This is a genomic window from Comamonas kerstersii, assembly GCF_002056725.1.
Lineage (GTDB): Bacteria > Pseudomonadota > Gammaproteobacteria > Burkholderiales > Burkholderiaceae_C > Comamonas > Comamonas kerstersii.
The window spans coordinates 3,095,342-3,206,590 of record NZ_CP020121.1 but is presented as its reverse complement, the minus strand read 5'-3'; the positions used below and the strand labels follow the sequence as shown (position 1 = coordinate 3,206,590).

Genomic DNA, 111,249 nt, shown 5'->3' with positions numbered 1-111,249 from the left:
ATAGCTTCCAGCGCTTGCTGCATAAGCGCTGGAAGCATTTTTAATGCTTATTCTGTGTGCGTTCATTGCGCGGGTTGCGCGGCCAGTTCCTGCTCCAGCTGGCGCTGTTCGTTGAGCAGGCGGTCGACCTCTGCATTGAGTACCGCGGTTTCTGCATGGCACTGGGTGGCAATGGCCTGCATTTCGGTGCTCAGTGACTGTTCCCAGGTGGCACCGGCCAGGTTGTTGCTGGCGCTGGATTTTTTGCGGCCTACGGCATCCATGCGCTCCTTGCAGCGGCTGGCAGTGCTGCGTGCGCGAGCTTGTGCGTTGGGAATGTCGTGGGCGTTCAGATCACGCAGGCGGCGTTCCTTGGCATGGCGTTCTGACTGCGCGCGCAGTTGCTGTGCGGTGCCTGCTGTAGTGGCAGTGGCAGTGGCAGAGCCTGTGGCTCCCAGTGTGCTGGGCCGTACTTCAATCTGCTTGCCGCGCATGCCGGTAGCTTCGCAGGGACGTTCCTGAAACGTGGTGCGGCCTGTTGCCGGGTCCTGGCATTGGTAGATGGCCCAGGCGGGTGTGGGTGCGTGCAGCCGTGCTACCGCTGGCTGCTTGCGTGCCGCTATATTGCGCACACTACCAGCATCAGACAGGGGGCAGACTTGTATTTCACCGTGGGCGAAGTTGCCCAACGCACGCAGCTGACGGTGCGCACCTTGCACCATTACGACACGATTGGGCTGGTAAGACCCAGCGGGCGCAGCCCTGCTGGCTATCGGCTCTACCACGTACAGGACATTGAGCGCCTGCATGCGGTGCAGTCCCTCAAGCAGCTGGGGCTGAGTCTGGAAGCCATTGCCGAAGTGCTGCAAGGGCAGGGCGTACAGCCACTGGTACTGATTGAACAGCAGATGGCACAGGTCCAGCAGGCCCTGGAGCAGGCACAGCTGCTCAAGGACAAGCTGCTGCTGGTGCGTGACCAGCTGCGCAGCAGTCAGGCTGCAGCAGACAGCGCACAGGCCTTGCTGCAAGGCATGCAGCTGCTGTCCAGCTACCAGCAGTTTTTGCCCGTGGGCCAGGTCCGCCGCTTGCTGAGCAGCTGGCGCAGAGCCAGGGGGCAATGGCAGCCGCTGGCTTTGGCCTTGCAGCAGTGCCAGCAACAAGGCCTGCCTGCCGATGCTCCCGAGGTGCAACAACTGGCGCAGCAGTGGATGCATGTGGCCATGGCCGTGTTTGGTGGGCAGCTCAGCACCATTCGCCAATGGGCGGATATGCACAAACACGCCCCGCAGACGGCGGCGCACATGGGGCTGGATACGGCCTTGCTGGCTTATCTGGAGCAGGCTATTGGCATGCGTATGGCGGCATTGCTGCGGCATATGAGTGCGCAGGAGCTGGAAAAGCTCGATGGCAGCCTGGGGCCCCAATGGGTGCAGCTGGCTGCTGATGCGCAAGCGCTGGTAGCTGCAGGCGTGGCTGCTGATACGCCGCAGGCCCAGGCACTGGCGAGCCGCTATGCCGAATTGCTCCACCGCACGGTGCGCCATGATGCAGCGCTGGCCGAGAAGATGCGGCGTGCCTACCACCAAGAGCCGATCCTGAGCCACGGGCATTACCTGTCACCTGCATTGCGCAACTTTTTAGAAAAAGCGCTTGACCCTGACGTTACGTGAGCCCTGACAGTCGTGCTTTCTAAGACTCGCTCACACCACCCTTGATACGTCGTTGCGAAGCCTTGTCGTACGCCTTGTACTGCCTGCGGCTTCGCGCCTCGTCTCAAACGCAAACCTGCGGTTTGCCGGGCGGTGTGCGCGACTCTCCATGGAAAACCACCAAGAAAGCACATTCATGACGACCCACTTCAATCCCGCTTCCTGCCCAAGCCCTTCTGCATTGCGTGTGGCCGCTTCGCGGGCGCTGCACCAGCTGCTGGACACACAGCGTGTATTCGATGACCCCTTTGCCATAGGCATTCTGGGTGCTGCCACTGCCGCCCAGCTCATGCTGGACCCCGATGCCCATAACGATGTGACGGCGCGTTCCATGCGCGCAGGCATGGTGGCGCGCTCGCGCTTTGCGGAAGATCGTGTGCTGCGCGCCATTGCCGCAGGCGTGCAGCAGTATGTGATCGTGGGCGCAGGGCTGGACACCTGGGCGCTGCGCCATGCCCAGACGCTGCCGAGCGTGCAGGTGTTTGAGCTGGACCAGCCTGCCATGCAGCAGTGGAAGCAGCAGATGCTCCTGGCCAATGGCTGGCGCCTGCACCCGCGCCTGCACTGGGTACCTGTGGATTTGCGGGAGCAGGCCGCACTGCAAGACCCGCAGCGGCTGGGCTGGAGCCGCAGTAGCCCGAGCGTGATCAGCATGCTGGGCGTGCTGGTGTATCTGCACCAGCACGAGGTAGCGCACAGCTTGCAGCGCCTGCGTGCATTGCCCGCAGGTTCTGTGCTGGTGCTGGACTACCGGCTCGAAGACCAGTGCCTGCCACCTCTGGAGCGCAGCATGATGCAGTTCACCGGCCAGATGATGGCGGCAGGCGGCGAGCCCTGGCTGTCTGCGCACACCCCGGATGGCATGCGCCAGTTGCTGGCAGAGGCGGGTTTTACCGTGGAAGAAGATCTTGGGCCGCAAGAGCTGAATACGTGCTACTTCGCACGCCGCCGTGACGGGCTGCAGATTGCAGGTGGGGGTTTTCGTTATCTGAGTGCCATCAAGCACTGATGACTGCCCCCGTATGCGCTGTGGTGGCATGCGGGGGCTTTGCTGGCTTATGCCTATGCCTTGGGCTGAACCGCAGGGCGGGTGCGGTAGAACTGCATGGGGAACTCTTTCATTTCCTTGGCATGCTGGTTCAAGACCGACTGCTTCATCTTGCCGACCACGTGCATCTCGCAGGGCTTGCAGTCAAAGCGCAGGGTCAGCTTTTCTTTGCCGTTGATCAGCTGCAGTGGTTCGGCCTTGATGGTGCCCTTCACACCAATCACGCCCTTGGCCTGCTTGGGACAGAGGCTCATGGAAAAGCGCACGCAGTGCTTGGTAATCATCAGGCTGACTTCGCCCAGCTCTTCCTTGCTCTCATACGCTGCGTCGATGACCTTCACGCCGTGCTTCATGTAGAAGTCATGGGCCTTGTGGTTGTAGACGTTGGCCAGATACGTCAGCGTCTCTTCCGGGAAGGGTACGGGCGGCTCTACCGGCTTGGCACGTGGCAGGCGCACAAAGCCGTCTGCACGGGCCTGCTCCAGCGCAGCCACGGCATCGCGGCGCAGCTGGTTCAGGGCGGAGGCGGGCACAAACCAGGGCTGGCTGATGGACAGGCTGATGTCGTTGACTGCAAAAATCGTTGCGCCAAAGCGGCCCAGCTGTTCGCGCAGCGTGGCTTCGGCTTTGGAAGTATCCGTTGCAGCCTGGTGTTCCTGCGCAATGGCTGCACTGCCTACAAAACCGTCTTCATCGGTCAGCGTTAGCGCAAAGCCGTCGGCGGTTTCCTTGAACTCGGCCCACAGGCCAATGCGGCGGTCGCTCGACTTCTTGTCGAGCATGCGCACCCAGTTCATGTCACGGTTGCGGTTGATTTCCAGGCCTTTGCGTAAGTCCTTGAACTCGGCAATCTCGTTCTTGGGGAAGACACGCCAGATGCCTTTCTTGGCATTCACGCACTCGGCGCGGTTGATGTGCACACCTACCAGTTCCTTTTGCAGGTCGTAGTAGCACAGACCGTCGCCGTTGTTGAAGATGGCGGTCTTGTCGTTGCTTTCAAATTCAAACCACTTGTCACCCACCTGTGTGACCCAGCCCACGGCGCGGCCTGGGGTTTTGGGCGTGTCAAACGCACCAATGTCCTGTTTGCGGCCGTTGACAAAGTAGTCTGTGAATTCGCGGTTGAAGTTCTGGTCAGGGTCGGGATTGAAGGTGAAGGTGGTCGTGCCCGAGGACGAGCGTGCCAGCGGGTAGTCCGAAACTTCGCGTTCTTCAATGATTTCGTCGAGCAGCTTGCGGTAGTGGGCCGTGATGTTCTTCACGTAGGCCATGTCCTTGTAGCGGCCTTCAATCTTGAAGCTGCGCACACCGGCGTCGATCAGCGCACGCAGGTTGTCGGACTGGTTGTTGTCCTTCATCGACAGCACATGTTTTTCGTGCGCAATGATGCGGCCGTTGGCGTCCAGCACCTCGTAGGGCAGGCGGCAGGCCTGGTTGCAGTCACCACGGTTGGCACTGCGGCCCGTGTGGGCGTGGCTGATAAAGCACTGGCCCGAATACGCCACGCACAGCGCGCCGTGGATGAAGTATTCAATGGTGGTGTTTGGATTGAGCACATCGTGCACGGCCTTGATCTGCTTCAAGTCCAGCTCGCGTGCCAGCACGATCTGGCTCAGGCCCACGTCCTGCAGGAACTTGGCTTTCTCGGGCGTGCGAATGTCGTTCTGGGTGGATGCGTGCAGCTGGATGGGGGGCAAATCCAGCTCCAGCAGGCCCATGTCCTGGATGATCAGCGCGTCCGCGCCGATGTTGTACATGTCCCAGGCCATCTTGCGCGCGCCTTCGAGTTCATCGTCGCGCAAGATGGTGTTGAGCGTGATGAAGATGCGGCTGCCAAAGCGGTGGGCGTGCTTGACCAGACGCTCCAGATCACGCGTCTCATTGCCTGCCGTGGCGCGTGCGCCAAAGCCGGGGCCGCCGATGTACACAGCGTCCGCACCGTGGTTGACCGCTTCAATACCAATGTCGGCGTTACGTGCGGGGGAGAGAAGTTCGAGTTGATGAGGCAATAGAGACATAGGGGGCGAATTATCCGTGCGCCACACGCCTGTGTGGGGAATGGGGGGTATTGTGAAACGATGCTGTGAGCAGTAGCGGTCAGCAGCCAAACAGCAGCTGGCGATCTTGTCCTATAGCCGTTGCACAGCTTTATGGGCAGGGTTGAGTTTCCCGCTTTAAGGTGCTTTCCTATTTCTTCCATGGCTCTTGAATTCAGTTCTTACTACACCCTGATCTGTGCGGCAGTGGTGCTCATCATTGGCAGCTTTCTGGTGCGCAAAGTGCCGCTGCTCAACAACTTCAATATTCCGGAGCCTGTGGCGGGTGGTCTGGTGGCTGCCCTGGTCTGTTTAGGGGTGTATCAGTTCACGGGCTATCGCGTCAGTTTTGATGCGGAGTTGCAAAACGCCTTCATGCTGGTGTTCTTCTCTTCCATCGGACTCAGCGCCAATTTCTCCAAGCTCAAGGCGGGCGGGCGGGCCTTGCTGGTGTTTCTGCTGGTGATTGTGGTGTTCATCGGTGTGCAGAACACGGTAGGCATCACCATGGCCAAGCTGCTGGGGCTGGATCCACTGATCGGTCTGGTGGCTGGCTCCATCACCTTGCTGGGTGGGCATGGTACGGCGGGTGCGTGGGGCGCGGTGCTGGAGCATGAGCATGGCGTCAAAGGTGCGATCACCCTGGGTATTGCCTGCGCCACTTTTGGTCTGGTGATTGGTGGCCTGGTCGGCGGCCCACTGGCCAAGTGGCTGATCCGTCGCAATGGCCTGCGTGGTCCGGTGGCAGATGGCAATAGCGACAGTGAGGAATCGGCCATGCCCAATTTCTCGTCGCCCCACAAGAACCGCCTGATTACGGCAGAAGCTGCGGTGGAAACCCTGGCCCTGTTTGCGGGCTGCCTGGCTTTTGCGCAGTTCATGACCGAGCTGACGGCAGGCTCCAGCTTCAAGCTGCCCACCTTTGTCTGGGCGCTGGGCGGCGGGGTGCTGATTCGCAATGCGCTGGACTATGTGTTTCGCTTTGAGGTGTTCGACCGTGCCATTGACGTGTTTGGCAATGCCTCGCTGTCGATCTATCTGGCCATTGCGCTGCTGTCGCTCAAGCTGTGGGAGCTGGCTGATCTGGCTGGGCCGCTGGTGATCATTCTGGCGGTGCAGACCCTGGTGCTGTTGCTGTACGTGGGTTTTGTGACCTTCCGAGTGATGGGCAAAGACTATGACGCGGCCGTGCTCTGCGCCGGCAACTGCGGCTTTGGCATGGGTGCTACGCCCACGGCGGTGGCCAACATGCAGGCCATTACCAACCAGTACGGCTCTTCATACAAGGCCTTTCTGATTGTGCCCATGGTGGGGGCTTTCTTTATCGACATTCTGAATGCGGTGTTCATTCAGCTCTTTCTCAAGTTCTTGAGCTGATGGAAACAAGAGGGCCATGACGGGCAGAGATAATTCCGGCCCATGACGATTGCCTTTTCTGACCACGAACACTGGATGCGCCACGCGCTGCAACTGGCGCAGCAAGCTGCGGCTGCGGGCGAAGTGCCCGTGGGGGCCGTGGTGGTCAAAGATGGGCAGATGGTAGGCGAGGGGCGCAATGCCCCTCTCTCGTGCAATGACCCGACGGCCCATGCCGAAGTGCAGGCACTGCGCGCTGCGGCGCAAAAGCTGGGCAACTACCGGCTCGATGGCTGCACCCTGTATGTGACGCTGGAGCCTTGCACCATGTGCAGCGGCGCCATGCTGCATGCGCGCGTCGATACCGTGGTCTATGGTGCGGCCGAGCCTAAGACGGGCGCTGCAGGCTCGGTGCTCAATGTGTTTGGCTACCCCGCCCTCAACCACCAGACCCAGGTGGTGCGTGGTGTGCTGGCCGAAGAATGTGCGGCAGTGATGGCGGCATTCTTCCAGCAGCGCCGCGCCCAGCAGCGTGCGGTGGCGCTGGCCAATCACCCGCTCAAGGACACAGCGCTGCGCCACCCGGACAGCGCCTTTGCCGACCTGCCTGACTGGCCTTATGCGCCGCAGTGGCGCAGTGACCTGCCTGCACTGGGCGGTTTGCGCATGGCCGTGGTGGACGAAGGCCCCAGGAATGCCAGCATGACCTGGCTGTGCCTGCATGGCGCGGCCAGCTGGGGGTATGGCTTCCGGCATCTGGTGGTGCAGTGGCTGGTGGCAGGCCATCGTGTGGTCGTGCCCGATCTGCCCGGCTTTGGCCGCAGCGACCAGCCCAAGCGTGACAAGGCGCATACGGCAGACGGGCATGTGCAGCTGCTGCAAGAACTCGTGCAGGCCATGGACTTGCATCAAGTGGTGCTAGTAGGCGAGGGCGATGGCGCACGGCTGGGACTGGCGGTGGCGCAGGCCATGCCCGAGCGTTTTACTGGCGGCTGGCTGATCGATAGCTGGCCCGATGCGGATGTGCCCAAGCCGTTGGCGCAGTGGCTGCAAGCCGCCGCCAACAAGCCGCAGTGGGATGTAGTGCAGAGTATGGTTCAAGCAGGTTTTTGGCCTCTAGGGCAGATGCAGCAAGCGCCACTAGCTATACCTTTTGCACAGGCCGGGCACCGCGCAGCGCTCAAGGCCTGGCCGCGGGTGCAGGCGCAGCTGCCTGCGGTGCCGCATGAGTTGCTGAGAGGCTGGATGGAGCAGGGCAAGTGCTGGATCACCCGCAGCGCCACCAACACCCTGATGCCACAGGCCGCGTGGGAAGCCGCCTGGCGTGACACTGTGTCTGCATTGCGGCAATACCCACAGGCGCTGCAACAGACCCCCTTGTTCCCTATGGTTCCCGCGCAGGCAGCCATCAGCGCGGCGCAGGCTATGGAATACTTTGGGGCAACAGCCAGGGCGGTTGCGTCCTAGCCAGCCAACATTGATAGATCTATATGGAGCATGCAGCCCAGCCGCTGCATGACACGCTGTGGCGACTTCCAAGAAAAAAACCTCTCCCGCACCTGAGCATGCACACGCGCATGACGAACACGGCTGCGGCGCACACGACTGCTGCCAGCATGATCACGAGCATGGACATACGCATGCCCACGGCGAGCACTGCGACCACCACCACGATCATGCGCACGATGGTGGCTGCTGCGGCCATGACCACAGCCACGGCCCCAGGCACATCTATGTGTATTCCCCTTCGGGGGCCGTGCGTGACAAGGCCGCGTTCAAGCGCGCCATCAAGCGCCTGCAAGCCATGGGGCATGAAGTGGAAGTCGATACCGACGCCTTGAGCAGCTACCAGCGCTTTGCCGGTGACGATGCCACACGTCTTGCTGCCATTGAACGTGCTGCCGCCAGCGGTGCTGATGTGGCCCTGATTTCGCGCGGCGGCTATGGCCTCACGCGCATCCTGCCCGGCATCAACTACCAGGCCGTGGCCAAGGCCGTGGAGCAGGGCACGCACTTTGTGGGACTGAGCGATTTCACGGCCTTTCAGAACGCCTTGCTCGCGCAGACTGGTGCGGTGAGCTGGGCGGGCCCGGCGCTGATTGCCGATTTTGGACAGAAGGACGAAGTGGACGACATCATGCTCGACTGCTTTGAAGACCTGCTCTACGGCCACGGCGAAGGTGCGGGTTGGCGCATGCCCAAGCAGCCCGAAGGTGCGGTGCCTGATGATTTCTACGTGGAAGGTGGCGCCACGCTGTGGGGCAGCAATCTGGCCGTGCTGGTGTCGCTGCTGGGCACGCCGTACTTCCCGCAGGTGGAGGGCGGCATTCTGTTCCTCGAAGACGTGGGCGAGCACCCCTACAAAATCGAGCGCATGCTCACCCAGCTGCTGCATGCCGGTGTGCTGTCCAAGCAAAAAGCCATCGTGTTCGGCCAGTTTACCGAGTTCAAACTCACCAGCCACGACAAGGGCTACAAGCTGCAAAGCGTGATTGACTGGCTGCGCACGCAGGTGAAGATTCCCGTGCTGCAGGGCCTGCCTTATGGCCATGTGGCCACCAAGGTGCTGTTGCCTGTGGGTGCGCCCGTGTCGCTGTCGGTGGAAGGGCGCGACGCGCTGATCTACTGGGGTCATACCCATTAATTAAAAACAAGAGCTGCTAGCGCTTGCTGGACGGGCGCTGGTGGCCAATTTGGCTTGTAACTTTTCAAGAGACATTCCATGGGCAAAGCCGCCTTGCAATGGACGGATGACATGCTGGCCCAGCTGGGCAAGGAAAAAGACGCCGTGCTGGCCGAGCGCTGGGGCACCACGGCCAAGACCGTGAACCTCAAGCGCAATGCGCTGGGTATTCCCGCGTTTGGTCATGTGCAGTGGACGGGTGAGATGCTCGCGCTACTTGGCACGGACAGCGATGCCGCACTGTCCAAACGCTGGGGCATGAGCAAGGCCAGCGTGCTCGCCAAGCGCAAGGAGCTGGACATTGCCAGCGCTACCGAGCAGCAGGGCGGGGCATTTGACTGGACCCCTGAAGCCGTGGCACTGCTGGGCACGGCGTCCGATGCCAAGGTGGCTGAGCAGCTGGGCCTGAGCCGCCTGACGGTCTATAACGCGCGCATGGCGCGAGGCATTCCTGCCGCCGGGCGCAGCAAGGCTGCCGCGCCCGACAGCGGGCAGCTTACTTCCCGAACTGATACGTAAGGGCCAGGCCGTATCGCAGCTTGTGCGCAGGGTTTTGCGGGCTGCGCTCCCCCTGTGGCTTGGAGACGGAGAGGTCCAGGCTGTAGTAGCGCTGATCGCCAAAGCGCACGCCCAGGCTGGTGGATCGCAAAGTCTGGTCGCGATAGGCCGACTCATGGAACCAGGTGCGCGCCTCCTCAAACAGCAGGTAGGGCTCCAGCGTCTTGATCCAGCGGTTGCTGGGGTAGCTGAACATGCGGTTCATTTCCCGCTCCAATTTATGATCTACAGACATCCACTGAAGTCTGTAAGTCGTTGAAAACAGGGTCGAAAGGCCCTTTTTTCATTCCAGCAACGTCCACTGAAATCCACCTGTATCCGCGACTTTTTAGTCCATAATTTAGTCCATAAATACGGGTGAGCGTGGTTCCGCATTGTTGCTGGGTGCGAGCGGTGATCGAGTCCAGGATGGGCCCTAACTCTGCAAGTTAGGAGCTACACCATGGCACTTTCCGACATGGCCGTTCGCAAGGCCAAATCAACTGGCAAAGCCTACACACTAGGCGATATCGACGGTCTTTCTCTCGCTGTCACTGCCCAAGGCGGTCGCACTTGGCACTTCCGCTATTGCTGGGCGGGCAAACAAAAACGCATGTCTCTGGGCACCTCCACGATCTGGCCGATACCCTTGGACATGCTGATAGCCACCCGATCACCCGGCTGGACACCTTGCGCTGCCAGTGCGCCCGCGCAACAACGGGCCTGGTGAGCCAACTCGGCATAGCTCAGGCGGCGCTCGCCATGAATCAGCGCCACAGCATCCGGTTGACTTTGCTCCTGTCGCCAGAAACCTGAGTGCAGCAACCCTTCGGGGGCTGGCACGTCACCATAGGCATTGATTTGCGCACGCACATCTCGCTGTGCCTGTGGCATCGGATCGGGCAAGGCCTCGTGCCAAGCCTGCGGATGCGCCAGCAGGTGCCGCACCAGGCCCACGTAGGCCTGGAACATCGCTTCGAGCAGGCCGCTCGGGAACAGGGCCTCGTTGCTGTCCCATTGCAGGAACACCGAGCCGGCATGCTCGTAGGCCAGATGGTCGATCCAGACCTGTGGTGTTTGCGAAATCCCCCAGCCGGGAACGCCCAAGGTACGCTCCACGTCCTGGCCGAACAGCGTGCGGCCCAGGTTGCTGGTGAACACCACCGGGGCGCCGTGGGGATAGGCACCCGGCGTTTTGCGCAACTCACGCAGTAGCTCCACGCCAGACCAATGCCGGTGTTCGTAGGCATCGGTGAAAGTCTGCTGGTTGGTTTGTGCCAACGCATCGAAGTTCGCGCCTTCTCCCGCAATATCGAGCAACAGGATATTGGTGAAGTCGGCAATCATGCCGCCCACGGCGGGATGCAGCGGCTGGCGGTCGAACAGCGTCAGGTTCAGCAGCAGCCGTGGCTGGCTGCACCAACGTGCCAGCACCGCGCCGAAGCCGGTCGCCAGCGCCATCGTCGGTGTGACGCCGCATTCGCCCGCCAGGCCCTGGAACCGCGCCCAGTCCTCGGCGGTGATTTCTACTCGCTGGCGCGAGATGCGAACCTGCTTGATCTGCTCCGGCTCGCAGGCCAGCGGCAACTGCGGTGCGTGCGGCAAATTGCCCGCGCGCTCCAGCCAGAACGCCTTGGCCTGCTGGCGGGCCGCCTCGTTCTCCTGCGCCGCCTGGGCCAGATAGCTGCGAAAATCGTAGTCGCTCGGGATCGTCGGCAGGCGTTCGCCGCGAACCAGCGCCGCCAGTTCATCGAACACCAGGCTGAAACTCGCGGCATCCAACACCAGCAGGTCGATGTCCGCGTGCAGACGGTGATGCCCGTCGGGCAGCAAACTGAGCTGGAAATCGAAGTTCTCGCCTTGCCCGACGTCTAGAATCCGGTGGCCATGACGGGCGCGCATGGCCAGCAAGTGGGCCTCGCACTGGGCGGGCGATGCGCTGCGCTGCGCAGGTCGTGCAGCGTCAGGCCGCGCCATCGGGTGCCGGGGCGGCGCTGCTGGCGGCCATCGTCCAGAAACGTCACCGTCAGCATGGGATGCCTTTCGACCAGCACGCCAATGGCTTGCTCCAGGGCATCGGCATCCAGACCCTGGCCGTCGAACTCCTGGTACAGATGGCAGCCGACACCGCCCAGCGTCTGGTGTGGCGCACGACCCACCAGGTAGGCGTGCTGCACGGGCGTCAGTTCAAAGGGGTGCCCATCGGCCATGGTCGGCCAGGCGACAGCGGCGGGGGAGGCGGCGCCGCTCGGCTGCGGGGATGCCGCCTGGGCAGCCGGCGCCGTGGCCGGGCAGTCCTGCAGCAGTTGGCTCCACCCGCGCACCGTGGGCTGCTGGTAGAGATCGCGCAATTTGACCTTGTGGCCGCGCTTGCGCAGGCGATGCATCCAGGCCATCAGGCGCATCGAATCCATGCCCAGCTTCAGGAGGCTGGCATCGGCATCCAGTTGCCCGGTGGGCATCCCGAGGTCGGCGGCGATCTCCTCACGAAGCGTCGCTTCGATATGCCCCCTCGATGGTGTGTCGTTTCGTCTCGCGTCCGTCATGAGAAACCCTCTTCATCTCCGTTTACCCTTGGGATTCCCCGGTACCGCGCCTGGGCGCATCACCCAGGCCCCTTATCGAACCTCCGTCAGCAAATGCCGGTTGAGCACCAGCACGTCTTCTTCCGAGAACCTGCCGGCGTAGAACTGCAACTTGGCGTAGGCCTGGAACCATTCCACGTAGGTGCGCAGCAAGGCCTGCCGGGCCTGGTAGGACTGGCGTTCGGCCTGCAAGGCGTCGGTGTTGGTGCGTTCCCCGCCGGCCACGCTCTTGCGCATGGCGTCCACCAGCGCCGTGGCGTCGCTCACGTTCTGGCGCAAGGTGCGTATGCGCTCGGCGCTGGTGCTGAACACGCGGTAGTACTGCTCCAGCGTGGTGATGGTGGTGCTGGCGGTGTGTTCGAGTTCGTAGCGCGCCTGTTCCAGCCGGTTGTAGGCCTGGCGCGTGCTGTAGTAGCTGGAGCCGCCGCTGAACAGCGGGATGGTGACCTGCAGACCGATGGTGTTGGTCTTGTAGTCCCGGCCGCGGTTGTTGACGGTGTCCGAAACGATGCGCTCATGCGCCGCGTACAGCGACACGCGCGGCATGAACTGGCCCTTCTCGCGCTCCACCGTGAGGTCGTTGTAGCGCACCGCCAGGCGCGCGGCCTGAACCTCCGGGTTCTGCTCGCGGGAATCGGCCAGCAGCCGCTCCAGCTCGCCGTCCGGCAGCGGCGCAAGCATGGCCTGCTGATCGATGGCCAGCAGTTCGCCGGCGTGAACCGGCTGCCCCAGCAGCGCGGACAATTCGCGCAGCCGATCCGCCAGGTCGTTCTCGTAGCCCACCAGCTCCGACTGCGTGGCGCTCACCTGGCTGCGGGTTTCCAGGATGTCGATGCGCGTGCCTTCGCCTTGGGCCATCATGCGTTCGTTGCCGCGCAGCATGTCCTGGTACGCCCGCAACTGGTGCCGGGCCAGATCCAGCGAATCGCGCGCCAGCAGTGCGTTCAGATAGGCATCGATCAGCGCCACGGCCTGTTGCTGCAGTTGCAGCCGGTACTGCACCTCGGCGTACTCGGCCTGGGTCTTGCCCATGCGATAGGTGCTGATGGCGGAATAGTCGAACAACGTCTGTTCGATGGTCAGGCCCGCACGGCGGCCGAAGTAGCGGTAGTCGACGCTCTGCTGTCCGGCCGTCGTGCTGTCGTAATACTCGGTCTGGCTGGTGCGGTTGCGCAGGTAGTTGATCGAGGCCTGCGGCAGCAGTGCGGCGCGGGCGATGTTGCCGGCGTCACGCCCGGCGGCGAGCGCGGCGCTGGCCGCACGCACCTGCGGGTCGTTGAGCAGCATGCGCTCGTAGGCCTGCGTCAGGTCGAGCGTGCCCGACTGGCTGGGGCGCGTCGCTTGGGCTGGCGCCGCCGTGGTGGTAGCGGCAGAGGCGGCCGGCTGCGTCAACATCGGCGGGAACGCCAATTCTGTCTGCGCATGGGCGGTCGGCACGGCATCGGGCGCGAGCGCCGCCACAACCGTGGCGATGGAGATCAGGTATCGGCCCTTGCCGGTTAGGAATCCGCGCCGCGGGAAGCGGACGCACAGGTCGCCATACAGCGAGGCGATGCGTGTCAGTGGAGAAGTGCGCCAGCCCATTCACTCCTCCGTCAGTGCCAGGCGGGCACGGTCGCGCAGCGGCTTGAGCAGGTAGCTCATCAAGGTGCGTTCGCCGGTCTTGACGAAAGCCGTCACCGGCATGCCCGGCTGCAACTGCAAGCCCGGCTGCACCTCGCGGCCCTTCAGGTCATCCACCGCGATCTCGACGTGGTAGTAGGGCATGCCCTGTTCGTCTTCCAGGCGGTCGGCGGAAACGGTCTTGACCGTGCCCGGCAGCTTGGGCGTGGAGGCGCGGTTGAAGGCGGAGAACTCCAGCTCCACCGGCTGGCCGGCCTGCACCTTGTCCACTTCCTGCACCGGCAGGCGGCCTTCCACCAGCAAGGGCTGGTCCAGCGGCACGATGTCCATCAGCTTGTCGCCTGCGCTGACCACGCCGCCCTGGGTGAACACCGCCAGGCCCGCCACGATGCCCTCGGTGGGGGCGACGATCTGCATGTTGTTCACTTCGTACTGCGCGCTGTCCAGGCGCGAGCGCAGGTCCGCCGTGCGCGTGCGGGTCTCGGCCAGGGCCGTGCGCAGTTCCTTCTGGTAATCCTCACGCTGCTGGATCAGGCGCAGCTCGTATTCCTGCACCTGGCCCTGCAACTGCGCCAGGCGGCCCTGGTCATCGGCCACGGAACCGGCCAGTTGCAGGTATTGGCGTTCGGACTCCAGCAGGCGGTTGCGTGCCAGCAGGCCGTCATCGGCCAAGGAACGCTGCCCGGCCAGTTGATGCTCAAAGGTCTCGCGCTGGCTGCGGCGCGATTGCAGGATGCGTTGCAGGCTGTCGCTTTGCTCGCGCAGGCCGCGCAACGTGGCTTCCAGGCCGCCCAGGGTAGCCTGCTGGGCACTGCGGCGGCTGTCGAACAACTGCCGCTGCGCCTGGATGATCTCCGCGGCCTGCAAGTTGCCCTCGCGCTCGGCTTGCAGCAGGCGTTCGTCGAAGCGGATGTCGTTCAGGCCGTCCCGCTCCGCCATCAGGCGGTTTTCCGTCGCCAGGCTGCTGAGAAACTGGAACTGCAAGGAATCCAGTTGGTTGCTTGCCACGTTCGGCTCCAGCACTACCAGCACCTGGCCTTCCTGCACCCGCTGGCCCTCAGTGACCAGAATCCGTTGCACCTTGCCGCCGCTGATGGGCTGCACCGCCTTGCGGTTGCCGCTGACCACCACCTTGGCATCGACTGGCACACCGGCATCAAGTGGTGCCAGCATGGCCCAGCCCAGAAAACCCACTACACCGACCAGAACGATCAGCCAGCCCAGCCGCACATAGTGGCGGTCATCCACCGACAGCAGATCATCCTTGGGGTCGATCAGGTCGGCATCCAGTGAAGAGGCGTCCATATTCATCGTCGTGCTCATGCTCCCTCCTTGCGTTGCGCAAAGTTCATCGCGGCCCCATAGGTGGGAATGGGCATGACCCGTTGCTGTGGTTGGGGTTGCCCGGACGTTGGCCTTGGCTGGGCACCGCGTTGCATGCGCTGCATCACCTCGGTCATCGGGCCGAAGTCGGCCTGGGCACCGGCGTGCAAAATCAGCAGCTTGTCGGCCTGCTTGAGGATGTTGGGCTTGTGGGTGATCAGCACCAGGGTGATGCCAGCGGCCTTCATCCGGCCAATGGCCTCGGCCAGCATGGCGTCACCGGCTTCGTCGAGGTTGGCGTTGGGTTCATCCAGCACCACCAGGCACGGCTCGCCGTACAGCGCGCGGGCCAGGCCCACGCGCTGGCGTTGCCCGCCAGACAGGCCCATGCCGTTTTCGCCCAGACGGGTCTGGTAGCCCTGGGGCAATTGCAGAATCAGTTCATGCACCCCGGCCATCTGCGCGGCGGCAATCACCTTGGCTTCATCCACCTCACCAAAGCGGGCAATGTTCTCGGCCACGGTGCCGGCGAACAACTGCACGTCCTGCGGCAGGTAGCCTACCAGCGCACCCAGCGCTTCTGGCCGCCATTGGTCGAGCGGGGCGCTGTCCAGCCGCACCTTGCCGCGCAGCGGCGGCCAGGCGTTGACCAGGCAGCGCGCCAGCGTGGTCTTGCCCGCGCCCGAGGGGCCAATCACCACCAGGGTCTCGCCAGCGGCCAGCTTGAAGTTGATGCCGTGCAGCACCGGCTGTGTCTGGCTGGGCGGGGCGGCCAGCAACTGCTCCACCGCCAGGTGGCCGGCGGGCCGGGGAAAGTCCATGCCCTTGGCCAGCGGCGGGAACTCCTCCAGCAACTGGCTCAGGCGCCGCTCGGCTTCCTTCACCTGCGTCCATTGACGGGATGCGGCAATGATCTGGTCGATGGGCGCCAGGGCGCGGCCCAGCAGGATGGAGCCGGCAATCATCATGCCCGCCGTCATCTGGTGTTCCAGCACCAGCCAGGCCCCCAGGCCCAGGGCCAGCGACTGCACCGCCATGCGCAGCGCCTTGCTCCAGCCCTGAATTTTTGCCATGCGGGCACTGGCCAGGTTCTGCTCACGCACATAACCCAGGTGCTGCTCGGCCCAGCGGCGGCGCAGGTTGGCCAGCATGCCCATACCGGCAATCACCTCGGCATTGCGCAGGTTGGCCCCGGCATCGCGGCGGGAATTGATCGCCAGTTCCCCTGCTTTTTTCAGGTGCGGGCGGCTGACCCGTTCGTTGATCCAGCCCACCAGCATCAAGAGCGCCGTGCCGCCCAGGGCGAACCAGCCCAGCGCCGGGTGGAAATAGAACATCACCAGCACATACACCGGGAACCACGGCGCATCGAACAGCGCGAATAGTGACTGGCCGGTGGCAAATTGGCGCAATTGCTGGAGATCGTCCAGTGGCTGGGCGGCATTGAGCTTGCCGGTCTTGAGGTTGGCGCTGAAGGCGGCATCGTAGATGCGCGGCGACAGCTTGCGGTCAAAGCCCGTGCCCAGGCGCAGCACGACCAGTGAGCGCACCCATTCCAGCCCGCCCATGAAGGTATATATGCCCAGTAGCATGACCGTGAGCATCAGCAGCGTCATTTCGTTGCCGGAGGCCAGTACCCGGTCATACACTTGCAGCATGTACAGCGCCGGGGCCAGCATCAGGATATTGATGACGCCCGAGAACACGCCAATGTGTACGAAACTGCGCTTGTAGGTCAGCAGAGCACTGGCCAATTCGCCGCGCGCACCCCCTGCCGGCCGGGATTTGCCTGCCGTCATCACATCACCAGCCCTTTTTACGGAAAAAAGAATCCCCTCCCCACAAAGGCGGGGAAGCCGAAAAATTGCCTGCAAGTTGCTTTTGCAGGTTTTCCCGCAAACCGCTAGAATTGACGGCTTCCGGAAAACGGAGCCTGGCCAAAACGCACCAGGCCCCGGTACTGCCCCGGTCGGGCGGTGGCTCTTCCCGTCAGAAAATCACCACCGTCTTTCCGGTAGACCTCCATGCATTTCTGGAATGGCTGCTTACGCGGCCAGCAGGAGGTCGCTTTCGACTTCTGCGAACGCAGTCGACGCCTCGACCGAGGAGAGGCTGCTCGGTGCGGTAGCGTAGTAGTCGAACGACACGCTGCTGCCGTTGGCGCTCAAGTAGCTGTTGATGACGCTGATGTCGCTTGCGCTGGTGATTGCGCCACCGGAGAAACCACTCAGGTAGGCATCCAGTACATACTCGAAAGTCGAGGTGGCAGCCGCCGCTTCATCGAACGTCAAGTCGTAGATGATGGCGGAGTTCAGCGTGACCTTGTCGTAGTACTGCGGGTAGCTGAAGAGGTTTTGATTGCCAGCATTCACCGTGATCTGCGCATTACCGTCTGCGACGCCGAAGGTGTTGAGCGCCACGTAGTCAACAACCACGTTGAAGTTGTTTACCACCAACAGCGGTTCAGCGGTGTCGAATGCGGTCAGCGTAGCCTGTGCCGGAGAGTAACCGCCATCGGCGGCGTAACCCAGCTTCAGGGTATTCAGGCTACCGCTGGTCTCGAAACTGTACTTTCCGCCCCCTGCATTCACCGTATCCCACGAAAAGCCATTCGTGGATTCCAGCACGAACTTGGAACCGAAGGCACCAGCACCGACGGAATCCAGCCCTTGCCCCGCATACACCTTGAAATCGTAGATTTCATACGGGAGGCTGCTATTGGGAACGTAGATGCTGTTGGGCTCTCCCGCTCCGCCGGTGTGGTAGTCATTCGCCACCGTCAGAATGGAACCAATGCTTGCTGTAGCATTGGGGCCGGTCTGGTTACTGTTGTCATAGTCACCCAACCACGCAGTGACATTGCTTTTCAAAGACATAATGTCTTCTCCTTTTCACAAGCCGGTCGCCACACCGGCGAAATATGCTCTGGTCACCATGACCAAAGCGGCAAACCGTCAGAAACGGTATTCCAGATTGGCCGTCAAAGTGCGACCAGGGTAGAAGTTGTACCCCCATGCTGTGGGTGTGGCTTCCATTTTGTTGGTCACATTGGCCAGATAAATTCCGGCTCTTAACTGGTCGTTGAATTGGTAATTGACAAACAAGTCGAACTTGATGACTTTGGGCCAGAGATAGGTCTCAATAAACTGGCTTTGGCTTGGTATGGGCTGGGTTTGTCCTGCCTGCGTCCCAAGGTGATAATTATTCTGGACATCTCTGTCATACCAGTAGGCAGCGCGTTGCCTACCGCGATAATGCATCGTGCCTCCTAGCTCCAGCCTTCCCTGCATTGGGGTCAGTGCAGCAGTCAGGCTACCCCGAATGGGTTCAATCGTGCCTGCTTCCATCCAGTTCCAGCTCGAATAGCAAAGGCGTTCTCCTTTGCCAATATCGGTGTAGGAGTTTCCTCCATCACTTGTGGTCCCTGTTTGGTAGGCTCTACCACTAGGCACTTGCCAAGAGCAAAGCTTGTTGTCGTGTCGAATAGGCAGAGTCAGATTAGTCCGCACATAAAACAAAGGCTGCCGATACGCCAGATTCAGCTCAACGCCTTGACGAACAAAGGGATTGAGATTATTGACGCTGGCCTGATCATTGCCTATGCCTGGCCAAGGGTAGCCTTCAGCAACCATGGGCCCCCATGTGATGTAGTTGCGGATGCGATTGCGGTAGAAGTTCACCCCTACATCCAGGCGATCACTTGTGGCAATCCAGCCTTCCTTCTTGTAGTTCATCCCCAGTTGCAGTGAGAGATTTTTTTCTGGCTCAAGATAGGGGTTTGCATAGAAATCTGCCCGGTTGAGTTCTCCATGCATATACATTTCATTGCTGGTAGGCGCACGTTCGCTATATCCCGCTTGTGTATAGAAAGTCAGGCCAGTTCCAGGGGGACTATATGAAACGCCCACATTGGCAGACTTGAGATTCCACTGATGATCTCGCCGTCCTCTAACGGTCCGGAGATTACCGTACTGTGGGTCAGTCTTAATTTTGGCTCCGCTTTCTGCTGTGGCTGCTGCCGCAAGTTCTTTTAACTCATTTCCGGAGTAACCCAAGCCGCGGTAGTATTTTCGCCAATACGATGTGCCATAAACAACACCCTCTTGACCAATGTTCCCTTCCGTAAACACCGGGTTCAACACATCAAGCCAAACCCGTTGAAAGCCGATCCCTGCACTCGCTTGCCACGGGCCAGGGCCTTCCGTGCTCAATGAAAGGGCCAATCCCAGAGTGTCTGTACGTGAGTCAGGGTCAAATCGCATTATGTCGACATCACGCCCCTTCGTCTCTAACAGATATCTTTCGTAATACTCTGACTCTGTTTCGCTATCGACCTTTTTTCTGGCTTGCCTAAACTCCAATCCAGCATCCAAACGAAAAGGGCCGATAACTTCTGATTCCAAGCGACTTGTATTACTTAGTTTTATCCCTGTTGAGCCGACATCGGTGAAATAGTGAAGCGGTTGGTTTGCGGAAAAACCATCACTAGCTCCAGTCCAGTTTTGTTTGCGATCCTGTCTTTCATGGAAGATTTGCACTTCAGGATTGAATATCTCTGAAAAGCTACCTTTCCATTTTAAGCTGGCCACTTGATTTCTCAGCTGCGTTCGGACAGACCAAGGATAGTCATGCCAAGAAGCCTCACCATCAACCCACCAGTTATCCTTGGTAGAGTTTTCATTGACGGGAACCCGGATGGACGGCTGTTGGTCTGTTTCGTATTTGGCTTTGCTTGAGAATACAAATAACTCCAGACTCTGGTCATGGTCATCATTGAAATAATGCCGCAGCCTTAACATCTGCGAGTCGGTTTCTTTTTGCGTTCCCTTTAATGGATTTTTGGCGGCTTGTTTAAGCCACTTTGCTTGATCTGTAGTTAGGCCACAATTGCTCATCCCTACATATCCATTCGCATGGTAACGGCAAGGACCGTGCTGATTAATATCGTGAATTGAAGAATCTGCACCGTGGTAAAACCACAGATTTCTACCGTGAATGCCATGCATTAGCTCGTCGTTGCTAATGTTGTCGCCAATTTTATAAAAGTCGTTTTTGCTGTGCGACGCACCGACCATTGCTTCCCAGCGCTCATTGCGCCCACCAAGGAAAAATGATCCTGACGGTTTCTGGCCATTGCCGTATTTACTAAATCCTGTTGAGCCGCGCACCATCCCGCCAAAATCTTTGCCAGGAAGCAAAATATCTTCCAGATCGAGATACTGGAAATTGACCGAAGCACCCAAACTGCCCAAGGCACCCGTGCCTGTACTACCCGCTCGGGTCACGTCAACGCTTTTGAGAAACTGCGGATCAATAAAAATGGACCCGGTCTGGCCTATATCACGAGTGAAGGCGTGGAAGTTCTGGTTGATGCCTTCCAGCGATTGCGAAACCCGCCCATGCCCGGCAATACCTTGCACGCCCACCGAAATCTCTGGTCGGGCATAAAGGCTGTTGACCGAAGTACCCGAGATCTGGTCGATCAGATCACTCATGTGGCTGGCACCGCGCCGCTCTACATCTTCCTTGCTGGCCCCGGTGGTATTGCCGATCTTCTTTTCCTGTTCTTCAGCGGTGCCGGTGACGGTAACCGTATCCAGGGTGATGGCTGCACTACCTGGGTTTTCGTGAGAGCTGTTCTCTTCGCTGGTACTTGTGGTTGTCGCCAGGCCTGATGACGAGGGTAGAGCGGTCTGCGCAAGTGCGGCTTGGCTCCCCAATGCCAGGGCCATCGCCAAGCACAAGCGCTTGGGCCGGAAACGCATGGCGTCTCCGTTAGACACGCGCTCCGACCGAACCTTCTGAGGCTGATTGCGCCTCCCCATCCCCAACCGCAAAGCCATTGACTTTTCTCCAGTCTTTTAATGCTAATAAAAGTGCGAATGAGAAGTAATTACTTTGATAAAAAAAGAAACCTGCGAACCGGCCAAGACCGGCCCCCCAAGTCACGCGCTCCTTCAGGAGTGGTGATGGGTCAAAACATGCAAGTTAAGATTGCGTTTCGCGCAGGAGCTTACAGTCCGCTGTAATCCCACTTCTCTGGCTAAATCATCCCCAGACTCCGCAAACCTTGCTAACGGTTTCCGGAAAAAATTTGACATATCGAGGATTTTTGTTGCAGTGCGATCTTCGTGGCGAGAAGACGCTTCACAGCACGTCGTGCTGGCCATCGTCATTGCCCGCCATGAGGGTGCCTGCGCAACGCACGGCGCCCTGCGGTATGGCTCGACGGATCAGAGCAAAAACGGGGGAGCGTCTTGCTGAACAATGCGCGGGCTGATGCCCAGGGCGCATTGCTTGGGTGTGATGCCAGTGTGGCCGCGGAACATGCGGCTGAAATGGCTGAGGTTGGCGAAACCGCAGCAAGCGGCGGTCTCGGTGACGCTGGTGCCGCGTTTGAGCATGGCGACCGCAGCGTTGAGCCGGATGCGCGTCAGGCAGGCATGTACCGAGCAGCCGTAGAGCGCCTGAAAGCCTTGTTGCAGGCGTTTTTCGTTCAGTCCCACTGCGCGCGCCAGTGACTGAAGGCTCCACTCCTGGCCATAGTTCTGCTCCAGCAGTGCGCGCGCTTCGATCAGTCGTTGCCGGTCACCTGGCACAGGTAACGGCATCTCGGCCTGTTCCAGATTTTCCTGTATGAAGCAGGCAATCGCCTCCATCGCTTTGGCACGTAGATAAAGATCGCGGGACAGGCAAGGCCCGGCGCAGCTTGGTGGAAACCAAGATGAACTGCATCAAACGATTGGGTGAGCGGCTGATGTCTCGTACCTTTGAGCGACAAGTGGGCGAGCTGCACATTCGAGCAGCCATCTTGCATCGATTTACAGAACTGGGCCGTCCTCAGACGGCAGCCGTGGCATAGCCACGGCTGGGGTTGGGGGGAGCTTGGCCTGAAATCGATTTATGCAACAACGCCTAAATTAGGTTCGTATAATTTGAAACGAAAGGTAATTTTTATGCATTTCGCACAACGTTTGGACAATGTGGAAACCTCCGCCATCCGTGAGCTGTTCAAGCTGCTGGGCAAGCCCGGCATCATCAGCTTTGCGGGCGGTTTTCCGGACAGCGCCATGTTTGATGTGGATGGCATTACGCAATCCTCACAGAAAGCACTGCAGGAAAATGCCGGCCTGGCACTGCAGTACGGCGCGACCGAAGGTTTTGGTCCACTGCGTGAGCAGCTGGCGGCTTTCATGGCCACCAAAGGTGCCAAGGATGTCGCGCCCGAGCAGCTCATCGTCACCACAGGTAGCCAGCAGGCGCTGGATCTGCTGGGCAAGTGCATGGTCAGCCCTGGCGACAAGGTGATTGTGGAAGGGCCTACCTTCCTGGCCACCATCCAGTGCTTCCGTCTGTATGGTGCAGAAGTCATCAGCGCCCCGGTAGATGGCAACGGCGTGATCGTCGAAGAGTTGGAGAAGCTGATCGCTGAGCACCAGCCCAAGCTGGTCTACCTGATTCCCACCTTCGGCAATCCCAGCGGCGCCACACTGAGCCTGGAGCGTCGCAAGCGCGTGCTGGAGCTGGCCGTGAAGTACCAGACACTGGTGGTCGAGGATGACCCCTACGGTGATCTGTACTTTGATGCGCCGCCTCCTGCCAGCCTGCTGGCGCTGTCGCCGGAGGTGCCCGGCAGCCGCGAATGGCTGGCGCACTGCGGTTCGCTCTCCAAGGTGCTCAGCCCCGGTCTGCGCATTGGCTGGCTGATTGCCAACCCTGAGCTGCTGGCCAAGGCCGTGATGTGCAAGCAGTTCAGCGATGCCCACACCAGCACCTTTGCCCAGGCTACGGCAGCGCAATACCTGCAGGCAGGCCATATGCCAGCGACCTTGGCCAAGGTGCGCAAGGTCTACGCATCGCGCGCCAAGGCCATGATGGATGCGCTGCGCAGCGAGCTGGGCGATGCCGTGGAATTCACCGAACCCCAGGGTGGTCTGTTCCTGTGGGTGCGCCTGACAGGTAAGGGCGGCAAGCTGGCCGATGCCAACGAGCTGGCCAAGCGCGCTATCGAGCAGGGCGTGGCTTTCGTGCCCGGTGCTCCGTTTTTCAGCCAGAACCCTGATGTGTCCACGCTGCGCCTGTCGTTTGCGACGGCCGATGAGGACAAGATCCGCGAAGGTGTAGCCCGTCTGGCAAAGGCTTTGAACGCATGAGTGACACTGCCTTGGAAGCGCTGGAGGCGCGCGTGATGGAGCTGGAGGTCAAAGCCAGCTATACCGACGATCTGCTTGAGCAGCTGAACATGACGATTTATCGCCAGCAAAAGCAGATCGATGTGCTGGTCGATGAGTTGCGTGAACTGCGCAAGCGCACGCCAGAGGCTGCGCCCGGCGCTGGCGTCAGTATGCGCGACGAAATTCCGCCGCATTATTGACGGCTGCTTCCATAGAAAGAGCGCCTTGCGCTGATATATAAAGGGTTTCAGATAGAAAACTATTTGAAACCCTTGCATATCAAGCGCTGGGCGCTCTTTTTTTTATGCAGACTTATTCCTGCAGCATCTGAATCAGCTGCTTTTCAATCTGCAGCTGTTTGGCGCTGTTGCTCAGGTGCTCGCCCTGCACCAGAAAGCTGTCTTCCACCCGCTCACCCAGTGTGGAGACCTTGGCCAGCTGCACATCCAGCCCATGCTCGGCCAGGATGCGTGCCACGGAATACAGCAGCCCTGCGCGGTCGCTGGCAGAAATGCTGAGCACCCAGTTCTGCGCTTTTTCATCGGGCGTGAGCGAGACGAGCGGCACCATGGGGAAGCTGCGCACACGGCGCGACAGGCGGCGCTTGATGGGCGCTGGCAGTGGCTCCTGGCTCTGGATGGCCTGTGGCAGGCCGTTTTCAATCAGCGTGGTCAGCTCCCGGTAGTGGGTCTGCAGCTGTTCATGGGCAATCTGGAAGGTATCCAGCGCATAGCCATTGCGGGCCGTGTGGATGCGCGCGTCCAGAATCGTCATGCCAGCGCGGTCAAAGTAGCCGCAGATGCGGGCGAACAGATCGGGCTGGTCCGGGGTGTAGACCACGACCTGCACCCCTTCGCCCAGCAGCGACTGGCGTGCACGCACAATCGGCTCCTTGGTGCCCACATGGCGCGAGAGCTGGCGTGTGTGCCAGGCGATGTCATCGGGCTCATGCCGCATGAAGTAGCTCACATTCAGCGTGTCCCACAGCGCCTGGTGCGAGGCATAGGGCTGCGCCGTCAGCGCCAGCAGTCGCAGCGCATCGCGCTTGCGGGCTTCTACGGTGGACTCCGCATCGGGCGCACGGCCGCCCAGCACGCGCAGGGCGTTGTGGAACAGGTCTTCGAGCAGCTTGCCCTTCCACGCATTCCACACCTTGGGGCTGGTGCCGCGAATATCGGCAACGGTGAGCAGGTACAGGGCCGTCAGACGCCGCTCATTGCCGACTTTCTCGGCAAAGGCGCGGATGACGTCGGGGTCAGAGGTGTCCTGCTTTTGCGCCACCGTACTCATCAGAAGGTGGGTGCGCACCAGAAACTCCACCAGCTCAGCGTCGTCCTTGCTCATCTTGTGCTGGCGTGCAAAGCGCTTGACCTCAATGGCGCCAATTTCAGAGTGGTCCCCCCCGCGGCCCTTGCCAATGTCGTGGAACAGGCAGGCCAGGTACAGCAGCCAGGGCTTGTCCCAGCCGCTGGCCAGCTGCGAGCACAGCGGGTATTCGTGCGCGTGCTCGGCCATGAAGAAACGCCGCATATTGCGCAGCACCATGAGTGTGTGCTGGTCCACGGTGTAGACGTGGAACAGGTCGTGCTGCATCTGCCCCACGATGCGGCGGAACGACCACAGATAGCGCCCCAGCACCGAGGTGGCATTCATCAGGCGGAAGGCATGCGTCTGCCCGCTGGGGGCCTGCAGAATCTGCATGAAGGTCTGGTGGTTAACCGGGTCCTGGCGGAAGCTGTTGTCCATCAGATCACGGGCACTGTAGAGCGCGCGCAGTGTGCGTGCAGACAGATCGCGCAAGCCGGGCGAGCGCTGGTAGGTCAAAAAGGTGGCCAGAATGGCGTGTGGGTCGCGCTGGTAGAGATCGTCGCTGGAGACTTCGACCAGTCCGTCCTTGTCATAAAAGCGCTCGTCGATGTATTTGAGTCCGGCGTTGTTCGGGTAGAGGTATTCCTGAATATTGAGCAGCAGAATCTGCTGCAGCTGCATGACCGCCTTGGCGGCCCAGTAGTAGCGGCGCATCAGCACCTCACTGGCACGCACGGGAATGGTCTTGCCCGCAGGTGTGTGGTTCTGAATGCCAAAGGATTCGGCCAGCGTGGTCTGCAGGTCAAACACCAGGCGGTCTTCGTGGCGGCCTGCAATGGCGTGCAGCTTGGCGCGGATCAGGCTGATGGTTGCCTCATTGCGCTCCAGCTGCATGGCTTCATAGTCCGTGGCAATACCGCTGGCAGCCAGCTCGCGCCAGCTATTGCCCAGGCCTGCAGCCTGCGCCACCCACAAGATGGTGTGCAAGTCTCGCAGACCGCCGGGTGACTCCTTGCAGTTGGGCTCCAGCGAGTAGGGCGTGCCTTCATGCTTGATGTGGCGCTGGCGCAGCTCCAGTGTCTTGGCCGTGAAAAAGTCCCGTGGGTTCAGCGCTGCGCGAAACTGCTGCTGAAACTCGGCAAACAGGGCGGCATCGCCATCAATCAGGCGCGCTTCCAGCAGCGAAGTCTGCACCGTCACATCGTTTCTGGCTTCGGCCACGCATTCGCTGACCGTGCGCACGCTGGAGCCAATTTCCAGCCCCGCATCCCAGCAGTTGCCAATAAAACGCTCCAGATCTGCCTTGAGGTGCGGGTGGGCTTCGGTATGCTCACCGGGCAAAAGCAGCAGCACATCGACGTCTGAGGCGGGGAACAGCTGTTCACGCCCGTAGCCGCCCACGGCAATCAGGCTGACTTCCGCAGGCAGCTGCGCCGTCTCACGCAGGGCGCGCAGGTGCTGGTCCGTCAGGCGCGAGAGTTTTTGCAGCAGCGAACGAATGCCACGGGTGTTGGCAGCAGGGGTGCGCAGCACATCAATGATGGCCGCTTTTTCCTGGCGATAGGCTGTGCGCAGAGCGCCGATTTCAGAGTTCATGGGTGATTACAGACAGTTTCAGCAGACGCACAGACAAGCAAGAAATATGCGCATTCCTGCACCTGGCAGGCTGCCCGAGGATGCTACCCCAAGCCCTGGCAGCGCAAAGCCAGTGCTGTCTTGCCAGATGCCGTCTACCTGCGCTGCAGGAAGCCTGCGCGATGTCGCCATCTTTTTGGCTGAAGGCTGGAACTCGTTGCACAATCTGCGCTATGACCGATTCGATCAATGTGGATCCAGCCGAGCTGGAAAAATTTTCAAGCCTTGCGCATCACTGGTGGGATCTCAACAGTGAGTTCAAGCCCTTGCACATGATCAATCCACTGCGTCTGGCGTGGATTGATGAGTACGCTGCGCTGCAGGGCAAAGACGTGCTGGATGTGGGCTGTGGCGGCGGCATTCTGGCCGATTCCATGGCGCGCAAGGGTGCCAAGGTCATGGGTATTGATCTGGCCACCAAATCACTGCGCGTGGCGCAGCTGCACGCGCTGGAGACCGGCACGCCCAGTATTCAGTACCGCGAGGTGGCTGTGGAAGCACTGGCGCAGGAGTGCCCCGCCAGCTTTGACGTGGTGACCTGCATGGAAATGCTGGAGCACGTGCCCGATCCTGCCTCCGTGGTGCGTGCCTGTGCAACCCTGGTCAAGCCCGGCGGCTGGGTGTTCTTCTCCACCATCAACCGCAATCCCAAGTCCTACGCATTGGCGATTGTGGCGGCGGAATATGTACTCAAGATGCTGCCTCAGGGCACGCATGAGTTTGACAAGTTCATTCGCCCCAGCGAACTGGCCGCTTTCTGCCGTGAGGCCGGTTTGGTCGTCAAACACTCCAAGGGCCTGCAGCACAACCCGCTGACGGGCCGCTACTGGCTCAATGACGACTGCAGCGTGAACTACATGATTGCTACGCAGCGCCCCTTCTGATGCAGCGCCAGATCATGAACGTGGATGCCGTGCTGTTCGACCTGGACGGCACGCTGCTCGACAGCGCACCCGACCTGGGCTTTGCCGCCAACCAGCTGCGCATTGCGCGTGGCATGGAGCCACTGCCGCAATCGCACTACCGCCCCTTTGTGGGCACAGGCGCGCGCGGCATGCTGCGCATTGCGCTGGGCGTGACGCCCGAGGCACCAGACTTTGAGCAGCTCAAGGAAGCCTTCTTCGTCGCCTACGAACAATGCATGGGCCAGCACTCGGCGCTGTTTGCGCAAGTACCCCAGCTGGTTGCAGGCTTGCAGGCGCAGGGCATCGCCTGGGGCATTGTCACCAACAAGTCAGAACGCTTTACCTTACCCATTGTGCAAAGCCAGCCCGTGCTGGCTGCAGCGCATGCCGTGGTCTGTGGTGATACGACGGCGCATTCCAAGCCCCATCCAGAACCCTTGCTGGAAGCCGCACGGCGTGCAGGCATTGCACCCGCACGCTGCATCTACGTGGGCGATGATGAGCGAGACATGATTGCCGCCCGCGCCGCAGGCATGCAGGCCATTGCTGCAGCCTATGGTTATCTGGGGGGAGTGGACAGTGTGACGGCCTGGAAGCCAGATTTCATCATCAATTCACCGCTTGAGCTCACACAGCTGCTGGGATTGGCATAGAATAGACAGCTACGGGGCTGTCCTGGTTTCGACGTGGGTTCGGGATCAGTGTGGTGCATGTCGAGCTTGAGTCACGCTCGTAAATCTCGGTTCACAAAACTAACTGCAAACGACGAACGTTTCGCACTCGCCGCTTAAATCCGGTGAGCCTTGCAACAGCACGCTGATGGGCTGGGCAAAGGGGTAGCAATACCTCTCGGCTGCAAGGGAATTCACATCAGCTGGCTTGGCACTGGGTACCTTAGTGTTGGGCAAGATCCAAGGGTACTGGCCTTGTCTGCAGCGTGTGTCTGCGCGGCGTACAGGGTGAGATTCAAATCAGAACACTAAACATGTAGATCTGCCTGACGAAGGCTTGCGGACGCGGGTTCAATTCCCGCCAGCTCCACCACCCACCACAAGGCCACACAATGAGAAATCACTGTGTGGCCTTATTTTTTGCTCTTTTTATTGTGTGTCGTTGTGCTGAAATTCACACCGATTTCACACCGAATTCACACCGATGCTATTTCACGGCTTTCAGCGTCGCCCTGGGCTTCTGGAAGTCTTCGCGGATGAACTTGCCGTAGGTCTTGAAGACCATGGTCACATCGGCGTGCCCCATCTGGTCGGCGATGTACCAGGGGTTCGCCCCAGCCGTCAGCCGGGTTGAGGCGTAGGTGTGCCGGATCTGATAGGGGTTGCGGTACTTGATGCCGGCACGCTTCATCAGCGGCAGCCAGGCTGTTTTACGCACCTGGGCATCTGTCTCCCACGGCTCCAGCGTGCGCTGGTTGAGCCACACCCGTTTCCCGCGCATGAAGCTGATGGGCTTTTGCGCCTTGAGGGCTTCCAGGGCATCTGGGCTGAGATCTACGGTGCGCCTGCCGGATTCAGTCTTTGGGCCCTTGATAACGCCAGCGACCTGGTTCTGCTCAATACGCACGATGGCATGCTCAAAATCAATATGCTGCCACTCCAGCGCCTGCAACTCTCCGGGGCGCAGGCCTGTTTCAAACCAAAATTGAAACATCGGCCATTCATCAGCACGGCAGGCTTGCAATATGGCAGCACGTTCTTCGTGCGTGAATGGGTCAACCACATAATCGCTGGCTTTGCTGGTTTGTCGAATCAGTTTCGATAATGCAATGCGCTCAAATGGATTTACTGTGATCAGCCCATCGTTGAGTGCATCCTCAAATATCGAACGCAGCGGGATCAGCATATTGCGGATGGCCTTGCTGGTGCAGTCCATGTCGCTAACCCAGTCACGCAGGGCAGAAGGTGTAACGTCTCCCAGCTTCCAGCCGTGCCAGTGGCGCATGCGCTCGCCGGTGATGCTCTTGTAGTAGCCACGGTAGGTAGAGGGCGACATCTGGCCGTTGGCAACCTGCTTCTCATAGAGGTGCAGCTGGTTGTTCAGCATGTCCTCCATGAGGCAGAGTTCTTTTTTCTGCACCTGAGCTTTGGGACTTTCAGGGAAGTAGGCAGCATACTCAAAACTACCATCTGCGATTTTTCTCCTGATTTCGTTTCTCAGGTTTTCTGCATAGGTAATCGCTGCTTTGTTGATGGTGCAAGGCGGCAATAATTCCCTGCACTGCTGCCCGTTCCATGAAAAGGCAATCTGAATTCGTGGGCCCGAAATAAGCTCACGAATCAAAATGCCCGGCGGGGTTTTGATATTTGGCTTTTTATCCATTCGTCGGCCTTTTTGACATTTACATAAAGGCGGCGGCCTATGACAGCGCAGTGCGTGCCATCAAGCCATTTGCCTTCTTTCCTGCGTTGATGAATGGCCATGGGGGTGACGCCAGTCAGCTCCTGGTACTTGCTTGCCAACACCCATTCCGGTTCGATAGAGGTCTGCACAGTAGTGCTCAGTGGCGTTTCACTTGTTTCTGTGTGTTTCATGGTTTGGGCAATAAAAAAGCCCCTTTCGGGGCGGTTCAGGCTGCTTTTTGAAGCGCTTGGCGCTCGCAGTAGTTGGCTTTGATAAGTACATGCGAGAGTGGCGGGCACACGCTGTTGCCACACATGCGCACCTGGGCGGTTTTGGTGATGGGCTCCCCTGCAGCGCCGGTGTCGATGACATAGCTGTCAGGAAAACCTTGGGCGCGGTACAGCTCACGCGGGGTGAGCATGCGCAGGCCGATGTCCACGATGGCATAGGGTTCGCCGCGCACCATGACCAGGCCCATGCGGTCCTTGGTGGGGATGGTGTGCATGGGGTCGGTGCAGGCTGCGTCCTGGCCGCCTTCGCTGTAATACTTGACTAGGAACGAATGCACGACACCTGCGGCTGCGCCCTGGGCGGTGATGGTGTTGAGTGGGTCTTTCACATCGCGGATGCCGTGGCTCCAGCGCTTGCCGCCTTCCTTGCCTTCGCCGTGGCCCATGTGGATCAGGTTGGCGGTGACAAGGCTGTGGTGGTCGGCAGTGGTCACTGTGCCCGTGGGCTTGTCCAGCTCGTGTCCCACCACGCCGGTGTAGTGCTTGGCCAAGAAGGCTTGCACCAGCGCATGCTTCTGCCCGGCCACTACCGTGCCAAGCGGTTTATCCAGACCAGGCACACGTGGTGCTTGTCCTGGGCGTTCCCCATAGCCGGTCTGCACCAGAGTGGCGGCAACACCCGGAACAATGAACGGCTGCTCGGCTTCCACCACATAGCGCATGATGCCCTTGGCAATGCGGCGGCAGGTGGCGTCAGCCAGCGGCTTGTCGCGCTCAAAGATGCTGGGGGCAGGGATACTCCAGTCGATGCAATCGGCTGCAGTGCGCCATGGCTTCATGCCTGCTGGCACCTTGCCCTTGGCGTCCGGCTTTGCATGGGTGGGGGTGGGCCACACGATAGGCAGGCCGTCACAGCGCGCTACCAGAAACAGGCGCTTGCGGATGGTGGGTGCACCGTAGTCGCAGGCGCGCAGCTCGCGGTGTTCCACCTTGTAGCCCAGGTTTGCCAGTTGCTTTTTCCAGCGCTGGAAGGTCAGGCCCTTACGTTCAGGGCATGGGCGGTTGTCTGGCCCAAGAGGCCCCCAGGTCTGGAACTCTTCCACGTTCTCCAGGCAGATCACGCGGGGCTTGGTCAGCTTGGCCCACTTGATGACCACCCACGCCAGGCCGCGAATCTTCTTGCTCACGGGCTTGCCGCCCTTGGCTTTGCTGAAGTGTTTGCAGTCTGGACTGGCCCACAGCAGGCCCACGGGCTGGCCTTCTGTCACGGTCAGCGGGTCCACCTCAAACACGTCGCTGCAGAAGTGGCGCGTCTGCGGATGATTGGCCGTGTGCAGGCTTACCGCCTCCGGGTCGTGGTTGACCGCGATATCTACCGGGCGGCCGATGGCTTGCTCGATACCAGTGGAAGCGCCGCCGCCACCGGCGAACAGATCAACCACCAGCTCACTGTGCACGGGGAGAAGGAATTGGGGTGTCAGCATGTGCTCTCCAAAAAACAAACCCCGCTCAGTGGCGGGGCTCGGGGGTAATGGGTTCTTTCCAGCGGTCTCGCTTGTCTCCGCGCTCACGGGCGCGGCGGCTGGCTTGGGTCATGGTTTGCGCTCTCCCTGCTTGGCTTGGGCTGCAAGTTCGGCCATTCGTGCGTTGATGGCGTCTACTGATTCACGGTATTTGGCATGCGCGTCACGCAGCACTTTGTCGCTATCAAACAAGTCTGGGTATTTGTCACATATGGCTGCATCGAAGCCACGGTCCTCGACCCTGAATTCCCACCGGTGCGCTTCTTCTCGCTGCTCTTTGAGTGTTCCGCATCCCATCACGCACCTCCCTGCTTTGCTTGGGCTGCATCAATCACGTCCCACTCCAGATCGCCATTGCCTTCGGCGTCAGGGACTTGAGTGACGCGCACTTCAAGGCCTGGTAGGCGCGCGGCGCGCAGGATTGTCACGATGTCGCCAACTTTCAGCCCGCGATAGCTGTAAGCCTCTACCACCACGTTGTTGATGCTGCTCTCGCAGCGCTCTGGGTCGTCGGCGTCCCAAAACATGTCGGCATCCAGCCCCTGCGGGGTGGGGTGGGTGGCGGCAAGATGCGCGGCATGAAAATTTGCGTTCTTTGTAGTGTCACAGTCGAAAGCCATGTTCATCACACGCGCTGCAGCGCGGTTCGCTGCACCGGTCTCCAAGCCCTCGTCGTGCGCGCCAGCACAGATGGCGCAATGCCAAGACCACGCATATTCAGGATCTGCCTTCATTGCAGCTTTCAGCGCCTCCATTGCCTGCTGCGCTGACACACTCTCTGCGGGGTACGTGCTGGCGGCAAGCATGGCGCGAAGCCTGTTGCACTCCGCGCGATCTTGCGCAGCAACTGCTTGCCATGGCGCGCCATCAGAGCGCTTAACTTCTGCGCGCAGCCTGTGAAGCTCGGCCCAATGCTCCGCATCCATAGCGCCATGCGCTTTTATGGCGGCTAGCCCCAAGTTTGTGTTGGACTCCCAGTCATAAGTGCTTCCGGCGTCTTCAAAAAGAATGGCCTTTGTCACCGCCTCCACCGCGTCCACCGGCGCTGCAGCCTGCACACCCTGCTGTGCTGCTGCAAGCTGGGCTTCCAGCTCTGCAATGCGGCCCGCACACTCTTTCAGCTGACTCTTGAATGGCTCGCTGGCGGTCACTGAAAGCATCAGCGCGCGCTTATCAGCAGGCATTGGCTCACTGATCTGATACACCCCATCCTTGGGTACGTCGCAGCCTTGGCACTTCTGACCGGCCTCAAACGCTGCTCGACCGAAGGCCAGCAGGTGCTGGCGGTCTTGGCCTGTCACCAAGTTCAGGTTATGGGGTGCCATCAGCAGTGTGAGGTGCATGTCATCGCCGGGAGTCATCTTCTTGGTTGATGCTTGGTTCATATCTCTCTCCAGATAAAACGAAACCCGCTCTCAGGCGGGTTGCAGGTGTGGTGGGTTCAGGCCGTGTGGGCCTCCCATGGGCAAGGGAAGTGCTGGCCGTGGGTCGTGCTCCCATGGCTTTTCCAGCTCCTCAGCCTTGATGACTTCCAGAGCCTCGCGCCTGCCCATGGTCTTGAGTAGCTGCTCGATGCGCTCGCAGCGCCAGCGGATGTAGGCTGGGGTCATAGCAGCATCGCGGCCAGCTGTTGGCCGTAGCCTGTTTGCTTTCTGAGGGCTTCAACCATTGCCTGCATGGCCATGTCCATCTGCTTGGGACTGCTGTGCGTGACGATCTCTTCGTTGGCCTCGATCGCGTATTCCATGTCCTGCAGGCCCGGACCATCAAAGCCAAAGCGACCATGCCTCTGATAGCGGTCCTTGCAGCGCGTCATGGCATCCTGGGCTCGCTCCAGTGCGTTCGCCAGAGTCTCGTCAATCTCCATGGCGCGGACCTTTGCCAGGTTGATGGCTACACCTACGCGGTCGAAGTCGTTTTTGTCTGCCGTGCCGTCTTTCAGTCGTTCGTAGGCAAAGCGGATCTTGATCAGCTGGCCGGCCACTTCGGTTTCGTGGTACGGCCTGCAGTCATTAAGCAGCACCAAGGGTTTGAGGTTTGGCACGCTGACTTCCTTGTAGACCTCTTTCGGGACCAGGAAGCCCAAGCCGTTACGGTGCAGCTCTACAGCTTGGCGGTACGGGCTGGCTTTCTTGAAAGCGGCTGACTTTTGCAACTTGTCGTAGGCCTTGCGCTGGGCGCGGTTGAGGGTTGGTGTTTCTTTGGGTTCTGGGTTGAGCATGTATGTCTCCATGGTCAGGGGAATCAGGACAGCACCCGGCTGGGCGCTGTGCTGACGCCTCTGGAATTGCTCGATCTAGAAAAATCCAGGCTGCTGCAAGTTGCGCTGGCATGCTTGGTTAAGCCACACGCATTCGGTCCGAATGCCAGTCCCGCGGCCAGCGGACATACGTGCTGTCGTACTGTGTTGCCGCCAGTGCTTCAGGCGTTCGCTGTACAGCTTTGATGGGTATCCACAGAGAACCACCATGCCCTGCAGGTTGTCGAGCGCATCAAGTAGTTCGGCGTGCTCGGTATTGGTCATTTCGTGTCTGTAGCAGCCCTGTGCAACATTGCGCTCAGAACGCGTCTCGAAGACGTATGGAGGATCTACAAAATGCAGGGTTTCCGGCCCGTCGTGCGCCTGCATGACTTCGATTGCAGGCCGGTTTTCGATCAGTACCCCTTGCATGCGTGCAGCCACAGCGGCTATCTGCTCGGGGTATCGCGCCCAAATATGCTGCGCAGTTGCGTAGGCGCGTTTAGTGTCAATACGAAAGCCGGTCGTTCCCTTGGTGGCGCCAGCAGACCCAAACCCCATCTGTGCTCGCACGGCAGTGCGTCGTGCACGCTCGATCGGGCAGTCTGTTGGCTCGTAGGCCAGATCAAACTCTGCGCGAGCGTATGGCGTCAGATGGAGCCGCTCGATCAATGCGGCCGGTTGCTCGCGCAGCACGCGAAAGAAGTTGGCGATTTCATCGTCCAGGTCGTTGTAAACCTCGGCATAGGCACGATGCTTTTGCAAGAGCACACCTGCAGCGCCGCCAAATGGCTCTACATAGCAGCGATGGGAGGGGAAGAAACTCATCACCCACGGTGCCAAGCGAAACTTTCCTCCGTGGTATCGCAAGGCAGGGCTTGTCACAGTGTTCATGGCATGAAAAAGCCCCTCGGAAGGGGCTTGCATGGTGGTTATGGGTCAGTGCACGGCTGCCTCAGCCGCACACGCATCAGCCAGTGCCTGCTCAGGCGTCAGAGCCGATGGGAAGGGGTTCTCCACCTGCTTGTCAGCTTCGTCCAGGCTGTAAGGCAGCGGGTTCTCAATGTCCTGCTGGCCATCCTGCTTAGCCTCGGGCGCCAGCAGCATCACGTCCACTTCGTTCTGTACCAGCAGGCCGAGCTTGCCCAGCGTGCGCTCGTCCACATCGCTGCTTTGCACGCGGAATTTCAGGTCCACGCTGCCGCCTTCCTTGGGGTCGATGGTGAAGTTGTTCACCTTGCAGCCGGTCAGCACGATGTCGCTGCCCACGCCGTGCTGGACCGTCAGCGTGTAGCCGATCAGGTCTTTCTTCCACTTCAGGGCACCCATCAGCGGGAATTTCAGGTTTGGCAGGTTGCTGACTTCCTCCACGCCTTCCAAGTTCCGCTGGCCGCCCTGGTCAGCGTTCGCGTTCTTGGTGTAGAGCGCGTCCAGCAGCTTGCCGTCCAGCGCGGTCAGGATGTTGTTGCCCGTGGTCAGGCTGATGTGCAGATCCACAGCAGGGTGCAGCTCCTCCGGGCCGTGGCGTTCGCTGCGTGGGTTGACGCTGGTGATCTTCACTGGCGTGAAGTCTTCAATCTCAAAGGCCATTTGCCTCTCTCTTTCTTGTGGTGGGAAAAGAAAAAGCCTGCTGGGTTAGAGCAGGCTTGCGGTGGTAGCTATCAATTTATGCAGTGACAAGCACGCTTTGCAGGTGGGCGATCATGGCTTGCACCATGGCGGGCAAGTCGCAGGCCGCGTAGTGCTTGGCCGTGGATTTCTCCACCTTGCGAGCTTCAAAGCCCAGCTCGGCCAGGCCAGCAGCATCCACCTTGATAGGAGCCAGCAAGGTGTTGATCTGCCCCAGCGTCAGCGTTTCGCCTTCTGCTTTTGCTGCAACTTCAGGAGCAGCTTGCGCGCTCTGCACCTTGGTTTCTGCTGCTGGTGCAGCTGAAACTGGCTCTTGTTGTGCGCTGGCAGCTTCTTTTTGTGCAGCAGCTGCAGCATTGATGGCTGCCTGGGCCTGCAGCTTGGCGGCTTCTTCGGCGCGGATGCGCTCGCGCTCGGCCTCCAGGCGCTGGGCCTCGGCCTGCTTGTGCTGGTTGATGCGCAGGGCGGCCAAGGCTTGGAAGTCTTCTTCAGCCTTGGCCCCCACGGTGGCGAAGTCAGCAAACAGGGCAATCCAGTCCGTGCCGTCTTGCACCAAGTGCTTGCGGTTGGCCTCCAAGCGCTGGGCCAGCACATTGGCTTCGTGCTTGGCGCTGGTCAGGGCTACGGCCACGGCGTCTTCCATGTTGGCCAGCGACTTCTTGCCCTTGATCACTTCGCCAAAGCCTCCGGCCATGCGTGGCAGCCAGTTGGAGCCTAGGCGCTGATTCAGGGCTTGAATGTGCTGGTCGAGCTGGGCCTGCGCGCTGGTCACGATGGCCGTACGGCGCGCCTCCTTCTCAGCGGCCACCAGCTTTTCCGTTGCCAGTCGGGTGGTGCGCGCCAAGTTCTTGAGGTCAGCCACGGTGCGGCGCATCACTTCCACATCGCTGATCTGGGCCAGGGCACCATCTTCAGCGGCGGTCAGCGCTTCTTCGGCCTTCTTCAAGGCCTTGGTCGCAGCTTCAGCATCAGCAAACTCTTGGTCAGTAGCAGGCTTGGCCGGAATGCGTGCAATGAACTGGCGCAGTGCATCGCCAAAGGCATCCAGATTGCCGCCCACGGTCAGGGCGCCATTCACCTGTACCACCACGGCGGGCAGGCTTTCCACGGGCGCGGCCACGGCGGGGGCAGGGCGCTCGGCGGTGGGGTCGTAGGCGGCCACGTCCTTTTCCAGTTGCTCCCAGCCTGCAATGATCTGGGCGCGCAGCTCATGGTCTGGGTAATACCAGCAGTGGCGCTCCTCGATCAGCTGGCCGTCGCCAGTCCACTCGCTGGCCATGAACAAGATGCGATCGCAGCCGGACACCATGGCCTGCTGCTCCATCTGGACGCGGTACTGCATGGGGAGGTCTTCACCGGTGCAGCCCTCGGCCATGGCTTCGCGCAGTGCCTTGTTGAGCGTTTTGTGTTCAAACGCTGCATCGTGCATGAAGGTCAGGCCGTCAAAGCTGGCAGAGAATTTCCCATTGGTGCCCACGCAGGGCGACAAGTCCTCGCCAATGATTTCTTCAGCCAGCGGCCGGGCCAGTGCTTCAAAGCGGTGGCCGTCATCGAAGCGGCGCTGTGTGGCCGCGTCCACCTCTTGGCCAAGGCCGGTGGCCAGCTCTTTGACCAGCTCCGAGCGGGTCTTGTAGCTGCTGCAGCCCATCATGGCGGGGGCGTCTGAGGCGTTGAAGTGCTTGGCGCGATGGGCATGCCAATCAGCACTACCCTGTATCAGGTTCACGATTTGCATGCTCATTTTGTGTCTCCGGTTGTCAGAATGCCTTTGAGCGCAGCCTCAGCCATATCAATGACGGGCTGCAGCTTTGCAGCCTCTGCGACGTAGCGCTCAGCGGTCTTGTTGATTGCGTCTTGCAGCAGGTCTGCATCGATTACGCAGTAGCGGCCATGGTCTTGGTTGTACTTGTCAGCCTGCGGGTTGAAGATTTGCACGGTTACCCCTTTCGGGGCTTCTTTGTTGCGGCGCGATAGCAAGTCAGCAAGCAATGACGCTTGCTCTTTTGCTTCAGAGATCGCTTTTAGACGGTCGAGTGCTTGCTTTATGTTCATGGTGCTTGCTCCAGTTCCGCCTGCTTGGCGGCAAAGATTTCTTCAATGCGCAGCTTTGCTGCTTCGTCGGTGATGGCTTCCATCAGCCCGGCCAGCTCGTAGAGCTTGTCCAGGTCGTTGCAGGCCTGCATGTCTGCGGCCAGCTTGTTGGGGTCAACCTGCGGGGCGTCTTGTGTCTGTGGCGCTGGTTGCTGCAGCTTGGCCACTTCGGCGCGCAGCTGCTTTTCTTGCTCGGCCGTGACGCGGCCTTTGCTCTTGAGCCATGCCAGCACTTCATCGAGCGGCTTGCCGTCTGCGATGCCCTTGACCCACTTGGGCAGGCCTGCTGCCCAGCGGTCTGCTGGCCACTCGGGCTGCTCGACCACTTCGGCGGGGCCCATGTCTACGGGATGGCGCTGCTGGGGCTGCCCTTCAACAATGCGCTCAGCCTCGTCCTGGTCGTAGATGCCGCCATAGCCAAAGGCCAAGCGGGCGCACTGAATCATTGCCTTGTGACGCAGCATGCGCTTGGGGTGGGACTGCCATGGGCCCGTGCCGCGCTTGCATTCAGCCATCCACTCAGTGACCTTGATGGGGCGGTTGCGGTCCTTGCGGAAGATGATGCAGGTGCAGGACTGCTCGTCTTGCTCAAACTCGATGCCATCGAACTGCGGGTGCGAGTTGATGATGCGGCTCCAGCCATCCACCCCCACCACAGGCACGATGCCGTTGTTCTTGTCTGGGAAGGCATAGATTTCCTTGGTCCAAGGGTTCAGCGCGTACTGATTGGCCACCACCATCAGGGCAGTCATCTGCGCATCAGACACCTGGCCTTTGAATGCCGTGGCCTTCAGGGTTTCGATCAGGCCAGCACCATCGCCCATGTTCAGGGTGGCGGCCAGTTTCTGGGTCAAACTTACAAGAGCGTTGCTCATACATACCTCAGCTGGTGATTGCGGTTGATAAAGGGGAGGGGCTTGGCCCGTTTTGCTGGCTGCCCCAAGTGCCATGCGCCGCAGTGCGTGCACTTGTAGGCAGTCATGGCGTGGTCGTGTCTGGCGCTGGAGCGCCGGGCAAGGCCTTGCGCACGCTGGTAGTCCAGTGGCACCTTGCCGGTGGAGCATTCCAATGGGGTCATGTGCACCTCGCTATGAGTCCGGCACAGCCAGTGAAGAAGCAGACCGTGGCCACCCACCAAAACAAAGCCCGCACAGCGGCGGGCTTCATGGGGCGTTTGCGCTTGGGCATGCGCTGGAGCTGGATGGGCGGGGTCATGCTTGCTCCCCTAGAGCTTTGGCTGTTGCTGCAAGTGCAAGATCGATTGCAGGAACCTCCCCAGGGTCGTATTCCCCCCCAAGACCGTTCTTTCCAAATGCCTCGAGCATCGCTTGGAGCGCCTCCAGCAAATCATCCACAGCAGCCAGCTTGCGCGCTTCTGCCTCTGTGCAGTGCAGCAGGTTCGGCTGGCTCAGGCCGTGCAGGTGGTGATAGTTCGGCCCCATGCCTTGGGCTGGTCTTGTGCTCAATGTCATGCCGCCCTCACCACAATTCCCGCCCATGGCGTGCCAGCAAACAAAAAGGCCGCTGCAGTAGCGGCCTCGCGGGTGGGGAAAGAGTCACGGCTCGGCTGGCCGTTCACTTTGAAGATGTATCGCATGGTCTTGTCTCCTATAGCGCATCCGCGCTGTGCTCTGAATCGGTCGGCCCCAGCAGCTCCCGCACTTCCTCGGGGCTGCGTGGTGTGGGGTATTGCGGGGGAGGGGTGTAGTCAAAAGGCGTCATCGGTGGGCACGATCAGGTGGTATTGCGTGTGCGCATGTCGCTCCCGCAGCAGCTGGCGCAGCTTCTCGGCCTGTGGGTGGTCAAGCGTGACCAGCTCGGCAAAGGCACTGGTGATGTCGCTGTCAGCATCCAGTGCGTCGGTGAAGACTTCGTGCATCGTCCAGCTGCTGGAGAGCTTCTTGCTGAACCATTGCACCGGTGTGATGGCCTTTGTCTCGCGCTCCAAGATCTGTAGGGCGTGCTCCTGGGCAGCTTCAATAGCAGCTTCGTGTGCTTCAGCTGCGTCAACATCTGATTGGTAGCGGTCGAGCAGCATGGTGTCGTAGCAGGTCATAACTTCACCTCTTTCTCGTCTTGCTGGGGTGCTGGCTGGTTCATGCTCTTGATGACGTAGAGCGCTTCATTGAAGCCAGCGACATAAACGTCTTTTTGCTCGTCGGTCAGAAACCGCGGTGCAATGTCTTTGGTGATGGGCTCAGGAAAACGCATAGGGCAGTCTCCAGAAACAAAAAAGCCTGCGCGGCGGCAGGCTGGTGGGAATAAAAGGCCGGTGCCCGGCGGGGCTGTCGTGGGAACTTGGTAAGGGAGGGAGGAGATGCCCACGACCCGGCTGGAAAACGATCATTGAAGCTGGCCGGTGCTGATCTCCGGCTCAGGGCAGCGCTTGTTTTTTCATGGCAGTTGCATAGCCCTTTCGGGTACAACCTAGGACATCGTCTGCGCCGGTTCATTTCCAACACGCCGCGCATCAGCCTGCGCATTCAGCTTCAATGATCGCCCTGGATGACGCTCCAGGCGGCGGTGTTTTATGCCCACGGGGCTCTATCGCTTACATGACCTTCTCCAGCTCGGCTTCCGGCAAGAGTAGGCCGTGCTCACGGCAGTAGGCCATCTGCTCGTCATAGCCTGCATTGACCAGCACCAGCGTGCCGTCCGGTGCGTAAATGTTGCGCTTGCAGCCGTATTTGCCCAGGCGCTCGATGCGGTAGCCGTGGCGCAGCCAGCATCCGTTGGGGCTGTTGGGGTGTGGTGTGCCCATGTAGTTCTCCAGTGTGTTGACCAAACCGCAGCACCCTCAGCGAAGGCACTCTGGTTTGCACTCGTATCGCGTGACGGGCGGCACTGCAGGTTCTCCCAGCCGCTGCAGGCTTCCACCCCCGGCCTCAGAAGGGCGCAGACCTCGGCGGCTGCTCAGCTACGGGATTCCTTCGCTGCCTTCGTCATTGGCTTGATCGCTTGGGTGCACCTGCTGCTGCGCTCCTAAGAGCTGGACCTTCCTCTTGCTTCGATTCGGTTCAGGGTGCGTATCGCTCCCCCTTCGGTCGTTTCGCGTTTGGTGCTGCGATGGGGTTAATGTAAGTGTTCTAACAATAAGTTGTCAAGCGTGCTTACATAAATATTTTTAGAGTGCTAACATTTCAGCCATGACCACACACCACACAGACGAAAAAAAGCCCGCTCGGGGCGGGCTTTCGGGCATGAGAAGCTAGCGTTTAATACGCGAACTCTTCGAGGAAAGGCTTATTCAGGGATTGTTGTGCGGCAGACAGCATCTTTGCAAACTCAGTAGATGTCTCGGCCTGCGCCTTGAAGATGTCTGCATAGGTGTCGTTGCCATCTTCAGATGAGAGCGAGGCAAGCGCAGAGTTAAGTCGTTGGCACTCAAACATGCCAATGGAAGCACTGCCTGGCAACAGGTCTGCAATGGATGTTGTATGTGTCATGCGTAGCTCTCTTCGGTTGGTGTGTGCAAAGCAGCGAGCGATTGTACCGTAGGTAAGCCGACTTCCGCTGCAGGCGTTTCCTCAGCCGGATTGGCCGATGCATCGGCAGAATTTTCCTCTTGCTGTCGTTCTTCGATTGTCGGAGAAGGGCGCAATAACTCTACTAATTCAAGCTCTTCTCGCATGGCAAACCACAGGAGTTTTATCAACTCTTCCTCATGAGGAATTAGTGGGGGAATGTGATTGAAAAGTTCCTTGGCTTCCTTACGGTCAATCACGAAGCTATGTGATGGATACCCGGCAACAAGCTTCTTTAAAGAGCCTTCTTTGAGATTTTTACTATAGGAATTGAGACGTTGGCCATATTCGTGAGCAATTTGAATTGCTCGCTGCATTTCACCAATTCGATTTGGATCAATCTGCGCATAAAGAGGTTCAACTGTGCCTCGAGCCAGTTGTGTTGCAAGTTCGCCGGCCATTTTTGTCGAAAATCTAAACCGTGCACGCATTTGCATCAGGCTATCGGCGAAACTTTTCTGAGCATGTTCTAAGGCGACAGAAAGTGCTTGCGTATAGTCTAGGCCTGAGCCTCGCTCAAGAATTTCGGAGTGTTTGCTGACTTGAACGTCAAGTGGGCCAAGTTCGCCTTGATCCCCGATGGCAAGCTCCTTGGCACCAATGGCGATTAGTGTGCCTGCGCTTTTACAGAAGCTTGGAACGACGATTCGTATCGTGCCGTTTTTGTAGTAGTGTTGCAAAGCTCTTGCGATGCGAAACCCGGCATGAGGATCACCACCCCGTGTGGTGAGAAAAATAGTGCAATTTTCTTTACGGTTCTCGCCTAAAGTGCTGAAAATATCTGTGATCCGTTCATGTAAAGTACGATTTATTTCATGACTGACAACTAAAAAGTCTGTATTTGGATTGGCACTATGAGCGGAATTAATTGCTTTTTGATAGTTATTCATATCTCCTCCGTATTTAATAATTTGTTGAAGTGGGATTTTGTATCTTAAAAAGAGCTCACATTTTCTTCGTTTATCACTTCCTCCGAAACTTCCTGCGGTGCTCGATCATCGTGCCAATGACGCACAGGTGCTGCTCGTCGCTGCGCAGGATGGGGTAGTCGTCATTCAGCGGTACCAGCTCAAACACTTCATTGCCTGATGCGTCCAGCCCACGCACACGGTATTTCTTGAAGGTGGCTTCCTGCTTGGTATTGCGTGCGGCCACAAAGTCACCGGGGCGGGGCGTGACTTCTGGGTCAATCAGCACGCGGTCACCGGGCCGGAAGTCGGGCAGCATCGAATCGCCCTCAATCTCCAGAAAGAACGACCACGGCGAGGTGTCGTCGTCGCCGTACTCCACATCAAAGCCATCGCCTGGGCTGTAGGGGGCGGAGATTTCCTTGAGAGCACCCGCCTGGATGCTGGAGATCACGGGGTATGGGCGCATGCCAAGGGGGGCGGGCTTGGCGTTGGCGTCGAATGGCTTCGAAGCATCTTTTTCTGGGCCTGTTCCTGTAGCAATCCACATTGCGCTAAAGCCCGTCGCAGCAGCCAGCTTGACGGCAGGTGCTGTCTTTAGGCTTTTTGTTGGCCCGTCCTTCCATTGAGTAACTGCAGACGAGGAGACCCCGGCAATTGAAGCCAGGTCGCCAACGGTTTTGCCCGTCTCTGCCATCAGTTTGGCAATCCGCTCTTGTAGTGTCGTCATGTTAGTTAGCTTACAGGTTATAAATGTTAGAGTGCTTGCAAATAATCTGTAAGAGCACTAACATCTGCGCATGACTAAAGACGAAGCTATCTCTTTGCTTGGTGGCTCTGTAGCCAAAGCTGCAGAAGCTATTGGCATCAACTCTCAGGCGATTTCGCAATGGCCGACGGTTCTCCCGGCGCGCTTGGCGGATCGTGTCCAGGCAGCCCTGTACCGCAAGCACTTGGTGGAAACACAAGGCCAGTCCGAGAGCACCCCTGCAACCACGGAGGCCTGACTCATGACCACCGTGCAATTCCCCGTCACCGACGACCAACGCCAGGTCTATGAGCTGCTGCTGGCTCTGCGCGTGGCCGACAACCTGCAGCGCCTGTATCTGCTGGCGCAAGAAGAGGGGTTGGTGAATCTGGTTCGTGAGCATGTGCCCAGTGTGCTGGCTACGCGCTTTCCAGAAAACCAGCTGATCGCTAAAGCATTAGCAGGCGCTCACAAGGAAGGCGGTGCAGCGTGAGAAATACAGCAGCAGCGCAACGTCCTACACAGCGCAGCGCCTGGGACATTCCAGCGCGCTCCATCGCTCAAGACATGCAGCACAGCACCAACCTGGCCCGCACACCCAAGCCTTGCCAGCACTTTCACATCCCCAAACCAGCTGACACGCACCGCAGTCAGCGCATTGCGAGAGCAGCGATATGACGGAATCTCAATTTGCTGTCGTGCCACTTGAGGTGGTGCAAGACCGTCGCTTGACACTGGAGCAAACCCGCGTACTCGTGGCGCTGTTCAGCTTCCGCAACAAGGTGACCAACACGGTGTGGCCATCACGCGCTGCCATTGCCGAACGCACAGGCATGCACCCCTCGAACATCAGCAGTGCAACCACCGCTTTGGTGAACCTCGGCTGGCTGGTCAAAGAGGGAAATGGTGGTCACTCCAAAGCGACCCGTTACACCCTGTGTGTACCGGATCTGGTCAAGCCGGAAACGGTAGCCCATTCGGCTACGGTAGCCGATTCGGCAACGGTAGCCCGTTCGGCTACTCAAACGGTAGCCGATTCGGCTACACCCCCCCTAGCCGATTCGGCTACACGCAAAGAACAGTCCATTGAACATACCAATGAACAAAAGAATACAGCGCGTGCGCGCTCGACTGCTCCTGCTCAACCGGATGGTGTGACGGATCAGACCTGGGCCGATTGGCTGCAGCTGCGCAAGACCCTGAAGGCTGCGGTGACGCAAACCGCCATTGATGGCATTGCCCGTGAAGCCACATTGGCTGGCTACACGCTGGAGCAGGCTTTGGTGACCTGCTGCGCCAACGGCTGGCGCGGCTTCAAGGCTGCCTGGGTGGCGCCGAAGATGCCCAGCGGCTTCTCTGGCCAGCCCAACGGCCTGACCGAAACGCCTTACCAGCGTGCTGCACGCCAGCGCGTCGAGGAAATGAACCCTGCCGTGGCGCGCAAGGTGGCCAGGCCCAATGCCTTCGAGCAGTCCCAGGCCTTCCTGGACAGCACCAACAACGTCATCGACGTGACGCCTCGTCACCCACGCCAACCCTCGCTGATCGGAGGCTGAGATGCAGCAGGACACCATGACTTTTGACGACATCATCGACGCCATTTTTGGCCGTATGGCTGTGCGCTATGGCACGGAATGGCTGCGCAAGTGGGAGGGCGTGGACATGGCGGCAGTGAAGGCCGACTGGAAGCACGAGCTCAAGGGCTTTAGCTCCAACCTGGAGCCGCTGCGCTATGCCCTGAAGCACCTGCCTGTGAAGTGCCCCACGGTGGCCGAGTTCCGCAGCGTGGCCAACAGCTGCCCACCACCGGAGTTCAAGCAGCTGCCTGCACCTCACGCCAAGCCAGAGCTGGCCAAGCAGGTGGTGGGCGCGGTCAAGCAAAAGCTGGGTGGCCTGCCGGTCAAGGACCCCAAGCAGTGGGCCAGAAACATCATGGCCCAGGTAGAGGCCGGCAAGAACGTCCCCTCGTATCGCGTGCGTGAAGCGCGAATCGCCTTGGGCAAAGAGGGTGCCCAAGCGTGGCAATGAATAACAAAAAAAGGAGCGCAAAACGATGATCGTGATTGGAATTGACCCCGGTTTGACAGGCGCAGTGGCAGTGATGGACCACAACGGTGTGCGCGCAGTGTTTGACTTGCCCACCATGCCTGTGCCCGGTGCCGGCCCCAAGGCGCTGGTGAAGAACAAGATCGATGGCCGCGCCCTGTGTCAGCTGCTGCTCAAGCACTGCCCAGCCAGCGAAGGCAAGCCCCGCGTGTTCCTGGAGAAGGTCAGCACCATGGGCGGGGCCAACAATGCGGTGCAGACGCAGGGTTCTCTGATGCGTTCCCTCGGTGCTATTGAGACGGTGGTCGAGTGTTTGAAGTGGCCGCTTGAGCAGGTAGCTCCACAGACGTGGAAGCGTCTGTATGGGCTTGGATCGGACAAGGCTGCAGCGCTGAACAAGGCGCGAGAGCTGCATGAGGAGGCTGCAGCCGACTTGAGGCTGGCCAAGCACCATAACCGTGCCGAAGCCATTTTGCTGGCCCACTGGGGCCGCCAGGAGGTGGCATGACCAAGCTTGTGTTGACACGAAGCGAAGAGGGCAAGCTCTGCGGATTGGACGCCAAAGCAGAGCGCGCCTATGCAAAGTTCAAGGCGGCTGTGTCCAAGCTGATGCCTGGCGAGACTTTGGCATTCAGTTACCGCCTGCCGCGCAGCCCAAAACACCATGCCTATTTTTTCAAAAAGCTCTCCGTGCTGCTTGAGCGCCAAGAGGTGGTGCGCGACATGGACAAGCTGCGGGAGTGGCTGATCGTTGGTGCAGGCTTCGTTGACTACTACTTTGGTGCTGACGGGCAAATGCACGCCAAGCCTAAAAGCATGGCCTTCGATGAGATGGAGGAAACGGAATTTGCTGAGCTGCATCGTGCCGTGGACGAATTCCTCTACACCGAACGCGCACAGGCCTTTCTCTGGCCGCAGCTCACACCCCAGCAGCGCTGGAACTGTGTGGAGAGCTTTATGTTGGAGGTGCAGAGATGAACACCTGCCACGAATGCAAGCACTGGAACCCCAAGGCTACGGACACCATGCTGCGCTTCGGGTTCGCCCGCTGCGACAGGAAGGCACTTCCCGGGCACACCTTGAGCGCCAAGGCCCAGGCTTGCGCTGAGTTCAAGCCTCTGGAGGCAGAGAAGGTGCAGGCCCGTGTGGTCTGGCTGAAGCAGCGGAAGGCCATCGCATGAACAACCAGCTGACAAAGACTGAGCGCGAACACTTGGCCAAGGTGAAAGCCTTGCCCTGCAGTGTCTGCGATGCACCAGGCCCCAGCGAGGCCCACCACATCCAGCAGGGCCAGCAATACACCTGTGTGGCCCTGTGTCCTGACTGTCACCGTGGGCCGATTCTTGGCTGGCACGGCCAGCGCCGGATGTGGGCAATCAAAAAGATGGAAGAAATTGACGCTCTGGCAGTAACAGTCAAGCGCTTGATGCAACAAAAATAGGAGCAAAACTTGATCGAAACCCAAAGCATCGACACCACAGTCAACGAAATCCTGAAGGAGTGGCACGTCTGGTCTGCTGCAGAGGGGTGGGGCAAGGGCTACGGCAGCCGCTCCGCATCGTGCAATGACGGCACAGGCGGCACGACCGAGTGGGAGATTGCCGACATGCAGACTGTGGATGCAGTGATCGACGCCATCCCTCAGCCGCACCGCACGGCCATCGCGTTCATTGCACGCAACCTGGCCACGGGCGCGAAGGTCTGGTCGAGCCCACGCCTGCCAAGCAATCCAGCAGAGCTACAGGTGCTGAATCTTGAGGCGCGCAACATGCTCACGCGGGGCTTGATTGAAAAGGGCGTTCTGTGATATTGACGCACTCGAGATTTTTGGCACAATAGCCACCGGGTCGGGATAGCCGCGCCCAAAATTTCCAAAGCCTCAGCCTCGCCGCTGGGGCTTTTTTGTTTCTGTCACCGCCAAGCGCACCCGGCAAAGCATGCATCACGCATGGGGTGCATCCTTGGTGGTGGCCCCACATTCCTCCCCCGAGTCAGCCGGGGTCGCGCCTGAGCGGTCTGATGGCGCGAAAAATCGGCCGCGAGCTGTCGCGGAGCTGGCACACAGCGAACAGGCAGCACCCTGCGCCACATGGCGTAAGCCCTCAAGGGTGCCCAGATTCTTTTACGCCAGCCACACCGAGCAACGCCCCGCACCCCACGCGCCCAAGGGTTCACGCTTGGCAGTGGCTGGCACCAATACATTAGCTTGCAAGAGTGAGAAGCTCGCCTGTTGTGACGACTTGAAACTGCGATTCAGAGATCTGATTCACTTTGTTCCGATTCATATCCTCAAGGTATTGGAGGCCGGGAACAACAGCGTTTGGGTTGTCCAATGTACCAGCGGGAAAGTATTCCTGATAACAGATGATTTGCAGCTTGCTGCCGTGAGCATCCAAAACGCTGTAACGCTTAACTTCTTTAATCATTCAGTCCTCCTTATTAGAGGATGAGCATCTTCTAATGAAAGCCTCGGCATGGCAACCAAACCGGCAAAGAAGGCTGCGCCGGTTAAGAAAGCGATTGGCCGGCCCAGTAGATACAAACCAGAATTCGCAGACCAAGCCAAGAAGCTGTGCAAGCTGGGAATGATCGATAAGGAGCTGGCTGAGTTCTTTGGTGTGTCTGAGCAAACTCTGAATGCTTGGAAGAAAGCGCATCCTGAGTTTCTTGAGTCCTTAAAGGGTGGCAAGGCCTTGGCTGATGCTGAGGTGGCCGCCAAGCTTTTTCATCGGGCAACAGGCTATGAACACCCGGACAGCGACATCAAGGTCATAAACAACAAGGTGGTGATCACCCCAATGGTGAAACACTACCCACCAGACACCACGGCGGCCATCTTCTGGCTGAAGAACCGTCAGCCCAAGAAGTGGCGCGATAAGCCTGAAGGCACGGATGGCGAAGACGACAAGCCCATTCCCGCCAAAGTGGTGGTCAACGTAGTAGACGCGAGGGCCGACGATGCCGACGCTTAACGTCCCTCAGTCCAAATTTCTGGCGCTTGAGAGCAAGTACCGCGCCTTTGTGGCCGGGTTTGGCTCTGGCAAAACATGGGTGGGTTGCGCTGGCCTGTGTGCCCATGCGTGGGAGTGGCCGTGCATCAATGCAGGCTACTTTGCCCCCAGCTTTCCGCAGATTCGGGACATCTTCTACCCGACCATCGAAGAGGTGGCCCACGACTGGGGCCTGCGGGTGGAGATCAAGGAATCCAACAAAGAGGTGGACTTCTACTCGGGCAGACAGTACCGCGCCACGGTGATCTGCCGCTCGATGGATCGGCCGCAGTCGATTGTGGGCTTCAAGATCGGGCATGCCTTGGTGGACGAGCTGGACGTGATGGCCACGCCCAAGGCTGAGCAGGCATGGCGCAAGATCATTGCCCGTATGCGCTACAAGGTGGATGGGCTGAAAAACGGCGTGGACGTGACAACAACCCCTGAAGGGTTCAAGTTCACCTACCAGCAGTTCAAGAAGATGCCAGCCGAGAAGCCTTCGCTGGCCGGGTTGTATGGCTTGATTCAGGCCAGCACCTACGACAACGCCAAGAACCTGCCTGCGGACTACATTCCATCGCTGTTTGAGAGCTACCCCAAGCAGCTGATTGCGGCTTACCTGCGCGGGCAGTTCGTTAACTTGGCCTCGGGCAGCATCTACCCAGACTTTGACCGGGTGCTGAACAACAGCTTTGAGTCCATCCAAGAGCGTGAGCCCTTGATGGTGGGCATGGACTTCAACCGATTGAAAATGTCTGCGGTGGTCTACGTGGAGCGTGATGGCTGGCCGGTGGCTGTGGAAGAGATCACGGACGGGCGCGACACGCCCTACATGGCAAGGCTGCTGCGTGACCGATTCCAAGCCAAAGGGCATGCCGTGACGGTGTACCCGGATGCCTCGGGCGGCAACAGCAGCTCCAAGAACGCCAGCGAGTCTGATCTCTCGATCCTGCGTGAGCACGGCCTGACGGTGCGTGCCAACCCGACCAACCCTGCGGTGGCTGACCGCATCAACGCTGTGAACGCCCTGATCTGTAATGGTGACGGCGTGCGGCGCCTGAAGGTCAACACACTGCGCTGCCCCAAGCTGACCGAGTCGCTAGAGCAGCAGGTTTATGACAAAAACGGCGAGCCTGACAAGTCCAATGGCCTTGACCACTTGAACGACGCGGCAGGCTACCCGATCGCTTACCTGTGGCCCATCGTCAAGAAGACAGCTCAGGTGCAGCCATTCCGAATGTGAGTCCCTATGGCACTGCAAGTACATGAACGCGACCCCAAGCTGGACGCGATGGCCGCGCATTGGCCCAAGATTGACGCTTTGCTGGGTGGCACTGCTGCCATGCGCGCAGCCAAGACAACCTATCTGCCGCAGCAACCCAGCGAGAGCGATGAGGATTATGAGTACCGCCTCAGCACTTCTACGCTGTTTCCTGCCTTTGAGCGTACCTGTGGGGTGATGGCAGGCAAGCCGTTTTCCAAGGAGTTGACGCTGAACGGCGTACCTGCTGCTGTGGAGGCTTTGCTGGATGACATCGATGGCGAAGGCCGCAGCCTGCATGCCTTTGCTTCGGATGCCTTTACCGTTGGCGCAATTCAGTATGGCTTTGGTGGCATTCTGGTGGACTTCACTCGCACTGATGGCGAAGTCAAGACCAAGGCTGACGAGGAGCGCTTAGGGGCGCGCCCCTATTGGGTCTATGTGCGGCACGATCAGATTCTGGGCTACAAGACGGCCTTGCAAGGCGGGCGCGTGGTATTCACCCAGCTGCGCATCAAGGAAGTGCAGGAAGAGAAAGATGGCGAGTACGGCACCAAGGCTGTGAACTGCGTGCGCGTGCTGTACCAAGGTCGCTGGGAGCTGTGGAGAGAGCGTGCAAACAGCGGCAAGGCTGCCTATGTGCTGGAAGAGGACGGCGTTACCACGCTGCCCTATATCCCGTTTGCGCCTCTGTATGGCACGCGCCTGGGGTTGATGCATGGCATGCCGCCATTGCTGGGGCTGGCTGACCTGAACATCAAGCACTGGCAGCACCAGTCTGACCAGGACGATAGCGCACGCTTTGCTCGTAAGCGCCTGCTGGTATTCACCGGCCTGACAACGGATGACAAGATCACCATTGCCTCTGACATGGCCCTGCGTCTGCCGCCAAATGCTGATGCCAAGGTGGTGCAAGGCTCTGCCGAGGCTGTAACCGTGGGCCGCACTGAGCTGGAGGCGCTGGAGCAGCAGATGATCCAGACCGGCGCGGAGCTGCTGGTGGCAACACCCGGCCAGCGCACAGCAACCGAGGCCAGCAACGACGCCGAAGCCAACAAGAGCCAGCTGCAGCGCATTGTGGAGAACTTCGAAGACGCACTGGATCTGGCTCTGCAGTTCACTGCAGACTGGATAAGCGCGGGCGGGGGTGGTTCGGTGGCGTTGTTCAAGGACTTTGCAGCCAATAGTCTGTCTGATGCATCGGCGCAGCTGGTCGTGACCATGGCGCAGGGTGGGCTGATCACCAAGGTGACGGCGCTCAAGGAGATGCAGCGAAGGTCTGTATTGAGCCCTGATCTGGATGCAGACACAGAGGCTTCACTGGCGAAAGAGGCCGAGCCATCGCTGGGAACCAGAGGAATTGAGTAATGCCAAGCATCAACGACCTGCTGCAAGACGAATCCATTCGACACCAGGTCGCCTTGCAGGGCTACACGACCAACGTACTGCACCGGCTGCTGGCCGTGCTCAATCGCTCCGACAAGCGCCTGATGGCTGAGTTGGCTGAGAAGCTGGCCGACTTCGACCCGACGCTGTTTTCCATGGAGCGGCTGGAAAGCCTGCTGACCAGCGTGCGCAGCCTGAGCGCGGCTACGTATGCCGAGCTGGGCCAAGAGTTGACCAAGGAGCTGCGCGAGTTCGTGGGCTATGAGGTCAGCTACCAGCACCAGATGCTGACCGAGCACTTGCCGGTGGCTGTGCATGTCGCTGCCGTCAGTGCTGAGCAGGTCTATGCGGCTGCGATGGCTCGCCCGTTCCAAGGCGTGCTGCTCAAAGGCGTGTGGGCTGACCTTGACCGCAACAAGATGCAGCGGGTGCGGCAAACGATTGCCCAGGGCTTTGTCGAGGGGAAAACCACCGACCAGATCATCCGAGAGCTGCGAGGCACCAGAGCCAAGGGCTACTCGGACGGCATCATCGAGCGTGACCGGCGCGACGTAGAAGCGGTGGTGCGCACAGCGGTGGCCCACACGGCAGGAGTGGCGCAGGACAATGTGATGCAGGCCAATACGGACTTACTCAAGGCGCTGCAGTGGTCGGCCACGCTGGATTTGCGCACAAGCCCGCAGTGCCGCATCCGCGACCGCAAGCTGTACACGCCTGACGAGCACAAGCCTATTGGCCACAAGGTGCCGTGGGGCGCAGGGCCTGGGCGCCTGCACTGGCGCTGTCGCTCTGGCCAGGTGCCGGTGCTCAAGAGCTTCAAAGAGCTGGGCATCGATGTGCCGGAGATCGAGGTGGGCGACAAGACGCGGGCCAGCATGGACGGCCAGCTACCAGCTGACACCAGCTATGCGGACTGGATCAAGAAGCAAAGCGCAGCGCGGCAGGACGAGGTTCTCGGGCCGACGCGCGGACGTTTGCTGCGGCAGGGCAAGCTGGAAATGGCAGACCTGTACAGCGCCAGGGGTGAGCTATTGACCTTGGATGACCTGCGCAAGCGCGATGCTGAGGCTTTTAAGCGGGCAGGGTTGTAGGCACAATGGCGTGATGCCGCTTGAACTTGTCCCGCCAACCCCGCCAGATCGCAAGACCGCCATGGTCGAGCGCATCAAGGACATTGCACGCCCCGATGGCATGTTGCAGTGCAGCCGCTGCGGCGGCAGGGACACGCTGATGATCCGCAACGGGGATCGCATCGTGGGCGGCAAGATCAAGGCAGGCACGGTGATCGAAAAGGGCATCTGCCCGCATTGCTACAAGCGCGGCGTGATCGTCGACCTGATGCCGCCAAAGCCGAAGATCGTGAAAGCGCCAAAGCCAAGGCGGACAAAGCCAAAGCTAGTCAAATAAACCAAGCCAGTCCCGCGCTGGCTTTTCTCATTTCAAGAGCTGTCAAGCAGCCATACAGCAAACCGCCCATCGAGGCGGTTTTTTCGTTTCCATCGTTGAAAAGGTAATCCAATGAGCAAACTGACCTTCAATGGTTTTGAGTTCAATGTCATCCAGCACAGCGGCCAGCCGTACTTGACGCTGCAGGAAATTGCCCAGGTGCTGTATGCAAAGGAAGGGGGTCCCCAAAGTGCGACCCCCTTTACACGAGTTCGTGATTTGTACCGTCGCCATGCTGACGAATTTCGATCGGACATGACTGCTCTGGTCAAGATGCAGACCGCTGGCGGCTTGCAGGAAGTGCGCATTTTCAGCCTGCGTGGTTGCCATCTGCTGGGTATGTTTGCCCGCACTGCTGTTGCCAAAAAGTTCCGGGTGTGGGCTTTAGATGTGCTGGATGAGCACCTGAATGCTGGCAAAGGCTGGCAGCAGGAGTTCAACAAGGCTTGGCTGGAGTACACCAGCGAAAAGGCCGTGGCCAGCTTGTGCGGTCGTGGCCTGAATCAGTGGCGCTTGCGCAAGAGCCCACTGGAGCAGCGTGTTGAGCATCTGGCAAGCCAAGCGCAAGTAGCGCTGCCTCTCTGATTACTTCTCGCTGGAAACGAGTTGACCGCCTTCGGGCGGTTTTTTTATTCCCGCCCACCTGGAGCAATCCCGGTGGGTTTTTTATTGCCCGAACACGGTGGATGCCAAGTAGGGCGCATCGGGCTGGATAGCCCAAAGCACAGGCCGGATGGCCGGAAAGAGCAAGCAGATGAAACTCAAACTGGACGCGCAAGGTCATGTCGTCGTGCAAGACGGCAAGCCTGTCTATGTCACCGACGACGGCCAAGAGGTGGCCTTTGACGCCGTGGAGACTACCGCCGCCATCAAGCGCTTGAACGGCGAGGCCAAGGGCCACCGCGAACGCGCTGAGGCGGCTGAAAAGGCGCTCAAGGCGTTTGAAGGCATTGACCCGGAGGCTGCGGCCAAGGCGCTGGACACTGTAACCAAGCTGGATCAAAAGAAGCTGATCGACGCTGGCGAGGTGGACAAGGTGCGCGCTGAGATCACCAAGAACTGGGAAAGCAAGCTGTCGGAGGCCGAAAAAGCCAAGCAGGCGCTGGAGCAGCAACTGCATAACGAGCTGATCGGCGGCAACTTCGCACGCTCCAAGGTGATTGCGGAGAAGCTGGCCATCCCTGCCGACTTGGTGCAAGCAGCCTTTGGCTCTGCGTTCAAGGTCGAAAACGGGCGTGTTGTGGCCTACGACAAGAACGGCCAAGCCATCTACAGCAAGGCAAACCCCAGCGAGCCTGCCGGGTTCGATGAGGCGCTGCTGTCGCTGGTCGATGCCTATCCCAACAAGGAGCACATCCTGAAGGGCTCTGGCGCAAGCGGCTCCGGTGCGGGTAGTTCATCTGCGGGCAAGACAACCATGACGCTCACTGAGCAGCATATGGCAGCCAAAAACCGTTAATGACAAAGGAACACTATGGCAACGACCAAACTTTCTGACTTGATCGTCCCCGAGCTGTGGACGCCTAACTTCCTGCTGGAAGACCCTGCGCTGATTGCCTTCTTTAATTCTGGCATCGTGGCGCAAGACAATGTGCTGGCAAGTCTGGCCTCTGGCGAAGGCTCGACCTTCCACATTCGCCACATGAACGACCTGGGCAACGACACTGAAAACTCGTCCAGCGACGACGATGCTCAGAAGTCCACGCCCAAGAAGGTTACTGGCGGCGAGCAAATCGCGGTCAAGCTGATGCGCAACCAATCCTGGTCCAGCATGGACTTGGCGGCAGCGCTGCACAGCCCCGACCCAGTGGCAACCATCCGCTCGCGCATTGCCAGCTACTGGGCTCGCCGCTTCCAGGCTGCGGCCATTGCTGTGCTCAATGGTGTGCTGGCTGACAACACAGCCAACGACAGCGGCGACATGCTGTACGACCACAGTGCATCTGGCGCGTCTGACAAGACCATTGCCGGTGATGCCATCATCAACGCGACTGCCACCATGGGCGACCGCTTGAACGATCTGGACAGCATCGCCATGCACTCGGTGCAGTACGCCAACCTGCAAAAGCGCCAGCTGATCCAGTACCTGCGCGATGGTGAAGCCAATATCAACTTCCCGACCTACCTGGGTCGCCGCGTCATCGTGGACGATGGCCTGCCTGTAACCGGCGCTGGCACGCAGGAAGACCCCTTCAAGTACCTGGCTGTGCTGTTCCAGTCTGGCACGCTGCGTATGGGCTTTGGCACTCCCAAGAACCCCATGGAAGTGGAGCGCGTGCCTGATGCTGGTAACGGCGAAGGTCAGGAGATCATCTACAGCCGCCAGCACTTCATCTTGCACCCTGCGGGTTTCAAGTACAAGGCCGACACCTTCAACCCCAGCAACACAGTGCTGGCTACCGGTGCAACTTGGGACCGCGTGTTTGCACGCAAGCAAGTGCCGGTTGCATTCCTGCGCACCCTGTAAACCAAGGCCCCTCGGGGCCTTTTTCTATGGAGGGCGTATGCCTGAACTGATCGACATGATTCGCGCCTCTGTGTGGCAGCAGCCCGCGCAGCCTGAGCCAGAAGCGCCCAAGGCCAAAACCAAGGGCAAAGCCAAGCAGGAGCAAGCTGCACCTGAGCAGCAGCCCGCGCAGCCTGAGCCAGAAGCGCCCAAGGAGTAAGCCATGGCACTGATCGTCGCGCCCGATGAGGGCTTTGATTCACTGGTGAGCCTGGAGGATGCGGCGCAGTACATGGCAGACTTCGGGCACGTCTGGACGGATGACGCCGCCAAGGGTGAGGTCGCCTTGCGCAAGGCCACGCAGTTTCTGCTGACTAGCTACAGCATCAAGCCTGAGTGCCTGGACCCTGTGCACACCAGCGTGAAAGCGGCGTGCTGCGAGGCGGCTGCGCGTGCGCTTAAGGGTGATTTGGTCAAGGACACCGATGGCCGCGTCAAGACTTCTCAGACCGTGGGCCCCATCACCACAACCTGGGCAGAAGGGGTGCAAGGCGGCAAGACCTCCTACCCGGTGATTGATGCGCTACTCAAGGGGCTGACCGAGGGTAATGCGCTGGGTGTGAAGCTGGTGCGGGGGTAGGTCATGACTATCGACTACGACGAAATCGCAGCCGATGCGCTGGAAGCCATCCAGGAAGCGGGGCAGGCGGTGACGCTGAACGTCCCCGGCTCTGGCGGTGGCTACATCCCAGGCCAAGGCGTTGTGCCAGCCAATCCGGCCACGACTGCCGAGGGCATCGGCGTGCTGCTGGACTACACCCAGCGGGAAATCGACGGCACGGTCATTCAGCACGGCGACCAAAAGCTGTTGCTGGCGCCTCAGATTGAGGTCGTGCCCACCACCGCGCACACGGTCACGGCCATGCACCTGGGTGTGAATAAGGCCTTCACGGTCAAGAACGTGGGCGCGGTGGCTCCTGCTGGCGTGCCTGTGCTGTACATCCTGCAACTGCGAGGTGCGTGATGGGGTTTGCTGCTGATCTTCGTAGGCTGTGCGAGGCCGCAGGCGACAAGGCTGAAGTGGTAGTGCGTAAGGCGGCGCTGGAGATTGGTGGGCAGCTGATTGACCGCTCGCCGGTAGACACCGGGCGCTTTAAGAACAACTGGGTGACATCCATGGGTTCTATGTCTACGGCCACAGGCGGCAATGCGGACCCATCTGCTGGAACAGCTAGAACCCTGCTCAAGACGCAGGTGGATGGCTGGAAGCCAGGGCAGACCATCTTCATCACCAACAGCCTGCCGTATGCGATGCGCCTGGAGCACGGCTACTCCAAGCAGGCTCCTGCTGGCATGGTCAAGCTGACCGTGCAGAACTACGCCCAAGCGGTGGCTAAGGCCGCCAGAGAGCTGAAATGAACCCAAACCTGATTGATGCGGCCTTAGAGTCGCATTTGTTGACCCTGCCGGGTGCGCCGTCCATTGCCTGGGAAGACGTGGCTTTTACACCCACAGTCGGCCAAGCGTATTTGCAGGTCAACCAGCTGCGCAACACACCCATCGACCATGCTGAATCGCTGGATGTTCGGGAAGATCGCGGCATCTTGCAAGTGACGGTAGTTCACCCGGCAGGGAGCGGCAAGGTAGCAGCGCTGGATCTGGCTCACAAGGTTGCACAGCACTTTGCCCTTGGCACGCGCCTGGAGTTCGCTGGCGGCGCTGTCACGGTGTACCACTCCCCAGACATTGGCACGGCTTACCCCGATGAGGGGTGGCTGCGCATTCCTGTGTCCATCCGCTGGACGACGGCCTAGCCGACTAGCTGCCCGCAAGGGCTTTACCCAATCCATGACCCGCCTTGTGCGGGTTTTGTTGTTTTAGAAGGAGGCAAACATGCCATCTTTACCTACCGGCGCACGTCACTCGCTTTGCACAGTCTTTGCTGAAGAAGTCGCAGTGACCGCCATCTCGAACGCCACCGAGGCCGTGTGTACCGCTCCCGGTCATGGCCTTGTCGCTGGTGACATTGTGCTGATCGAGTCGGGCTGGTCGCGCCTGAACAATCGCTCGTTCCGCGTCAAGTCGGTGGATGCCGATACCTTCACACTTGAAGGCAAGAAGGCCAACACCAGCAACACGGAGTTCTACATTCCGGGTGGCGGCGCCGGTTCGGTCAAGAAAGCCATCACATGGGTGGACATTGACCAGGTGATCAGCACCAGCACCAGCGGTGGCGAGGCCAAGAAGGTCACGTACCGCTATGAAAACGATGAGAACGAGTACGAAATCAATGACGGCTGGACACCGGTGTCCCGCACCATGGAAATCGACTCGGACGCTATCGACACCCCCGGCTACAACGCGCTGCTGGACCTGACCGAAGTGCAGACCACAACCATCATGCGCACGATCAACCGCAATGGCTCGATCACGCTGCTGCCTTGCACTGTGGCTCTGAACGAAGAAGAGATTCGCCAAGAAGGCCAGATCAACCGCGTTCGCGTGGATGTGTCCGGCAAGGCCCGCTCCATTCGCTACAAGTCCTAAGACTTGACCCTTTGCGCCTGTCGCGCCTCTTCCCTTTGAGCGGGGAGGGCGCGGCGGGCCTTTTTGTTGACCCGCTCAAGGATAAGCAATGACAGAACGCAAACACCCTAAATTCACGCTGGAAGCTGATCCCACCTTTGAATTGCCTGTGCTGATTCCCCGCTTGGGACTGCCCAGCGCAGAAGTGCAGGTGACATTCAAGGCGCGCAGCCCTGAAGAAATGGTGGCGCTTGATAAGAAATTCCGCGAAGAAAAGCCCAGCGATGCTGAAGCAGTGCTGGAAGTTGCCAGCGGCTGGAGTTTGGCTGATGCCTTCACGGCAGACAACATCGCCGCAGCCCAAGCCAAGCATCCCGGCTTTGCGGGCGCAGTCATCAAGGCCTACTTCCGCGAATACGAGCGCGTGCGCCTGGGAAACTGATGGATGTCGGGTGGGTGATGTACTGGCAAGCGCCAGAGGTGGCCGAAGGCTTTGAGCTGGAGGATTACCTGCCCGACGATGTGGCCGTCTGGCCTTGTCATGCGCAGGCGGCATGGTTCTTTACCGAGTTCTGCGGCACGCAATGGCGCTACAGGCCTGATGGTTGTGTTGCAGGGCTTGATTACACCGCTGTGCTGGCATGCATCAAGAGCCTGGGCCTCAAGAAAAAAGAGCAGCACAAGCTGTTTGCGGATGTGAGAGCTATTGAGCATGGCGCGCTGGTTGCCTCGCACAAGAAGGGTGAGCAGACGCCACCTTGGCGAAATTGATGGGTTGCTATACTTAGCGTGCTCTCCAACAGCGATCAGCCATGACTACATATTGCACAACTCCAATCGCCACCCCTCTACAAGAGGTGAGTGCAGCTATGGGCGCTGTCAGTGAGTCTGTGCAGCTTTTTGCTAATGCATATATAGCCCGCGCAAAGAAACAATCCTTAGAGCCTGGTGCGGCGCGGAAAGCAGAAGCTGCCCAGCTCAAGGTTCGTTTGCAGAACTTTTGCAAAAGCGTGAATGATGAGTTGGTGAGGGCAGACCCAATGCAAAAGCAGCAGATCATTGAGCAAATTGTTGCGAGAGTGCCTGTTTGGGTCAGGCTTTTCGACGAACTGTTGCTTTCATTTGAAGAGCTGGAAGGAACGCTAGCACTGGCTCCCAGAGAAACAAGGCGCAAGCATGCCGAGTGGGCACAACGCCTTCGTTCTGCGAACACCGACACACACGCGATGCGTGAAATGCTCTTGGATCTTTTGGAGCAGGTTGATCCTACCCCTGACGATTACCTAGAGTCTGAGGTTCGTGCTCGCCATGGCAATGACGCCGACCGGTTGATGCAAGGTTTCGAGGCGCTTGCAACCTCGGATGCGTTCACTTTGGATGCATTTAAAAAACGGCACAACCTTCGCTAGGGGCCATGAGCAGTGGCACCGGTTATTTTCGTCAGCGACGAGCTTAAAAGCGCCTTGCCTGCAGTCGAGCTTGCTGACTTGGTGGATGAATTCCGGTGGTGGAAAGCAGACCCCGCACGTGAATACGACAGTCCTTGGTTTGGAAAAGACTCCAAACTTCTAAGGCCAACGGTAGATGGTGTTGCTTATGTGATTTCGCACTGCCACTTGATTCCAAAGAACAGTACCAGTGACTATCTGCGCTGGCAAAGGGACTTCAGGCACAGGGCTAGAAAAACTAGCGACCGGGTGCTTTTCTACATTGAGGATGCAGGCAAGTTCTTTCTTGTCGATATTGTCGATGACCCCGGAGCGCATGAAATCATGCGAATGACGGATCGCAATGGGAAAGCGTTTATGCAGAAGTGCGCAGATCAGGCCAAGGCTTTCTTGGGCGGTGCGCTGGCATTAGAGCCAGCATAGGCCTTGGCGCAAAGCCGCCGAGTGACTACCATTAGGCCATCTCATAAGGAGGCGTGATGTTCTTTTTTTTACTGGCGCTGGCTCTGTGCTTTGTCGCAGGCGCGGTGGCTCAGTCTCGCGGGCGATCACTGATCGGGTGGTTGATTTTGTCGGCAGTCGCTGGGCTGCTGGTCAGTGTAGTGAATGCTGCCGCTGGCGTGGCAACCCCTGCGCTACTGGCGATACTGGCGCTGGTGCTGCCGAAAGTTGGCAATGCCGCATTTGGCAAAGATGCCGCAGGCGCGGCGATTACTCCAGACACGCATGTGAAATGCCCTGACTGTCGCGGCTATGTACCCAAAGATGCCAGCAAGTGCCAGCACTGCCAGACGGCACTTATTCCACAAGCATGAGGGAGGCGTGATGCGAATTTTGGTCTTTGTCGGCGCAATCATTGGCGCGATTTGCTTGTTTGCCTCTTTCTTTGTCGCAGGGGCGCCCCAGCAGGCCGCATTGGCAGCAACAGCTTGCGCCTTTGCCGTCATCCCGTACGTGCTATTCCGCGTCCAGTCTGTTGCAACAGCAGAGGATCAGAGGAAAGAAATCATTGATTTGCTAAAGCAGAAAAGCTGAAGCAAGTACATATTCAAACAAGAGCCCGCATTTGCGGGCTTTTTTTATTGGGGCCCGTAATGACTGATATAGCAGCAATCGGCATCAAGGTCGACACCGATGGCGTAGAGCGCGGCATTAAAAGCCTGGAGCAGTTGACACGCCAAGGCGAGGCAACAGAGAAAAGCATCAGCAGTTTGGAGCGATCGTCAAAAAAAACTGGCGATGGAATGCGCAATATCTCCGCAAATGCAGGACGAGCAGCGCAAGATATTAGGCTTGTTGGGAAATCTTCTGAAGAAGCGGCAGATGGCGTTGGAGAGCTTTCAGCGGCATTTGGGGTGCTTAAAACGGTCGCTGCTGCAACAGTGGCGAGTCAGTTTGTTGGTCAGTTGGCGTCAATGGCGGATGCATCTACCAATGTGGCTTCACGGCTTAGCTTAGTAACTGAAAGTGCTTCGAATCTTGTGGTTGTACAGCGCGAATTGTTTGAGATTGCCCAAGCCTCACGCGTCCAATACACAGGCTTAGTCGATACCTATGCCCAAATAGCGCGATCCACCAAAGAGCTAAGCATCTCACATGCAGATCTGCTAGGGATCACCAAGACCATCAGTCAGGCAATAACAATTTCTGGCGGATCTGCCGCCTCCGCGCAAGCAGCATTGGTTCAACTGTCGCAGGGTTTCGCATCAGGAGCACTGCGTGGTGAAGAGTTAAATTCTGTAATGGAGCAGACGCCTCGGCTCGCTATGGCGATTGCTCAGGGCATGGGCAAAAGCATTGGCGAGCTGCGGGCAATGGGTCAAGCTGGGGAGTTGACCGCAGAGGCTGTGCTCGGGGCTTTGCAGAAAGCCGCAGACTCTGTGAGTAAGGAGTTTGCACAGATGACGCAGACAATCGAGCAATCTGTAACGCAGGCTGAAAACAGCTTCCTGCGCCTGGTTGGAGTCGTGGATAAGATTTCTGGCGCATCTTCTGCGGCTGCGTCTGGCATTGGCCGCTTTTCCTCCAACATGGATGGCCTGAGCACAGAGATCGAAAGGCTCCATGCAAACAAAGGCAACATTTCGGACTTCTTCTTCCTGCTCTTCAACAACGAGAAGACGCTGAATGAGGAGTTGCGCATTTCGCAAGCAGAGCTGGATAAGCTCAATGCCAGATTGTCCAAAGCGCCGGACAACATCTATGCGAAGTCGGCTGCTTATGACATGCAGCTCTATATCAACAAGATTAAGGAAGCGATTGCGCGGCTAAATGAGCTGGATGGCAAATCCCCATCAGGAAGTGCAGGCGCAGGCGGCGGCAGCATCAACCCTGCGGACTTCCCAACTCGAGGCAGTCGTGCCAATTTCCTGCGCGAGCAGGAGGCGGCGAGCAAGAAGCTGCTGGACATCAGCGCCCGCGAAAACGGCATTACGAAGCAGTTCACGGACGACTTGGCAGCCTATCAGGAGGGCTTGCGCACTGGCGTCATAACGCTGGCTGAATACACTGCCGCAGTAACCAAGCTCAATGTCGAGCGCGACAAGGCGCTGCGAAAGAAAGAGGGCGGGGAAAAAGGCGACAGATCTGCAGAGCGCGAAGCTGGTGCCTTCATGCGCGCTGAAGTCTCGGCGGTAAAGGCGGCCATGAGCCAGATCACAGCGGTCTATACCGGCTCTGAGGCCATCATCGAGAGCCTGCATCGTGCTGGACTGGTGGATGAAAGGGATTACTACGAAGCCAAGATTGGTTTTGTGGAGATGCACCTTGACGCCAAGCGGCGCGAGCTTGAGGAAGAAAACCGGATTCTGGCTGCGCAGTCGCTCAAAGGTGCGGACGCCATCGAGCGCGACCGCAAGATTGCTGAGAACCGGGCGCAGCTTGCCAAGATTACGGAAGAGGCTGCATTCCAGACGTCCGTGCTGGCGATCGAATCTGCTTCGGCGGCAACTGCCCAGCAAGCCAGCTTCAAGGCTGCAGAGCGTGCGGCAAAGGATTACTTGGACACCTTGCGGCGCGGGTTTCAGCGCGACGCTGCCTCCGTAGGCATGGGTGACCAAGAACGTAGCATCCAGTCCGGCAAGCAACAGGTCGAGGATCAATATGCGGACCGCATGCAAGACATCTATGCCCAGCGCGAGCAGGCGGAGATATTGTCCGGCGGGAAGCTGTCCGCAGAGATGGAGCGACGATTTGCTGAGCGGCTTACGCTGGAGAAGCACTACCTGAGTGATGCGCTTATTGCGTACGACGAGGGTGTGGCAGCAAGGCTGGCGTCAGAAAGTCGCTGGGAGAACGGCGCAACCCGCGCTTGGAAGAACTACGCAGCCAATGCGGCCAACGTAGCAGAACACACGGCGAATCTGTTCACCAAGGCATTCCAAGGCATGGAGGATGCGATCGTCAACTTTGCAATGACGGGCAAGCTGAGCTTCTCGGATATGGCGAAGTCCATCATTGCTGACCTGATCCGCATCCAGGCAAGGCAGGCCATTGTGGGAATGGCTGGCAGCTTGTTTGGCGGGGTCTTTGGTGGAATGTTCGGCGGCATGTCGGCAGACCGCGCTGCGGTGTATTCCTCTGGCGGCTACACAGGTGACGGCGGCAAGTACGAGCCTGCAGGCATCGTGCACAAGGGCGAGTACGTCATCAACGCAGCTGCCACCAAGCGCCTGGGCCTTGGCTACCTCAATAGCCTCAATGGCTATGCCAATGGTGGATTGGTGGGTGGCGGCGGCGCGGCAGCGCCTGTTGGCGGTGTGATGAAAGTCGAAATCATCAATAACGGCGAACCAATGCGCGTTCAAAGCTCAGGCATTGAGGCTGGCATCTTGAAGGTTGTTGTTGAGCAGGCGGTGCAACATTCTGTTGGCGCTGTAGCAGGCCAACTGGCCAGTGACAGTGGGCAAATCGGCCAAGCAATGCGTGCGCGCAAGAGTATGGGGATGGCATAAATGGCAGCACTACCAAGCTATGTGAAGCTGCTCAGAGACGGCGCCGGGCGAGAATTTGACCCCGGCGTTGTTGTTTCTGAGATGGAAAAAGGTCTGCCCAAGATGCGGGTCGGGCAAAGCAGGGTGGTCGTCCATGTGGCGGCCACTTTGTTTTTTAAGACCAGGCAAGACGCCGTGGCGTTTGAGGCTTGGTATTTCGACACCATCAAGCGTATCGGCTGGTTTGATTGGTACGACAGCCTTTATGGCATCACCCGCAGTGTGCGCTTTCAAAACGGCAGCATCGGGCAGCTGCAGCCGTTGACGGCCCGTTACGGACATTCGAAGCGCTCCGTCACACTGGAGTACCTGCGATGACAGAAACCTTTCGCACTCGCAACCAACGCCTGCATGACGATGTGGGCTATGTGGAGCTACTGGAGGTGACCAACCCCAGCTTCTCTGGCCCCATGCATATCTGCAATGACGTGCAGGACTTTGTGAGCCGTGGCACCAGCTACATCGCACTGCCGTTTCGCTTCACGCTGCCAGATGACGTATCCGGCCAAGCGCCGCGCATGCAGCTGCAGATGGACAACGTGGGCCGCGGCTTCAGCGATGAGCTGGAGCGCCTGCAGCCAGGCACCACCACCATGGCCAAGCTGATCATCGTGGCGCGCGACCGGCCAGATGAGCATGTGCACACATTTTGGCTGCCCATGACGCAAATCAGCATCACCGGTGCAGCAGCATCTGCCACTTGCAGCGTGGACCACCTGAGCCGACAGGCCGCCTGCAAAGTGATTGCAGACCCGTTCACTTTGCCGGGGATCTTCTGATGCTGGACGTGACCCGCTTTATTGGCATTCCCTACTGCCCGCACCGCATGGACTGCGCTGACCTGGCCATGCTGGTGCAGCGTGAGCTGTTCGGTAAATCCGTACAACTGGCTGGCAAGCGCCCGCGCCCCCTGCACCCTGCCGAGCAAGCCGCTGCGATCGACGCTTACCGCGACCAGCTGGCCGCCCCCGTAGAGCAGCCGCAAGACGGTGATGCCGTCCTGATGCGCGAGCCTGGTGCCGAGCGTGCCGGGCATATCGGCACCTATTTCTTTATCAGTTACGCGCCGCATGTGCTGCACACGGCCTCTTGGATGCAAGGGGGCAGCACGCTGCACCGCTTGCAAGACTTACCCAGCCTCGGGCTTACTGTGGAGGGGTATTACCGTTGGCATTTTTAACTATTTCTTAGGAGTGGATATGCAGTCTTGGATGGGAAACGTTATTGGTGCAGCAATTGGCCTGATCGCCATTTTGATTGGCGCTTTATGGAATGCGCATCTAACTCGTAAACGTGATACGCATTTGCGCGAGCAAGAGGCGCGATCCATTAGCTCCGCCTTGGCTGCAGAGCTGCGCACGACTTTGGATATGACGGCTTCTCGTTTTATGCAGGCCGCTTTAGATCGAGGGGGAATGTCAAAAGAGGTTTTGCTGGCTTTGAGGCCACCTGCTTTGGTGGTTTGGCCAAAGCTTGCAGACAAGCTTGGCCTATTGGAGCCAAGGGTCGCAGTGACAGCAATTCAAGCATTTTCTCTGCTGGATTGGCACATGGCCATGACCGGCGTAACTATCGATGAAGCCATCAATGGATCCTTGAAAAAGGAAGCTGCGATGCTCCGTGCGCAAGCGTTTGCTAACGATTGGCATCGTTTGAATGCCGCAATTGAAATGCTTGGAGGCGAGCCTGTTAAGGGGCTGCCGTTTGTTGAATTTGGGATTGGGTTATAGCCATGGAAATTACGCGCGCAGAAATTGATGCTGTGTTTGATGCCCATGGTCGATTTGTTTTGACCCCCGACCCTATCAAGCTAGACGGCCAAAAGAATATCCCCTGCGACCTACAAGAGGGCGAGAGCCTTCTGGCATTCCTGCGCCGTCATGTGCCCGGCATTGAGTCTGGCGCGTGGGCTGTAAGGATTGGCGGCACTGAGATCCCACGCTGCATGTGGGGCAAGACTTACCCCAAGCATGGGATGCACATTGCGTGCCGTGCGACCGTTGGCAAGCAGGCAGTGCAATTGGTGGCTGTTGCTGCGTTGGCATATTTTTCCGGCGGGCTTGCTGCAGGCTTATATGGTGCAATGGGCGGTACGTATGTAGCCGCTAACGCAGGCTTGATGCTTTCCGCGCTGCAGATGGGCGTCTTTGTCGCAGGCTCCATCCTGATCAACAAAGTCCTGGGCCCCAAGACTCCCAAAGCTGGCACCCCTGAAGAAGCCAAGCAGGTCTACAGCCTGCGCAGCCAGCGCAACAGCGCCAGAGCCTATGAGCCGGTGCCCGTGCTTTTTGGCGAGATGCGCGTGGTGCCAGACCTGGCCAGCCAGCCTTACACCTGGCACCAGTCTGAAGATCAGTACCTGAGCACTATCTTGCTTGGTGGCGTCGGCGTGCACAGCGCAGCTGATCTTGCCATTGGCGATACACCCATCAGCAGCTACCAAGATGTTGATGTGTACTACAACGGTTTTTCTGGCATGCCAAACCAGAAGATCCCATTGTCCAGCAACATGGACAGCCTGGCGGGTGGTGCTATTGAGGATGATGAAACCTGGGTCACGCGTACCAGCTCGCCTGGCGCAATTCAGCTGGCGGTTGACCTTGAGTACGTCATGTACTTGCAGGGCAACAAGGGATTGTTGTGGGCGCACTCTGACATCACAGTGCAATACCGCAAGGTAGGCACATCTGAATGGCGTGTGCTGACAGGTGCTGTCAAGCGGATTGGAAACAACAAGGCAGAGCCCCGCCGCGTGACGTGGCAGCAGCCTGTTGATGAAGGCCAGTACGAAGTCCGCATGAAGCAAAAGAAGGTAGCGCGCACTGACCAGAATGGCACGAATGGTTTCCGTCAAGTGACCTGGGTGTCGCTGCGCTCTACGCAGCCAGACAATACGGACTACAGCGCGTTTGGCCGCATTGGCATCAAGATCAAGGCCACGGGGCAGATCTCCGGCAGCCTTGATACCGTGCGCGTCACCTACCGCGCCAAGCCAATGCCGATCTGGACGGGCACCGCCTGGGCCACTGCCACCACCCGCGAGAATGGCCTGAGCAATCCTGGTGCGATCTTGCTGCAGACGCTGCGCGGCATCTGGCACAAGGGCAAGCTGCAATTTGGGTTTGGCTTGAGCGACGATCAGATTGATATCGATGGCCTCAAGGCGTTCATGCTGCATTGCACCGCCAATGGCTACACGTATGACCGCTGGATCACATCCAGCATCAGCTTGCACGACTTCTGTCAAGAAGTGGCCCTTGCAGGGATGGGTGAGTTCTCATGGACAGATGGCTCGCGCCCCACAGCGGTGTTTGTGTCGGACGGCCAGCCTGTGTCTGCTGTGGTCAACATGGCCAACATGCTCAAAGCCAGCTTCAGCGTGGACTACGCGCTGAGCAATGCTGCTGACGGCATCGAGTACCAGTATGTGGACCGTGACAAGGGGTTTGAAACGCAGACGCTGCGCGTAACAGCGCCCGGCGTGACTACCATGCTCAATCCCGCCCGCGTGCCCGGTTATGGCGTGACAACCGAGGCGCATGCGGCCATCATGGCGCGCTACCACCTGGCGCAGTCGCTGTACCAGTACAAGGCGATTGGCTACACGGCAGACATTGAGCATCTGGACTACCGCCGTTTGAGTGTGCTGTCTATCAGCCATGACTTGACGCAGTGGGGCTACGGTGGCCGAGTGCTGGCCGCTGAGCGTGCGGGTGACGATGTGCGGATCACGCTGGACGAAGCCGTGCCTCCACTGGAGACTCCACACCTGGGCTTGCGCCTGCCTGGCGACCGTGACTACCGCGTCTGGAAGGTGCAAGCGCTGACTGAAGCCAGCAATACGCTGACGCTGATTGGTGAGTGGCCCGAGGATCTGCCGCTGCCTGGCGAGGGCGACAACCCCATGGATACGCTGTGGTGCTATGACTTTAAAGCAACCCCCGGTTACCGTGTGCGCGTCACCAGCTTGGAGCCAGAGAGCGACCTGAAGGGCGCCAAAGTCACTTGCGTACCTGAAGGCCCTGAGTTCTGGGACTACGTGCTCAATGGCACTTATGTGCCTGCGCCCAGCCAGACGGCGCTGCCGCAGCATGCCCGTGCGTCTGTCAAAAACCTGCGCGTGACAGAGCATGTCAACGTGCAAGGGGACACAGAGTGGTACGAGCTGTCAGCCCTGTGGGATGTTGAAGGCGACTACGACCACGCCCAGGTGTGGGCAGGGGTGGACGGCTCAGAGCTGCAGCTGGTCGATGCCAACGCCGTGGGCAGCCGCACACGCTTTCGCATTGATGGGCCAGGCCAGTGGCTGGTAGAGGTGCGTCCATTCAACGCTGGCGGCCAAGTGGGGCAGTCTGCGGCGGTGCTCTACATCACAACGCTGGTGCAGCGTGCACCGCGCAATGTGGATAACTTCACCGTGCAAGAGCTGGCCGGTGGCCTGCGCCGCTTTGCGTGGCAGTACACGGGCGATAAGCCGCCAGCGCTTGCAGGCGTGCAGATCCGCTATGTGCCCGGCGATGTAGCGCTCAGCACTGATATGTGGGGCGACATGACTCCGCTGGGCCAGCCTGACGACGTATACAAAGCGCAGTTTGAGACAACCCGCCCCGAGGCTGGCTTGTGGACCTTTGGCATCCGAGCCATTGACACTGCAGGCCAGCTTTCTTCTGGTGTGGTGCGCTTTGTAGCCAACCTGGGCGATAGCTTTGAGCAAGTACAGCAGCCAGACGTGACGCCGCCGCCAGTGCCCACGGGCCTGGCTGCCACTGGTGCATTTGCCACGGTGCAGGTGAGCTGGGATGTGCCGGTCTACGACCAAGGCCACGGGCACAGCCGCACTGAAGTGTGGGCCGGTGTGACTGCAGACATTGCGGATGCCGCCAAAGTGGCAGAAGCCTATGCTGGGCCTGCATCGTTTGAGTGGACGCTGGGCAGCACTGCTTATGTCTGGGCGCGCAATGTCACGCAAGACGGTGTAGCTGGCGACTGGGCTGGCCCGGTGACTGCGCAGACGGCACAAGACGCGGCTGCTTTGGGTGAGGTGCTTAAAGGACAGATCACTCAAAGCCAGCTGCATGCAGACCTGTCTGGCCGCGTTGACATGATTGACGTGCTGGATGTTGGGCGCCCAGAGCTGGGTGTGGCCACAGGCTTGATTCAAGCCACGGCCGCCCTGGCTGCTGCCGATGTGCAAAAGCGTGACGAGATTGACGCTGCAGCCCGGCAAGCGCTTGAGGCCTTGCTGATTGCAGACCGGGCGCTGGAGCGCATCACGGACGCTGGGGTCTATGTAGACCCAGAAAGCGGCACGGTCAAGATCGCAGGGCTTGAAGCCACGCGTGATGAGGTCACGCAGCTGGAGGTGCTGCTGGATGCAGTGCAGGGCCAGTTGGCGCTCAAAGCCACCACCGCATACGTAGACGGCAAGATTGCTGAAGCAGTGCTCAGCCCCGCAGACCTGCTGCTGTACGAAGGCCTGGATGCACGCGTGACCTCGGTGACGCAGGCGCTCAACAGCGTCAACGGCCAGCTGGCTCAAAAGGCCAGCGCGGCAGAGCTGACGCAGGCGCTAGTGCGGCTGACCACGGCTGAAAACAACCTGGATGCACTGTCTGGCCAGATCGCCCTGCGTGTGACCAGGTCGGAGTGGGAGTCTGCGCAGCAGGGTCTGGAAAACCGCATATCTAGTGCAGAGGTAACACTCAGTGCGCTAGATGTGCCAAGCATTACGCAAACTGTGATTGCCACGCGCCGCTTGGATAAGTCGGCAGACAAGGCGGCAGAGGCGCTGCTGCGTGACATTCTGACGGGTGAGCGCAATCGCTCTGAGGCAGCAGAGGCTCTGGCTTTTGCGCGGACTGAGCTGAGTGCGGCCATCACCGAAGGTCTGCAAGCTGAAGCGCAGCAGCGCACGCAGCTTGCGGCCAAAGTCGATAGCCAAGCTGCGGCGCTTTCGCAAGAGAGCACCGCCCGCAGTACGGCTGACGAAGCCCTGGCACAGCAGCAGCAAGCACTTGTCGCACAGGTGATGCAGACAGACCAGCGCCTGCAGGCACAGATTCAGTCAGAGTCACAAGCTCGGGCTGATGCTGATGCGGCAGAAGCCACGCAGCGGCAGCTGCTAGCGGCTACGGTGGCGGCTAATCGAACCGAAGGCCTGAATGCGGTAGATGCAGCCTTTGCTGCTATCTCTGCAGAGCAGACTGCACGTGCAAATGCTATTTCTGCAGAAGCTTCTGCACGTCAAACACTGGCTGCCACCGTCTCCAGCAATCACAGTGCTGCCTTGGCTGCCGCGCAAGCGGCAAGTGATGCAGCAGGCAGCAAGGGCAAGGTGATCTTCGGGTCGTCTGCACCGGCTGTGGCTGACCGATTGGCGCAAAACCTGTGGATTGACAGCACTGGTGGTGCCAATACGCCCAAGCGCTGGAATGGGTCTGCATGGGTAGCAGTCACTGACAAGGCGGCCACTGATGCGGCTGCAGCGGCTGCGCAGGCGCAAGCCACTGCCAACAACGCTGTGGCTGCCATTCAGACGGAGCAAAGTGTGCGCGCAAATGAGACGGGGCACTTGGGTGCTCAGTACACCGTGCGCATGCAGCTTGGCCAAGGTGGGCAGCAGGTAATCGGCGGCTTTGGCTTGTCGGGCACCTCCAGCCAGACCGCAGGCGCGCATATCGATTTCGGCGTGCTGGCCAACATCTTCTGGGTAGCAGCGCCGAATGGCTCAGGCGTAGCGAACGTCAGGCCGTTTTCTGTGCAGACAACTGCGCAGACGGTCAACGGCGTGGTTGTGCCAGCTGGCGTCTATATGGATGCCGCGTACATCAACAACGTCACTGCACTGTGGGCCCGCTTCGGCACGCTGGTTGCTGACAGCATCCAAGCTACCGCCATCAGCGCTGGGCAGCTCACCGCAGGCAATGGCGTCATTGGTGGCAGCTTGAAATCCAGCAACTACGTGGCGGGCAGCAGCGGCTGGACGCTGCGGCCAGACGGCGTAGCAGAGTTCTCCGGCGTGATCGTGCGCGGGACTGTCTACGCAACCTCTGGCACGGTGGGTGGGTGGAGCATTGGCTCTAACTACTTGCGCTCCAGCAACTACCAGGCTGGCGTGCGTGGAGTGAATTTCGGCAGCGATGGCTCTGTGGAGATCCGCAGCACAGATGGCACTCGCGCGTTCAACCTGCAGGCCACGGGCACACAGGCATTGCTGGCGGTGCCAGGCCTGTCCATCTTGGGCAATGGCTCAGCCACATTCTCTGGGAATCTCAGCGGTGCCAGCGGTTCTTTCAGTGGCACCTTGACTGCCAGCAACATCATCAACACATCGCACTTGGTCAACGGAGCCGTAAGTTCTGCCGTAGGTGCTTTCTCAAATGATCAAGGGTCATTCACGGTGCACGACACGGAAGTGGCGATTGAAACCGTCACGCTGTCAGTCGCCGGTGGCCGTGTTGTTGTGCTTGCGGGCTTGGTGCTACAGGCCAGCGGTAGGTTCACAAGCTCTCTAAACCCACTGGTGCGGGTGCGTTTGAAGCGAAATGGGTCTGAGTTGCGGCGCTTAGACGTGAATGCGACGATTTATTTTGAATCCGGCACCAGCGCGATTGCTCGTACCTACCTGACGTTGCCGCCACTTGTGGACTCTCCAGGTGCTGGCGTTCATGTCTACACCCTCAGCCTTGAGGCGCGAAACATGGATACCAGCCCCGTGAGAGTGAATTACTGGCACAGAGGGCTGTCCGCTATGGAGGTAAAACGATGACACAAATTTGTATCACCGTACTAGACGAGCATGGCGCGCCTGTGCGCGAGCTGTCTGGCGCCGTTGACCAGGTGGCGCTCAACCTGCAGCCAGGCAGCACCTTTATTGAGGGGCACGCCGCAGGTGACTGGTGGGCAGATGGTGTGTGGCACACCAAGCCGGAGCGCCCCAGCCCTTTGGCAACTTGGGACTGGCAGACACATCAGTGGGTGACAGACGCTGATGCAGAAGCCGCAGCCGCTTGGGAGCATGTGAGAGCACAGCGCGATCAGCTGCTGGCTGCTACCGACTGGCGTGTCGTCAGAGCGCAAGAGCAGGGTGCGCCGCTTGATTCTGCATGGATCGCATACCGGCAGGCGCTGCGCGACATCACGCAGCAGCCAGATCCGCACAACATCATTTGGCCGCAAACACCGGCAGAAGGGAGTGAGTAATGGGGTGGTATAGAACCGGCACCGCAACGGTGACCAACAACAGTGCGACCGTCACAGGCGTTGGCACTGATTGGGTGGAGGGTGCAGCTCTTGGTGAGACCTTCCTCGGGCCTGATGGTCAGTGCTACGAAATCACGCAGATTTTGGGCGCGACCAGCATGCGCATCAGCCCCAACTACAAGGGCAGCACGGCAGCGGCCCAAGCTTACGCAATCATGCCAACGCGAGGAGACTTGGAAGAGCTCACAGCCGAGGCGGCAAAGCTGATTGCAAGTTACGCAGCCATCCGTGATGGTGCAGGCAAGGGCAAGTTTGCCGCAGGCACAGTAGCCGCGCCCAGCTTGCGCGGCACTGCTGACGAAAACACGGGCCTGCGCTTTGCCGGTAACGACATCCTGCAGCTCATCACGAATGGCGTTGTCCGACTGCAGATTGCTGCGGATGGTACGCCGTCTGGTGTGTTTGTTGAAAAGCTGCCAGTGAGCACGGCCACGCAGACAGCCATCAACAACCTGGCTGCCGCATGCGTTGCGATTGCCAATGTGGGGTCAGCTCCTAATGAGCTCCCCAGCAATCAGCATCTGGGCGAACTGGCCTTTCTTGACGCCCTGGGTGCAACAAGCGTGACGCGCCACACCCGAGACAGCAAGCCTGGTGACGTATGGCATGAGTGGGTAAGCAACACCCAGCTCATTAAGAAATTCCACGGCTTTGACAACGTAATCCGCACCATCACGGAGACTTACGCATGACAGCAATTGCAGATCTGCCTGATATTCGCCCCAGCCTGCTGCTGGATTTTGCAAATAGTGGGCGCGTAGACCCACGCATTGAATGCACCCGCGCAAGTAGTGCCACATGCTTTGGGCCAGATGGCAAGCTGCGCACCGTGCCTGCCAATACCCCGCGCATTGACTATGACCCCGCTACCGGGAAATGCTTGGGGTTGTTGGTGGAAGAGGCGAGGACGAATCTTCTAATCAGAAGTACACCTACTGCATCTACAGGGCAATGGAATCCAGTTGGCACTGAAATTACACCAGCATTCGACATTGCGCCGAATGGTTCACAGACCTCTGTCAAAGTCACATCGACTATTACAACTGCAGGAGCATCTACATACTTGTCAGCAGGCAGCGGGTCTACGTCATATACGGAAGGCAAAAGATACACAGCCTCCTGTTACGTGCGTTTTGGAGTGAATACATCTAACTGGAGTATTCGTCTACTGCTGCATGGGAATGCATTTGGAATGCAGCGAAGCGTTTTGCTTTCGCCTTCCGGTGTCGGCTCAAGCGCTGGTTCTGCAGAAGGTTACGGTATTCAGCAAATCGGTAATGGTTGGTACAGGATTTGGGTGTCGCACACTGCCACCAGTTCTTTGGTTAGCTGGGCCCCCATTATTTGGCCAGACCAAAATATGCCGTCGGGGGACTCTTTCGAGTTCTGGGGGTGTCAACTTGAGGAGGGCACTTACCCTACAAGCTACATCCCTACAGAAGGTGCGGCGGTGACGAGGTCTACGGATAAGGTCAGTGTGCCGTATACGACAGCAGGGGCAGGTGCTTTATTTGTCCATGGTCGCTATGACGTAGCAGCGTCCTCTACATTCTTTCCAGTCAGAGCAAGGAGTGAGGGTAATGGGTATATCGGAACCCCGTATTGCCTAACATCTGGCGCTATAGCTCGATCAAGTTACGTTCGTAATAATGGAGGAAGTCCTTCTAATGCAGTAGCTTCAGGAATGAATATTTCGACAGGGCTATATAAATCCGTTATCTCTTGGAATGGAAAAAACTTTGCCAGCTCCTCAAATGGGACTATCTCAAATTCAATGACGCATGAGCTTGAGTTTCCTATATGCACACACATTGACCTCTGCACTGCTTCATCTTCAGGTCCGGTATTGGGGGCATCGCATATATTTCAAATAGTTGGTTATGGTGCACAACTATCCCCCAAAAATATGCAAAGGCTCACAGCATGAAATTCCTTCGCTTTAATTCCGAAAGCACGGCCCGTGCTGCATTCGCTGAATATCTGACTGAAGATAATCAATGGCCAGCCTATATTGGAAATGTCGCAGTCGATGTGATTGGCACGATTCACCGACCCACAGGCCAGATAGTCCAAACACCAGAAGGCGATGCGCCGCAGATGGCAGCACTGCCGGGCTTCCACATCAACTTGAGCGACAGCGTGCCGGAACTTGTTGAGTTTGAGATTGAGCAGCCAAGCACCCCGGCGCGGGTTTTCTTTGGAGCCGCATGATGGATCTGACACCCCTGATTCACGCCGTCATCGCAGTCGCAGCCCAGCTCGCAGTCGGCAAAGCCACAGGCAACTGGTGGCTGGGCGGTGCTGCTGCCTGCATCTGGTGGATAGCCCGCGAGCACACGCAAGCCGAGTACCGCTGGATTGAAGAGTTCGGCCACGGCCTGCGCGCCAATATGCCGCAATGGGGTGGCTTTGATCCCCGCATCTGGAATGTGCCAAGCGTGCTGGATTGGCTGGTGCCAGTCATAGCCTGCCTTTTGATCTACGCACTCATGCGCAACAAGTAGCCCGCTCAAAGCGGGTTTTCTTTTATCCACGCCCCGCATTGCCGGGGCTTTTTCATTTCAGAAAGATGAACATGGAACCAACATCAAGCGCAGCCGGTGGCGTCATCGGCTGGAAGCTGCTGGCCTGGGCCTTTGGGGTGGGAGGTGTCGCTGCGGGCCTGGCCACGATCGTCGTCATGTGCATGACAACGCCGCGCAGCATGCGCGAATGGGCAGTGGCGCTGATCAGCACGCTGGTGTCCAGCTTGTCGCTGGGCTCGCTTGTCGTCCTCTGGCTCGACGTGCACGAAGAACTGCTGGTGCCGGACCCGACTGCAAACATGCTGGCCATGGTGGCTATCGGCGGGATCATGTTCGCCTGTGGACTGCCCGGCTGGGCCATTGTGCGCATGGCATTCACAGCGATTGCAAAACGGGAAGGGCGTGACCTGGTGGACGTGATCCAAGAGCTGCGCAGCGTGAAGAAAGGTGGTGACGCATGAGCACTCTGACACTCGGCCAGAAGCAGCGCCTGTTTGCAAAGCTGGTGGCGCAGCTGATCCAGTACGCCTACGCGCAGGGCTATGAGCTGACGCTTGGGGATGCATACCGCGACCCACGTGTGCACGGTGACGTGGGCGTGAAGAAGTCGTACAGCTCTGCAAACTCTGTGCACAAGCAGCGCTTAGCAATTGACCTGAACCTTTTCAAAGATGGCCAGTATCTGACGACCACAGAAGCCCATAAGCCTTTGGGCGAATACTGGAAGTCGCTGCACCCGCTGTGCCGCTGGGGCGGGGACTTCAGCACGCCGGATGGCAATCACTACAGCATGGCGCACGAGGGGCGGGCATGACTACGAAGCTCAAGCTGATCTGGGCCGCCGTTCTGGCGGCTTTGCTTTTTGGGGCTGGGTGGGTGAGCAATGGCTGGCGGCTGTCTGGGCAGATCGAAGCCATCAAGCACAGCCAGACCCAAGTCCAACTCAACAACGTCACAGCCGTGGCCCATGACCTGGCCGACACACACGGGAGATTTGTCGATGCACTGCAGCAATTTCAAACCACACAGCAAGCCAACCAGCTGGCGCAGCAAGATCTCAATCGTGTGCTGCTTGATCTTCGCGGTGTTACTTCAGGGCTGCATGGCGACTTCGCCGCTCTGCCCGGACGTATCGAGCGCGCAAGCCAAGCAACCCTCGGTCAGTACGCCGCCACCTGCACAGCCGTATTCGAAGCAATGGCAGCAGGAGGTTCAAAACTGGCAGAAGCTGGTGCAGGAATCGCGGCAAAAGCTGATGGGCACGCAGCTGATGTCAGACTGATGCAGGATGCATGGCCCAAATAAGTAACCCCCTCTGGCCTTCGGGTTGGAGGGGGATTTTTTGCGTTTGTATGCCGTCACTAACAATTACAATTTACCCGCTGTCTGCATGATGCGGACGCAGGTTCGAGTGAGATTGGGGAAATTGAAGTAGCACAAGCTTGTCTGTCGTTGTGCTGCTTTGTGGATGCTTTGAGGTGAAATCACACCGATTTCACACGGGCGGTGCTAAGTGCTTGTTATTGTTTGACTGCACGCGGGTTCAATTCCCGCCAGCTCCACCACCCACCCATCCAAAGGGGTTCAATGAAGTTCATTGAACCCCTTTTTCTTTTGATAAATCAATGACTTAGCGTCTTATGTTGTCTAAGGTGATCTAGTCACTGCCAATGCTTGGTGGGGGAACGAGTGGGGGAACAAAGCGGGGGTAATGGTAAATTTACCCCCGTTGTTCCCCCACTTCCCTCTGTGGAAGGGCTTTCTAAAGAGGATTTGTTCCCCCGGCGCTAAAAGAGAGAGATATGCAGATTCGGGAGGTCTGTATCTGGAGGTTAGCCCTGCAGGATCTCGTCGTTGGTTCTGGAAGTATCGCAAGGATGGTAAAGAGGGTCGCCTAGCTTTGGGCAGCTACCCCCAGGTCAGTCTTACGGCTGCACGCAGAGCGCGTGACGCGGCAAGGCTTCAAAAAGCGGAGGGTGTCGATCCGGCCAAAGCCAGGAAAGTTGAAAAGCTGGTCAACCCTACCGGCGTTGGCAGTACCTTCAAGGCCGTAGCGCTTGAATGGCACGGCAAGCAGGTTGCTCGCTGGAGTCCCAGCCATGCTAAGCGAATGCTCAGCCAGCTGGAAAGAGACCTTTTCCTTGGATTGGCGATCGAGAGATGTCTGAAATCCAGCCGATGGAGCTGTTGGCTGTTCTGCAAAAAGTTGAAGCCCGAGGTGCTATTGAGACAGCTGACAGAGCACTCATGCTGTGTCGCCAAATTTGGCGTTACTGGCTCCCAACTGCCAGCAATGCACAGAGAGACATCACGGAAGGCTTGAAAGCGCGGCTGACACCATATCGAGGCACCAACTTCCCTGCGATAGTTGAGCCAGAGCGCTTTGGTGATCTGCTAAGAGCCATGTATGCCTATAAAGGCGGGCCATTTGTTCGCACTGCCTTGCTGCTAGCGCCTTTGCTTTACCAGCGTCCAGGCAATTTGCGAACAATGGAATGGGCTGAGTTGGATTTGGATGCAGCCCTTTGGACTATTCCTAGCGCCAAGATGAAGCGCACCGTTGAAGAAAAAGAAAAGGGAGAGCCGCATGTTGTTCCACTGCCGAAGCAAGCAGTAGCGCTACTGCGCGAACTTTTGCCACTGAGTGGGCGTGGGCAGTATGTTTTCCCAGGACAGAGAGATCACGATCGCCCAATGTCAGACAATTCGGTACGCACTGCTTTGTACAGCTTGGGCTATGGCGATGAGCAAAGTTGGCATGGATTCCGCGCCAGCGCTAGAACGATGATGGTTGACCAGCTTGACCTCGATCCACTTGCTATCGAGGCCAATCTGGCCCACGCAGTCAAAGACTCGAACGGTCGAAGTTACAACCGAACAAAGTATTTAGCAAAAAGATTTGAACAAATACAGCAGTGGGCTGATTACCTTGATCAATTGCGTATGGCTAGCAATGTGCCTGAACGAGCAAAACTTCGTCTCGCTGCTGAGTAGTTGGCAGTAAGGGGGCATAGTCAACCTCCTCACCTGCACCTGCACCTGCACCTGCACCTGCACCTGCACCTGCACCTGCATCTGCACTAAGACTGCATCATCGACACAGCCTGTCGCTATCAATTCTTAAAGTTTGTCTTCAATTCAGCTTTAGTATTGAAGGCAGCATGTATGTCTACTAACTACGTAGTGATTCGTAACCCCCATGCACTATTGAGTGAATTGCATGTGCGTGAGTGCGAACTGAACCTTCGGTTAAGCCAAGAAGCATCAAAAGCACTTTGCCACTATGGCCCCCACATCCTGGGTCTTGATAGCGCAGATCCGCTGGATGCAGATTTCATCGCTTTGTACTATCAACTGGCACTGCGTCGCATCGATCAGTTCAAGCAAATAATTTCAGAACGCGCTTCCTATTTGAATGCTTCCAAGGCTGTGCAAGACACGTTGCGCCTAATAGGGGTGCGCACGGAATTGCAATGCGATTTGGGTGATGTACTTAGCCTTAATAACGCTAGCAAAAAAGAGGTATTGGCGCAGCAGATCAGTATGGCATTGCTTCATTTGATGGTTTGTAGCAACTCGCTGCAGCATCAGGTGACTGAGCTAGTTAGAGCCTTAGAAGCATGGATGAATGCCGAAGCTGTGAGTGCTGAACAGGTAGTGAGTCACAACCAACTTGATTCACACAAGCCAGCTTGGCGTATTGAAATTCTGGGTGCGACACAACCTGTCTCAAAAGCCACTTATAGTTACATTCATTGAATTACTTCCCTGCTCTTGAATGTCTGCTTCAACCTCGGCTAGCTCAGCATCAAAAGGCGAAAAACTTGCACAGCGCTTGTCTCAAATTCTTGCGCGCCTGCACCAAGGTGATGCAGTTGACAAGCACCAACTTGCACAAGATTTTCAAGTGGATGTGCGCACCATTGAACGCGACCTTGGCGAGCGTCTGTGCGGGATCGTTGAGCGAAGTGCCGATGGTCAGTGGCAGCTGACGCGCACAGCGAGAAGCAGTATTCCAGCCAAGCACCTGCATGGCTATGCACGTATGTCGGGGACGGAGCACTTGTTTCCGGATAGCAGCTTGCGCTACCTGTTGGAACAACTTCATACCCCGGAACAGCAGCGCACAACGCATGTGCAGGCCATCGCACATGAAGACTTGCGTCCGCGTACGCAAGAGTTTATGCAACTCCAAACTGCCATCGAGCAAAAACATACATGCAGTTTTAGTTATAAGGGCAAAGCACGCAATGTGCAGCCCTACAAGCTAATCCACAAAAACGGCGTTTGGTACTTGGCAGCGGAAGAAGGTTCAAAGCTGAAAAATTTCAGCATTGGCTTGATCGAAAACTTACTGGTAGACCAAGGCAGTTTCTTTGTACAAAAGAGCAACCACAAGGAATATATCGACGCCAAGGACGACGTTTGGTTTACTGAAGAGACCACGGAAGTCCTGTTGCGTGTGGCCCCAGAGGCGGCGTATTACTTTATTCGTCGCCCGTTGCTACCTCAACAGCAGCAACGGCAAGATCGTGACGGTTCGTTGCTAGTTACCACACATATCAATCACATCGACCAGCTGCTACCTGTGGTGCGGTATTGGTTGCCACATGTGCGGATTGTTCAGCCTGCGGAATGGCACGAGAACCTGTTGTCGAGCTTACGACATGCACTATTTCACTGGGAGTCTAGTGCGTCTCAGTCTTTAAAAACAAACGCATATCAAGACTGAAAACTGGTTTCAAAAACCTCAGTAAGCAGCGTCATATGAAGGAGGCAGGGTGAATAACGAAAATTCCGATAAAAAGAAGACCGTAGATATTCAACACGGTAGCCAAAGAGAAATGGAGCGAGTCGGTGTGAGCATGGCTGGTAGCGAGACAGTTTCTCGCTACGGCAGTGCGAACGCTGAGTTCGTTAAAGGCTACACAGGGATGGACAACGAAACCGGTCAAAAGATGGCTAAGGGGTTGTCTGAAGTCTCTAAGCATAAGCTCAACAGCGATCCCGTTGAAGCAGCAAAGAACATCAAGCAACAAGCGGGTTTTTCTGCAGAAATCGCCTCTACCAGCCGTGACAATGCAAAGGCCATCATCGAGCGATCAGAGCAACGTACTTGGCGTAGTGACGATTTGCCGGAATATGGCAGAAATCATAATGTTGTAGATCGTGTGCAAGTGTTGAATGGCGAGATTATTGAGGGTAGCCAGTCACAGATGAAATTTGTGGGTGATCGCAATCAACTCTTTGAGCGTATCGCTAAGGAGGATGGCAAATTTGCACGTTACCGAGGCATAAAGTTGGAGTTGCCATCAGAGCAATTCGAGGGTGCGGCAGAATATTGCCAGAAACAGGCAAGCGAGTTGCGCGAGCAAGCACTTAAAGTTGAGAGTGCTGGAAAGCCTCAGGTGGCTGCAGAATTAAGAGCAAAAGCCGACAACTATGAGCAGCTTGCAGAGAACGTCCGTGATAGTGGGCTCACGACTGACGAAGCGCTTTTTTATCGTAAGCACCCCGAGCTGGCTACGGCACTAGATATCGCGCGCACCAGCCATGGTGCAGGGGTTGAAGCAGCTAAATATGGTGCAGCAGTTGGTGCATGCATTTCAACGCTGCGAAATATTTTTGAATGCGCTCAAGGTAAAAAGGATATTAAGGATGCCATGGTGTCTGTTGCCTCCGACACAGGCAAGGCAGCTACGCTAGGTTACACCACTGGATTTGCTGGATCAGCCATTAAGGGAACGCTGCAACAGTCCAGCAGTGGCACATTACGAGCGCTTTCAGCCACAAACGCTCCAGCACTTGCGGTGAGCATCTGCCTTTCCTTGGGAAGCTCAGTTAAACGCTATGTGACAGGCGAAATCACGGAGGCTGACCTGCTTATAGAAGTGGGTGAAAAAGGCTCAGGAATGCTCTCAGGGGGCATGCTGGCTGCCCTAGGTCAAATCGCCATACCTATTCCAGTTGTTGGTGCCGCTATTGGTGGAATGATTGGCTACGCGATGTCGTCGCTTTTTTATCAGAGCGCACTAGATGCAGCACGTGGAGCAGAGCTTTCCGCACAAATGCTCAAACGCACGCAAGCGATTGAGAAAGCGGCTCGCGAGCGTCTTGCATCAGAGCAAGCACAGCTTGATGCTTTTTTGGAAAAAGAAATCCCAGAACTACAGAGCCGCACGGAAGTTCTAGGTGCATTGCTTAGTTCAACTGCAAACGTTAGCGCAGACGAGATTTCCGGCGCTATCAATGAGTTTGCTGAATTATTAGGACAGAAGCTGCAATTTCAAAATATGCAAGAGTTCGAAAATTTCATGCTTAGCTCTGATTCTTTAAAAATTTAAACAGTCTTTAACTTGAGAGGAGATACTTTGTTTGCAAGCTTAATTGAAGAATCAAAGAAAAAAGAGCTTTTAACGATCGCACGCCTTATTAATATATTTGATTTGCCGCTTTTATGGGATGGCAAATCTGAAAAAGAACGAAATGGTGAATGCGATCTTAGGAGAATTGCTTTTAATGTATCTGAAAACCACAAGATAAATTGGAGTAATTTCATTAAGGAATACGAAAAAAACTCATTCCTAAATAGTTATATGGAAGATGAGTTGCTTGCTGAAATCGGCAAGTTAAAGCTTAATTCGCAAAATAACGTTGAAAAGCGCTTTGAGATAGCAGAAAAAATTCTGAAAGAAGAAATTATCAAGGATAGGCATAATAATTCTAAAGAAATGCAGCAATCGAGAATTATTCTTTTTGAGGTGATGCGTTCTATTTTCATGATTAGTGGTTTAACGGACTTAAAAAGAAGGCTCTTGCAAATTATTAGTATAGCTTACAAGATAGATGGTGAGGATTTTAATGAATTACTCGCGCAAGCTACTTCATTGCATAAAGAAATGAAACGAACCATCAATCTAGTACTTGAATAAAGAAAGGAAAATTATTATGGCAGTACCTTTAATTCTTGGCGCAGTGGCTGCGGGAACGGCTCTCTATGGTGCGTACAAAGGCGTCAGTGGTGCAATCGACCAAAGCAATGCGAGTGACATCAATAAAGAGGCCAGCGCAATTGTCGATAAGGCCAATCGAGAGGTTGACATTCAGCGCCAATCCACCTCCGACATTTTGGAAGAGTATGGCAAGCGCAAGCTACGTGCTTTCGAAAGCGTGATTGAAGACTTTCTGATGACATTCGGACGCTTGAAAAACGTCGAGTTAGTCGGCTCTCCCGAACTCGAGAAACTGAAAATGGACGATTTCTCGAATAAAACTTTGGCTGGCTTGCGCGGTGACTATCAAGCTCTAAAAGATGCTGGACTGGGTCTCGGTGCAGGTGTTTCAAGCGGAGCTGCACTAGCATTTGGCGCATACAACGGTACTATGATGCTAGCCACCGCCAGCACAGGTACAGCTATTTCGTCGCTGGGTGGCGCAGCAGCAACTAACGCCACATTGGCATGGCTGGGTGGAGGATCGCTTGCGGCAGGAGGGGGTGGTATGGCCCTAGGTACGATGGTGCTGGGAGGTATTGTTGCGGGCCCTGCATTGGCAATTTTTGGCCACATTATGGGCAATAAGGGAGAAGAAGCGCTGAATAATGCGCGAAGCAACCTAGAGCAAGCTAAAACGATCCAAGAGGAAGCCAAGCTCGTGGTGACCTCTCTTGATGCCATCGAACAAGTAACGATTCTGGCAGATACTACATTCAGCAGGCTCAACCGTGAACTTCGTCGCGCAGTACAGTCGCTTGATGATGTGATCGACACCTATGGTGAAGACTTCGAGGCATTTACCCAAGACTCCCGTGAAGTTGTGTTCAAAACCGTAAAGTATGCCCAGTTGATCAAAGCGATGATTGATACACCGATTTTGGATACAGACGGCAAACTCGTGCTTTCCACACAAAAGCGAGTGACTGAAATCGCGAAAGCGATCAACGCCTGAGCATTGGCACTTCAGCAAGCAGTTGAGCGTTTGATAGCTTCCCTGCTTGCTTCAACCCAAACACATCCGTGAGTCAGAAATTCCCATGTACTGAGTGCGGCAGATGCTGCCAAAATGTTAACTTATCCGATGAAACTATTTTTTTAGATCGAGGTGATGGAACATGTAGGTACTTTGAAGAGACCACAAAGCACTGCTCTATTTACCTAAAGCGTCCAGATATATGTCGGGTTGATGTTCAGTTTCATAATCGTTTCTACAAGATTTATACATGGGATGAATATGTAAATATAAACTTAAAAATGTGTGAAATTCTTGATGAAAAATAGTTGTATATATAATAATATATATTTGGATGCATTTTATTTTTCTAGATTTTATTAGTGCCCGCTAATTATTAAAAATAAGAAATCCATAAATGTATTATTTGTGTTTTGTATAGAAATTAATTGCAAGAATGGTCGGGGATTAATTAATTACAATATTGAGATTAGTTAGTTCATTATTCGTTTCTTTTTCAAAATTTGAATTTCCAATTCAAATTTAAACCCATTACTAAATTAATTTAGTGTTAGATTTAAATTAATTCAATATAATATTGACTTCTCTAAATAACTGCTTTGTGAAAAGCAGCAGGCATTGATGGTGTGAAGTCGACGGGCAGCAATCGCTGCGGACCTGGCAGCGACCTGATGAAAGGCAGCGGCAGGATGTGAGCTGCAAAATGCGAAGGCTCCTGCAGTGAAGTTGCCCCTAGAAATGGGAGTTCTTAGCTTTGTCCAAAATGTAGACAAGGAGCTAAGAAATGGTGGCAAAGCAAGTACGTGCGGCATACACGCAGGAATTTAGGTTGAAGGCTGTGCGCTTGGTGCAAAGCGGGCAGTCTCAGATGCAGGTGTGCCAGACGCTGGGCATCCCCAAGGCCAGCTTGGGCAGTTGGGTGCGACAAGTAAAAGCAGGTACTCTGAAGCTTGGGGTTGCCGATGGTGCAAGCAAGGTCACGCCGGAGCAAATGGAGATAAGCCGTCTGCGAGCCGAAGTTACACGCCTGCGAATGGAGCGTGACATCGCAAAAAAAGCGGCGGCGTACTTCGCGCAGGACGTGCTGCGAGGTATGCCTGGATCGACCAAATGAAGAACGTCTATCCAATCGCTGTTTCTTGCCATGTTCTGCAAGTGAGCAGCAGTGGTTACTTCCGATTCAGACGCAACGGTGGTGAGGTATCACGCTTGTGTAGCGATGAACTGGCCCTAGCCCACATACGTGCCATTCATGCACAGGTTAAAGGCGAATACGGCTGGCCTCGCATGCACAAAGAGCTGCAAGCCAAAGGGCTGCGCATTGGCAAAGAGCGGGTTCGTAAGCTGATGGCAAGTCATGGCATACGAGCTAAAACCAAGCGCAAGTTCATCGTGACCACAGACAGCAAGCACAGTCTGCCTGTAGCTCCAGACTTGGTGCAACGGCGTTTTACGCCACAGGCCCCTAACCAGCTTCTGTGTGGAGATATCACTTACATCCAGACCGATGAAGGCTGGTTGTACTTGGCTGCAGTGATTGACATGTTCAGCCGTCAGGTGGTGGGCTGGAGCCTGCAGCCCCACATGCAAAGCAGCTTGGTTAAAGATGCCATGGCAATGGCTTGGTGGCGAAGGCGGCCCGAGCCAGGGGCCATCTTCCACAGCGATAGGGGAGCCCAATATTGCAGCCAGAACTTCCAAGCTGCGTTAGCAGGCTGGGGCCTACGCTCGTCCATGAGCCGCAAAGGCAATTGCTGGGACAACTCGCCCATCGAAAGCTTCTGGGGTCGATTGAAGACCGCTTGCGTGCATGGGCAGCGCTTCGCTACTCGGGAGCAAGCAAGGCAGGCCATCATGAACTGGATGGCCTTCTACAATTGCCGCAGATTGCATTCGAGCTTGGGCTATCTCAGCCCTATGCAATACGAGAAACGCTGGTACGAGGCACAGCGCAAAAAGGCCGCGTAAGCAGGGAGCTAAGAACTCCACAAAGCAGGGGCAACATCACGATCGCCGCTGTCCGTGTACCGTGAGTTGTTAATCAGCTCACCCCAACACTCCACCCTCGTTCATTAAACCTAGGGGTGTTGCACTTGGGTCTTGAATCCGCCGGGCAACCTCAGTTCCCTAAGAGCCAGACCGATGCCTTTATATAAGCTGACTCAGCGCAGCCTTTAAATCTCAGGCTGCGCTGGGGTTGCACACACAAAAGCAGTTCACTGAATATGAGTGTGCTCAAAGATAAGCTCCTTATTTCATTTAGTTGTTGTATTGAACCCAAGTATTGGAGCCGGAAGGACGGACCCAAAAACGTTGGTCATTAGTTTGCATAATGGTGGCAGAAGCACTTTCAGAAACAAACTGAGTTCCTGCAAGCTTTTGTATGCGTGAGGAAAGAGGCGTTGTGGATGCTGTAAACGGGCTATTTGTCAACATGTCGTCAAGTAAGGTGTATAAGTCAAAGTAACTCATCATTTCGTTTACTACGACAGGGTATTTTGGAATTGAAGGTGCATTGATTACATATACCAAGGCTGGGCCTAGTGTGATGTTGGGGGATGGAATCTCTCGTAATCCAGCAATTTGCATCGCATCACCACGAAGATTGGCACCATGTTCTGGTACTAGCACCATAATCGTAGGTCGCCCGCTAGCTTCAACATTTTGTTTGAAATGCTCAAAATCATCGAGCATTTTATTAGCACGTGGTAAATAGGTGTTGAGGCTATCTCTATCGGTACTACTAATGCTGCGCACGCCATCGTGCATGGTAATGCTGTTGTAGTAAAGGGCCGATGGCTTGGAATTTGGTTTTATATTTTCAGCATGCCACTTGGAGAGTACATCGTAGTCTCCGTAAATTAAACTGTTGTCAAAACTGCGCAAGGTGGCTCCTGGGCCAGATGGCAACTCTAATTTCCCGCGTAAGCCACCGCGATCTTCTAGTTCTTTTCCAAAATTATCAAATTTCCCATCGTGGTTAAGCAAGGCATGGGTTTGGAAGCCAGCCGTTTCAAGAGATGGAAAAACGAAACAACTGGCATCAGAGCTGCTATAGAGGTCACTGTGTTTTTGTTGGCCGCAATTTCCGTGCAGAACGCGCAAAGAGGCTGGTCCGCTATAACTGGTTGCCGTATTAAACTGCTTAAAAATGATATTGGCTTTACTAATGAAAGGGTGGTCACTTAATTGAATAAAAGCTAAATCATCCCAAGATAGTGAGCACACATGTAAAAGTATGACATCAAAGTTTTTGACGCTGCTATTATTAAAGCTCAAGTGTTTTAAACGCTCTTTATCAAAAAAATTCTCAAGCTGTGTATTGCTGGCTGAAATGCTGGTTGGCTCAATTAATAGTGTTTCGTCGTGTTCTGTATGTTCTGTATTTGCACGTTGTGCAGCGAAGTTTTGTGGTTCAGGATCGTTATGCCATAATAAAATAGATAAAAAACCCAGCCAAACAAAAGATGCAAAACGGACGCGGCGGCCAAGTACAATATAGACAATCACGCAGATGAGTATGGCTAATAGTATGTAATAGTTCACCATACGTGCTGCCAATTCCAGTAAGTATTCCAGACTGAAGCCGCTAAGCAGCTTTAGTTGTTGGAATGCATAAACTGGATGGGGTAATGGACTTTCACACCAAAGTAAAAATAAAGCAGCAAGGCTGCCAATTATCAAGCGTAGCCGTCGTAGATTTTTGCTTTTGATGGGCCAATATACGTATACGGCAAGTAAAACATTCCAACCGAGTTGCACTTTGAGATAGCCCAAATGGTGCAATACGATGGTGGCTAAGAAATAAAGACTCCAAAAACTCATGATCGTAATGGCTTGCTTACTTAGTGTCCAGTTGTTGAGGTTCTACTGGTTTTATCGGTAGAAATTTTCGTAGTTGATCACCCAGGACATTAAGGATTGATTGGTAATTCAACCAACTAATTTTTAAAATACGCACTATTGTGTCTTTGACGGTGTTCGGCGCTTGAACTTCATTCCAGTGGTCCCAAGCATCCATACGTGCAAAAGTGCATTGCACATATGCAAGTTTTTGCTGGGTGTCCATTTCGAGTAATTCCAAACCTATCATTCCTGTAGCACTATGGTGCATGACACGTGCCGGGAAGGCGTGTTCGATCTGATTGCTATAGAGGCTCACTGAAATTTCAGTTTCTCGGGGTAGGTGTTCCAAGCCTGTGAGTTGTAATCCTAGGCCAGTCATAGAGAAATCGTAACAACGCGCATGAAACACACGGCCATCAGATAGATACAAGCTGGCGGGTAGATCATCTGTAACCCGGTGGGTGTGGCGGACTTGACGTGTTTCGGATGCTACTGCAATTGCGGCACCTAAAATAATTATGCTATATAGGCACCAAATAAGATTGATGATTATGGCAAAGTCTTCATTGCTTTGCGTGAAGAATAATTTCCAGCATCCATAGGAAAATCCAATAACATTTAACCCTGCCAATATTCCGTAAGGAACAGAAATTCGCCAGTCAAAATATGGTTTGTCTATCATGCCTCCTTTGACGGTGACATTGAATTTTCCGAGTTTAGGAGCAAAAAGAGCTATTGTGGTTGGAATTGTAATGTACCAAGCTAAAACAGTCTCATAGACTTCTGCCCATAGTGTATGACGATATTTTCCTTGGATTCGTCCATTTGCAATGTTTGATTGAAGTATATAGGGTATTACATACAAAAGAAGAACTGTCGATAAAGTAGAGATGACACTGAGGTCGAATAATAAGAATGCTAAAGGCGCGGTTAAAAAAATCAAGCGGGGAATGCCAAATAAAAAATGAAGCATTGCATTTCCGTAGCATATTCTTTGAAATATGGAGAGGCCTTTCCCAAGGAATGGATTGTCAAGTCTAAATATTTGAGTCATACCTCTAGCCCAACGAATACGCTGCCCAATGTGGGCAGACAGGCTTTCTGTCGCTAGACCCGCAGCTAAGGTTTTATTGATATAAGCAGTGCGCCAGCCTAAGCGATGTAGCTTGAGTGCAGTATGTGCGTCTTCGGTGACCGTTTCGACTGCAATGCCGCCGATTTCATCCAGTGCGGTACGACGAATGACTGCACAAGAGCCGCAAAAGAATGTCGCATTCCAAAGGTCATTTCCATCTTGAACCAACCCATAAAACAAAGCGCCTTCGTTGGGAACCTTCTTGAAGGAGCGAAGGTTCCGCTCAAATGGATCTGGTGAAAAAAAGTGGTGTGGTGTTTGGACTAAAGCGCATCGGGTATCACGATAAAGCCATCCACATGTTTCTTTGAGGAAGCTTTTTACAGGGATGTGGTCACAGTCAAAAATTGCAATTAATGAGCCATTGGTGACTGTCATTGCATGATTTAAGTTACCTGCTTTGGCATGATTATTGTTGGTGCGTGTGATATAGCCAACGCCGAGTTCTTTTGCTAATGCTTGAAAGCTTTCTCTTTTACCATCATCTAAAATATAGACATTAATTTTATCTTTAGGCCAATCTAGTCCCATAGCAGCTAAAACAGTCGGCTGCACAACGCTCAATGGTTCGTTATAGGTTGGGATATAAACATCTACACTGGGCCACAGAGACTGGTCTTCAGGTAATGGTAGAGGCTTTCTTTTGAGAGGCCATGCGGATTGTATAAAACCCAGTACAACGACCAGCCATGTATACGCTTCGGCAGCAAGCAGACTGTATCCTAAAAATGCTTCTAAAAAAGTATCAAAGTCCAGGGTGTTATTAATTCGCCACCAAGCATAGCGGCACATGCTGATGAGACTCAGTGATGCTAAAGCGAGAGAGGCAAAACGGCCATTAATATGTAAAAGAATAATCGATATAGCCCATACAATCAGCATAAAAATGCCTTGATTGATAGCGCTTAAGGGAGTCGTCATGATCTCCCAAAGAATCAATAATCCAGCTGAAAAAATGAGCCAAGGCACACTGCGGTGCAATTGAATGGATTGTTGAGTGACTGCATCGACTTGAACGCCTATGCGTTGATGATCGATTTTTTTACCAAATAGGCTTAGCCAATACATGGCTTGGTTGATAGGCCATGAAAGTATCAACCACAGAATTTTTATCAAGCGAGTGAGTAAATATTTTATGGCGTGAAACAAGTAGCTGAAAAACCGCTGAGCCTGGCGGGTATAGGCTGTATTTGGGCTGGGTATGAACCAAAGCCGCAAGAACCACATCCATACAGGTGCCGATGGTTGAATCTGCAGGCTCTTAGCTAGCCATAGCGCTAAATTTGGAACCTGTTCAGGCTGAAAATCTTTCCAAGGCGTGCGCGGGTTATGTATCCAAAAAAGACGAAGCAGCCAGCTGCTTGGATTTTCTGGATGTTTTACCCGCATCTGGTTGGCAAACCAGGTGGTCCATTGATGATGCCAATGCATCATAAGCAGGTCTCCTTGCTGTCTGGTGTATCCAGCAATTTCATGAGGTGGTGGCTCACGCCATGTAAGTCATGAGCGACCTGTGCTTGTGGGTAGCACTCATGGACAGGGATGCCTTGTGCCATGCTGAGTGCCAGGTGCTCGTCCTCATGAATCGTGTCGATTAAAAATGAATCAGGCCATGTACGCATCATCTGCGATAGCGCATCTTTTTGACTAGGGCGGCGAACATCGTATCTATTGGCTAAGATTCGCAGGGTACACGGCCTACTTTCACATTTGCTGAGTTCGCGGAGCATGTGTTGCAGTTGCTGCTGAGCATAGGCTTGCGCACGGGTGCAGACGATAAGTACATCCGTCAGAGGCAAAAGATCAGGGGCATAGGTGGCTAGGTTTTGCCCAACATCGACGACACAGACGTGGTCTGATGTGGATAGTAGCTGATAGAGGGATGTTGGCACCGTCGTTGTGTGCATTGCATGGGGTGCCCCATGAGGCAGTAGGTGCAGACCATTCGGCGCTTGCAAAACTGCTGATTGCCAACTATCACTGTCTTCGCGTTGTGGTGGTGAAGTGGTCCAGCCGGACTCAGGAATTTCCGCTAAGCCTAACGCGAGGGCTAAACCATTATTCATGCAGAAATCTATGGCCAAGCTTGGGCGGCCCATTTGCTGAAATAGGTGTGCACAGTGGGCTGCTGTTGCACTGCAGCCTACACCACCAGCAGATGAGGCAAAAACAATCAGAGGCATGCGTGGTCGATTTATATTTTTTGGGTGAATGGTTTGAGATAAAATTTTCTTCGACTTAATTTTCGTGAAAGATATTTAAATCTATCATTCTTTAAAGAAAGTGCTCCAATGAGCAAACCGAAGCAAATAAAAAATAAGAAATGCAAATATCCCATCATTTTACCTCTTTGTTGCTTTGCACCCACTCGGTACGCTTGTTATGGTATATGTTTTTGTTTTTTGAATTTATAGAAAGAGGAAATTCTTTTTTTATTTCTTCTGTTGAATTAGTATCCTCTTTAATTCTATTTTTTAGAGATAATGCATTTGATTTTTCAAAAATCATTGAATAATCTGGCAAAGAGAGTTTTTGTAAGGAAATTTGCATCTTTATCAGATCGTGATTGATGTCCTCTGTTAGGTGAAAACTTTCTTGACTTTGAAATATGGATTCAATGGGTGATTGAAAAATCCGAGAAAGCACATTGTCCATATCGGCTTCTCGACATGCATATAAAAATATAACAATTTCGCGGGAATAATTTGTGAATAATTCACCAGGTCGACTAATTTTTAGTTGTTGTAATGCCATGGTGTGGGAGACCGTTGGCAGTAAATGCAGGTGTACCAAACTATGACTTAAGTGGGCCCGCAGTGGGTTCTCCAGAAAATTTCGGAGCGTATGGCAGAATTTTTCTGGACTGTGGTAGCCGTATTCTGCAATTGGAGTGAGTGCATCCAGGATTTCATCGACACTCTCCGGAACTTTTCCATAAAACCATGTATGTTGCAGCTCTGTGAGTCTTCGTACAGTTCGGGAGAATTGACTGCCTTTATATATCACTGTATTAATGCCCAGCTGAGCGAGAGCTTCTTCCGTATGAACGCGCAAATGATCACTGGTTTCTTTGACTGCAATCTTGAAACTAGCTGGATGAGTAATACGGAGACGATGTACCAAGGTCGCTAAGGCCTTTAGGTTGTCTGAGGTGCCTGCATCAATCAGCACCGTAGCTGCAATAGCGGACTGGCATGCTTGCTCCAAGGATTCCCAGTTGGGCAAAACTATCCAGTTGGGAGGGAGTAATCGAATTCCCGGAACACAGGCTTGCGTCGTATATACCGTGGAAAGATCTGCAGCCACGATCGTTTGTTGGCTGTCGTGCATATAGACCATGCTGCCATTCGCGCGAAGCCTAGGAGATGCTTCGTGTTCCGGCTCTAAACCATAGCGGGTTTGAAAAACGGCACCCTGTGCGCTGTTCCAGCGGTTGATATGCAGACTGAGACCTTGATGCTCCATTTGCAAAGTTGCTGCATAAGGGAAGGCGTGAGATAAAAAGCTACGCCGCTCCATAGATGGCTGGAAAGCACCGCGGAATAGTAAAAACCAGACGCTGGGCTGCTGGCGTTTTCGAGCCCATTGCCGCAGCAGCCGGTCAAGGTGTGACAGGTGCTCTAAGGCGGTGTAATGAAAAATAGGAAATAAATCTAAGCACAATAGGGCGTGGTTGGGCTTCAAACCGACGGCATTCAAATCGAGTAAAAAATCGAAAAACCCATTGGATTTCGCAATTTTCTGCTGATCGGAATCGCTCAATATCCAAATTTTTAAATGCCCTTTGCGCAGTGCTTGCGCAAAGTCAGGTTGATTGGCAATCGCTTGTGCTTGTTGTGCATCTGGTGCCAAGACTAAGACGGGTGCCTGTACCAGCATTTCACGCAAGACGCTGTATTGCCATATTCGCATGGCTGGAATGTCTTGTCCCCACAAGGCGGTGTTGCATGTGGATGGCAATGCATCCAGCATTTGGGGCAAATTTTCAATTGCCAGAGTGGCTCGTGGAGCACTGGTGGTTACTTTTCGATGCCACAAGTTTTGGAAAAAACGTTTGAGTGACATGGCCTAAAACTCCGAATAGGGCGTAACTTGGCGTGGTTGGTTTTCTAGCAACCGACGCACAGGGTTCAGCGCATAACGCAAATAAATTTGAAACTGGTTCGGTGCGAAGTTTTCCGATCGATCAATACCAAGTTTTGCGCCAATAGCGACATTGTTGTTGAGTTGTCTTTCTATGGCTGCTTGGAGGGCCCAGCTCGTTCCACTACCGCCATTAGAGCTGTAGTAACCGGACTGGTTGGACAGCGCGAGTGGGTGGGCCGCCCCAGGATATAAATCGGAGCGACTGCTCGATGTGTGCGAGACGCTGGCACTCCCTTGCAAACGCCACGTCCACGCTTGAGCACGCCCGGTCCATTCAATGGGTAAAGATAGGGTGACACTGGATTTGGGGCTGTAATAGCCCCCATGGCCCCAGCTGTATTCCGCCAAATTTTTGTTATGTGCCAAATATTGCAAGGTGACGCCAGCATAAATTCGCTGCTTTGCTGCACGCCACATGTCTTTGCCTGTAGAGAGTCTTAGCCGTGTGCGCGTGTTGTGTGCAACATTTTTTCCCGTGATGACTCCGAGAGAAAGATCGGCTGTTTGATCCCAAGCGCCTTGCTGCTGGGTCGCACGCAGTGCTGCAAAGGTATGCACCACGCCACCCCAAACAGCTCCTGTGACAGGGTCCTTGGCTCCTGAATATGACAGCAAGCTGCCAGTGATGGGCCTACGGCCGAGGGTTAAGCGCCAGTCAGTCGTTGGTGTTTTTGCAATCTCAAAGCGTGCGCCACCCACGACATTGGTCACGGGCATACCGAGCCCGGTTAAACCAATATCCCAGTCATAACGGTCACCCTGAAACCCGAGGCCCGCATTAAAACCGTTGGTTTTGCTGTGCATTGGACCTTGATATGCATTGGGGAGCAGGCCGGAGGCCGTTGCAGCGCCAATTTGTCCATAGTCTTGGGATTGGATGTCGCTGGTGCTGAGTGTGCCTGCATCCAGTGCAAGACGGTCTACGTGTAAGAAGTGGTGACCGTCTAACTCAGGACTGGCTTTCCAAGCCACCATGGGTATTTCCCAGCCTTTTAAGGCAGAGATGCCGGCGGTGCCACTTTTGCTCAGGCGCTGGGCTGCAATTTCAACCCACGATTGCCTGCGCGCTTCCACCGCTTGGTATTCTTCCCAAACGCCGGCTTGTTGGTTTGCAGGGGCACGTTGCAGCGCCGGGCTATGTGCTACGGTTGAAAAAGCCTCTGATGCTTGCTGGTACTGGCGTTGATTGAGCGCTAAGCGTCCTTGGTGGAGCAGTACCTCATTGGGATCTGCTTCAGGGTTGCTTTGTAGTTGGGCCAGCAAGTTTTGTGCTTTTTGTGGCTGATCCAGCCGTTGCCACAAACGTACCAAAGCAAGCTGTTGCCAAGGGGGCTGGCGCATGGCGGTTGCTTCCGCATGCTGCGCCAGCGCGGTAGCAGACGTCAGCTGGCCTGTACGGGCATAAGCGTTGGCCGTGTCCAGCGTCAACACAAAGTCATGAGGCTGCTTTTCTAATGCACTTTGCAGCAAAGGCAGCGCGGCAGACCAGTCTTGTGCGGCTGCCAGCAAGCGCCCCCGCACCGCCAAAGTGTGGCCTTGATCAACATGGGGTAAAAACGTATCTCTAGCCAGATTGGCTGCTTGTATTGGGTGCCCATCGGAGAGCAGGGTGGCAATACGTTGTTCTGCTTGGCGTGCGTACAAATCCAGCAGCTCCTGCTGTTGGGGTTGAGACAATGCGTCTTGCTGCTCCTTCAAGGAGTGCAGCAGAGGCATCAAGGCAGGATTCTCTTGGGGAGCGGCACTCAGCGCTTGGGCATACGCGAGTTGCATGGCAAGTGGTAGCGGGTGTTGACGACCTTCAATGTGCTTCCACATCGCTAATGCTTGGTCGTTATAGCCTGCTCGCTGCCAAATATTGGCCAACTGTGCTTGTGTCTGCACATCTTGCACTTGTATGGAAAGAGCCCACGCTCGTTCTAAAGCGGCTTCTTGTTTTTCTGTGTTTTCGGCTGTTATCGCTTGCTGTATCAGCGTATTTAGCTGCATTTCTGAGAGCAGCTGCTGCATGGATGAACTGCGCTGGGTCTCAGGTATGTGGGTGAGGTCTGATGCAGCCTCAGACCATTGGTCTTGTGCGGCTCGAATCAGGGCACGCGCATAGCGCATCTCGTTGGCATCTGGAGTCAGGGTAATGCCATCATCCATGGTGCTGTTGGCCAAGGCAGGTTCATTCATGGCCAGATAGAGCCGAGCAAGCTGGTGGCGCAGCCATGGGTTTTGTGGCGTTAATTGCAGTGCCTGCTCAAGCAGGCGCAACGCGGGGGCTTGCTTGTTTTGGGCCAGCAAGAGCTGCGCTTGCCCTTGGCGAATCTCTGCTTGCAGAGCGTTTGCATCGCTATCTGTTGGGGGCAGCTGCGCGGCATATTCCTTCAATACTTGGCTTGCTGCATCCCATTGCTGCTGTTTGATGAGCATCTGCACCAGTTGATTCAGTGCAGGCAGGTATATGGGTACCTGTTTCAAAGCAGCTTGATATGTATCTTGTGCCAGCTGGTACTTGCCTTCGAGGTTCAGCGCTTGCGCTTGCAAGGTCATGGCCTGCGCATGGTGGCTGTCGATGGCTAGAATTTGCTGCGCAATGGCACGCATGACCACCGTATCTTGGCGGGAGACGGCGGCATCTGCTTGTTGCAATAACGAGTTGATGTGCGCCGTATTCGCGAGGCGCTTCCAATGGGGTGCTTTGTCAAAGTGATAGGCTTTTTCAAAAGCTTCTTGGGCGGCTGCGTATTGTGTTTTGCGCGATGCGATATATCCCAGCAAACCCCAACCTTCTGCGTCATTGGGCTGGATGCTTAGAATTTTTTGGGCTTGGGCTTGGGCTTCATCGAGCCGAAGGTTGTCTAAGGCTTGATTGCCTTTGCGTTTTGCAACGTTCAGCGGCGATTGCTCAATACGTTCAGCTTGGGCGCGCTGTCGCCGTGATTCTGCAAGGTACGCTTGCATCGATTCGTCTTGGGGAAAACGGTTCAAAAAAGCTTGTGCTGTTTCTGGCACGGCCTCCCACGGTAGCTTGTGCAGCGCCCAGCGCCAAAGGTCTTTGGCGGTGTGGTCGCCTGATGGCGCTGCGACGGCGAGGCGTTCTATCTCACGCAACAAGGTGCTAGACGGTGGTGCTGCCTCCAGCTGCCTTTGAATCCATAAATATTTGTATTGCACATTTTGTGTGCGTGCATATTCCTCTTGAAGGGCAGCATCTAGTTTGGGATTGGGGCCTGGTGCTGTCGCCAAAGCACGGTAGTAATCGAGCTGGAAGTTACCCAACGCCAAAGGCCCTTCAGGAAATAGTTTGCGTGCTAAGGCCGTGGCTTCTGCCGTGCGACCCGATTGCGTAAACAAGCGCATTTGCGTGAGCTCTTGTTGTGCTTGGGGGGTGTAGAGCTTGAGTAAAGCCTGCAGTTGCGCAATTGCCTGGGGATTGGCGTTTTGGGACTGCAGCTTTTGTAAGAGTTGCTGGGCTTCTGCCTTTTTGTCCTCTTGCAAGGCAATACTGGCCAGCGTAGCTATGCCCCACGCAGAATTGGGCTCAATGAGCAATAACTTATTGACTTGTTGGCGCGCTAAATCCGTGCGGTATTGGCTTTGCCAGAGCTGTGCATTGCGCATTATTTCGCGCTCTGCATCACTGTTGGTTTGGACCATCCCGAATGCGGTATGAACGCACGAGCTTGCCAGTAAGCTGCTGCTGATGAGAGAAAAGTGAAAAAATCGTCGGTACATGTGTACAAGCTACCCTTCGCCACCAAGACGCAATTGACCCTGAGGGCCAAAGCTATAACTGCCTCTGAGCCACGCGGCACTGAAGAAGTCCAAACATTGCTGGTAGTAGGACGTTGGGGGGACGGGGTATTTTTGTAAGCGCTGCATCTGTTGATGGAGCACTTGCGTATCGTTAGATGCCTGCAAAAAAGGCAACAAGGCAGCGCTAAAACCAGGGGGGCCTTCGCCCTGTGTTTGCAATGTCCAAGGGTCAATAAACTCTGGGGGAATGCCGGCTTCTTGGACTTGATGGGCCATGGGCGCTAATTGCTTGATGAGTTGCGTGCGCAGGGGTGCCTGTACATTCAACAGTCCGGCCCACAAATAAACGCGTATGGCGTTATAGCCACCGCGCCCTTGTGCCTCGCCTTGGGGGTCTTGGCTGAAGCGCTGACCATCAAACCAGATCCAGTCTGCACAGATGCCGCGTGGACTAGACCCTGTAATCACTTTCATGGATGACTGTGCCACAGACAACCATGCAGGGTCTATGCTTCCTAAGGCTTGCAGCACTTGCAGAGGGGAGTAGCTGGCATTGAGTTTGTAGCGCCCATCACTGACGAATCCCACTGAGCCTGGCAGGAGGCTGAGTCCTAAACCCGGAATCACCACACATTCTTTGTCCAAAATACGTTGGGACAAGGCCTTGCCAATTGCCGTGTAAGCACGTTGGTTCCATAAGCGGCCCGCTTCCATGAGCGTGTATGCGATCCAGACATCGGCATCGGACGCGGAGTTCGGATCCAAAACCCCCCACTGCTGATCTTCGCGTTGCCCCCATAACCACGCGGGTAAGTGGCTCGCGATATCGCCTTGGCAGAGATTGTTTTCAGTCCATGCCAAGATGCGTTCAAAAGCGGAGCGGTCTTCGGAGATGAGCGCAAAGAACAGTGCGTATGCCTGCCCCTCTGAATAGGTTTGATTGCGTGCCCCGTCATCCGAGACCACACGCCCATCTTTTTGAATGAATTGTGCTTCAAACGCTTTCCATGCATGTGATTGCAGCTTATCTTTTTGATTTTTTGACGGCGCAGCCCATGTATAGAGCGGCCATAGCGTTGCTACAGACACCATGCTGAGTGTCTGTAGGCAGCTACGTCTGAGCGGTGAAGCTGGGCGCATCATTACATTTGCTCCAATCGGCGTCGCGCAAAGTATCGCAAGCCGGTGTAGATAAAGAAGCTAAGTAGCAAGCCCAAGAAGCTTCCCAGAATGGCCATGGTCACCGGATGCTCATGCAGCTTGAACCACAAGCGTTGGGCCAAAGAGAGCTCACCCACAAAGTAGGTTTGCTGGACCCGGAAGCTGGCAATATCTTTGTCGTTGAGCAGCGTGAGATCACCCATGAAGCGGGTGTTTGTCACGTTGTTGCTGATGTTTTTTGCAATCAAATCTAACGCTGGGGCACTATTGCCCATCAATGCCACCACACTGCGTTTTTTGTGCAGGGGTGACTCAAATCCAGCGACTGCGGCCAAGGGGCCTGAGCCTTGAAAGGTTGCATGGCCTGAGCTGGGGGGCGCCTTCTTTTGGCCTTGCCATAAATCGAGGAATTTACCCAAAGCACGCTGTGAAAGCGTGATGGACTGTGCGCTTGCTTCTACCAAAGCGGGCAGTTGTTTCTGCCATTTCTCAAGCAGGGAAGAGGCTTGCCCATCCGAAATCAATAAAACATCGGAGTCGCCAATTGCATCGCTGTCTTTGTCGTTGACCAGTTGGAAGCGGGTGCCCGGATAGCCTGTGATGCCAGAGATATGGGCAATGGCGTTCAGGTAGGCTTCTGTGGCTGCCGTGCTGTGAGCGGTTGGAAGTACCACCGTGGTTTCACGTAAATCAGCCAAACGGCTGAAGGGGAAACCGCCTTGCGCATAAGCCTGTAAATCGGGCATGGCAATGTAGTGAGGCAATCCAGACAAATCGATGGTCGATTTGGGGTCCAACTCTGCGCGCACTTCCACCGGAGCAGTGGAGAGGCAACTGCCCTGTTCTTGCGCAGGCATTTGCACTTCAAAATCTAGCCGATTGCTCGCGTGAATCCACTCCGCAGGGACATAAAACTTTTGCGATACCTGATCATTCTCATAACCGAACTTCGGAAAAAGACGGTTCTGACTTTTTTTGGAGTTCTCCAAAGGGAAAGAGTTGGCCAAATTTTGATTTAGCAACATGGACACCATACCGTCTGCAGAAACAGTCGTAGGGGTATAGCGGTACAGCAGATGTACCGGGATATTTTTACTATTCCACGTGAACAAATCTGGGGCCACACGCAAATAGGTGGTGATTGAAGAGTTCAGGGCATAGCCTTTGACTTGCAGCTGTTGCGGTGAACTGACCAAGTCTGCAAATTGAATAGGCTGCTCGGTATTGCGCCAGCGAGGGGCGTCGTACGCTTTGCGTGGGGCAGGAAGCTCCAAGCTCTGGATACGGGTGACATCACCAGTTAAAGCCACTCTGCCCAGTGCTAAAGCTTGCGCCGCAGTTTCTATTTGTGCGGCGTCCTTACCCATGACCAACAGCAATTGGTAGGCGCTGTTACTGGGGTGTTCAATGAGCTGCAGCGTAGGCTCTTGGATATTTTTAACCAGCGTTTTGAGAAACGCCGGTGCATCTTGTGCGCTGGCAAAAACAATCGCATTCCCATTGGGCAATTGATTGTTTAAGACCTGAATTTGACTACTGCGGAAATCTGCTTTGGCCCCTAGCCAACCCGCCATAACACCCGCTGCTTTGAGTCCACCGAGGGAGGGTGTCTCAGAAAACACAAAATGAGTCTGGACTTTACCGGTATCGCGGGGGTCAAAAAATGGCAGCGGTAACTGCGCCAAATTGTTAGGTAATTTGACTTGCCTGAGGGTGATTTGCAGCCGGCTTTCATTGCTCACTTGTGCCCACAAGCTGGAGTTTCCGGGGTTTTCGCACTCAAGGGTGTAGTGCCCCACAAAGCGAATTTCTAGCTTGTTGTAGTCAGAGAAAAAACGGGCATCAATGGGAATGTCAATGCTTTGTGGCTTGCCTAGTTGTGCCTGAGGTAATCCGATGGATTGCACCATTTGGCCATTTAGCAGCACTTGCAGGTGCGAAAGCTGTGGCAGTAGTGCTGGCGAGAGGGTGTACTCAAGGTGAAAAGAGGCAGATTCGACAACCTCATCTTGGCGAATACCAAAATTGACCTGCCCGCTGCTATCGGTGCCTCTTAGGGTGAGAGCATGCTCTAGTCCTAAGTTGAATAAGCTTTTATTCAGCGTATGGGTGGGTAATATGAGGGGGGCTGAGGCCGCAGCAGGGGCACTTGCCGTCGACCCCGCTGGGTTGTTGGGTTGCGCATGACCGGATAGGGCGATGAAACTTGCAACGATCGCCAGCGTTGCCTTAGCTACGGGAGAACGATTGATGAATGGGTTCGGACGCTTAAGGATGTGCTTCTGCGGTTGAACGAAGTTCATATAAAAGCTATGGAGAGAAGGGTGTGAGCATCGTTACGCGAATCTAGGGTCTTCTGCGATGACGGCGCTGCTGACAGTTCGTGTTTCAAAGATAGAGAGGTGGTCCCGCTCGTTTGAACAACAATCCTCTGTTGTTAAGCGAGATCCCTTCGGTCATGCAGCTTGCATTTTTGCAAACGGCAATGCTGCAAAGTAAGCCTCATCTGGGGTGGCTTGGCCGTGTGCCTGATGAGGTCGCTGTGCATTGCAGAACTGCAAGTATTGCGCGTAATCCCATTGCGTGCGGCACGCACGCTGTCATAGGCTTTGAGATAGATCTCCTCGTACTTGATGGAGCGCCACAGGCGCTCAGGGTGTCCGAATTTTTGTGTAAACGGTTCGGACGTCAGTTCGCGGAGAGTCCGTCTCCAAACTCAATCGTAAACCGATTCAGAGCTGCCTTCCAATCTCGGATGGGCATCGTCCACTTGCGGCTGATGTTGTGCAGTGCCAAGTAAAACAGCTTGAGCAGTGCCTCATCGCTGGGGAATGAGCCGCGGCTTTTGGTGATCTTTCTCAAGCTCATGTTCACCGATTCAATGGCATTGGTGGTGTAGATCAGCTTGCGTATCTCAGCCGGATAGTCAAAGAACGGCGTCAGGCGAGCCCAGTTCTTGCGCCAAGACTGGATGATGCTGGGGTAAGTATCTGCCCATTTAGCCTCGAACTCCTGCAAGCATTGTTGGGCCTCTTGCACGGTTGCCGACTGGTAAATGCGGCGCAGATCGGCTGCTACTTGAGCTCGCTGCTTCCAGGGCGCGTAGTTCAGGCTGTGGCGCACCATGTGGACAATGCACAGTTGCACCACGGTCTATGGAAACACCGCTTCAATGGCCTCAGGAAAGCCTTTGAGCCCATCGACGCAGGCGATGAAGATGTCTTGCACGCCCCGGTTGCGTAGTTCCGTGACGACCTGCAGCCAGAACTTGGCGCCTTCCGTCTGCGACAGCCACAGCCCCAGCACTTCTTTTTCTCCCTGCAAGTTGACGCCAATGGCCAGGTACACGGCCTTGACCCGGACCGCTCCTTCTCGCACTTTGACGTGAATGCAGTCCAGATAGACGATGGGGTAAATCGCATCCAGCGGCCTGGCTTGCCAGGCTTTGACTTCCTCGCTGACAGCATCAGTTACCAAAGAGATCAGGCTGGGCGAGACCTCGGTGCCGTACATCTCTTCAAGATGTGCCTGAATCTCCCGCACTGTCATGTCCCGGGCATACAGCGAGATGATCTTGTCATCAAAGCCCGTCCAGCGGGTCTGGTGCTTGGCAACCAACTGGGGCTCGAAGCTGCCATGGCGATCACGGGGAACGTTAATGGGCAGCTCACCAAAATCGCCTTTGAGCGTCTTCTGGCTGGAGCCATTGCGACTGCTGCGAGCGCCGTTGGTGATGGTCTCATGGCGTTCATGGCCGAGGTGCTCAGTCAATTCCGCCTGCAAGGCTTTCTCGACCACGGCTTTGGTCAGTTGCTTGAGCAGACCGTTCTCGCCAATGAGGTCTTCGGGCTTTTTGTAATCGGCCAGCAGAGCGCTGAGCAACGCTTCAGGAATGTCGTGTTGTACAGATGTCATTGTGTTTACGGGTTTGCAGATCCAAGTCTGCGGGTTATGGGCCATTTACACAAAATTCTGTACACCCTCAAATCCGAGGTGCCCTGCGTATGCAGGAAATTGGTGCCCAAGGCGAAGCAGCGTGGAGCGTGGCTGGCCTGCAGGCGCTGCAAGAGAGTATCGCAGCGCAAGGTCAACGCTCAGGTGTGCGCTGGGTCGATGCCTTGTCTTGCACCGTGCGGCCGGTGATCACGTACTGGTTCATGGGGCTGTACTGCGCCGCTAAAACTGCTGCGTTTGCCCTGGCGTGGCAGCAAGGCTTTAACCTTGCTGAATCAAGCTTACATATCTGGTCTGAGAGTGATCAAGCCATGTGGGCGGGGGTCTTGAACTTTTGGTTCCTCGGCCGTGTGCTGGAACGCAAAGGGCGCTGAGTATGCAAGCGGATACGCAATCAGCAATCCAAGTGCCCAAAGCTGCAGTGGATCTCGCCAAACGGTTTGAGGGCTTCCATCGGGTGCCCAAGCACGACCCTGCAAGGGCCTATCCGTACCTGTGTCCTGCGGGCTATTGGACGATCGGGTGGGGCCACTTGTGCAGCAAAGACCATCCACCCATCGACCAAGCACAGGCCGAGATCTACCTCGAAGCCGACCTGCGCATTGCACTCAATGCCACTTTGAAATTCTGCCCAGTGCTGGCCACTGAGCCGGAGGCGCGGCTCGCGGTCATCGTTGACTTCACGTTCAACCTTGGCGTGGGGCGGTTGCAGACGTCGACGCTGCGCAGGCGCATTAACCAGCGGGACTGGTCTTCTGCTGGGCAGGAACTGCGGCGATGGGTCTATAGCGGTGGAAAAGTACTGCCGGGACTGGTCACACGGCGTGAGGCTGAAGCCGCTTGGCTGCTCAACGCCGCATGAACCAGAGATTCAACTGAATCAAATCCCGGGCTGCAACTCCACCTGCACCTCTCGCGATTTGCCGGCCCGATCCACGGACAAGACTACGACATCGCCGACCTTCCTGTCGTCTAGCCGCGCGAGCAGCTTGGCCACATCGTCCGTTGCCTTGCCATCAACACCGATGATGCGGTCGCCGGGCACGATGCCTTGTGGGGTAATCTCGACCCCAGCGAGCCCGGCTTTGTGCGCTGCCGAGCCGGGGGTGACACGCAGCACGAACACGCCCTTGCTTCCCGTCAGCGCAAGCAGGCGCTGATTGAGCTGTTCGTCCACCTCGATGCCAAGCGCCGGGCGGATGTATCTGCCGGTCTTGATGAGTTGCGGCACTACCCGCATGACGGTGTCCACCGGCACGGCAAAACCGATCCCAGCCGAGGCGCCGGAGGGGCTGTAGATCGCCGTGTTGATGCCGATGAGGCGCCCGGCCGAATCGAGTAGGGGGCCACCCGAGTTGCCGGGGTTGATGGCGGCGTCGGTCTGAACCAGGTGATCAATGGCCGGGCCGCCCGCTTCTCCCGGTAACGAGCGGTCGAGCGCGGAGACGATGCCGGTGGTGAGCGTCCAATCCAAGCCAAAGGGGTTGCCGATAGCAAACACCTTCTGTCCCACCTTGAGGTCGGCGCTGGTGCCGACCGGCACGGCAGGCGGGCGTTTGAAGCCGATGCCGATCTTGAGTACGGCGATGTCGTGTGCTGGGCTCGCCCCCACCAGTGCGGCCTGGTAGTCGCGGCCATCGGCGAGTTTGACGGTGGCTTCGGACGCGCCCTGGATAACGTGGAAATTGGTGACGACGTGGCCGGCGTCGTCCCAGATGAAGCCCGATCCCGTGCCACGAGGCACGGAGAAGACATTGCGCGTCCAGACGTCGCGCACCAGCTGCGCGGTGGTGATGTAGACCACCGAGGCGCGTGATTTTTCGAACAGTTCGATGGTGGCCTGTTCGTCAGCGGCCAGATCGTCACGCGGCGTGACGGTGCGCTCAGCGGCTTGGCGCGGGCTGAACCAGGCTTCGATGGCGGGCAGGAACTGCCAGAACAGCATGAGTGCTGCAACGCACGCAGTGATGACGAGCCACCGCCGGACGAAATGATCAGGAGCTGGGCGTTGTGGGTAAGGACCGGGAGAAGACATGACGGAGGCTCCTTTCGAGTGATTTAGCGCCAAAGGCCGCTCAGGCCCCGGCGTGGTGGGCACATCGGGGCGAACGACCTTGGCACGAGATAATCCGTTTGTGTTGATTTCCACGCAGAACTGACCCGCAGGCTAGTGGGTCACTTCTGAGAGGAAATCAACACCGTTTGGAACGGCAGGGTCTGCGATGGCTGAGACGTCAACTCCATCAGGCGCGCGATACGATCCTCTGCACGCCGTATGCGTGCGCAACCAAGACGGCTCGGGATTTCCCCAGCCGGGCAGACCATCCGTGAGGGCAATGGAAGCAAGGCGCCTGGAGCCGTTGGCAAAGGCATTGACATTGACGATGCCGCTGGGCACGTAGTGCGGCACCGGCGTTGCGGGCAAACCGGCACGGACGGACAGCTCGCGCAACATGGCCCAAATCTCGGGGGCTTCGTGCGGGTGCAGTGCCCGCGCGCGATACAGGCGCAGGGTCAGCGCCGACGCTGCTGCCGGCTCCAGCAGCAGCGCGCCTGCAACGGCAAACAGCGCGAGCCAAAAGCCGCCTTCGCCGAACAACAGGCTCCCCGCAGCGGTCGCAATCCCGACCAGGGTCAGGACCAGCAACCCCGTCTGCAGGCGGTTGAGCCGGCGATGTTGCAACAACGCCGCGCGCAGGTCACTGGGATGATGACGGGTCATGCTCAGATGTCTCGGCGGCGCGGCCGTCGCGCTCGCGCAGCAGCCAGTAGGTCGCACCCAGAGCCAGCGTGGCGCCTGCCAGCGCGGCTATCTTTGCGGGGCTCGCGTCGGAGTCGAGGATCACGAACTTGCGGGAGAGTGCGATCAGCGCGATCAGGACCACCGTCTTGACCTGGATGATGCTTTCCTTACGCAGCGCCACGCGCACGATGGAATGCTTGAACTCCATCGCGATCAAAAGCGTCATGATCATGCCGAACACGCTCTGGAATACCTTGTGGTCCAGGGGATTGAAAGCATCTAGAACCAGCAGCGTGAAGACGATGGCGATGAGCTGGAACAGCGACACCACGATGATGACGGCAATTACCGCCGACAGAACGAGGGCGACGACCTGCTCGAAGCGCTCGTAAAACGTCATCAACTGCCACTGGGAGCGTATCTCGTCAAGGGCCGTGTGGCCAGATTCTTTATGCATAAGCGTTGCTCTCTTTCAATGAAACGTTAATGGAACGGGGAGTCCGAGAAGACGACTCGATTACACCTGGATTGCCGAGGCAATTGCGAAGCCACCCAGCGCATAATATCCTGCGCGCTCGTGGCGCCGCCGATGGGTGGATCAGCCTCTTGCACGTCAACCCTTTGTCCCATGCATGGCATCAATCCGGTTTCTGGTCTGGCGGCAGCAATCCCAGCAGATCCGCCTGCAAATGTTGCAACTTGTCGATGCCAGCCCTCAATGCCTCGACACGGCCGGCATTTTTCATTTCACTCAGGGTGTGCGCTAACTGCTGGATGCTCTGATGCAGGACATCGACCTGATCATCAGGATCCTTGCCGAAGAACGTAGGGCGGCCACTTTGATCCCGCCAGTATTGGAGTGCTTCGGGTTGAGGCGGCACTTGGATCTTACCTGACAGATAGTCGATCATCTGGGAAATCCAGACCCGGTGGTCGACGTATGTGAACGGCACGGGCAGCGCGGAGCGACTGTCAGGTTTGAATCCTTTCCAGGATAAGGGTACCTGCCAGGTGTGTAGCCATTGCTCGAATTCATGCGCCGGCATCGGATGCCCGATGGCATAACCCTGGCCCCACTCGCATCCCATACGCAGCAGCATTTCACCATGCTGAATGGATTCGACTCCCTCCGCGATGCAGTTCCTGCCAAACGACCTTGTCAGTGCCAGTAGCGCATCCAGGATGGCGATATCGTCCGGATCCTCGAGCATGTCGCGTATAAAACCTTGGTCGATCTTGAGCAGGTGCGCGGGCAGGCGCTTCAGATAGGTCAGCGAGGAATAGCCGCTGCCGAAATCGTCGAGGGCAAAACGCAATCTCATCCTCTCGCACAGCGCCATCAACTGAGACACTTGAACGAAGTCCTCCACGGCGCTGGTTTCGAGGATTTCCAGTTCAAGGTCTTGCGGCTGGGCGCCGGGATGTCGTGACAACATACCCCGTAGATGCGTGATGAACCAAAACTTTAGCCGCAAGGCGAAGCTCTTCCGCGGATCTTCTGCGTGAGGTGACATCATGGATATAGCCGTGCCAGAGGATGCTCCCATCAGGCATGGCTTCAGGCGACGCCTCGCCTTCGACCCAGATCACCCGACCGTCTGGAAACTGCACCCGGTACTCGTCATGCCAAAGCGCGAGTGACTGCCCCGACGCCCGTATGGTTTCATGCACACGGTCGCGGTCTTCAGGATGGAGCGCAGCGAACACAGGAGTGGCATCTTCAACAACATCCTCCGGTGTAACCCCGTATATTTCCTGTATCCTCGCGCTGGCATAAGGGAAGTGCGAGCTGCCGTCCGGACGAAGACGGTATTGGTAAAGCATACCGGGAACGTGGCTGGCCAACTCTTCTCGCTGCCGGCGCATAACGTTCAGCGCCTGCTCGACCCTCTTGAGATCGGTGATGTCCTCTACCGTCGCTGTGGTCAGCTCGATGGGTTCTCCGGTGAACAGCGGGTGCTGGCACCGCCCGCAATTGGGCTTCTCTGCCAACTTGTTGGCTGGCTCGCGATTGAGGAATTGGCAGTGTGGGCAGACGATATGAATGCTGTCCTCATGAGGTGGATCCTTGGGACACAGAGGAAGTAATGGCTCCGGCAGTTGGGCCGCTGTGACATGGGGATTCGAGCTGTAGCCCTTGCGTCAGTTGCCGGAAGCTGTATGCATCCGGCGTTTCCCGTGCGAGCAGTTCGCGCGCGCAGCGCTCCAGCACTTCTCGGTTAATTTTGATAATTCGGTATGCACGATCAAACACACCCATCACGATGTCACGGATGGCTTGGTCGATGCGTGTCTGGTCGAGGATTTCGGGGCGGTTGGTGGCGGCGAGGATGATCAACCCGACCGAGCTGTCGAAGCCGTCCATCTCTGTGAGCAGCTGGTTGAGGGTCTGCTCGCGCTCGTCGTGGCTGCCGACGCCGCGCGCATGAGCCCGGCGCAGCGCATCGACGAACTGCGCCCCGATGCCTTGGCTATCGAAGACGTACGAAGCCAGCGCAACGCTGTGCCGCGCCGATTCGATGGCAGCGAGCATGGCCGGGTAGGCCTGCTCGCCATCGATGAGCGGCTCGATGCGGTTGCCGCTGGTCAGCGACTGGCCGGTGGCGCGTCACACCAGGTGCGCCAGGCCGGCAAGCGGCGGCGATACGGGCTCGGGCACCGTGGGCGAGAGGGTGACTGCCCATGTCAGCCGTTGGGGTTGGACACGACAGCCCCCATCGCTCAAGATTCGCCACCCGCTGACTTCTTCTTGCGCCCAGGCTTGCTCGCGTCGCTCGGCGGTGCCTTGGCCACGTTCGCGGCATCGGGCTTTTCAGGCTCGGCCGGCTTCGCAGGTGGCTCCTGGCGCTCGAAGACCACCCGTTCGGCCTTGTCGTCCCAGCGGGCGCTGGCGTGATCGCCCTTGCCGATACCGCCACCCAGCATCTCGCGCGCCAGTGCCGTCTCCAGCTCGCTGCGGATCAGCCGCTTGAGCTCACGCGCGCCGAACTCGGGCTTGTAGCCTTCCTCCGCGAAGTGATCGATCAAGGTCTGATCGAAGGTCAGCGTCACGCCCTGGCTGGCGGCGTTGCGGGCCACACGATCGAGCTGCAGGCCGACGATATGGCGGATCTCCTCCTTGCCCAGCGCATGGAAGACGATGATCTCGTCGATGCGGTTGAGGAACTCGGGGCGGAAGTGTCCGCGCAGCACATCCATCACCTCGGACTTGGTCTTCTCGTATTCCTCGCCGGCGGCGCTACGGGCCTTCAGCCGACGCTGGATGATGTCCGAGCCCAAGTTCGAGGTGGCGATGATGATGGTATTGGTGAAATCCACCACCCGGCCCTTGCCGTCGGTGAGCCGCCCGTCGTCGAACACCTGCAGCAGGATGTTGTAGACGTCAGGGTGAGCCTTCTCGATCTCGTCCAGCAGCAACACGCTGTAGGGCTTGCGACGCACCTTCTCGGTGAGCTGGCCACCCTCGTCATAGCCCACATAACCCGGAGGCGCACCCACCAGGCGTGCCACGGTATGGCGTTCCCCGTACTCGGACATGTCGATGCGCAGCAGCGCACCTTCATCGCCATAGATGGACTCGGCCAGCGCCTTGGCGAGCTCGGTCTTGCCCACGCCGGTCGGCCCGAGGAACAGAAAAGTCGCCACCGGCTTGCTGCCTTCGCGCAGGCCCGCGCGCGACAACCGCACGGCATCGGCCACCGCGCGCACCGCTTCGTCCTGGCCCACCAGGCGCTCGTGCAGCCGCTGCTCAAGATGCAGCAGCTTCTCGCGTTCTTCCACCGTCAGCTCGTTGACCGGAATGCCGGTCAGGCGCGAGACGATCTGGGCCACGTGTTCTGCCTTGACTTCGGCGCTGCCCGAGGCGCGCTCGCGTTCCCATTCCTCGACGAGCTTCTTGAGTTCAGTCTCCTTGGCCTCGATGCGCTTGCCCAGCTCGGCGGCCTTGTCGTACTGTTTGCGCGAGGCCACATAGTCCTGCTCACGCCGCAGCTGGTGCAGTTCGGACTCCAGCTCTTGCACCGCCACCGGGCGGGCCGTGGCCGACAGTTTCACGCGTGCGGCCGCCTGGTCGAGCAGGTCGATGGCCTTGTCAGGCAAAAAGCGTGCGGTGATGTAGCGGTCCGACAACTCGGCGGCGGCGATGATCGCATCCTCGGTGATGCTGACCTTGTGGTGCGCCTCGAAGGTGTCGCGCAGGCCGCGCAGGATCATCATGGTCTGCGCTACCGTCGGCTCGGGCACCATCACCGGCTGGAAGCGACGCTCCAGCGCGGCGTCCTTCTCGATGTACTTCTGATACTCGTTGAGCGTGGTGGCGCCGATCAGGTTCAGTTCGCCGCGCGCCATCATCGGCTTGAACACGTTGGCCACGTCCAGCCCGCCTTCGCCGCCACCCTGGCCGGCACCGACGATGGTGTGCACCTCGTCGATGAAGAGAATCAGCTCGCCCTGGTGCTCGGTCACTTCCTTGAGCACCTTCTGCACGCGCTCCTCGAACTCGCCGCGGTACTTGGCGCCTGCCACCATGGCGTTGATGTTGAGTTCGACCAGACGCTTGTCGCGCAGCGTCTCGGGCACTTCGCCGGCGACCATCCGCTGCGCCAGCCCTTCGACAATGGCGGTCTTGCCGACGCCGGGCTCGCCGATCAGCACCGGGTTGTTTTTCTTGCGCCGGGCCAGCACTTCGATGGTGGTCTCGATTTCCTGCGCGCGGCCGATCACCGGATCGAGCTTGCCCTCGCGCGCCATCTTGGTGAGGTCGCGCGAGTATTTATCCAGCTCGGGCGTGTTGGTCGGCGTCTCGGCGCGGCCATCCTCGGCCCCTTTGCCGACCACCTTGCTTACCTGCTGGCGCAGCGCTTGCGGCGTGAGGCCGTAACGGCGCAGCAGGTTGGCCGCCAAACCTTCGCCTTCCTCGGCGAGCCCGATCAGGAAATGCTCCGGCCCGACATAAGAGTGGCCGAGTTCGTTGGAGGCCACGAAAGCACGGCTGAGCGCGTCCTTGACCCGGGGCGACACGCCGATCTCGCCCTCGAACGGCTTGTCGCCGCGCTTGGCTTCGGATTCGATCTGGCGCTTGAGGTCATCGACCTTGATCTTGAACTGCCCCAGGATGGTCTTGACCACGTCGCTGTCGGCCAGCGCCAGCAGCAGATGTTCGGTATCCACCTCGGAGCGGCCAAATTCGGCAGCGTGTTTGGCGGCCTCCTGCAGCAGGGCTTCCGACTGTTCGCTGATGCGGCTGGCCAAACCACTGCCGCGACGGCGCGGCGCACCCGAACCTGCGGCGGCGGGCTCGCCGAACGAGGCATCGACCACGTCATCGGTATCGGCGGCCATCGGCGTCGCGTCGTCGCCGATGCGGAAGAAGTCGCTGCCAAGGAAGTCCTCGAACAGGCCGCTGCGCGAGCCGAACAAGGCTTCTAGCGGCGAGACGGTGCGCTTTTGCTGGCGCACCAGTTGACGGTAATGGTCGTCACACAACAGCATGGTGCTGTGACGACCGTTGAGATTGGCTTCCACCCGCACGGTGGCGGGTTGGCCGCAGACCTGGCATTGTTTTCTGGCCATGCTGATGCTCCTGTAAAGATTGATCTGACGAGGCACCGCCGATCACGGTGCCTCATCTCTTTGTGGTTTTTGAGAAAAACGCGCTGCCCCGCGTCAGCCGTTGATCGGGATCGAGCGCCCCTGCTTGGGCGTACTGGCCTCGCGCTTTTCCATCGTGATCGTGAGCACGCCGTTCTTGAAAGCGGCCTTGATCGTGTCCTGGTTGGCATCGGCCGGCAGGTTCAGAGCGCGCTGAAAGCTGCCGTAGGAGCGCTCCACCCGGTGGAAACCGCCGTCTTTCGTTTCCTGCTCCTGACGCTTTTCACCGCGCACCAGCAGCACGTCGTTGTCGAGCGTGATCTGGATGTCTTTTTCCTCGACGCCGGGCACTTCCAGGGCGATCTTGTACTGCTTGTCGGTCTCCTGGATGTCCAGGGCCGGCTTCAGCAGGCCCGGCCACTCCGACGGCCAGCGTGGCATGGCCAGCGTCGGGAAACCGAAGCCCCGGAACGCATCATCGAACAGCCGGTCGATCTCGCGATGCAGTTGCAGGATGGGACTGACGGGACCGCCTGCCACCGGCAGGTCATTGCGCTGCACGGGCAGCGAGGCAGTGCTCTGTTGTTCTTCCTGCTCTTTCTTAAACCAGTTCCAGGGAGCCAATTTCTTGAAATCAATATCCATGTCATACCTCCAGAAATCAATTGAAGACTCACTCAATCCGTTTGCCCGCGGCTATGTACAGCGCGCCCTGGCGACACGGGATGTTCCGCTGACTTTCGCTGCTTATCTGTGCGTATCACCTCCTTCTTTCTGCCTGCTTGGATCTGATCATTGATCCATCGATCGATTTCACTTTGACGAAACCGCCACGTCCCGCCCACCTTGAAAGCAGGAATTTCCCCGTTCGCGGCGAGCCGGTAAAGCGTCCGCTTGCCGACTTTCAAGTAGGCAGTCAACTCGTCGAGTGTGAAGATCGCCTGCTGGCGCGCTGTCATACCCCCCCCAAAAAAAAAGTTCCGTCGTCACGCGGCCTCGCTCGAGGAAATTCTTGCAAGACTTTGCAAGATATTGCGCCAAACATGCCGAAAGTCAAGAGTCAACATCCCGCGACCTGCTGGGCGATTGATGTGACTCCAATTTCCAGAGAGGGGGTGCTGGGGCAGTCCGATCCGGCGATAGGTAAAGGTTTGATCGGGAGCCTACAAGTGCTGTGGGCAGCCGCAGCCAAACGCCGATCCTCACGTTGTAACCGAGCGCCCGCAGCCCCTTGCTCGTCCGCATGTTCCTTGGCGGAAACTCGTCTGGACGCGCCCAGCCGACGATTTCCCCGAGGCTGCTCAGACCAATGTGCGGAATTGCCCAGTCGTCGCTGCGGATCGCGTTCCATAGCCGGGCCGAAACACTGCCGTTGCCCCAGACGACGTAATTCAACAGATCAAGCACAGTCCGCCCTTGGCGGGATCGCTGCCGCCAGAGCCACTCGCCGAACTTTTCCACCTTGTCGTCGCCGGTCTGCGGTCGATCCGGCAAGCCCAAGTGCTCGTTTTCCTGCTTAATGGCGTGGTCTCGGATCGCGTGCACCCGGGAAACGGCATCCACGAATTCCTGCTCCGTCAGTTTGAGAATGCGATCGCGTGCCAGTAACTCGCGCAGCCGGGGCGACCACTCGTAGATGGTGCGTTCTTCAAACGAGTGGTCGAAGTCGGCGTCATGCCACCACTCCAGCGCGTCGCGTAACGCCAGCTCAGGATTTTTTCGAGTTCCTGTCGAAAAACTCCTCGTAAGGATGGCGGTTTCCATCCTTGACCTGCTTGTAGTAGTAGGCGTGCAGGAATTGGTCGGCTTGAACACCTGGAGCCACCGACGCATCGATCCAGTCGGGTTTGGCGTCCGGCGCGGAGACCCTGGATGCGATGGAACGCATCACTTGCAGCGTGTCATTCCAGTCCTGCTCGAACTTCTGGAAATGCTTCTCAGACGACCGCTTGGTGTCGACGAAGACCAGCCCCTGATTCTTTGGCAGCAAGCGATCCTTGTCGAACTGTTGCTCAAACCCGTATTCGCGCTTCGACAGTTCGGACCGTCGGTCCGCCAGGCGAAGCTGCTCTTGGTAGATCAACGACCCGTGCCCGCTCGTCCTGCGCCAGCGCGAGCAAGGGCTTGTACAGCGACGCACGCAGCCGTCGCTGCTCGTCGGCATTGACCGAGGCATTCGGAAAACGCCCGAGCAACTCTTCGGCGTCCTTGGCCAGCGTCGTGAGGTCGATGCCCACCGTCTTGACGGCAGCATCGTCGCGCAGCACCCAAGCCACGGCGAAGGCGCGAGTGGACAGGCCGCTGTCGCGCGCCGCCTTCATCGCCGCTTCCTTCTCCGCAGCCAACGCCGCCAGCTGGTCCATCGCGGCAGACCGGTCGTTTTGCGCGCTTCCAGATCCTTCAGGATGCGTTCGGCACGATCCTTCAGCGGTTGCAGCACCGGTGCGGCGGCGGGGTCTTCGTCAATCTCGTGCTGTAGACCGCGCACAAGGTTGAACACTTTGCCCTCGTCGGACCCATCCTCACCGCGCAATGACTTCAGCGTTGCCACGTCAAAGGTCACGGTCTTGGTCAATCGGCCAAGACCATGTTGCTCTGCGCTTTCCTCGATCAGGCGCCGCGTCTTGTAGGCAAGATCGGCCACAAAACCGACTTTTGCGGCGTAGGCATTGCGCACGGCCGCATACAGCTGGCTGAGCTGCTTGTAGGTCGCGATGTGGTCACGCAGCGCAGGATCAGGCGAGAGGATTGGGGTCACCCCTGGCCCGGATGAGTCTGACCGTGGCACGCGACACGCTGGAACGCGCGCCGCTGCCGGGTGACGTGTTCCTGCTCAACTGGCCGCGCTTGGGCATCGACCAGATGGTGGTCCGCGTGACCGGCATCGATACCGGCACACTGGGGTCATCTGAGTGGCGCATCGAAGCGATGGAGGATGTGTTCGGGCTGGATAACGCAGTGCTCGCCCCGCCGCCACCCATCATCGATGAGCCGACACTGGAGCCGCTGCCGCCTGCACAGATCGTGGCGGTGGAGATTCCGTACTGGGAACTGGCGCGCACCTTGTCGCGTGCTGAACTGGATTACCTGACCGACACCGATGCCGCAGTCGGTGCACTGGCCGCTGCCGGTGGTGTGGGGCAACTGAACTGGCAGCTCGCCACCGGCGCGTCCGCAGGCGAGATCGCCAGTGTGGCCAGCGAGGACTACGCGCCATTGTTCACGCTCGATGCGGCCTTGCCTGCCAGTGAGGCCGATGCCATCGGCTTGCCGGTGACCGCCATCAGCCAGCCGGAAAGGCTGACCGTGGGCGACTACGCCTATCTGGTCGGTGGCAGCGGTGAAATCCGCGAATCCGTCGCTGTCCTGCGCTCGTCGAGAACATGCTCCTCTTGCGCCGCGAGGACTTTGACGATCTGCTCGACCGGGCTGCCGAACGCGGAGCCGAGCGTTGCCTTGCCTTGCCTTGCCTTGCCCATCTCGGGCTGGAGAACGGCAGTGCCGCGAAGGACATCCGCGAACTGCGCGATCTGCTGGAAGCGTGGCGAGATGCCCGCCGCACGGCGTGGCAGACCACCATCAAGGTCGTAACCACCGGCATCCTGGCCGCGCTGCTGGTGGGGGCCGCCATCAAATTGAAACTGATGGGAGGCGTGCAATGACTGCCAAGCCGAAGATCTGCCTTCTGGACGACTGGCAGCGCGTGTTGCGACGGGCCTGGAGCATCCGCTTCTCGCTGCTGGCCGCTGCCTTCACGGCGGCGGAAGTCGTGGTGCCGCTGTTCGGGGACGTACTACCGCGCGGCGCGTTCGTGCTGCTGGCCTTTGCCGCCAGCATCGGCGCAACCGTAGCTCGCATCGTGGCTCAGCCGGAGATGCACCGATGACCCGGCCACCATCACAAGCGATGCGCAGGACGGTGGCCGGACTGACGCTGTCCGCTGCCGCCCTAGTTGGCATCGTGCTGCACGAGGGCTACACCGACCGTGCAGTGATCCCCGTCAAGGGCGATGTACCGACCATTGGTTTCGGCACCACCACTGGGGTGAAGCTGGGCGACACCACCACGCCGCCAAAGGCGCTGGCTCGGGCACTTACCGACGTGCAGCAATTCGAGGGGGCGCTCAAGCAATGCGTGACCGTGCCCCTGGCCCAGCACGCGTACGACGCGCTGGTGAGCTTTTCCTACAACGTCGGCAGCCGCGCGTTCTGCCAGTCCAAGCTGGTTAGAAAACTCAACGCCGAGGACTACGCGGGAGCCTGCGCCGAGCTGCTGCGCTGGCGCTTCTTCCAGGGCAAGGACTGCGCGCTGCCCACCAACGCGCGGCTGTGCGGTGGGCTCGCTACACGGCGAGAAGCCGAATACCGGCAGTGCATCGGGGAGGCATCGTGAGCGTGATTCCGTGGCCGTACCGGCTGCTGGCCCTGGCAGCGCTCGGCGTCGCCCTAGTCGGCTTTGGCTGGATCAAGGGTGCGAGCCACGTCCAA

The 111,249-nt window shown here is 57.3% G+C and carries 115 protein-coding genes, 1 other RNA gene and 10 pseudogenes (1 of these 126 running past the window's edge); 71 read left to right on the top strand and 55 right to left on the bottom strand.

Annotation, left to right across the window (positions count from 1 at the left end):
• Positions 1–62: 62 nt before the first annotated feature.
• Positions 63–611, bottom strand: a complete 549-nt coding sequence (locus B5M06_RS17160) for a DUF4124 domain-containing protein (RefSeq protein WP_054065790.1) — start codon at positions 609–611, stop codon at positions 63–65.
• 39 nt (positions 612–650) lie between these two features.
• On the opposite strand from B5M06_RS17160, the gene B5M06_RS15105 reads away from it, so the two are divergent.
• Together B5M06_RS15105 and B5M06_RS15100 are read left to right on the top strand one after the other, a co-directional pair.
• A complete protein-coding gene (locus tag B5M06_RS15105) occupies positions 651–1,649 on the top strand; it encodes a MerR family transcriptional regulator (RefSeq protein WP_130932660.1) in 999 nt (332 codons plus the stop codon).
• A 175-nt stretch (positions 1,650–1,824) separates the two neighbouring features.
• Complete coding sequence (locus B5M06_RS15100) at positions 1,825–2,697, top strand: class I SAM-dependent methyltransferase (protein ID WP_162777385.1); 873 nt, start codon at positions 1,825–1,827, stop codon at positions 2,695–2,697.
• Between the two features lie 53 nt (positions 2,698–2,750).
• Here B5M06_RS15100 and B5M06_RS15095 read toward each other — a convergent pair whose 3' ends face one another.
• On the bottom strand, positions 2,751–4,754 hold the full coding sequence (locus B5M06_RS15095) for a peptidase U32 family protein (RefSeq protein ID WP_054065793.1): 2,004 nt from the start codon (positions 4,752–4,754) through the stop codon (positions 2,751–2,753).
• A gap of 180 nt (positions 4,755–4,934) precedes the next feature.
• Between B5M06_RS15095 and gltS the strand changes: the two genes are divergently transcribed.
• The 4 genes from gltS (at position 4,935) to B5M06_RS15075 (ending at position 9,330) form a co-directional block, all read left to right on the top strand.
• Complete coding sequence (gene gltS, locus B5M06_RS15090) at positions 4,935–6,149, top strand: sodium/glutamate symporter (RefSeq protein ID WP_054065794.1); 1,215 nt, start codon at positions 4,935–4,937, stop codon at positions 6,147–6,149.
• Positions 6,150–6,191: 42 nt separating this feature from the next.
• A complete protein-coding gene (gene tadA / locus B5M06_RS15085) occupies positions 6,192–7,595 on the top strand; it encodes a tRNA adenosine(34) deaminase TadA (RefSeq protein WP_080025300.1) in 1,404 nt (467 codons plus the stop codon).
• A gap of 262 nt (positions 7,596–7,857) precedes the next feature.
• On the top strand, positions 7,858–8,772 hold the full coding sequence (locus B5M06_RS15080) for an LD-carboxypeptidase (protein WP_054065803.1): 915 nt from the start codon (positions 7,858–7,860) through the stop codon (positions 8,770–8,772).
• 78 nt (positions 8,773–8,850) lie between these two features.
• The gene (locus B5M06_RS15075; RefSeq protein WP_054065795.1) at positions 8,851–9,330 is read left to right on the top strand and encodes a hypothetical protein; all 480 of its coding nucleotides are present in this window, start codon (positions 8,851–8,853) and stop codon (positions 9,328–9,330) included.
• Here B5M06_RS15075 and B5M06_RS15070 read toward each other — a convergent pair.
• A complete protein-coding gene (locus B5M06_RS15070) occupies positions 9,308–9,574 on the bottom strand; it encodes a hypothetical protein (protein ID WP_054065796.1) in 267 nt (88 codons plus the stop codon). The genes B5M06_RS15075 and B5M06_RS15070 overlap by 23 nt on opposite strands.
• Positions 9,575–9,811: 237 nt before the next feature.
• Here B5M06_RS15070 and B5M06_RS17575 point away from each other — a divergent pair.
• A pseudogene (locus tag B5M06_RS17575) lies at positions 9,812–9,976 on the top strand (Arm DNA-binding domain-containing protein); the annotation flags it as partial.
• Here the strand turns inward: B5M06_RS17575 and B5M06_RS15060 are convergent.
• From B5M06_RS15060 to B5M06_RS15030, 8 genes are all read right to left on the bottom strand, one after another.
• Positions 9,934–11,250, bottom strand: a complete 1,317-nt coding sequence (locus B5M06_RS15060) for a condensation domain-containing protein (RefSeq protein ID WP_240183946.1) — start codon at positions 11,248–11,250, stop codon at positions 9,934–9,936. The pseudogene B5M06_RS17575 and the gene B5M06_RS15060 sit on opposite strands and share 43 nt — an antisense overlap.
• Positions 11,220–11,810: a phosphopantetheine-binding protein gene (locus B5M06_RS17570; protein ID WP_054065798.1), complete on the bottom strand. Its 591-nt coding sequence runs from the start codon at positions 11,808–11,810 to the stop codon at positions 11,220–11,222. Before B5M06_RS17570 ends, B5M06_RS15060 begins: the two co-directional genes overlap by 31 nt.
• A gap of 156 nt (positions 11,811–11,966) precedes the next feature.
• Positions 11,967–13,517, bottom strand: a complete 1,551-nt coding sequence (locus B5M06_RS15055; RefSeq protein WP_080025298.1) for a TolC family outer membrane protein — start codon at positions 13,515–13,517, stop codon at positions 11,967–11,969.
• Positions 13,518–14,879, bottom strand: a complete 1,362-nt coding sequence (locus B5M06_RS15050; protein WP_205245390.1) for an HlyD family type I secretion periplasmic adaptor subunit — start codon at positions 14,877–14,879, stop codon at positions 13,518–13,520.
• A complete protein-coding gene (locus B5M06_RS15045) occupies positions 14,876–16,678 on the bottom strand; it encodes a type I secretion system permease/ATPase (RefSeq protein ID WP_080025297.1) in 1,803 nt (600 codons plus the stop codon). The genes B5M06_RS15050 and B5M06_RS15045 overlap by 4 nt, the downstream gene beginning before the upstream one ends.
• 246 nt (positions 16,679–16,924) lie before the next feature.
• The gene (locus B5M06_RS15040; protein ID WP_054067809.1) at positions 16,925–17,755 is read right to left on the bottom strand and encodes a hypothetical protein; all 831 of its coding nucleotides are present in this window, start codon (positions 17,753–17,755) and stop codon (positions 16,925–16,927) included.
• Positions 17,756–17,833: 78 nt separating this feature from the next.
• A complete protein-coding gene (locus tag B5M06_RS15035; protein WP_162777469.1) occupies positions 17,834–20,644 on the bottom strand; it encodes a TonB-dependent receptor plug domain-containing protein in 2,811 nt (936 codons plus the stop codon).
• Between the two features lie 468 nt (positions 20,645–21,112).
• Positions 21,113–21,538: a helix-turn-helix transcriptional regulator gene (locus B5M06_RS15030; RefSeq protein WP_054067811.1), complete on the bottom strand. Its 426-nt coding sequence runs from the start codon at positions 21,536–21,538 to the stop codon at positions 21,113–21,115.
• Positions 21,539–21,567: 29 nt separating this feature from the next.
• Between B5M06_RS15030 and B5M06_RS16905 the strand changes: the two are divergent.
• The 3 genes and pseudogenes from B5M06_RS16905 to B5M06_RS15020 all read left to right on the top strand — a co-directional run.
• Positions 21,568–21,741: pseudogene (locus tag B5M06_RS16905) on the top strand (IS5/IS1182 family transposase); the annotation flags it as partial.
• 94 nt (positions 21,742–21,835) lie between these two features.
• Positions 21,836–23,032, top strand: coding sequence for an aminotransferase-like domain-containing protein (locus B5M06_RS15025; RefSeq protein WP_054067812.1), 1,197 nt, complete (start codon positions 21,836–21,838; stop codon positions 23,030–23,032).
• A complete protein-coding gene (locus tag B5M06_RS15020; protein WP_054067813.1) occupies positions 23,029–23,253 on the top strand; it encodes a SlyX family protein in 225 nt (74 codons plus the stop codon). The genes B5M06_RS15025 and B5M06_RS15020 overlap by 4 nt, the downstream gene beginning before the upstream one ends.
• A gap of 112 nt (positions 23,254–23,365) precedes the next feature.
• On the opposite strand, the gene B5M06_RS15015 is transcribed toward B5M06_RS15020, so the two are convergent.
• Complete coding sequence (locus tag B5M06_RS15015; protein ID WP_054067814.1) at positions 23,366–25,957, bottom strand: [protein-PII] uridylyltransferase; 2,592 nt, start codon at positions 25,955–25,957, stop codon at positions 23,366–23,368.
• 212 nt (positions 25,958–26,169) lie between these two features.
• Between B5M06_RS15015 and ubiG the strand changes: the two genes are divergently transcribed.
• The 3 genes from ubiG to ssrA all read left to right on the top strand — a co-directional run bounded on the left by ubiG (position 26,170) and on the right by ssrA (position 27,945).
• Positions 26,170–26,880, top strand: a complete 711-nt coding sequence (ubiG, locus tag B5M06_RS15010) for a bifunctional 2-polyprenyl-6-hydroxyphenol methylase/3-demethylubiquinol 3-O-methyltransferase UbiG (RefSeq protein WP_054067815.1) — start codon at positions 26,170–26,172, stop codon at positions 26,878–26,880.
• Positions 26,880–27,554 (top strand): HAD-IA family hydrolase, encoded by a 675-nt coding sequence (locus tag B5M06_RS15005; protein WP_080025295.1) that lies wholly within the window; start codon positions 26,880–26,882, stop codon positions 27,552–27,554. Before ubiG ends, B5M06_RS15005 begins: the two co-directional genes overlap by 1 nt.
• 13 nt (positions 27,555–27,567) lie before the next feature.
• Positions 27,568–27,945, top strand: a transfer-messenger RNA (tmRNA) gene (ssrA, locus tag B5M06_RS15000).
• Positions 27,946–28,059: 114 nt separating this feature from the next.
• On the opposite strand, the gene B5M06_RS14995 is transcribed toward ssrA, so the two are convergent.
• From B5M06_RS14995 to B5M06_RS14905, 20 genes are all read right to left on the bottom strand, one after another.
• On the bottom strand, positions 28,060–29,235 hold the full coding sequence (locus B5M06_RS14995; RefSeq protein ID WP_054067816.1) for a site-specific integrase: 1,176 nt from the start codon (positions 29,233–29,235) through the stop codon (positions 28,060–28,062).
• Positions 29,193–29,447 (bottom strand): excisionase, encoded by a 255-nt coding sequence (locus tag B5M06_RS14990; RefSeq protein WP_114070966.1) that lies wholly within the window; start codon positions 29,445–29,447, stop codon positions 29,193–29,195. The genes B5M06_RS14995 and B5M06_RS14990 overlap by 43 nt, the downstream gene beginning before the upstream one ends.
• Positions 29,448–29,482: 35 nt before the next feature.
• Entirely contained in the window at positions 29,483–30,970 is a 1,488-nt protein-coding gene (locus B5M06_RS14985) for a DNA cytosine methyltransferase (RefSeq protein ID WP_054067817.1), read from the bottom strand.
• Between the two features lie 108 nt (positions 30,971–31,078).
• Entirely contained in the window at positions 31,079–31,306 is a 228-nt protein-coding gene (locus B5M06_RS14980; RefSeq protein ID WP_080025294.1) for a hypothetical protein, read from the bottom strand.
• Positions 31,306–32,352 (bottom strand): hypothetical protein, encoded by a 1,047-nt coding sequence (locus B5M06_RS14975; protein ID WP_162777470.1) that lies wholly within the window; start codon positions 32,350–32,352, stop codon positions 31,306–31,308. The genes B5M06_RS14980 and B5M06_RS14975 overlap by 1 nt, the downstream gene beginning before the upstream one ends.
• A 72-nt stretch (positions 32,353–32,424) precedes the next feature.
• Positions 32,425–32,619 carry a hypothetical protein gene (locus B5M06_RS14970; protein WP_054067819.1) on the bottom strand — a complete coding sequence of 65 codons (195 nt, stop codon included), beginning with the start codon at positions 32,617–32,619 and terminating at the stop codon, positions 32,425–32,427.
• On the bottom strand, positions 32,616–33,230 hold the full coding sequence (locus B5M06_RS14965) for a hypothetical protein (RefSeq protein WP_162777471.1): 615 nt from the start codon (positions 33,228–33,230) through the stop codon (positions 32,616–32,618). Before B5M06_RS14965 ends, B5M06_RS14970 begins: the two co-directional genes overlap by 4 nt.
• Positions 33,231–33,305: 75 nt before the next feature.
• Positions 33,306–34,175: a DNA adenine methylase gene (locus B5M06_RS14960; protein WP_240183945.1), complete on the bottom strand. Its 870-nt coding sequence runs from the start codon at positions 34,173–34,175 to the stop codon at positions 33,306–33,308.
• Between the two features lie 12 nt (positions 34,176–34,187).
• Complete coding sequence (locus B5M06_RS14955) at positions 34,188–34,838, bottom strand: hypothetical protein (protein WP_054067822.1); 651 nt, start codon at positions 34,836–34,838, stop codon at positions 34,188–34,190.
• Positions 34,839–34,914: 76 nt separating this feature from the next.
• Positions 34,915–36,618: a YqaJ viral recombinase family protein gene (locus B5M06_RS14950; protein WP_080025293.1), complete on the bottom strand. Its 1,704-nt coding sequence runs from the start codon at positions 36,616–36,618 to the stop codon at positions 34,915–34,917.
• Positions 36,615–36,929 carry a hypothetical protein gene (locus B5M06_RS14945; RefSeq protein ID WP_162777472.1) on the bottom strand — a complete coding sequence of 105 codons (315 nt, stop codon included), beginning with the start codon at positions 36,927–36,929 and terminating at the stop codon, positions 36,615–36,617. The genes B5M06_RS14950 and B5M06_RS14945 overlap by 4 nt, the downstream gene beginning before the upstream one ends.
• Positions 36,926–37,843 carry a phage recombination protein Bet gene (gene bet, locus B5M06_RS17785; RefSeq protein WP_054067824.1) on the bottom strand — a complete coding sequence of 306 codons (918 nt, stop codon included), beginning with the start codon at positions 37,841–37,843 and terminating at the stop codon, positions 36,926–36,928. Before bet ends, B5M06_RS14945 begins: the two co-directional genes overlap by 4 nt.
• Positions 37,840–38,046 (bottom strand): hypothetical protein, encoded by a 207-nt coding sequence (locus B5M06_RS14935; RefSeq protein ID WP_054067825.1) that lies wholly within the window; start codon positions 38,044–38,046, stop codon positions 37,840–37,842. Before B5M06_RS14935 ends, bet begins: the two co-directional genes overlap by 4 nt.
• A 133-nt stretch (positions 38,047–38,179) precedes the next feature.
• Positions 38,180–38,440, bottom strand: coding sequence for a hypothetical protein (locus B5M06_RS14930; protein WP_162777473.1), 261 nt, complete (start codon positions 38,438–38,440; stop codon positions 38,180–38,182).
• Positions 38,441–38,676: 236 nt separating this feature from the next.
• On the bottom strand, positions 38,677–39,024 hold the full coding sequence (locus B5M06_RS14925; protein WP_054067827.1) for a hypothetical protein: 348 nt from the start codon (positions 39,022–39,024) through the stop codon (positions 38,677–38,679).
• Positions 39,021–39,179, bottom strand: a complete 159-nt coding sequence (locus tag B5M06_RS17155; RefSeq protein ID WP_162777474.1) for a hypothetical protein — start codon at positions 39,177–39,179, stop codon at positions 39,021–39,023. The genes B5M06_RS14925 and B5M06_RS17155 overlap by 4 nt, the downstream gene beginning before the upstream one ends.
• A 340-nt stretch (positions 39,180–39,519) precedes the next feature.
• A complete protein-coding gene (locus B5M06_RS14920) occupies positions 39,520–39,729 on the bottom strand; it encodes a hypothetical protein (RefSeq protein WP_080025392.1) in 210 nt (69 codons plus the stop codon).
• A 454-nt stretch (positions 39,730–40,183) separates the two neighbouring features.
• On the bottom strand, positions 40,184–40,414 hold the full coding sequence (locus tag B5M06_RS14915; protein ID WP_054067829.1) for a hypothetical protein: 231 nt from the start codon (positions 40,412–40,414) through the stop codon (positions 40,184–40,186).
• The gene (locus B5M06_RS14910) at positions 40,411–41,382 is read right to left on the bottom strand and encodes an SDH family Clp fold serine proteinase (protein ID WP_080025292.1); all 972 of its coding nucleotides are present in this window, start codon (positions 41,380–41,382) and stop codon (positions 40,411–40,413) included. The genes B5M06_RS14915 and B5M06_RS14910 overlap by 4 nt, the downstream gene beginning before the upstream one ends.
• A gap of 73 nt (positions 41,383–41,455) precedes the next feature.
• Positions 41,456–42,130: a LexA family protein gene (locus B5M06_RS14905; protein ID WP_080025291.1), complete on the bottom strand. Its 675-nt coding sequence runs from the start codon at positions 42,128–42,130 to the stop codon at positions 41,456–41,458.
• Between the two features lie 70 nt (positions 42,131–42,200).
• On the opposite strand from B5M06_RS14905, the gene B5M06_RS14900 reads away from it, so the two are divergent.
• The 8 genes from B5M06_RS14900 to B5M06_RS14860 all read left to right on the top strand — a co-directional run bounded on the left by B5M06_RS14900 (position 42,201) and on the right by B5M06_RS14860 (position 46,001).
• Positions 42,201–42,407, top strand: coding sequence for a helix-turn-helix domain-containing protein (locus B5M06_RS14900; protein WP_054067831.1), 207 nt, complete (start codon positions 42,201–42,203; stop codon positions 42,405–42,407).
• Positions 42,408–42,410: 3 nt separating this feature from the next.
• On the top strand, positions 42,411–42,641 hold the full coding sequence (locus tag B5M06_RS14895) for a hypothetical protein (protein ID WP_054067832.1): 231 nt from the start codon (positions 42,411–42,413) through the stop codon (positions 42,639–42,641).
• Between the two features lie 181 nt (positions 42,642–42,822).
• Positions 42,823–43,704 (top strand): helix-turn-helix domain-containing protein, encoded by an 882-nt coding sequence (locus tag B5M06_RS14890; protein WP_054067833.1) that lies wholly within the window; start codon positions 42,823–42,825, stop codon positions 43,702–43,704.
• 16 nt (positions 43,705–43,720) lie between these two features.
• Complete coding sequence (locus B5M06_RS14885) at positions 43,721–44,176, top strand: hypothetical protein (RefSeq protein ID WP_054067877.1); 456 nt, start codon at positions 43,721–43,723, stop codon at positions 44,174–44,176.
• A gap of 25 nt (positions 44,177–44,201) precedes the next feature.
• Positions 44,202–44,702 (top strand): RuvC family protein, encoded by a 501-nt coding sequence (locus tag B5M06_RS14880; protein WP_054067834.1) that lies wholly within the window; start codon positions 44,202–44,204, stop codon positions 44,700–44,702.
• Complete coding sequence (locus B5M06_RS14875) at positions 44,699–45,172, top strand: DUF1367 family protein (protein ID WP_080025289.1); 474 nt, start codon at positions 44,699–44,701, stop codon at positions 45,170–45,172. Before B5M06_RS14880 ends, B5M06_RS14875 begins: the two co-directional genes overlap by 4 nt.
• Positions 45,169–45,375: a hypothetical protein gene (locus B5M06_RS14870; protein ID WP_054067836.1), complete on the top strand. Its 207-nt coding sequence runs from the start codon at positions 45,169–45,171 to the stop codon at positions 45,373–45,375. The genes B5M06_RS14875 and B5M06_RS14870 overlap by 4 nt, the downstream gene beginning before the upstream one ends.
• Before the next feature lie 269 nt (positions 45,376–45,644).
• Entirely contained in the window at positions 45,645–46,001 is a 357-nt protein-coding gene (locus B5M06_RS14860; RefSeq protein ID WP_054067838.1) for a hypothetical protein, read from the top strand.
• 394 nt (positions 46,002–46,395) lie between these two features.
• On the opposite strand, the gene B5M06_RS14855 is transcribed toward B5M06_RS14860, so the two are convergent.
• Positions 46,396–46,620 carry a hypothetical protein gene (locus B5M06_RS14855; protein ID WP_054067839.1) on the bottom strand — a complete coding sequence of 75 codons (225 nt, stop codon included), beginning with the start codon at positions 46,618–46,620 and terminating at the stop codon, positions 46,396–46,398.
• Between the two features lie 48 nt (positions 46,621–46,668).
• Between B5M06_RS14855 and B5M06_RS14850 the strand changes: the two genes are divergently transcribed.
• The 43 genes and pseudogenes from B5M06_RS14850 (at position 46,669) to B5M06_RS14655 (ending at position 82,412) form a co-directional block, all read left to right on the top strand.
• Entirely contained in the window at positions 46,669–47,166 is a 498-nt protein-coding gene (locus tag B5M06_RS14850; RefSeq protein WP_054067840.1) for a terminase, read from the top strand.
• Complete coding sequence (locus tag B5M06_RS14845) at positions 47,153–48,427, top strand: terminase large subunit domain-containing protein (RefSeq protein ID WP_054067841.1); 1,275 nt, start codon at positions 47,153–47,155, stop codon at positions 48,425–48,427. Before B5M06_RS14850 ends, B5M06_RS14845 begins: the two co-directional genes overlap by 14 nt.
• Before the next feature lie 6 nt (positions 48,428–48,433).
• The gene (locus B5M06_RS14840) at positions 48,434–49,813 is read left to right on the top strand and encodes a DUF4055 domain-containing protein (RefSeq protein WP_054067842.1); all 1,380 of its coding nucleotides are present in this window, start codon (positions 48,434–48,436) and stop codon (positions 49,811–49,813) included.
• Entirely contained in the window at positions 49,813–50,922 is a 1,110-nt protein-coding gene (locus tag B5M06_RS14835; RefSeq protein WP_054067843.1) for a phage minor head protein, read from the top strand. Before B5M06_RS14840 ends, B5M06_RS14835 begins: the two co-directional genes overlap by 1 nt.
• A 61-nt stretch (positions 50,923–50,983) precedes the next feature.
• Entirely contained in the window at positions 50,984–51,238 is a 255-nt protein-coding gene (locus B5M06_RS14830) for a hypothetical protein (RefSeq protein WP_240183944.1), read from the top strand.
• 111 nt (positions 51,239–51,349) lie between these two features.
• Positions 51,350–51,862, top strand: coding sequence for a hypothetical protein (locus tag B5M06_RS14825; protein WP_054067845.1), 513 nt, complete (start codon positions 51,350–51,352; stop codon positions 51,860–51,862).
• A 169-nt stretch (positions 51,863–52,031) separates the two neighbouring features.
• A complete protein-coding gene (locus B5M06_RS14820; protein ID WP_054067878.1) occupies positions 52,032–52,736 on the top strand; it encodes a DUF6651 domain-containing protein in 705 nt (234 codons plus the stop codon).
• Positions 52,737–52,751: 15 nt separating this feature from the next.
• A complete protein-coding gene (locus tag B5M06_RS14815; protein ID WP_162777475.1) occupies positions 52,752–53,744 on the top strand; it encodes a major capsid protein in 993 nt (330 codons plus the stop codon).
• A 37-nt stretch (positions 53,745–53,781) separates the two neighbouring features.
• Positions 53,782–53,943, top strand: a complete 162-nt coding sequence (locus tag B5M06_RS17150; RefSeq protein WP_162777476.1) for a hypothetical protein — start codon at positions 53,782–53,784, stop codon at positions 53,941–53,943.
• Positions 53,944–53,946: 3 nt separating this feature from the next.
• Positions 53,947–54,363, top strand: coding sequence for a DnaT-like ssDNA-binding protein (locus tag B5M06_RS14810; protein ID WP_054067847.1), 417 nt, complete (start codon positions 53,947–53,949; stop codon positions 54,361–54,363).
• A gap of 3 nt (positions 54,364–54,366) precedes the next feature.
• Positions 54,367–54,747 (top strand): hypothetical protein, encoded by a 381-nt coding sequence (locus B5M06_RS14805; RefSeq protein WP_054067848.1) that lies wholly within the window; start codon positions 54,367–54,369, stop codon positions 54,745–54,747.
• Entirely contained in the window at positions 54,747–55,142 is a 396-nt protein-coding gene (locus tag B5M06_RS14800) for an HK97 gp10 family phage protein (RefSeq protein WP_054067849.1), read from the top strand. Before B5M06_RS14805 ends, B5M06_RS14800 begins: the two co-directional genes overlap by 1 nt.
• Positions 55,139–55,537, top strand: coding sequence for a DUF4128 domain-containing protein (locus B5M06_RS14795; RefSeq protein ID WP_054067850.1), 399 nt, complete (start codon positions 55,139–55,141; stop codon positions 55,535–55,537). The genes B5M06_RS14800 and B5M06_RS14795 overlap by 4 nt, the downstream gene beginning before the upstream one ends.
• A gap of 79 nt (positions 55,538–55,616) precedes the next feature.
• On the top strand, positions 55,617–56,270 hold the full coding sequence (locus B5M06_RS14790; RefSeq protein ID WP_054067851.1) for a phage tail tube protein: 654 nt from the start codon (positions 55,617–55,619) through the stop codon (positions 56,268–56,270).
• A gap of 88 nt (positions 56,271–56,358) precedes the next feature.
• Positions 56,359–56,691 carry a phage tail assembly chaperone gene (locus tag B5M06_RS14785; RefSeq protein WP_054067852.1) on the top strand — a complete coding sequence of 111 codons (333 nt, stop codon included), beginning with the start codon at positions 56,359–56,361 and terminating at the stop codon, positions 56,689–56,691.
• Complete coding sequence (locus tag B5M06_RS14780; RefSeq protein WP_054067853.1) at positions 56,691–57,020, top strand: DUF1799 domain-containing protein; 330 nt, start codon at positions 56,691–56,693, stop codon at positions 57,018–57,020. The genes B5M06_RS14785 and B5M06_RS14780 overlap by 1 nt, the downstream gene beginning before the upstream one ends.
• Positions 57,021–57,118: 98 nt before the next feature.
• Complete coding sequence (locus B5M06_RS14775; protein WP_054067854.1) at positions 57,119–57,658, top strand: hypothetical protein; 540 nt, start codon at positions 57,119–57,121, stop codon at positions 57,656–57,658.
• Between the two features lie 12 nt (positions 57,659–57,670).
• Positions 57,671–58,120, top strand: coding sequence for a hypothetical protein (locus tag B5M06_RS14770; RefSeq protein WP_054067855.1), 450 nt, complete (start codon positions 57,671–57,673; stop codon positions 58,118–58,120).
• A 56-nt stretch (positions 58,121–58,176) separates the two neighbouring features.
• Positions 58,177–58,512: a hypothetical protein gene (locus tag B5M06_RS14765; protein ID WP_080025288.1), complete on the top strand. Its 336-nt coding sequence runs from the start codon at positions 58,177–58,179 to the stop codon at positions 58,510–58,512.
• A gap of 10 nt (positions 58,513–58,522) precedes the next feature.
• Positions 58,523–58,732 carry a hypothetical protein gene (locus B5M06_RS14760; protein ID WP_080025287.1) on the top strand — a complete coding sequence of 70 codons (210 nt, stop codon included), beginning with the start codon at positions 58,523–58,525 and terminating at the stop codon, positions 58,730–58,732.
• A gap of 59 nt (positions 58,733–58,791) precedes the next feature.
• Positions 58,792–61,650, top strand: a complete 2,859-nt coding sequence (locus B5M06_RS14755) for a phage tail tape measure protein (RefSeq protein ID WP_080025286.1) — start codon at positions 58,792–58,794, stop codon at positions 61,648–61,650.
• On the top strand, positions 61,651–62,007 hold the full coding sequence (locus B5M06_RS14750; RefSeq protein ID WP_054067859.1) for a hypothetical protein: 357 nt from the start codon (positions 61,651–61,653) through the stop codon (positions 62,005–62,007).
• Positions 62,004–62,468, top strand: coding sequence for a DUF1833 family protein (locus tag B5M06_RS14745; protein WP_054067860.1), 465 nt, complete (start codon positions 62,004–62,006; stop codon positions 62,466–62,468). The genes B5M06_RS14750 and B5M06_RS14745 overlap by 4 nt, the downstream gene beginning before the upstream one ends.
• Complete coding sequence (locus B5M06_RS14740; RefSeq protein ID WP_054067861.1) at positions 62,468–62,869, top strand: hypothetical protein; 402 nt, start codon at positions 62,468–62,470, stop codon at positions 62,867–62,869. The genes B5M06_RS14745 and B5M06_RS14740 overlap by 1 nt, the downstream gene beginning before the upstream one ends.
• Positions 62,870–62,888: 19 nt before the next feature.
• The gene (locus B5M06_RS14735) at positions 62,889–63,419 is read left to right on the top strand and encodes a hypothetical protein (RefSeq protein WP_054067862.1); all 531 of its coding nucleotides are present in this window, start codon (positions 62,889–62,891) and stop codon (positions 63,417–63,419) included.
• A gap of 389 nt (positions 63,420–63,808) precedes the next feature.
• On the top strand, positions 63,809–69,457 hold the full coding sequence (locus B5M06_RS14730) for a host specificity factor TipJ family phage tail protein (RefSeq protein WP_162777477.1): 5,649 nt from the start codon (positions 63,809–63,811) through the stop codon (positions 69,455–69,457).
• Positions 69,454–69,891 (top strand): tail fiber assembly protein, encoded by a 438-nt coding sequence (locus tag B5M06_RS14725; RefSeq protein ID WP_054067864.1) that lies wholly within the window; start codon positions 69,454–69,456, stop codon positions 69,889–69,891. Before B5M06_RS14730 ends, B5M06_RS14725 begins: the two co-directional genes overlap by 4 nt.
• A complete protein-coding gene (locus B5M06_RS14720; RefSeq protein ID WP_054067865.1) occupies positions 69,891–70,643 on the top strand; it encodes a hypothetical protein in 753 nt (250 codons plus the stop codon). The genes B5M06_RS14725 and B5M06_RS14720 overlap by 1 nt, the downstream gene beginning before the upstream one ends.
• Positions 70,640–71,878 carry a phage head spike fiber domain-containing protein gene (locus B5M06_RS17145; RefSeq protein WP_162777478.1) on the top strand — a complete coding sequence of 413 codons (1,239 nt, stop codon included), beginning with the start codon at positions 70,640–70,642 and terminating at the stop codon, positions 71,876–71,878. Before B5M06_RS14720 ends, B5M06_RS17145 begins: the two co-directional genes overlap by 4 nt.
• On the top strand, positions 71,875–72,162 hold the full coding sequence (locus B5M06_RS14715) for a hypothetical protein (protein WP_054067866.1): 288 nt from the start codon (positions 71,875–71,877) through the stop codon (positions 72,160–72,162). The genes B5M06_RS17145 and B5M06_RS14715 overlap by 4 nt, the downstream gene beginning before the upstream one ends.
• Positions 72,162–72,455, top strand: a complete 294-nt coding sequence (locus tag B5M06_RS14710) for a hypothetical protein (protein ID WP_054067879.1) — start codon at positions 72,162–72,164, stop codon at positions 72,453–72,455. The genes B5M06_RS14715 and B5M06_RS14710 overlap by 1 nt, the downstream gene beginning before the upstream one ends.
• Before the next feature lie 71 nt (positions 72,456–72,526).
• Positions 72,527–72,937, top strand: coding sequence for a hypothetical protein (locus B5M06_RS14705; RefSeq protein WP_054067880.1), 411 nt, complete (start codon positions 72,527–72,529; stop codon positions 72,935–72,937).
• Complete coding sequence (locus B5M06_RS14700) at positions 72,934–73,290, top strand: M15 family metallopeptidase (protein WP_205245391.1); 357 nt, start codon at positions 72,934–72,936, stop codon at positions 73,288–73,290. Before B5M06_RS14705 ends, B5M06_RS14700 begins: the two co-directional genes overlap by 4 nt.
• Positions 73,287–73,781 (top strand): hypothetical protein, encoded by a 495-nt coding sequence (locus B5M06_RS14695; RefSeq protein ID WP_054067867.1) that lies wholly within the window; start codon positions 73,287–73,289, stop codon positions 73,779–73,781. Before B5M06_RS14700 ends, B5M06_RS14695 begins: the two co-directional genes overlap by 4 nt.
• A gap of 406 nt (positions 73,782–74,187) precedes the next feature.
• Positions 74,188–74,693 (top strand): annotated as a pseudogene (locus tag B5M06_RS17740) (tyrosine-type recombinase/integrase); the annotation flags it as partial.
• Positions 74,694–74,723: 30 nt separating this feature from the next.
• Positions 74,724–75,470, top strand: coding sequence for a tyrosine-type recombinase/integrase (locus B5M06_RS14690; RefSeq protein ID WP_420809986.1), 747 nt, complete (start codon positions 74,724–74,726; stop codon positions 75,468–75,470).
• A 171-nt stretch (positions 75,471–75,641) separates the two neighbouring features.
• Positions 75,642–76,235 (top strand): hypothetical protein, encoded by a 594-nt coding sequence (locus tag B5M06_RS14685; protein ID WP_054067868.1) that lies wholly within the window; start codon positions 75,642–75,644, stop codon positions 76,233–76,235.
• Between the two features lie 19 nt (positions 76,236–76,254).
• Positions 76,255–77,208, top strand: a complete 954-nt coding sequence (locus B5M06_RS14680; protein ID WP_080025285.1) for a helix-turn-helix transcriptional regulator — start codon at positions 76,255–76,257, stop codon at positions 77,206–77,208.
• Between the two features lie 49 nt (positions 77,209–77,257).
• The gene (locus B5M06_RS14675) at positions 77,258–78,820 is read left to right on the top strand and encodes a hypothetical protein (protein ID WP_054067871.1); all 1,563 of its coding nucleotides are present in this window, start codon (positions 77,258–77,260) and stop codon (positions 78,818–78,820) included.
• A 12-nt stretch (positions 78,821–78,832) separates the two neighbouring features.
• Positions 78,833–79,408, top strand: a complete 576-nt coding sequence (locus B5M06_RS14670; protein WP_162781740.1) for a hypothetical protein — start codon at positions 78,833–78,835, stop codon at positions 79,406–79,408.
• Positions 79,409–79,424: 16 nt separating this feature from the next.
• Positions 79,425–80,423 (top strand): hypothetical protein, encoded by a 999-nt coding sequence (locus B5M06_RS14665; protein ID WP_054067882.1) that lies wholly within the window; start codon positions 79,425–79,427, stop codon positions 80,421–80,423.
• Positions 80,424–80,491: 68 nt separating this feature from the next.
• On the top strand, positions 80,492–80,752 hold the full coding sequence (locus tag B5M06_RS14660) for a YkgJ family cysteine cluster protein (RefSeq protein WP_080025283.1): 261 nt from the start codon (positions 80,492–80,494) through the stop codon (positions 80,750–80,752).
• A gap of 476 nt (positions 80,753–81,228) precedes the next feature.
• Positions 81,229–82,412, top strand: a protein-coding gene (locus B5M06_RS14655) for an IS3 family transposase (protein WP_114145219.1) whose coding sequence is annotated in 2 segments (ribosomal slippage) — positions 81,229–81,505 and positions 81,505–82,412 — 1,185 coding nt in all. Because the reading frame shifts where the segments join, the coding sequence is not laid out codon by codon here.
• A gap of 291 nt (positions 82,413–82,703) precedes the next feature.
• Here the strand turns inward: B5M06_RS14655 and bcsG are convergent.
• The 9 genes and pseudogenes from bcsG to B5M06_RS14610 all read right to left on the bottom strand — a co-directional run bounded on the left by bcsG (position 82,704) and on the right by B5M06_RS14610 (position 98,391).
• Entirely contained in the window at positions 82,704–84,269 is a 1,566-nt protein-coding gene (gene bcsG / locus B5M06_RS14650; protein WP_080025282.1) for a cellulose biosynthesis protein BcsG, read from the bottom strand.
• 16 nt (positions 84,270–84,285) lie between these two features.
• The gene (bcsA, locus tag B5M06_RS14645) at positions 84,286–86,859 is read right to left on the bottom strand and encodes a UDP-forming cellulose synthase catalytic subunit (protein ID WP_077344965.1); all 2,574 of its coding nucleotides are present in this window, start codon (positions 86,857–86,859) and stop codon (positions 84,286–84,288) included.
• Entirely contained in the window at positions 86,856–87,608 is a 753-nt protein-coding gene (locus B5M06_RS14640) for a cellulose synthase operon protein YhjQ/BcsQ (RefSeq protein WP_077344966.1), read from the bottom strand. Before B5M06_RS14640 ends, bcsA begins: the two co-directional genes overlap by 4 nt.
• 154 nt (positions 87,609–87,762) lie before the next feature.
• Complete coding sequence (locus B5M06_RS14635) at positions 87,763–89,490, bottom strand: BcsE family c-di-GMP-binding protein (protein ID WP_080025281.1); 1,728 nt, start codon at positions 89,488–89,490, stop codon at positions 87,763–87,765.
• A gap of 3 nt (positions 89,491–89,493) precedes the next feature.
• Positions 89,494–93,216: a cellulose synthase subunit BcsC-related outer membrane protein gene (locus B5M06_RS14630; protein ID WP_054066375.1), complete on the bottom strand. Its 3,723-nt coding sequence runs from the start codon at positions 93,214–93,216 to the stop codon at positions 89,494–89,496.
• Positions 93,217–93,303: 87 nt separating this feature from the next.
• A complete protein-coding gene (bcsZ, locus tag B5M06_RS14625) occupies positions 93,304–94,407 on the bottom strand; it encodes a cellulose synthase complex periplasmic endoglucanase BcsZ (RefSeq protein WP_058879678.1) in 1,104 nt (367 codons plus the stop codon).
• A gap of 50 nt (positions 94,408–94,457) precedes the next feature.
• Positions 94,458–96,779 carry a cellulose biosynthesis cyclic di-GMP-binding regulatory protein BcsB gene (bcsB, locus tag B5M06_RS14620; protein WP_054066373.1) on the bottom strand — a complete coding sequence of 774 codons (2,322 nt, stop codon included), beginning with the start codon at positions 96,777–96,779 and terminating at the stop codon, positions 94,458–94,460.
• A 153-nt stretch (positions 96,780–96,932) separates the two neighbouring features.
• Positions 96,933–97,129: pseudogene (locus B5M06_RS17560) on the bottom strand (integrase core domain-containing protein); the annotation flags it as partial.
• 35 nt (positions 97,130–97,164) lie between these two features.
• Positions 97,165–98,391, bottom strand: a pseudogene (locus B5M06_RS14610) (IS256 family transposase).
• 68 nt (positions 98,392–98,459) lie between these two features.
• Between B5M06_RS14610 and B5M06_RS14605 the strand changes: the two are divergent.
• Both B5M06_RS14605 and B5M06_RS14600 read left to right on the top strand, forming a co-directional pair.
• Positions 98,460–98,804: pseudogene (locus B5M06_RS14605) on the top strand (hypothetical protein); the annotation flags it as partial.
• Positions 98,805–98,806: 2 nt separating this feature from the next.
• Entirely contained in the window at positions 98,807–99,292 is a 486-nt protein-coding gene (locus B5M06_RS14600; RefSeq protein ID WP_054066626.1) for a lysozyme, read from the top strand.
• Between the two features lie 18 nt (positions 99,293–99,310).
• On the opposite strand, the gene B5M06_RS14595 is transcribed toward B5M06_RS14600, so the two are convergent.
• The 13 genes and pseudogenes from B5M06_RS14595 to B5M06_RS17535 form a co-directional block, all read right to left on the bottom strand.
• Positions 99,311–100,465, bottom strand: a complete 1,155-nt coding sequence (locus tag B5M06_RS14595) for a S1C family serine protease (RefSeq protein ID WP_054066625.1) — start codon at positions 100,463–100,465, stop codon at positions 99,311–99,313.
• Between the two features lie 282 nt (positions 100,466–100,747).
• Positions 100,748–101,152: pseudogene (locus B5M06_RS17555) on the bottom strand (Zn-dependent protease); the annotation flags it as partial.
• Positions 101,130–101,630, bottom strand: coding sequence for a heat resistance protein PsiE-GI (gene psiE-GI, locus B5M06_RS14585; RefSeq protein WP_054066624.1), 501 nt, complete (start codon positions 101,628–101,630; stop codon positions 101,130–101,132). The pseudogene B5M06_RS17555 and the gene psiE-GI, both read right to left, overlap by 23 nt.
• Positions 101,631–101,811: 181 nt before the next feature.
• Positions 101,812–102,687, bottom strand: coding sequence for an EAL domain-containing protein (locus B5M06_RS14580; protein ID WP_240184065.1), 876 nt, complete (start codon positions 102,685–102,687; stop codon positions 101,812–101,814).
• Positions 102,569–103,213, bottom strand: coding sequence for a PAS domain-containing protein (locus B5M06_RS17550; RefSeq protein WP_439097685.1), 645 nt, complete (start codon positions 103,211–103,213; stop codon positions 102,569–102,571). The genes B5M06_RS14580 and B5M06_RS17550 overlap by 119 nt, the downstream gene beginning before the upstream one ends.
• A 253-nt stretch (positions 103,214–103,466) precedes the next feature.
• Positions 103,467–103,844 (bottom strand): annotated as a pseudogene (locus B5M06_RS17780) (AAA family ATPase); the annotation flags it as partial.
• A gap of 50 nt (positions 103,845–103,894) precedes the next feature.
• Positions 103,895–106,744: a heat shock survival AAA family ATPase ClpK gene (clpK, locus tag B5M06_RS14570; RefSeq protein ID WP_054066622.1), complete on the bottom strand. Its 2,850-nt coding sequence runs from the start codon at positions 106,742–106,744 to the stop codon at positions 103,895–103,897.
• A 93-nt stretch (positions 106,745–106,837) separates the two neighbouring features.
• Positions 106,838–107,407 carry an Hsp20/alpha crystallin family protein gene (locus tag B5M06_RS14565; protein WP_008906266.1) on the bottom strand — a complete coding sequence of 190 codons (570 nt, stop codon included), beginning with the start codon at positions 107,405–107,407 and terminating at the stop codon, positions 106,838–106,840.
• A 32-nt stretch (positions 107,408–107,439) separates the two neighbouring features.
• Entirely contained in the window at positions 107,440–107,721 is a 282-nt protein-coding gene (locus B5M06_RS14560; RefSeq protein ID WP_054066621.1) for a helix-turn-helix transcriptional regulator, read from the bottom strand.
• Between the two features lie 94 nt (positions 107,722–107,815).
• Positions 107,816–108,526: a hypothetical protein gene (locus B5M06_RS17775; RefSeq protein ID WP_428840869.1), complete on the bottom strand. Its 711-nt coding sequence runs from the start codon at positions 108,524–108,526 to the stop codon at positions 107,816–107,818.
• Positions 108,471–108,845, bottom strand: a complete 375-nt coding sequence (locus B5M06_RS14550) for a hypothetical protein (protein WP_151044877.1) — start codon at positions 108,843–108,845, stop codon at positions 108,471–108,473. The genes B5M06_RS17775 and B5M06_RS14550 overlap by 56 nt, the downstream gene beginning before the upstream one ends.
• Complete coding sequence (locus B5M06_RS17540) at positions 108,775–109,125, bottom strand: hypothetical protein (protein WP_240183943.1); 351 nt, start codon at positions 109,123–109,125, stop codon at positions 108,775–108,777. Before B5M06_RS17540 ends, B5M06_RS14550 begins: the two co-directional genes overlap by 71 nt.
• Entirely contained in the window at positions 109,080–109,520 is a 441-nt protein-coding gene (locus B5M06_RS17535; protein ID WP_240183942.1) for a hypothetical protein, read from the bottom strand. The genes B5M06_RS17540 and B5M06_RS17535 overlap by 46 nt, the downstream gene beginning before the upstream one ends.
• On the opposite strand from B5M06_RS17535, the pseudogene B5M06_RS14540 reads away from it, so the two are divergent.
• From B5M06_RS14540 to B5M06_RS14520, 5 genes and pseudogenes are all read left to right on the top strand, one after another.
• Positions 109,505–110,131: pseudogene (locus B5M06_RS14540) on the top strand (phage tail protein); the annotation flags it as partial. The gene B5M06_RS17535 and the pseudogene B5M06_RS14540 sit on opposite strands and share 16 nt — an antisense overlap.
• A 14-nt stretch (positions 110,132–110,145) precedes the next feature.
• A complete protein-coding gene (locus tag B5M06_RS17530; RefSeq protein WP_080025279.1) occupies positions 110,146–110,424 on the top strand; it encodes a DUF6127 family protein in 279 nt (92 codons plus the stop codon).
• Positions 110,421–110,648, top strand: coding sequence for a DUF7940 domain-containing protein (locus tag B5M06_RS14530; RefSeq protein ID WP_054066618.1), 228 nt, complete (start codon positions 110,421–110,423; stop codon positions 110,646–110,648). Before B5M06_RS17530 ends, B5M06_RS14530 begins: the two co-directional genes overlap by 4 nt.
• Entirely contained in the window at positions 110,645–111,154 is a 510-nt protein-coding gene (locus B5M06_RS14525; RefSeq protein ID WP_054066617.1) for a lysozyme, read from the top strand. Before B5M06_RS14530 ends, B5M06_RS14525 begins: the two co-directional genes overlap by 4 nt.
• Positions 111,151–111,249: pseudogene (locus tag B5M06_RS14520) on the top strand (hypothetical protein) (its annotated part continues 162 nt past the right edge of the window); the annotation flags it as partial. The gene B5M06_RS14525 and the pseudogene B5M06_RS14520, both read left to right, overlap by 4 nt.

What these genes read in the sequence shown, in the direction of transcription:
- B5M06_RS14880 (WP_054067834.1), top strand. Translation starts at nt 44,202, where the DNA reads ATGATCGTGATTGGAATTGACCCCGGTTTGACAGGCGCAGTGGCAGTG.
- B5M06_RS14525 (WP_054066617.1), top strand. Translation starts at nt 110,645, where the DNA reads ATGACCCGGCCACCATCACAAGCGATGCGCAGGACGGTGGCCGGACTG.
- B5M06_RS14565 (WP_008906266.1), bottom strand. Translation starts at nt 107,407, where the DNA reads ATGGATATTGATTTCAAGAAATTGGCTCCCTGGAACTGGTTTAAGAAA.
- B5M06_RS14825 (WP_054067845.1), top strand. Translation starts at nt 51,350, where the DNA reads ATGAGCAAACTGACCTTCAATGGTTTTGAGTTCAATGTCATCCAGCAC.
- B5M06_RS17145 (WP_162777478.1), top strand. Translation starts at nt 70,640, where the DNA reads ATGACAGCAATTGCAGATCTGCCTGATATTCGCCCCAGCCTGCTGCTG.
- B5M06_RS17150 (WP_162777476.1), top strand. Translation starts at nt 53,782, where the DNA reads ATGCCTGAACTGATCGACATGATTCGCGCCTCTGTGTGGCAGCAGCCC.
- B5M06_RS15025 (WP_054067812.1), top strand. Translation starts at nt 21,836, where the DNA reads ATGCATTTCGCACAACGTTTGGACAATGTGGAAACCTCCGCCATCCGT.
- B5M06_RS14965 (WP_162777471.1), bottom strand. Translation starts at nt 33,230, where the DNA reads ATGCTCAACCCAGAACCCAAAGAAACACCAACCCTCAACCGCGCCCAG.
- B5M06_RS15030 (WP_054067811.1), bottom strand. Translation starts at nt 21,538, where the DNA reads ATGGAGGCGATTGCCTGCTTCATACAGGAAAATCTGGAACAGGCCGAG.
- B5M06_RS14795 (WP_054067850.1), top strand. Translation starts at nt 55,139, where the DNA reads ATGAACCCAAACCTGATTGATGCGGCCTTAGAGTCGCATTTGTTGACC.
- B5M06_RS14630 (WP_054066375.1), bottom strand. Translation starts at nt 93,216, where the DNA reads ATGGTCCAAACCAACAGTGATGCAGAGCGCGAAATAATGCGCAATGCA.
- B5M06_RS14760 (WP_080025287.1), top strand. Translation starts at nt 58,523, where the DNA reads ATGCGAATTTTGGTCTTTGTCGGCGCAATCATTGGCGCGATTTGCTTG.
- B5M06_RS14715 (WP_054067866.1), top strand. Translation starts at nt 71,875, where the DNA reads ATGAAATTCCTTCGCTTTAATTCCGAAAGCACGGCCCGTGCTGCATTC.
- bcsG (WP_080025282.1), bottom strand. Translation starts at nt 84,269, where the DNA reads ATGAGTTTTTGGAGTCTTTATTTCTTAGCCACCATCGTATTGCACCAT.
- B5M06_RS14935 (WP_054067825.1), bottom strand. Translation starts at nt 38,046, where the DNA reads ATGACCCCATTGGAATGCTCCACCGGCAAGGTGCCACTGGACTACCAG.
- bcsZ (WP_058879678.1), bottom strand. Translation starts at nt 94,407, where the DNA reads ATGGTGTCTGTAGCAACGCTATGGCCGCTCTATACATGGGCTGCGCCG.
- psiE-GI (WP_054066624.1), bottom strand. Translation starts at nt 101,630, where the DNA reads ATGCATAAAGAATCTGGCCACACGGCCCTTGACGAGATACGCTCCCAG.
- B5M06_RS14985 (WP_054067817.1), bottom strand. Translation starts at nt 30,970, where the DNA reads ATGCTGACACCCCAATTCCTTCTCCCCGTGCACAGTGAGCTGGTGGTT.
- B5M06_RS14800 (WP_054067849.1), top strand. Translation starts at nt 54,747, where the DNA reads ATGGGGTTTGCTGCTGATCTTCGTAGGCTGTGCGAGGCCGCAGGCGAC.
- B5M06_RS17540 (WP_240183943.1), bottom strand. Translation starts at nt 109,125, where the DNA reads ATGGACCAGCTGGCGGCGTTGGCTGCGGAGAAGGAAGCGGCGATGAAG.
- B5M06_RS14680 (WP_080025285.1), top strand. Translation starts at nt 76,255, where the DNA reads ATGTCTGCTTCAACCTCGGCTAGCTCAGCATCAAAAGGCGAAAAACTT.
- B5M06_RS14780 (WP_054067853.1), top strand. Translation starts at nt 56,691, where the DNA reads ATGGATGTCGGGTGGGTGATGTACTGGCAAGCGCCAGAGGTGGCCGAA.
- B5M06_RS14875 (WP_080025289.1), top strand. Translation starts at nt 44,699, where the DNA reads ATGACCAAGCTTGTGTTGACACGAAGCGAAGAGGGCAAGCTCTGCGGA.
- B5M06_RS14830 (WP_240183944.1), top strand. Translation starts at nt 50,984, where the DNA reads ATGGTCGAGCGCATCAAGGACATTGCACGCCCCGATGGCATGTTGCAG.
- B5M06_RS14820 (WP_054067878.1), top strand. Translation starts at nt 52,032, where the DNA reads ATGAAACTCAAACTGGACGCGCAAGGTCATGTCGTCGTGCAAGACGGC.
- B5M06_RS14665 (WP_054067882.1), top strand. Translation starts at nt 79,425, where the DNA reads ATGGCAGTACCTTTAATTCTTGGCGCAGTGGCTGCGGGAACGGCTCTC.
- B5M06_RS14530 (WP_054066618.1), top strand. Translation starts at nt 110,421, where the DNA reads ATGACTGCCAAGCCGAAGATCTGCCTTCTGGACGACTGGCAGCGCGTG.
- B5M06_RS14905 (WP_080025291.1), bottom strand. Translation starts at nt 42,130, where the DNA reads ATGACGACACTACAAGAGCGGATTGCCAAACTGATGGCAGAGACGGGC.
- gltS (WP_054065794.1), top strand. Translation starts at nt 4,935, where the DNA reads ATGGCTCTTGAATTCAGTTCTTACTACACCCTGATCTGTGCGGCAGTG.
- B5M06_RS14775 (WP_054067854.1), top strand. Translation starts at nt 57,119, where the DNA reads ATGGGCGCTGTCAGTGAGTCTGTGCAGCTTTTTGCTAATGCATATATA.
- B5M06_RS14635 (WP_080025281.1), bottom strand. Translation starts at nt 89,490, where the DNA reads ATGTCACTCAAACGTTTTTTCCAAAACTTGTGGCATCGAAAAGTAACC.
- B5M06_RS17530 (WP_080025279.1), top strand. Translation starts at nt 110,146, where the DNA reads ATGCTCCTCTTGCGCCGCGAGGACTTTGACGATCTGCTCGACCGGGCT.
- B5M06_RS14850 (WP_054067840.1), top strand. Translation starts at nt 46,669, where the DNA reads ATGGCAACCAAACCGGCAAAGAAGGCTGCGCCGGTTAAGAAAGCGATT.
- B5M06_RS14995 (WP_054067816.1), bottom strand. Translation starts at nt 29,235, where the DNA reads ATGGATAAAAAGCCAAATATCAAAACCCCGCCGGGCATTTTGATTCGT.
- B5M06_RS14920 (WP_080025392.1), bottom strand. Translation starts at nt 39,729, where the DNA reads ATGGGCACACCACACCCCAACAGCCCCAACGGATGCTGGCTGCGCCAC.
- B5M06_RS14755 (WP_080025286.1), top strand. Translation starts at nt 58,792, where the DNA reads ATGACTGATATAGCAGCAATCGGCATCAAGGTCGACACCGATGGCGTA.
- B5M06_RS15015 (WP_054067814.1), bottom strand. Translation starts at nt 25,957, where the DNA reads ATGAACTCTGAAATCGGCGCTCTGCGCACAGCCTATCGCCAGGAAAAA.
- B5M06_RS15055 (WP_080025298.1), bottom strand. Translation starts at nt 13,517, where the DNA reads ATGGGCTGGCGCACTTCTCCACTGACACGCATCGCCTCGCTGTATGGC.
- B5M06_RS15070 (WP_054065796.1), bottom strand. Translation starts at nt 9,574, where the DNA reads ATGAACCGCATGTTCAGCTACCCCAGCAACCGCTGGATCAAGACGCTG.
- B5M06_RS14895 (WP_054067832.1), top strand. Translation starts at nt 42,411, where the DNA reads ATGACCACCGTGCAATTCCCCGTCACCGACGACCAACGCCAGGTCTAT.
- B5M06_RS14685 (WP_054067868.1), top strand. Translation starts at nt 75,642, where the DNA reads ATGTCTACTAACTACGTAGTGATTCGTAACCCCCATGCACTATTGAGT.
- B5M06_RS14900 (WP_054067831.1), top strand. Translation starts at nt 42,201, where the DNA reads ATGACTAAAGACGAAGCTATCTCTTTGCTTGGTGGCTCTGTAGCCAAA.
- B5M06_RS14855 (WP_054067839.1), bottom strand. Translation starts at nt 46,620, where the DNA reads ATGATTAAAGAAGTTAAGCGTTACAGCGTTTTGGATGCTCACGGCAGC.
- B5M06_RS14790 (WP_054067851.1), top strand. Translation starts at nt 55,617, where the DNA reads ATGCCATCTTTACCTACCGGCGCACGTCACTCGCTTTGCACAGTCTTT.
- B5M06_RS14910 (WP_080025292.1), bottom strand. Translation starts at nt 41,382, where the DNA reads ATGAATAACTATCAAAAAGCAATTAATTCCGCTCATAGTGCCAATCCA.
- B5M06_RS14560 (WP_054066621.1), bottom strand. Translation starts at nt 107,721, where the DNA reads ATGACAGCGCGCCAGCAGGCGATCTTCACACTCGACGAGTTGACTGCC.
- B5M06_RS14810 (WP_054067847.1), top strand. Translation starts at nt 53,947, where the DNA reads ATGGCACTGATCGTCGCGCCCGATGAGGGCTTTGATTCACTGGTGAGC.
- B5M06_RS14700 (WP_205245391.1), top strand. Translation starts at nt 72,934, where the DNA reads ATGAGCACTCTGACACTCGGCCAGAAGCAGCGCCTGTTTGCAAAGCTG.
- B5M06_RS15045 (WP_080025297.1), bottom strand. Translation starts at nt 16,678, where the DNA reads ATGACGGCAGGCAAATCCCGGCCGGCAGGGGGTGCGCGCGGCGAATTG.
- B5M06_RS15005 (WP_080025295.1), top strand. Translation starts at nt 26,880, where the DNA reads ATGCAGCGCCAGATCATGAACGTGGATGCCGTGCTGTTCGACCTGGAC.
- B5M06_RS15020 (WP_054067813.1), top strand. Translation starts at nt 23,029, where the DNA reads ATGAGTGACACTGCCTTGGAAGCGCTGGAGGCGCGCGTGATGGAGCTG.
- B5M06_RS14750 (WP_054067859.1), top strand. Translation starts at nt 61,651, where the DNA reads ATGGCAGCACTACCAAGCTATGTGAAGCTGCTCAGAGACGGCGCCGGG.
- B5M06_RS14885 (WP_054067877.1), top strand. Translation starts at nt 43,721, where the DNA reads ATGACTTTTGACGACATCATCGACGCCATTTTTGGCCGTATGGCTGTG.
- B5M06_RS14955 (WP_054067822.1), bottom strand. Translation starts at nt 34,838, where the DNA reads ATGGCCTTTGAGATTGAAGACTTCACGCCAGTGAAGATCACCAGCGTC.
- B5M06_RS14580 (WP_240184065.1), bottom strand. Translation starts at nt 102,687, where the DNA reads ATGTCACCTCACGCAGAAGATCCGCGGAAGAGCTTCGCCTTGCGGCTA.
- B5M06_RS15095 (WP_054065793.1), bottom strand. Translation starts at nt 4,754, where the DNA reads ATGTCTCTATTGCCTCATCAACTCGAACTTCTCTCCCCCGCACGTAAC.
- B5M06_RS17570 (WP_054065798.1), bottom strand. Translation starts at nt 11,810, where the DNA reads ATGCCCACCGGGCAACTGGATGCCGATGCCAGCCTCCTGAAGCTGGGC.
- B5M06_RS14840 (WP_054067842.1), top strand. Translation starts at nt 48,434, where the DNA reads ATGGCACTGCAAGTACATGAACGCGACCCCAAGCTGGACGCGATGGCC.
- B5M06_RS14870 (WP_054067836.1), top strand. Translation starts at nt 45,169, where the DNA reads ATGAACACCTGCCACGAATGCAAGCACTGGAACCCCAAGGCTACGGAC.
- B5M06_RS15035 (WP_162777469.1), bottom strand. Translation starts at nt 20,644, where the DNA reads ATGCGTTTCCGGCCCAAGCGCTTGTGCTTGGCGATGGCCCTGGCATTG.
- B5M06_RS14845 (WP_054067841.1), top strand. Translation starts at nt 47,153, where the DNA reads ATGCCGACGCTTAACGTCCCTCAGTCCAAATTTCTGGCGCTTGAGAGC.
- B5M06_RS15050 (WP_205245390.1), bottom strand. Translation starts at nt 14,879, where the DNA reads ATGAGCACGACGATGAATATGGACGCCTCTTCACTGGATGCCGACCTG.
- B5M06_RS14690 (WP_420809986.1), top strand. Translation starts at nt 74,724, where the DNA reads ATGCTGTGTCGCCAAATTTGGCGTTACTGGCTCCCAACTGCCAGCAAT.
- B5M06_RS14950 (WP_080025293.1), bottom strand. Translation starts at nt 36,618, where the DNA reads ATGAGCATGCAAATCGTGAACCTGATACAGGGTAGTGCTGATTGGCAT.
- B5M06_RS15100 (WP_162777385.1), top strand. Translation starts at nt 1,825, where the DNA reads ATGACGACCCACTTCAATCCCGCTTCCTGCCCAAGCCCTTCTGCATTG.
- bet (WP_054067824.1), bottom strand. Translation starts at nt 37,843, where the DNA reads ATGAGCAACGCTCTTGTAAGTTTGACCCAGAAACTGGCCGCCACCCTG.
- B5M06_RS14730 (WP_162777477.1), top strand. Translation starts at nt 63,809, where the DNA reads ATGCTTTCCGCGCTGCAGATGGGCGTCTTTGTCGCAGGCTCCATCCTG.
- B5M06_RS14960 (WP_240183945.1), bottom strand. Translation starts at nt 34,175, where the DNA reads ATGCAAGCCCCTTCCGAGGGGCTTTTTCATGCCATGAACACTGTGACA.
- B5M06_RS14805 (WP_054067848.1), top strand. Translation starts at nt 54,367, where the DNA reads ATGACTATCGACTACGACGAAATCGCAGCCGATGCGCTGGAAGCCATC.
- bcsA (WP_077344965.1), bottom strand. Translation starts at nt 86,859, where the DNA reads ATGATGCATTGGCATCATCAATGGACCACCTGGTTTGCCAACCAGATG.
- B5M06_RS14925 (WP_054067827.1), bottom strand. Translation starts at nt 39,024, where the DNA reads ATGACCTGCTACGACACCATGCTGCTCGACCGCTACCAATCAGATGTT.
- B5M06_RS15075 (WP_054065795.1), top strand. Translation starts at nt 8,851, where the DNA reads ATGGGCAAAGCCGCCTTGCAATGGACGGATGACATGCTGGCCCAGCTG.
- B5M06_RS14595 (WP_054066625.1), bottom strand. Translation starts at nt 100,465, where the DNA reads ATGTCTTCTCCCGGTCCTTACCCACAACGCCCAGCTCCTGATCATTTC.
- B5M06_RS14705 (WP_054067880.1), top strand. Translation starts at nt 72,527, where the DNA reads ATGGAACCAACATCAAGCGCAGCCGGTGGCGTCATCGGCTGGAAGCTG.
- B5M06_RS14915 (WP_054067829.1), bottom strand. Translation starts at nt 40,414, where the DNA reads ATGACACATACAACATCCATTGCAGACCTGTTGCCAGGCAGTGCTTCC.
- B5M06_RS14815 (WP_162777475.1), top strand. Translation starts at nt 52,752, where the DNA reads ATGGCAACGACCAAACTTTCTGACTTGATCGTCCCCGAGCTGTGGACG.
- B5M06_RS14735 (WP_054067862.1), top strand. Translation starts at nt 62,889, where the DNA reads ATGCAGTCTTGGATGGGAAACGTTATTGGTGCAGCAATTGGCCTGATC.
- bcsB (WP_054066373.1), bottom strand. Translation starts at nt 96,779, where the DNA reads ATGAACTTCGTTCAACCGCAGAAGCACATCCTTAAGCGTCCGAACCCA.
- ubiG (WP_054067815.1), top strand. Translation starts at nt 26,170, where the DNA reads ATGACCGATTCGATCAATGTGGATCCAGCCGAGCTGGAAAAATTTTCA.
- B5M06_RS14945 (WP_162777472.1), bottom strand. Translation starts at nt 36,929, where the DNA reads ATGAACATAAAGCAAGCACTCGACCGTCTAAAAGCGATCTCTGAAGCA.
- B5M06_RS14695 (WP_054067867.1), top strand. Translation starts at nt 73,287, where the DNA reads ATGACTACGAAGCTCAAGCTGATCTGGGCCGCCGTTCTGGCGGCTTTG.
- B5M06_RS14785 (WP_054067852.1), top strand. Translation starts at nt 56,359, where the DNA reads ATGACAGAACGCAAACACCCTAAATTCACGCTGGAAGCTGATCCCACC.
- B5M06_RS14975 (WP_162777470.1), bottom strand. Translation starts at nt 32,352, where the DNA reads ATGCACCTCACACTGCTGATGGCACCCCATAACCTGAACTTGGTGACA.
- B5M06_RS14930 (WP_162777473.1), bottom strand. Translation starts at nt 38,440, where the DNA reads ATGACATTGAGCACAAGACCAGCCCAAGGCATGGGGCCGAACTATCAC.
- B5M06_RS14600 (WP_054066626.1), top strand. Translation starts at nt 98,807, where the DNA reads ATGCAAGCGGATACGCAATCAGCAATCCAAGTGCCCAAAGCTGCAGTG.
- B5M06_RS14710 (WP_054067879.1), top strand. Translation starts at nt 72,162, where the DNA reads ATGGATCTGACACCCCTGATTCACGCCGTCATCGCAGTCGCAGCCCAG.
- B5M06_RS14765 (WP_080025288.1), top strand. Translation starts at nt 58,177, where the DNA reads ATGTTCTTTTTTTTACTGGCGCTGGCTCTGTGCTTTGTCGCAGGCGCG.
- B5M06_RS15060 (WP_240183946.1), bottom strand. Translation starts at nt 11,250, where the DNA reads ATGCGCGCCCGTCATGGCCACCGGATTCTAGACGTCGGGCAAGGCGAG.
- B5M06_RS14980 (WP_080025294.1), bottom strand. Translation starts at nt 31,306, where the DNA reads ATGGGATGCGGAACACTCAAAGAGCAGCGAGAAGAAGCGCACCGGTGG.
- B5M06_RS14835 (WP_054067843.1), top strand. Translation starts at nt 49,813, where the DNA reads ATGCCAAGCATCAACGACCTGCTGCAAGACGAATCCATTCGACACCAG.
- B5M06_RS14745 (WP_054067860.1), top strand. Translation starts at nt 62,004, where the DNA reads ATGACAGAAACCTTTCGCACTCGCAACCAACGCCTGCATGACGATGTG.
- clpK (WP_054066622.1), bottom strand. Translation starts at nt 106,744, where the DNA reads ATGGCCAGAAAACAATGCCAGGTCTGCGGCCAACCCGCCACCGTGCGG.
- B5M06_RS14720 (WP_054067865.1), top strand. Translation starts at nt 69,891, where the DNA reads ATGGGGTGGTATAGAACCGGCACCGCAACGGTGACCAACAACAGTGCG.
- B5M06_RS14990 (WP_114070966.1), bottom strand. Translation starts at nt 29,447, where the DNA reads ATGAAACACACAGAAACAAGTGAAACGCCACTGAGCACTACTGTGCAG.
- B5M06_RS14740 (WP_054067861.1), top strand. Translation starts at nt 62,468, where the DNA reads ATGCTGGACGTGACCCGCTTTATTGGCATTCCCTACTGCCCGCACCGC.
- B5M06_RS17155 (WP_162777474.1), bottom strand. Translation starts at nt 39,179, where the DNA reads ATGCGTTTTCCTGAGCCCATCACCAAAGACATTGCACCGCGGTTTCTG.
- tadA (WP_080025300.1), top strand. Translation starts at nt 6,192, where the DNA reads ATGACGATTGCCTTTTCTGACCACGAACACTGGATGCGCCACGCGCTG.
- B5M06_RS14725 (WP_054067864.1), top strand. Translation starts at nt 69,454, where the DNA reads ATGACACAAATTTGTATCACCGTACTAGACGAGCATGGCGCGCCTGTG.
- B5M06_RS14970 (WP_054067819.1), bottom strand. Translation starts at nt 32,619, where the DNA reads ATGACCCCAGCCTACATCCGCTGGCGCTGCGAGCGCATCGAGCAGCTA.
- B5M06_RS14890 (WP_054067833.1), top strand. Translation starts at nt 42,823, where the DNA reads ATGACGGAATCTCAATTTGCTGTCGTGCCACTTGAGGTGGTGCAAGAC.
- B5M06_RS15040 (WP_054067809.1), bottom strand. Translation starts at nt 17,755, where the DNA reads ATGTCTTTGAAAAGCAATGTCACTGCGTGGTTGGGTGACTATGACAAC.
- B5M06_RS14640 (WP_077344966.1), bottom strand. Translation starts at nt 87,608, where the DNA reads ATGCCTCTGATTGTTTTTGCCTCATCTGCTGGTGGTGTAGGCTGCAGT.
- B5M06_RS17775 (WP_428840869.1), bottom strand. Translation starts at nt 108,526, where the DNA reads ATGGAAACCGCCATCCTTACGAGGAGTTTTTCGACAGGAACTCGAAAA.